This is a genomic window from Arthrobacter arabinosi, from assembly GCF_054511115.1.
The window spans coordinates 57,672-172,317 of record NZ_JBTNDF010000005.1 but is presented as its reverse complement, the minus strand read 5'-3'; the positions used below and the strand labels follow the sequence as shown (position 1 = coordinate 172,317).

Here is a 114,646-nt window from a genome sequence, read left to right as displayed (position 1 = left end):
CTCGAGGTCAACGCCGCGGACGACGCGATCGGCGTGATCGCCTGGATGCACACGTTCAGCCCGGCGAAGATGTGGATCGCAGGGCTCGACGCGCTCCGCAAGCCCCTGCTGCACCTGCACACGCAGATCAACGTGGCGCTTCCGTGGGGCGAGATCGACTTCGACTTCATGAACCTCAACCAGGCGGCCCACGGCGACCGCGAGTTCGGGTACATCCAGTCGCGCCTCGGCGTGCCTCGGAAGACCGTCGTCGGGCACGTCTCCAGCCCCGAGGTCTGCGCGAAGGTGGCCTCGTGGCAGCGCGCCGCCGCCGGCTGGGCCGCCGTGCACGAGCTGAAGGTCGCCCGCTTCGGCGACAACATGCGCAACGTCGCCGTGACCGAGGGGGACAAGACCGAGGCCGAGCTGCGCTTCGGCGTCTCGATCAACACGTGGGGCGTCAACGACCTCGTCGCCGCCGTCGAGGCGCAGTCGGAGGCCGACGTCGACGCCCTCGTGGCCGAGTACGAGGAGACGTACGACGTCGTCCCCGAGCTGCGTCGCGGCGGGGAGCGCCACGAGTCCCTGCGGTACGGGGCCCGGCAGGAGCTCGGGCTGCTGTCCTTCCTCGAGGACGGCGGGTTCGGCGCCTTCACCACCAACTTCGAGGACCTCGGCGCGCTGCGGCAGCTGCCGGGCCTCGCCGTCCAGCGGCTGATGGCACGCGGCTACGGCTTCGGCGCCGAGGGCGACTGGAAGACCGCCGTCCTGGTGCGCGCCGCGAAGGTGATGGGTGCGGGACTGCCCGGTGGCGCCTCCCTCATGGAGGACTACACGTACCACCTGGTACCGGGGGAGGAGAAGATCCTCGGGGCGCACATGCTCGAGATCTGCCCCACCCTGACCACGTCGAAGCCCTCCCTGGAGGTGCACCCGCTGGGGATCGGCGGCAAGGAGGACCCGGTGCGCCTGGTGTTCGACACGGACGCCGGCGCCGGTGTCGTCGTGGCGATGTCCGACATGCGCGACCGCTTCCGCCTGACCGCCAACGCCGTCGAGATCGTCCCGCCGGACGCCCCGCTCCCCAACCTGCCCGTCGCCCGTGCCGTGTGGAAGCCGGAGCCGAGCCTGGAGACCTCCGCGGCGGCGTGGCTCAGCGCCGGGGCCGCACACCACACCGTCCTCACCACCGCCGTGGGCCTCGAGGTGTTCGAGGATTTCGCGGACATCGCAGAGGTCGAACTGCTGCGGATCGACGCCGACACGACGCTCCGGGCGTTCCAGCGCGAACTGCGATGGAACGCCGCGTACTACAGACTGGCCCAGAAGCTCTAGGACACCCCTTCCCGAAAGCCGGCAACGCTGCCGGAAACCACTCACAAGAAAGATCCACCATGAATCGGAAATACCTGGCCGGCATCGCGGCTGCCAGCATCCTGACGCTCAGCCTCACCGCCTGTGGTGGAAGCCGGGGCGGCGGCGGCGAAGCCGCAGCAGAGGGCGGATCCAACGAGGGCGCGAAGATCGGTGTCGCCATGCCGACGCAGCAGTCCGAGCGCTGGATCGCCGACGGCGAGAACGTGAAGAGCCAGCTGGAGGACCTCGGCTACGAGGTGGACCTGCAGTTCGCGAACGACGACATCCCCACGCAGGTCTCCCAGATCGAGAACATGATCAACGGGGGCGTCAAGGCCCTCGTCATCGCCTCGATCGACGGCACCACCCTCACGAGCGTCCTCGACCAGGCCGAGTCCCAGGACATCCCGGTCATCGCCTACGACCGGCTCATCAACGAATCCGACACCGTGGACTACTACACGACCTTCGACAACGAGGAGGTCGGTGTCCAGCAGGCCACGTCACTGCTCACCGGCCTCGGCGTCCTCGACGCCGAGGGCAACGAGACGGGCGAGAAGGGTCCCTTCGACGTCGAGCTCTTCGCCGGCAGCCCGGACGACAACAACGCCACGTTCTTCTGGGACGGCGCCATGAAGACCCTGCAGCCCTACCTGGACAGCGGTGTGCTGCGTGTGCCCAGCGGCCAGACCGACTTCGAGCAGGCTGCGATCCTCCGCTGGCTGCCCGACACTGCCCAGGACCGGATGGAGGACCTCCTCACGGTCGGCGGCGGCGAGCGCCTCGAGGGCGTCCTGTCGCCGTACGACGGCCTGTCGATCGGCATCATCTCGGCCCTGACCTCCGGAGGGTACTCGGCCGACGAGCTGCCCGTCGTCACCGGCCAGGACGCCGAGGTCGGCTCGATGAAGTCCATCATCGCCGGCGAGCAGTACTCGACGATCTTCAAGGACGTCCGCGAGCTCGGCAAGCAGGCCGTGACGATGGTGGACGCCCTCATGAAGGGCGAGGAGCCCGAGGTGAACGACACCGAGACGTACGACAACGGGGTCAAGGTGGTCCCCTCCTACCTGCTCGAGTCCGAGATCGTCACGGTGGACAACTACGAGGCAGCGCTCGTCGAGACCGGCTACTACACCGAGGACGAGCTCAAGTAGGCGTCCGGCAGTAATCCCGACCCGTAGCCCCGGACCATCCTGGTCCGGGGCTGCGGGTCCCCTCGCCCGGCCGTCGCCGGGACTTCCACTCACGTAAGCGAGGCTCCACCATGGCGGAGAACATCCTCAGGATGCACCGCATCACCAAGACCTTCCCGGGCGTGAAGGCACTGCAGGACGTCAACCTCGACGTCGCGCGGGGCGAGGTCCACGCGATCTGCGGGGAGAACGGGGCCGGGAAATCGACCCTCATGAAGGTGCTGTCCGGGGTCTACCCGCACGGCACGTACGACGGCGACATCGAGTTCGAGGGCGCCGTCGTGGAGTTCAAGGACATCCGTGACAGCGAACGCGCCGGCGTCGTCATCATCCACCAGGAGCTCGCCCTCTCCCCCTTCCTGTCCGTCGCCGAGAACATCTTCCTGGGCAACGAACGCGAGAGGCGCGGCTTCATCAACTGGAACGAGACCAATATGGAGGCGGCAAAGCTCCTGCGCCGCGTGGGCCTCGAGCTGAACCCGGTGGTCAGGGCCGGCGACATCGGTGTGGGCAAGCAGCAGCTCGTCGAGATCGCGAAGGCGCTGTCGAAGAACGTGAAGCTGCTGATCCTCGACGAGCCCACCGCGGCACTCAACGACGAGGACTCCGCGCATCTCCTCGGGCTCGTGAAGGGCCTCCGGGCGGAGGGCATCACCTGCATCATCATCAGCCACAAGCTCAACGAGATCCGGGAGATCGCGGACTCGGTGACCATCCTCCGTGACGGGCGCACCATCGAGACCCTCAGCCTGCACGACGGCTCCGTCTCCGAGGAGCGGATCATCAGGGGCATGGTGGGGCGCGACATGGAGAGCCGCTACCCGGAACGCACGCCGGTCATCGGCGAGGAGGTCCTCCGCGTCGAGGACTGGACCGTCCATCACCCGCAGGAGAGCAGCCGGGTGATCGTCGACGCCGCGAACATCTCCGTCCGTGCGGGCGAAGTGGTCGGCATCGCCGGCCTCATGGGTGCCGGGCGCACGGAGCTGGCGATGAGCATCTTCGGCCGCAGCTACGGCTCCCACATCACGGGCACGCTCTACAAGAACGGTGCGCCGATCACGGCGCGCACGGTCGGTGAGGCGATCCGGCACGGCATCGCGTACGCGACGGAGGACCGGAAGCGCTACGGCCTGAACCTGATCGACGACATCAAGCGGAACATCTCCGGCGCCGCCCTCGGCAAGCTCGCCAAGCGCGGCTGGGTGGACGGCGGCCGGGAGGCCGTCGTCGCCGGCGACTACCGCAGGTCGATGAACATCAAGGCGCCGTCCGTCACGGCCATCACCGGCAAGCTCTCCGGTGGCAACCAGCAGAAGGTGGTGCTCTCCAAGTGGATGTTCTCGGACCCCGACGTCCTCATCCTCGACGAGCCCACCCGCGGGATCGACGTCGGCGCGAAGTACGAGATCTACACGATCATCAACCGCCTGGTCGCCGAGGGGAAGGCGGTCATCGTCATCTCCTCGGAGCTCCCCGAGCTCCTCGGCATCTGCGACCGCATCTACACCCTGGCGGAGGGGCGCATCACTGCCGAAGTGCCCATCGACCAGGCGACACCGGAACTCCTCATGCAACACATGACCAAGGAAAGAGACTGACTCCATGGCTACCACCGTCAAGGACGCCGCCGTCGCGACGCCGCCGCCTCCCGTCAAGCACGGGATCTCGTTCCTCACGAGCAGGCTGCGGCAGATCGGCATCTTCGTCGCACTGCTCGTGATCGTCACCCTCTTCCAGGTGCTGACAGGCGGGGCCCTGCTGCAGCCGGACAACGTCTCGAACATCATCGTGCAGAACAGCTACATCCTCCTGCTGGCCATCGGCATGGTCATGATCATCGTGGCCGGGCACATCGACCTGTCCGTCGGCTCCGTGGCCGCCTTCGTCGGTGCGATGTCCGGCATCATGGTGCAGGACTGGAGCTTCCCCTGGTGGGCCGCCTTCCTCGCGTCACTGGTCATCGGCGGTCTCGTGGGCGCCTGGCAGGGCTTCTGGGTGGCCTACGTGGGGATCCCGGCGTTCATCGTCACCCTCGCCGGCATGCTCATGTTCCGCGGGCTCACGCAGATCGTCCTCGAGAACCAGCGCATCACCGGCTTCCCCGAGGAATACCGGCAGCTCGGCGGCGGCTTCCTGTTCCCGGGACTGTTCCCGCCGGAAACCAACCTCCTGGACTGGACGACCGTCGGCCTCGGGGTCATCGCCGTGATACTTCTCGTCGTCACGCAGCTGCGCGGCCGGGCCACCCGTGCCCGGCTCAAGCTCGAGGACGAGCCGGCGGCGTGGTTCTTCACCAAGCTCGCCTTCATCGCGCTCATGATCCTCGGACTGACCTATCTGCTGGCCGGTTCGCGCAGCGGGACGCCGATCGTCCTCGTGGTGCTCGGCGTGCTGATCGTCGCGTACAGCGCCGTGATGAACAACAGCGTCTTCGGCCGCCACATCTACGCCCGGGGCGGCAACCTCCAGGCCGCGCAGCTGTCCGGTGTCGACACGAAGCGCATCGACTTCATGCTGTTCGTCAACATGGGCGTGCTGGCCGCACTGGCGGGACTCATCTTCACCGGCCGGCTCAACTCTGCGGGCCCGGGCGCCGGCAACCTGTTCGAGCTCGACGCCATCGCGGCGGCGTTCATCGGCGGCGCGGCGGTGACGGGCGGCGTGGGCACCGTGATCGGTGCCATCACCGGCGGTCTCATCATGGGTGTCCTCAACAACGGCATGTCCCTGCTCGGCGTGGGGATCGACGTCCAGCAGTTCATCAAGGGCATGGTGCTCCTGCTGGCCGTCGGGTTCGACGTGTTCAACAAGCGGCGTGCCTCGAACGCCCTGAAGTAGGCAGTCGGGACAGGATCCGGGAGACGACAGGACGAGCGTGACTTCTCGCCGCCGTCGGTCGATCACCCCCTGCGAGCGCCGCACCGGGGCTCATCCCCCAGACGGGCCCCGGTGCGGCCTTCTTCCTGCGCGCTCGACGCCCGGCGGTCCTGCGCCCGGGGCCCGGCTCCCCGGGCACGTCGACAGTCCGCGGAGCAGCCCCCGGCCGGGCAACCCGCGGAGACTCCCTTCCCCGGGTGGCCGGCTCCGGGACAACCCGCGGACACGGGGCCGCCGACCGTGACGGACCTCCGTCAGGACGTGATCTGCCGCTTCGAGGAGATGACCCCGGTGTTGAACCCGGCCAGGTTGAGCCCGCCGTGGAATCGTGCGTGCTCGATCTTGATGCACCGGTCCATCACCACGTCGAGGCCCGCGGCTTCGGCCTCACGCGCGACGTCCTCGTGCCAGGATCCCAGCTGCAGCCAGAGGGTCTTCGCGCCGACGTCGAGCGTCTCCTGCAGCACCGACGGCAGGTCGTCGTGCCTGCGGAACACGTCGACGACGTCGGGTACCTCCGGCAGGTCCCTCAGCGACGCGTAGGCCGGCCGGCCGAGGATCTCCCTGGCCACCGGGTTGACGAAGTATAGGCGGTAGGGGGAGGAGGACTGCAGGTACGTCGCGACGAAATAGGACGCGCGCGAGGGCTTGTCCGAGGCGCCGACGATCGCGACCGACCGCGCATTCCTCAGCAGGGCCAGCCGTTGGGGCGCCGACGGCCCCTCCCAGGTCCGTTCCGGTGTCGTGCTGCCGGCGCTCATGCTCCCACTCCCACTGCACGCGTTGCCGATGCGTCGTCGTCGTTCTCCCCGGCCGCTTCCTGCGGCAGGTCCTCGAACTCGGCGTCCGAGGAGTTCACCGCAGCGTCCAGGGCCTGGTCCAGGTCCCAGAGGATGTCGTCCAGGTCCTCCAGGCCCACGGAGATGCGCACGAGGTCCTCGGGCACGCCCGCCGCGGCGAGCTGCTCGGCCGAGAGCTGCTGGTGCGTCGTCGAGCCCGGGTGGATCACGAGGGTGCGCGAGTCACCCACGTTCGCGAGGTGTGATGCCAGCTGCAGCGACTCGATGAACTTCTGGCCCGCCTTGCGGCCACCCCTGATGCCGAAGCTGAACACCGATCCGGGGCCCAGCGGCAGGTAGGTCCTCGCCCGCTCGTGATGCGGATGGGTGGGGAGCCCGGCGTAGTTGACGTACTCGATCCGCGGATCGGCCTGCAGCCACTCCGCGACGGCGAGGGCGTTCCCGAGGTGCTCGTCCAGGCGCTGCGCGAGGGTCTCCACACCCTGCAGGAGCTGGAAGGCGGACATCGGCGAGAGCGACGGCCCGATGTCGCGGAGCTGTTCGGTCCGCAGCTTCGTCAGGAACCCGTACTCCCCGAAGTTCGCCCACCACTGGATGTTGCCGTAGGAGGGCACGGGTTCGGTCATCATGGGGAACTTCCCGTTGCCCCAGTCGAAGCGGCCGCTCTCCACGATCACGCCGCCGAGGGTGGTGCCGTGCCCGCCGATGAACTTGGTGGCCGAATGGATGACGATATCCGCGCCGTGCTCGATGGGGCGCACCAGGTAGGGGGTGCTGAGCGTCGAGTCGACGATGAACGGGATACCGGCGTCGTGGGCGACCTTCGCGAGGCCGGCGAGGTCGGCGATCTCACCGGAGGGGTTCGCGATCACCTCGGCGTAGACCGCCTTGGTGTTGTCCCGGATGGCGGCCGCGTAGTCCGCGGGGTCCGTCCCCGGGACGAAGGTGGTCTCGATGCCGAACCGGCGCAGCGTGACGTCGAGCTGCGTGACGGTGCCCCCGTACAACTGGGACGCGGCGACGATGTGGTCCCCGGCCTGGCAGAGCGCCGCGAAGGTGATGAACTCCGCGCTCATGCCCGACGCCGTCGCGACCGCCCCGATCCCACCCTCCAGGGAACTGATGCGCTCCTCGAACGCGGCGACCGTCGGGTTGCCGATCCTCGAGTAGATGTTGCCGTACTTCTGCAGGGCGAAGAGGTTCGCGGCGTCGTTGGTGTCCTTGAACACGAACGACGTCGTCTGGTAGATGGGGACGGCCCGGGCCCCGTGGGTGGCGTCGGGAGTGCCGCCCGCGTGGAGTGCACGCGTGCGGAAACCGAAGGAACGTTCTGCCATCAGATACCTGCCTTGCTGGAGTCGGAAGCTGCGGAAGCTGCGGGGGCGACGTCGGTGCCGGAGGCGGCTGTGGGTGCGCTCATGGTTCCTCCATCGGTCTGGCAGTAGCACCCTCATGCCGCCGCGGGTATGCGGAGGCCAGGGTTGCTGCGGCGTCGCTGAGCCAGATCTCTCGGCCGCTCGGGATGGTCGGGTCGAGTCTGACACCTGCGCGGTTGCAGAACCAAACCGTATGTCGTCGTGTGCAGCCGGGGTTGCGGTCCAGCGCCTCGCGTCCGACGGCACACACGGCGCGCGGCACCTAGGCTGGGGGGATGGAGGAATGGAGATCGGCGAGCCGGGTGCAGGAGCGGAGGCTGTGGCAGACGCTCGGGTACGTCGGGATCGCGCTGACGCTCGCCCTTGCGAGCAGCGTCCTCGTGGCCGTGAGTGACCAGGAATCGGCGGTCACGCAGGGGTACTACGTCCAGCAGTCCGTGCTGCTCGCGCTCAGCGCGGCAGGGTCGTTCCTCGCCGTCCGTCGCTGGCGGGCCCTGCGCGGATGAGGGGCACCCTACCTCCCGTTACTCAAATGTGACAAACCGGAGGTGCGCTGGGTAGGGTCGGCACGTGCCTCCGCGACCGTGGGGCGCTCCTGGACGGATTGCCGAGCCCTGCCGTCGTCCGGGACTCGTTCGCAACCACGAAGGCAGGGACGGGGGAACCACCAGTTCCACCGGGCGCGCAGGACCACCTGCAGGCGCCCTCGGGGTTAAGTCGCACCGCAGCACCTACCGTGATGCGTGTGGCCGGGTGACTCCCATCCGAACCCGACAGCTCACCCCGCAGGCATGGGAGAGGTATACAACCGTGTCACGAAACATCACTTCAGCGCGCCACCGGGCCGACGTCGACGGCAACCTCGCGCTGCAGGGCCTGTCCCGCGCCGCCAAGGCCCACGCCACCACAGTGGGCCGTCCGGTCGCGATCGCCGCCGTCACCTCCGGCCTCGCGCTCACCGCCGTCGGCACCGCCAACGCCGGTGAGTACTCCGCACAGGGCACGACGACGGCCCCTGCCGTCGCAGTTGCTGCCGCGGCACCCGCCGTACCGGCTGCCCCCGCAGCTGCTGTGAGCCCCGCCGCTGCCCCGACGACGCACACCGTCGTCGCCGGCGACACCCTCGGTGCCATCTCGGCACGATACGGCGCGGACCTGACCGCGGTCCTCACCGCGAACGGTCTGTCCGTCGCATCGATCATCTTCCCGGGTGACACCATCACCCTCCCGGCGGCCGGTGCCGCCGTGGCCCCCGCCCGGACGGTGTCCGTGCCCGTGGCAGCCCCTGCCGCCGCGCCCCAGCCCGCACCCGCTGCTGCTCCCGCGGCCCTCGTGGCTCCTGCCGCTCCGGTCCAGCAGGCCGCCGCCATCGCCCCCGCTCCGGCCGTGTCCACGGCTCCGGGGTCGGGCGTGTACCTGGCCTCGGCGAAGATCACGCCGGTCGCAGCCTCCTCCAGCGGCGTCGGCGGCATCCTGCTGGCGTCCGCCCAGTCCCAGCTCGCCGCCGGTGCCATCCAGGACTGCACCGTCCTGGTCGAGACCGCACTGCGCGCCGCAGGGATCTCCGTGGGCGACCTCGGCCCCTCGCAGTTCTTCCAGTTCGGCTCCACCGTGACGACTCCCGCCCCCGGCGACATCGTCATCACCGGCGGCCACGTTGCGATCTACGCCGGCGGCGGCCAGGTCATCAGCAGCGGCATGAACGGGTCGAACCGCACCATGCAGCACCCGCTCTCGGACCTCGCCGGTGCTGCCTTCGTCCGGGTCGCTCGCTGATCCTGGAACGAACCACACGCGGGAAGCGGCAGTGCTTGGACGGGGCACTGCCGCTTCCTTCTTTTAACCACTTCCCGGGGCCGGCGTCAGCGTCGGGAGAGCACCGCCTGGATGCCCGGGATGCACCCCTCGTTCTGCAGGGACGTGGTGTCCCCGAGCGGTGAGCCCTCGTAGAGCTGTGTCAGCAGGCGCCGCATGATCTTGCCGGAGCGCGTCTTCGGTACATCGGGCACGACGACGACGGCTGACGGCCGCGCGATCGGCCCGATCGCCTCGGCGACGTGGGCGCGGAGCGTCGAGGCGACGTCGGCGTCAGGGGCCGTTCCGGCCGCCAGGACCACGAAGGCCGCGATGGCATGACCCGTCAGCGGGTCCGGCACGGGGCAGGCCCCTGCCTCGGTGACGAGGGGGTGCGCCACGAGCGCCGATTCGATCTCGATCGTGGAGAGCCGGTGGCCCGAGACATTGATGACGTCGTCGACGCGGCCCAGGATCCAGGTGTCGCCGTCGTCGTCGTACCGCGCGCCGTCACCCGCCAGGAACCAGCCCTGCGCCGCGAACGTCCGCCAGTAGGAGTCGAGGTAGCGCTGCGGGTTCCCCCAGACGGTCCGCGCCATCGCGGGGCCGTGCCGGTCGACGACGATCAGGCCCTGCACGCCCGGCGGGACCGTCCGCCCGTCCTCGTCGACGATGCGCGTGCTGACGCCCGGCAGGGCGCGCGCGGCGCACCCCGGCTTGAGGTCCGTGTCCGTGGGACCGGGGGAGAGCACGGTGGCACCGGTCTCGGACTGCCACCAGGTGTCGACGACGGGCACCTCGTCCCGGCCGAGGTTACGGCGGAACCAGCGCCACGCCTCGGGGTTGATCGCTTCGCCGACCGTGCCGAGCACGCGGATGCTCGAGAGGTCGTGGGAGGCCGGGACGCCGTCCGGGAACCAGCCCATGAGCGAGCGCACGAGGGTCGGCGCGGTGTAGTAGCTCGTGACGCCGTACCGTTCGATGACCTCGAGGTGGCGTCCCGGATGGGGGGTGTTCGGTGTGCCCTCGTAGAGGACCTGCGTGGCCCCGTTGGAGAGCGGCCCGTACAGCTCGTAGGTGTGCGCCGTGACCCAGGCGAGGTCGGCGGTGCACCAGTGGACGTCGCGGTCGCGGAGCGCCGGGTCGGGGCTGCTGAAGAGATGCTCGAAGCTCCAGGACGCCTGCGTGAGGTACCCGCCGGAGGTATGGACCAGGCCCTTGGGCTTCCCCGTGGTCCCCGAGGTGTACATGATGAACAGCGCGGTCTCGGCGTCGAACGCCTCCGGCTCGTGGTGCGGTGACGCGGTGTCGACGACGTCGTGCCACCACACGTCACGGCCCTCGGTCCAGCTGGTGGCCGATCCGGTGCGGCGGATCACGAGGACGTGTTCGATGCTGGTCGTCCCGGCGACCGCGGCGTCCGCGTTGTCCTTCACGGGCACGGCGGAGCCCCGCCGGAACTGGCCGTCGGTGGTGACCAGCAGTTTCGCGCCGGTGTCCTCGACGCGGAAGCGGAGTGCCTCAGCGGAGAAGCCCCCGAAGACCAGCGAGTGCACGGCGCCGATCCTCGCGCAGGCGAGGGTGACGACCACCGTCTCGACGAGGACCGGCAGGTAGACGACCACGCGGTCGCCCTTCCCGATGCCCAATTCCTGCAGCGCGTTCGCGGCGCGTGACACCTCGTCCTGCAGGTCGGCGTAGGTGACGGTCCGCCGGTCCCCGGGCTCGCCCTCGAAGTACAGGGCCACCCGGTCGCCGTTGCCGGCGCGCACGTGCCGGTCGACGCAGTTCGCGGCCACGTTGAGGGTGCCGCCGGCGAACCACTCGATCGCGGGGATGCTGAGCGTCCCGTCGGCCTGCGGCGTCGCCTTCTCGAAGGAGTGCACCGTGTGCCAGGGCGTCACCCACTCCAGGCGTGCCGCCTGCTCCGCCCAGAAGGCCAGGCGCTCCGACTCCTCCCGGGCAGCTGCGGCCCCGCCTGCCGTGGTGCGGGCCCCGCCGGCGCTCGTGCCTACGCCCACCGTCGCACCGCCCATCGTTCGGCGATGCCGAGGAGCGCGTCGGTCGTCTTGCCGATGACGGCCAGCAGGATGATCGCGAGGATGATGCGGTCCACGCGGCCCGTCTGCTGCGAGTCCGTGAGCAGGAAGCCCAGGCCCATGGACGAGGCGATGAGTTCGGCGGCAACGAGGAACAGCCAGGACTGCGCGAGGGCCAGCCGGAGGCCGGAGAACAGGGCGGGCACGACGGCGGGCAGCTGCACCGTGGTGAGCAGCCGGATGCCGTTGAGCCCGAACGCGCGCGCCGCCTCGACGAGATTGCGGTCCACGTGCCGCAGGCCGAGGTAGAGCGTGGTGAACACGGGGAAGAAGGCGCCGATGCTGATCAGCGTGACCTTCGAGTCCTCGTTGATGCCGATCCACAGGACGAGCAGCGGGACCCACGCCAGCGACGGGACGGCGCGCAGGGCGCCCACGGTCGGGGTCAGCAGGACGTCAGCGATGCGGGACAGGCCCAGCAGGGCGCCGGCCAGCACGCCGAGCAGGGACCCGATGACGAAGCCCAGGACCACGCGCTGGGTGGAGATCAGGATGTGGGTGGTGAGCTGACCGCGTTCCGCCAGATCGACGGCGGCCGCGAGGACCGACGCCGGCGAGGGCAGCTGCGACGGGCGGAAGAAACCCGACGCCGTGCTGAGATGCCAGGCCAGCAGGATCAGTGCCGGGACGATGAGCCCGAGCAGGATGACGCCGGTGCGCCGGGCCGTCCTGCCGCGGCCGCCGCCCTGCGACGCCTCGGGGCCGGTCACCGGGGGTGCCGATGCGGCGATTCCCTCCGTGCTCACCGGGTAGGCGCTGCGCCCGGTCAGATAGTCAGAGCTCATGAGCCGGAGCCGATCGCGGCTGGATCGGCCTTCTCGACGAGCGAGGCGTCGAACAGGGTGTCGAGGGCCTCGTCGATCTGGTCCTGACCCTGCACGTCGCCGGTCTCGACGAACACGGGGCCGATCTTCTCGAGGACGCTGCGCTGGGCGTCGCCCGGGGCGGGGTCGACGTCGAGGTTCGTGCGGTCGACGATGACGGACTCGGCGACCTTCGGGTCGATCGCGGCGACCTCCGCGAGGATGGCGGCGGTCTCCTCGGGGTTCTCCTTCGCCCATTCGCGTGCCTTCTCGTAGGCGTCCACCACGGTCTGGGCGACGTCCGGCTTCTCCGTGAGGAAGTCCTCCGTGGCGTTGAGGAAGCCGTAGGAGTTGAAGTCGATGTCGCGGAAGAAGAGCTGCGCGCCGTCCTGCTCGGCGGCGGCCATGATGGGGTCGAGACCGGACCAGGCGTCGACGGCGCCGCTGGCGAGAGCGGCGCGGCCGTCGGCGTGCTGCAGGTTCTCGATGGTGACCTCGGACTGGTCGACGCCCGCGGACTCCAGCGCCTGCAGCAGGAAGAAGTACGGGTCCGTCCCGCGGGTCGCCGCCACGGACTTGCCGCGCAGGTCCTCGACGCTCGTGATGCCGGAGCCGGGGAGCGTGACGAGGGCCGCCCACTCGGGCTGCGAGTAGATGTCGATGGCCTTGATCGGGGAGCCGTTGGAGCGTGCCAGCAGCGCGGCGGAGCCGGCGGTGGAACCGACGTCGATCGCCCCGGCGCGCAGCGCCTCGTTGGCCTTGTTCGATCCGGCGGACTGCACCCAGTTCACGGTGATGTCCTGGTCGGCGAGCTCGTCCTCGAGCCAGCCCTGCTCCTTGATGATGAGGCTCAGCGGGTTGTAGGTGGCGAAGTCGATGTTGAGCTCGCCGCCCTCGGTGGCGGCGCCGCCCGCCGCGGGCTGCGTGTCGGAGGCGTTCTCTCCGGCGAGGCAGCCGCTGAGCGAGAGGGCGGTGGCGAGGGCGAGGGTCGGCAGGAGGGCGCGGCGGTTCATGGTGGTCCTTCGATGGGGGGGGCGGAAAAACGGGGGGAGGGGGCAGGCAGGGGCAGGCAGGGCAGCGCGGGACGGCGGCACTGCGGGAGGGGTGGGGGCGCGCCTAGTGGCCGGTGACGCCGAGCAGGGACAGCAGCGTGCTGCGCAGGGCCCCGAGGTCCGCGGAGTTGCGGTCGCGCGGGCGGTCCCCGGGCACGGGGACGAGTTCGGCGACGGTCGAGCCCTCCGGCCCGTCACCATCGCCGCGGCCGAGCACGAGGATCCGGTCGGCGAGCTGGAGGGCTTCGTCGACGTCGTGCGTGACCAGCAGCACCGTGGTGGGCTGCGCGCGGTGGATGTCCAGGAGGAGGTCCTGCATCCTGATGCGGGTGAGGGCGTCGAGTGCGCCGAACGGTTCGTCGAGGAGCAGGACGCCGGGGTTGCGGGCCAGGGCGCGTGCGAGCGATGTCCGCTGGGCCATGCCGCCGGAGACCTCGCGGGGGCGGTGCTTCGCGAAGGTGTCGAGCCCCACGAGCCTCAGCAGCTCGAGGACCTTCGCCTTGCCGGCGCTGGCGCTGGAGGACTTCGGGAGGCCGATCGCCACGTTGGCCTGCAGCGTGTGCCAGGGCAGCAGCCGGGGTTCCTGGAAGGCGACGGCGCAGCGCTCGTCGATACCGGTCACGGGTGTGCCGTCGATCAGGACCTGGCCGCTGTCGGGGATGTCGAGGCCGGCAGCTGCGCGCAGGAGGGTGGACTTGCCACATCCGCTCGTGCCCAGGATGGCGAGGATCTCGCCGGGCTCCACCTCCACCGTGACGTCCCGGAGGACGGTGCGGCGGTTCGCGGACGGGCCGAAACTGCGGCCGAGCCCGGCGAAGCGGACGCCGAGGGCCTGTTGGCGGCGGGACTGGGTGCTGCCGGGTGCCAGAACTGCGGTCATGGTTGTCTCCATCGGTCCTGGCGGTAGCACCCTACGGACCGAGCCTTCGCCACCGTGTCCGGTGGTTCCCGTGGCTCGGACCTCGATATCGTCCGGCATCAGGGGGACGCGGACGACCAGGGTTGCTGCGGCTTCACTGATCCAGGTCTCTCGGCCGCTCGGGATGGTCACTCCTATGAAACGCCCGGCGTCCGACGGGAGCAAAATGGGGCGTGTAACAAATGCTGTAACAATGGCAGGGCACACCGGGAGGCGTCGTGGCACACCAGAACGATCCGCAGGTCATCAGGAGGCTCCTGACCGAGCACGGCCGGTGGGCCGTGGTGGGTCTGTCGAACAACCCGCGCCGCGCCGCCGTCGGGGTGTCGCGGTTCCTCAGGGACGGGCTCGGGATGGAGATCGTCCCCGTCAGCCTGAAGGGCGACGACGTCCACGGCGAGAAGGGCTACACCCGGCTGGCGGACGTGCCCGGCCGCATCGACGTCGTCGACTGTTTCGTGAACTCGTCCCGCGTGGGGGCCGTCGTGGACCAGGCGATCGCCGTGGGCGCGAGGGCCGTGTGGCTGCAGCTCGGCGTGATCGACGAGGAGGCCGCCCGCCGCGCGGCCGAGGCGGGGCTCGACGTCGTCATGGACACGTGCCCCGCGATGGAAGCCCCGGCGCTCGGCCTCTGATGCCTACATGCGCTGGTACTTCGACCGCACCCCCATGAAGACGCCGTACGCCACGAGGCCCACGGCCACAGCGCCGAGGAGCCAGACGCCGAACGGCTGGTCGCGCAGCGCTTTCAGGGCGCCGTCGAGTCCGGTGGACTGCTCGGGGTTGTTGGTGACGGTGGCGACGACGACGAGGATCCCCAGGACGCCGAGGGCGAATCCCTTGGCGATGTACCCCACCACCCCGAGCACGACGACGGCGGTCCCGGCCCGCCCGGAGGGGAGGCCCGTGAGGTTCTCGAGGAAGTGCCGGGTGGCCCCGCTGTAGACGAAGTAACCGCCGACCACGAGGATGCCGACGCCGACCGCGAGGAGGAGCGCGGCCCCGGCCGGGTTGGACATGAGGGTGGCGCTCAGGGAACTCGCGCTGCTGCTGCTGTCGCTGGAGCCGCCGAGTGCGTACCGCCCGAAGGTCACGCCGATCGCGGCGTACACGACGGCCTGCCCGCCGCTCTTGGCCTGCACCTTGAGCTTGTCCTTGCCGCGCCGTCCCTTCGCGCCGAAGAAGACCTCGCTGAGGTGGAACAGGGCGAGGGCGATGCAGCCGACGAAGCAGAACCACAGGAGGGCCGTGCCGCCGGGGCTGCCCGCCAGTTGCCCGATCGCCCCGCTCTGGTCGGCCTCGCCGGAACCGCCGCGCGCCAGGCCGAGGGCGATGAGCCCGATCAGGATGTGCAGGATGCCCGCAGCCACGTAACCCGCGCGGGCCGCGACCTCGAACCCCTTGGAATTCGCCGCGTCCTCCGCGGCGTCGGCCGCCCGGTCGCCTGCGTCCCTGCCCGACGTGCCCGTCCCTGGTGCCATGATGCTCCCGCCTCCCTCGTCGATCGGCGGGGCGGACGTCACAGGCGCGTCCGGGCCGGTCTGGACCCCCATCCTGCCACTGCGCGGCCGTCTGCGCCCACCCGCCCGTCTCCTGTCCACTAGGTTGGGACCGGGCCCGTTCCACAGGGCGCCGGGCAGCGATGCATCGAGGAGACGCGCATGGAACAGTTCACGTACGAGGAGCGGGGCGCGACGGACAGGCCCTTCCCCGAGTCCCTCGAAGGCGGGTGGCCCGCAGGCTACACCGTGATGGTGGAGTCCCACGAGATCGCAGCCGACGATCCATCGGCTGCCTTCATCGCCCTCACGGAGGGCATCCTCGCCTGGGAGCTGCACCGCGGGGCCGGACTCACCATGGAGTCCGACGCCGAGCGGGCCGCCCCCGGTGTCCGCGTCGTCTCCGGGTTCGGGATCGGTCCCGCGCGCATCAAGGCGCCCTGCAGGGTCATCTGGTCGAGGGCGCCGCAGCTCGACGGCGCGGGACGGGCGGTCCCGGGCCAGCGCGGCGGGTTCGGCTACGGCACGCTCCCGGGTCACCCGGTGCGGGGCGAGGAGGGGTTCTGCGCCGAGCTGACGGCGGACAACCGGCTGCTGTTCATCTGCTCCGCCTACAGCGTGCCGGCGAGCCTCCTCTTCCGGCTCGCGACACCGGTCACCCGGCTGACGCAGCGGTACGTCCTGGCACGGTACGTGAAGGCCGCACGGGAGCTCGCGGGCGCCTAGCACCCATCGCGGGGACACGTTCCCACGGGTTCGGGCACCCGGCGCGGCGGTCCGGTGCAGGGCTCCGGCCGATACCGAAGTGTTACATTCACGGTCCCCGAATTCATTGCTTCTGCCATACAACCGCTTTAGGTTGAATTCACAGCGATCATTCAGGGGGATCACAGGGTCCCGCATCCTGCCCCTCGACGATCAGCGGATCATAGCGATCTTGTTCGCGGCGCCCTCCATGGGGGCGCTGCTTGCGTGTGGGGCCGCAAGCTGCGCCGTCGGGAAAGCCCGGGGGGAACTACGTGTTCAGGAGACGCGCATACATGATCAGTACCAAGACATGGGTAGCTGCCGGTTCGACGGCCACCCTCCTCGCCGGCGGACTCTTCCTCGGCGCTCCGATGGCGTCGGCAGCGCCGGGTGACGCTGCCTGCCTCCAGGCCTCGACGCAGTTCAATACGGCTCTCGGACTCGCCGGCGTCGATATCCGCTTCGTCGACCAGTTCGAGCTGGCGACGGCGGCGGTCGTGGAGGCTGCGGCGAACCTCGAGGCAGTCACTCAGGCTGCTCTGACCTCGCAGGTCGCCGTCGACGCCGAGGCCGCACTGGTGGTGGCCGAGGACGACTACGAAGCGGCAGTCGCGCTCGTCGCGACCGAGCAGGGAGAGTACGACGACGCGGTCCTGCTTGCTGAGGGAGACCTGGAGGACCCGGCCGTCGTCGAGGCCCAACGTCAGCTGACACTTGCCCTGGCAGCCCAGGCCGAGGCTCTCAACCTCGCTGAGCTCGCTGAGACCGCTTACCTCGAGGCGACCTACACCCCCGAGGTCCAGCGTGCGGAGGAAGCCTTCGCTACCGCAGACGGCGCGGCGTCCGACCTCCTCGCCCAGCTCAACATGGATGAGGCCCTCGCGAACGAGATCCTCGCCCTGTTCGAGGCGTTCCTCACGGCGTGTGACGCCGGCGCGATCGGCGTCGATCCGGCTCCGGTCGTGCCGACCGGACCGGGCGTCACGCCGGTGGTCCCGGCGCCGGTCGTCCCGGTGGCCGTTCCTCCCGCGCCAGTGGCGGTTCCGGCGACCCCCGGGCCCGTCGTCACCGCGCCGACCGGCACCAACAAGGGCCTCAATGTCCAGACAGCCGTCGCGACCGAGGACAACAGTGCGGCAGTGACGCTCATCGCGGCCCTGCTGGCCCTGGGTGTGGCCGTTCCCGCGGCCACCGCCGCCCGCATGCGTCGCCTCGAGCGCGCACAGCACTAGAACCTCGCCGCCCGGCCTGGAGTCGTGGTCGAAGGACCGCGGCTCCGGGCCGGAGCGGTGCACCATCACCTTCGAATTCAGGACTGCAGCCATGGAACAGGCCCGGACCCCGGAACCAGCGGCCGAGCAGCGCCCTGAGACGTCCCCCATCGACCAGCCGCGCGGGCCGCGCAGCCGGCCATGGCTCGCGCTGCCCTTCGTAGCGGCCGCCGTCGCCGTCGCCGTCTCTCTTTCCCCCTCGGATTCCTCCGGCGTTCCGTCCTCCGCGCCGTCGCCGTCGAGCACCCTGTCCGCCGCCGCGACGCCGTCACCCGTCGCCGTCCCAGCCACGGTGGCGCCTGCCGCACCCGCCGTCGCCACCGGCCCCGTGGCGTCGCAGCCCCGAGCCCTGTCCTTCCCGGCCGCCGGAATCGAGATGGCCGTCCTGCCGCTCACACCGAGCGACGCGGACCTCGCCGCGCAGGCCCTCGTCCCGCCGCTCACCGTCGATGCCTACTGGCTGACGTCCTACGGGATCCCCGGGGGCGGATCGAGCAACACCACCTACATCGCCGGCCACAGCTGGGACGGCAGGGACGCACCGTTCAACGCGCTGAGCGACGAGACCCTCGTGGGTACCGAATTCACGCTCACCGTCGAGACGGGCGACCTCACCTACGTCGTCGACTCGGTGACGACCCACGACAAGGACACGCTGAAGGACAGCGACATCTGGAACATCGTCCCGAACCGCGTAGTCCTCATCAGCTGCTACACGGAGGACCCGTGGGGCAAGAACGTCGTGGTCACCGCGATGCCGAAGGCCGCCTGAGGCCCAGCGGCACACCGCCGCGGCCGACTCGTCCGCGGCGGCGCCCTCTCAGCCGAAGTGCTTCGGCAGCGTCCCCTCGTGGGCCTCGCGCAGCAGGTCCAGCGGCAGGGTGAAACAGCCCTGCACGTCGAGCGCCTGGTTCTCCGTGTCCACCACGCCGATCCGGATCGTGGGGAAGTTCCGCGCCGTGCACATGTCGTTGAAGCGGACCTCCTCGGAGCGGGGCACGCTGACGACGGCGCGGGCCTGGCTCTCACTGAACAGCGCGGTGAACGCGTCGATGCCGTCGCGCTCGCACAGCTCGTCGATCCCGATCCGCGCACCGACGCCGAAGCGGAGCGACATCTCGCTCAGGCCGGCGGCGAGCCCGCCCTCGGAGAGGTCGTGGGCGCCGTCGATCATGCCGTCCCGCGAGCAGTTGACGAGGATCGCCGCGAGCGTCTTCTCGGCGGCGAGGTCCAGTGCCGGAGGCTGCCCGCCGAGGTGGCCGCGCAGGTTCGCCCACTCGGAACCGTCGAGCTCGTCCGCCGTCGTGCCCAGCAGGTAGATGGCCTGCCCGTCCTCCCGCCAGCCCGACGGGGTGCGCCGGGCGACGTCGTCGAACACGCCGAGGACGCCGACCACCGGGGTGGGGTGGATGGCCACCCCGCCGGTCTGGTTGTAGAGCGAGACGTTGCCGCCGGTCACGGGCACGCCGAGCTCCTGGCAGGCGTCGGCGAGGCCGCGGACGGTCTCGGCGAACTGCCACATGACCTCGGGGTCCTCGGGGGAGCCGAAGTTCAGGCAGTCGGTGACGGCGAGCGGCGCGGCACCCGACGTCGCCACGTTCCGGTATGCCTCCGCGAGGGCCAGGCGCGCACCCTCGTACGGGTTGAGGTAGGAGTAGCGGCCGTTCGCGTCCGTGGAGACGGCGATGCCGAGGCCGGTCTCCTCGTCGACCCGGACCACGCCGGCGTCGTCGGGCATGGCGAGGGCCGTGTTGCCCTGGACGTAGCGGTCGAACTGGTCGGTCACCCAGTTCTTCGCGCACATGTTGGGTGACGCCATGAGTTCGAGCACGGCCTCGCGCAGGTCGGCGGGCCGCTCGGGACCGAAGCCGTCGGCCTGGACGCCGTCGAGCCATGCGGGCCGGTGGTAGGGGCGCTCGTAGACGGGGCCCTCGTGGGCGACAGTGCGGGGGTCGACGTCGACGATCTTCTCGCCGGCCCATTCGATGATGAGCCGGCCCGTGTCGGTGACCTCGCCCAACCAGGAGTACTCGACGGCCCACTTGTCCATGATGGCCTCGAACGCCTCCACGTTCCCGGGCGTCACGACCGCCATCATGCGTTCCTGCGACTCCGACATCAGGATCTCGCCGGGGGTGAGCGACGGGTCGCGGAGCAGCACGTTGGTGAGTTCCACGTGCATGCCGCCGTCGCCGTTGGAGGCGAGCTCCGACGTCGCGCAGGAGATGCCGGCCGCGCCGAGGTCCTGGATGCCTTCGACCACGGACGCCTTGAACAGCTCGAGGCAGCACTCGATGAGGACCTTCTCGGCGAACGGATCGCCCACCTGGACGGCGGGGCGCTTGGACGGCTTCGAGGAGTCGAAGGACTCGGAGGCCAGCACGGAGGCTCCGCCGATGCCGTCGCCGCCGGTGCGGGCACCGAAGAGGACCACCTTGTTGCCGGCGCCGGACGCGTTCGCCAGGCGGATGTCCTCATGGCGCAGCACGCCCACCGCGAGGGCGTTGACCAGCGGGTTGCCCTGGTAGACGGCGTCGAAGACCACCTCGCCGCCGATGTTCGGCAGGCCGAGGGAGTTCCCGTAGCCGCCGATCCCCGCGACGATGCCGTGCACGAGGCGCGCGGTGTCGGGGTGGTCGATCGCCCCGAAGCGCAGCGGGTCCATGACGGCGACGGGCCGGGCGCCCATGGAGATGATGTCGCGGACGATCCCGCCGACACCGGTGGCCGCCCCCTGGTAGGGCTCCACGAAGGACGGGTGGTTGTGGCTCTCCACCTTGAACGTCACGGCCCAGCCGTCCCCGATGTCGACGACGCCGGCGTTCTCGCCGATGCCCACGAGGAGGTGCTCCTTCATGGCGTCGGTGACCTTCTCGCCGAACTGGCGCAGGTGCACCTTGGAGGACTTGTAGGAGCAGTGCTCGCTCCACATCACCGAGTACATGGCGAGCTCGGCCGCTGTGGGCCGTCGCCCGAGGATCTCCTCGACGCGCCGGTACTCGTTCTCCTTGAGCCCGAGCTCGGCCCAGGGCAGAGCCTGGCCGGGTGTGGCCTCCGCGTTCGCGACCGTGTCGATGTTGAACGTCCGGGACGTCGTCTCTGCAGTCATTTAGCCCACCAGTTTCTTGAGTACCGAGGTGAAGATGCCGAGGCCGTCGGTGCCGCCGCAAACCTCGACGGCGCCGCGGGCCGAGGAGTCGGGGCCGAAGCCCGGCTCGACGGCGTGCTCGGGGTGCGGCATGAGCCCGACGACGTTGCCCGCCTTGTTGGAGATGCCGGCGATGTCGCGGCGCGAGCCGTTGGGGTTGCCTCCGACGTAGCGGAACACCACACGGCCCTCGCCCTCGAGCTCGTCGAGGGTGCGGGTGTCGGCGACGAACTGGCCGTCCTGGTTCTTGAGCGGGATGACGATCTCCTCGCCGTCCGCGTAGTCCGACGTCCAGGAGGTGTCGGCGTTCTCGACCCGCAGTCGCTGGTCGCGGCAGATGAAGTGCAGCGAGTTGTTCTTGATCATGGAGCCGGGTAGCAGGTGCGCCTCCGTGAGGACCTGGAATCCGTTGCAGATGCCGAGCACGGGAAGGGCGTCCGCCCCGCCCGAGGCGGCCGCCGTGATCTGCTCCATGAGCGGCGCGAACCGGGAGATGGCGCCGGCGCGGAGGTAGTCGCCGTAGGAGAAGCCGCCGGGGATGATGACGGCGTCGACGCCCTGCAGGTCGTGGTCGCCGTGCCACAGCTGGGTGGCGCTGCCGCCGGCGAGGCGGACGGCGCGGACGGCGTCGCGGTCGTCGAGCGAGCCGGGGAACGTGACGACGCCGACCCTCACGCCGTCGAGCGCGGCGTCGGCGCCGGCAGGGACGGGCTGGGGGCCGCCGATGAGCGGGGTCTCGAAGCCGGACGCGGTCACTGGCCGTCCTCCTCGAGAACCTCCACGCGCGTGACGTCCTCGATGACCGGGTTGGAGAGCAGCGTGGTGGCGGCGTGGCGGGCCTGTTCGAGGATCTCCTCCGTGACGTCACCGTCCACGGTCAGTTCGAAGCGCTTGCCCTGGCGGACGCCGGCGAAGCCGGTGAGCCCGATCCGGGGGAGCGCTCCGGCGATCGCCTTACCCTGCGGGTCGAGGATCTCGGGCTTGGGCATGACGTCGACAACGATCCGGGGCATCCGGCAACTCCTGTGCGTGAGCGGCGAGTGCTGGGGGTTCCAGCATTGCATGCAGGAGCCCGGGAGTGCCGTCTCACGCCGCATCAGGGTCGATACCGGCGCTCCGCGAGCTTGCGGTCCAAGTCTAACGGGCATTCCCTGCGCCCCCGTCCGGACCCCTGCCGCTCAGGAGCCACCGTCTTCACCCTCGCCCCCACCCGACGGGCCCGACCGGTGGGGGTGAGGAACCATTCCCACCGGACGGCGTCGGTCGGTGGGCTCCCTATTGCGCGCCCGGCGCCCCCAGCAGGTCCTTCACGGTGTTCCACCGCGAGATCTGGCAACCGTCCGTCAGCGCGAACGATCCCGCCACCGGGGTCCCGTCGAGCTGGCCGGTGATGCTCGCGGTCTGCGGCCCGCCGTACTGCTGGGTGCAGACGACGTCCTTGTTCGGGCGTGCCGTGAAGAAGGCGGTGCCGAGCCGCGAGAGGGTCGCGCACGCGGCGTCGGCGTTCGGGAGCGTGGTGGCGGGGCCGGGTGCGCCGTCGACGCATTCGAGCACGTACTGCACGGGATCCGAGGAGGGGTCCTGCTGCATGGTGATGGTCAGCATGGCGTTCGTCGCGGACGGAGAGGACGCGGGCGGGGAGGACGGGGGTGGAGAGGACGCGGTGGGAGAGGACGGGGACGGAGAGGACGGGGGCGCGGACGGGGCGGACGATGCCGGGCCGGGCGTCGCGGTCCCGTCCGGCGTGGATGAGGGAGTGGCGGACTGCACGGCGGACTCCTGTCCATCGGGTTCGGAGGGCGGGCCGCCCGGGCTGCATGCGGAGAGGGCGAGGGCGAGCGCCGCGAGGGGCAGCAGGACCCAGCCGGCCGCCCCGCGTGCACGGGCGGCGGCCCGCGTCGGATCGGTGCTGGTCATGGCGTCCCCTTCGGCAGGCTTCCCAGCGTAAGGGCTGGTTGTGGGACAACGCATGACGACGGCGGTACGTCCCGCCAGGGTGGTCAGGGAGTGTCGAGCGCTGTGTCGAGAAGCCCGAGGAGCCGCGTCCGGAGCGCCTGCGACTCCTCGGCGAAGCCGCGCTGCAGCCGGACGTACTCGGCCTTGCCCTCGGCCGTCTCGATCGCGATCGGCGCGTAGCCCCAGTCCGCGAGATCGTACGGGGACGCCCGCATGTCCATGGTCCGGATCCGCCAGGACAGTTCGAAGCAGTCCATGACGATCTCGCTGGGCAGCAGCGGCGTGAGCTTGTACGCCCACTTGTACAGGTCCATGTTCGCGTGGAGGCAGCCCGGCTGCTCGAGGTCCCGCTGCGTCTGGCGGGTGGGCGTGTGCTCGTTGAGGGGGACCGCCTCCGGGGTGTAGAAACGGAAGGCGTCGAAGTGCGTGCAGCGGATCCGGGAGGCCTCCACGACGTCGTCGGTCCCGTGCGCGCCGAGGCGCAACTGCAGGTACTCGTGGCGTACGCCGTTGACGGCGGAGCGGTAGGCCATCGCCCATTCGTGGAGCCCGAAGCAGCGGAACTGCGCCGGCCGCGCCGCGGTCCGGGCGAGGATCAGGCGGGCGAAGTCGACGGCGTCGCGCCTCTCCACGGCGAAGCCCTGCGTGTCCACCCGGACTCCGCCGTCGGCCTCGGTGTAGTGCTTCCAGCCGACCCGCTCCAGTGCCGCCGGTCCGGTCAGCACCACGCCCGCTCCCGGATGCCAGCGCGTCAACTGGCCCGGCTTCTGGCTGTAGTAGGTGAAGAGGAAGTCCTCCACCGGGTGCCTGACCCCGCGGGACCGCCTGCTGAGGTAGGGCTCGGCGAAGCGGCCGACGCGTTCCTGGTGCCGCTGCTCACGGTCCTGCCACGCGGCCTCGGGAAGACGGAGCGGAGCGCGGGCCATTGTTCCATTATCACCCGGGCGCTTTTTGGTAAATACCCTCCGAAGTTTCTGTGAAGCGCTCCGCGATCCGTCTGGTCAGGGTGTGTTGCCTCGGGTAAGTTTGTGCTCGCCGTGGCGTCTGTGAGCCTTCTCACAGGTGTGGGGTCCCATACGGGAGGTCGCGGCATCGGGGGAACGGCTTCGGCCGGACCGCACTTTTTACGAGAGGCAAAACCTTCATATGACACAACGGAGAAATGCCGGGCAGGGGCGCACGAGTCTGCGCACTGCCGCGGCGATCGTCCTGGGTCTGCCGCTACTGGTCTCATCCACGGCTGTGGCGCCCGCTGCCTTCGCAGCACCCGCCCCGGCCACCTCGGTGACGCCGCAGAAGGCGCCGGCAAAGAACCTGGATCCGGCGCAGTACCCGGCCGGCAGGTACATCGTGGTACTCGCCGACAAGCCGCTCGCCACCTATGACGGCGGCGTCCAGGGCATCGCCCCGACGAAGCCCGAGCGTGGCAACAAGCTCGACGCCCAGGCCAATAACGTCAAGCAGTACTCGAAGTTCCTCGAGGCCAAGCAGCAGGAGGTCGCTGCCGCGGAGAACATCGAGATCAACCGCACCTACACGGCGGCGATCAACGGCTTCGCCGCGGATCTCAGCGCCGACCAGGCCATCGAGCTGGCCAAGAGCGACAAGGTCCTGATGGTCGCGCCGGACGTGGAGAACGCTCCGGACTACTCCACCATCGACTTCCTCGGCCTCAACGGCAACAAGGGAGCGTGGAAGACCCAGTTCGGCGGCGAGAAGAACGCGGGCAAGGGAACGGTCGTCGGCGTCATCGACACCGGCTACGCCCCTGACAACCCCTTCTTCGCCGGCACGCCCGTCAAGGCACTGCCCGGCAACGCCAAGCCCAAGGTCGGCGAACCCTACCTCGACGCAGCCGGCGAGATCGCCGTGCTGAAGGCCGACGGAACCACGTTCGTGGGGGATTGCCAGGTCGGCCAGGACTTCGACGGCAGCCTCTGCAACTCCAAGGTCGTCTCCGCGCAGTACTTCGCCGACGCCTTCATCGCCAGCGTGCCCGCCGACAAGCGCGCGCCCGAGGAAGTCCTCTCCCCGGTCGACATCGACAACCACGGCACGCATACCGCGAGCACGGCCGCCGGCAAGGCCGGGGTCACCCAGACCGTCGACGGCCGGAACTTCGGTGTGTCCTCCGGCGTCGCCCCCGAGGCGAAGATCTCCGTCTACAAGACCTGCTGGGAGGACAAGGACCCCAACACGGGCGGCTGCTACTCCTCGGCTTCGGTCGACGCCATCAACCAGGCCATCCTCGACGGCGTGGATGTGCTGAACTACTCGATCTCGGGCAGCACGACGACGACGACGGACCCCGTGTCCCTCGCCTTCCTCTCCGCTACGTCCGCGGGCATCTTCGTCGCCGCCTCGGCCGGCAACTCCGGGCCCACGGCGAGCACCGTGAACCACGGCGCCCCGTGGATGACCACGGTCGCTGCCAGCACCTTCAACTACGAGCTGCAGGGCACCGCCGAATTCTCGGACGGCACCAAGTACCGCGGCGCGTCCATCATGCGCACCGGGGTGCCCGCCAGCCCGGTCGTCCTCGCGGCGAACGCGGCGGCGGCAGGAGCGGCGAGCCCTAACCTGTGCGGCCCCAACACCCTGGATCCCGCGAAGGTCGCCGGCAGGATCGTCGTCTGTGACCGCGGCGTCATCGACCGCACCGCGAAGAGCGCCGAGGTGCTCCGCGCCGGAGGCGTGGGCATGATCCTCGTCAATCTCGTCGATTCGTCGACCGACACCGACCAGCACGTCGTACCGACCGTGCACGTCAACGCCCCGGAGGCCCTCGAGCTCAAGGCGAAGGTCGCGGCCGACCCGGCGATCACCGTCGCCCTGCAGCCCACGGACACCACGGGCAAGCCCCTGCCTCCGACCCCCCAGGTCGCAGGCTTCTCCTCGCGAGGCCCGCTGCTGGCCACCGGGTCCGACCTCCTGAAGCCGGACATCGCGGCTCCCGGCGTCGCCGTCCTCGCTGGCGTCTCCACCATCGGTTCCAAGGGCGCCCAGTTCGGGTTCCTCTCCGGAACCTCCATGGCATCGCCCCACGTCGCAGGCTTCGCTGCGCTGGTCCTCGGCAAGAACCCTGCCTGGTCCCCGGCGACCGTGAAGTCGGCGATGATGACCACCGCCTACCCGCTGAAGACCGCCACCGGCGCCGTCGAGACCGACGTCCTCGCCGTGGGCGCGGGCCACATCAACCCGGCGACCGTCCTCAGCCCCGGACTGGTCTACGACCAGACCGTGGACGACTACCTGCGTTTCATCGCCGGCACCGGAATCGACGTCGGCATCGAGGGCATCGAGCCCGTCGCGGCGAAGGACACCAACGTGCCGTCCTTCGGCCTCGGCAACCTGACAGGGCGCATCGAGGTCACCCGCACGGTGACCGCACTCACCCCCGGCCTCTACCGTGCAACCGCCAACGTCCCCGGAGTGAAGGTCACCGTCACGCCGGCCGTCCTGAACTTCAGCGCACCCGGCGAGAAGCGCACCTTCAAGGTGTCCTTCGAGAACGAGAGCGCGCCGTTCGGCACGTTCGCGGCCGGGTCCCTCACCTGGTCCGGCCAGGGCAAGACCGTCACCTCCCCGGTGGCCGTCCGCCCGCAGGCCGTCAAGGCTCCGGCCGAGGCAGCATTCACCTCGACCGGTCCCGATGGCAGCGGCACCTTCGACGTCACCTCGGGCACCAACACCCCGATCCAGATGACGCTCGATGGTCTGTCCAAGGCGGACTCCACACCGATCGAACTCGCGGTCGGTGCCGAGACCACCAAGGACGTCACCGTCCCCGCGGGAGCTCCCGTGGCGAAGTTCTCCGTCCTGTCCAGCGACCCGACGGCCGACTTCGACATGGAGGTCATCACTCCTTCGGGCGCCCGCCGGGTGGTGGCAACCGCCGACGCGAGCGAGACGCTGACCATTCCGAACCCGGCGCCGGGAACCTACCGGATCGTCGCCTCGCTCTACGGCAGCACCGACAACCGGCCGACCGCCGGCACCATCGACGCGGCCATCCTGAAGAGCGGCGAGAACAACGCGACGCTGACCCCGAATCCGCTCGTCCTGACGAACGGCACCACGGGCAAGGTGACCCTCGCCTGGAAGGGCCTGACGCCCGGCTCCTACGTGGGCCGCGTGACCTACGCCGGATCCTCGGCGGTCACCTACGTGACGGTCGTCGTGAAGTAACACCCGCAGAATGACAGGCAGAAGGCCGGTGGATCACCGATCCACCGGCCTTCTGCATGCTCCGGGTACCTGCACGACCCGTACCGGGGTGCTGCCCGCGATCATCCCTCCCCACTGTTCGGTGTCGACCAGTGGGGAGGTTCGGACACTCCCGCCCAGCGGGACCGATGAGTGGGGTGGTCGGACGGGGACGGCCGTGCGGCTAGCGGCCCGTCCCGGCGTACACGGTCGCGGTGGTCTCGCCGTCGAGCTCGAACGCCGCGTGCACGGCACGCACCGCGGTGTCGAGCAGCTCCGCGCCGGTGACCACGGAGATGCGGATCTCCGACGTCGAGATCATGTCGATGTTCACGCCGGCGTCGGACAGGGCGCGGAAGAAGCGGTAGGAGACGCCGGGGTTGGATCGCATCCCGGCGCCGATCAGCGAGAGCTTTCCGATCGTCTCGTTGTAGTCGACCGACTCGAAGCCGACGCGGTCCTGCGCGGCGCCGAGCGCGGCGAGCGCGTCGGCGCCGTCGACGATCGGGAGGGTGAAGGAGATGTCCGTGCGGCCGGAACCGTGCGTCGAGACGTTCTGCACGATCATGTCGATGTTCGTGTTGGCGCCCGCGACGATCCCGAAGATCTCGGCGGCCTTGCCGGGGATGTCGGGGACGCCGACCACGGTGACCTTCGCTTCGGAGCGGTCGTGCGCGACGCCGGAGATGATGGGCTGTTCCAAGGGTTCTCCCTCTTGAATCTTGATCTGGTCGTCGGGGCTGGGGAGTACCCACGTGCCCTCGTTATGGCTGAAGGAGGAGCGGACGTGCAGGGGGACGCCGAACCGGCGCGCGTACTCGACGCAGCGCAGGTGCAGGATCTTGGCCCCCGACGCCGCCAGCTCGAGCATCTCCTCGCTCGAGATGGTGTCGATCTTCTGCGCCGACGGGACCACCCGGGGGTCGGCGGTGTAGACGCCGTCCACGTCGGTGTAGATCTCGCAGACGTCGGCGTCGAGTGCCGCGGCGAGGGCGACGGCGGTGGTGTCCGATCCGCCGCGGCCGAGGGTCGTGATGTCGTTGCTGTCGCGGCTCATGCCCTGGAAACCGGCGACGATCGCGACGTCACCCTTCTCGATGGCCGTCCGGATGCGGTGCGGGGAGACGTCGATGATTCGCGCCTTCCCGTGGATGGCATCGGTGATCATGCCGGCCTGGCTGCCTGTGAAGGACTGCGCGGAGGCGCCGGTCGCGTGGATCGCCATCGCCAGGAGGGCCATGGAGATGCGTTCGCCGGCGCTGAGGAGCATGTCCATCTCACGGGCGTCCGACGACGTCGGGCTCACCTGCGCGGCGAGGTCGAGCAGTTCGTCGGTGCTGTCACCCATCGCGGAGACGACGACGACGACCTGGTGGCCTGCGGACTGGGTGTCGACGACCCGCTGCGCGACGCGCTTGATTCCTTCGGCGTCGGCCACCGACGATCCGCCGAATTTCTGGACTATGAGGCTCATGCACTCGCTCACTGGAGAAGGACGACGGCGGCGTGAGCCGGCCGTGCTTGCTGGAACGGGCGGCAGCATCGGCGCCTGAAGGGGCGGAGGACCGGGATCCTACGCCCGTGCCAGTCTAGCGGCGGGGGATTGGTCCCCCCAAAAGTCCGGGTCCGAATGAGAACCCGCGTTTACCCACGGATTGCCGTCCCGGTTTCCGGTCCGAATGGTCCTGCGTCGCCTACCCTCGGAGCATGACCAACGAATCTGGGGGAATCGTCGTCGAGGGGCTGGCGCGGAGCTTCGGCTCGGTGCAGGCCGTCCGCGATATCGATTTCGAGGCTCCGCCCGGGGAAGTGACCGCTCTGATCGGTCCGAACGGCTCCGGCAAGACAACCCTGCTGCTGATGATGGCGAGCCTCCTGGCTCCCGATCACGGCAGCATCCGTGTGGCGGGTTTCGACCCCGTCGCGCAGCCCGCGGAGGTGCGGAGCAGGACCGGGTGGATGCCGGACACCCTGGGGGTGTGGGAATCACTGACGGCCCTGGAGGTGCTGACGACGCTCGGTGCGCTGTACGGGATGGGCCCGGCGGACCGGACCCGGCGCGCCGGGGAACTGCTCGACGCCGTGAAGCTCACCGACTTCGGCCACCAGCCGGCCCGGGTCCTCTCCCGCGGTCAGCAGCAGCGGCTCAGCCTGGCCCGCGCGCTCATCCACGACCCCCAGGTCCTCCTCCTGGACGAGCCGGCGTCGGGCCTCGATCCCGGGTCCCGGGTGGATCTGAGGTCGCTGCTGCGCTCCCTCGCTGCCGAGGGCAAGACCGTCGTGGTGTCGAGCCACGTCCTGTCCGAGCTGGACGAGATCGCCGACCGCGCCGTCTTCGTCAGCCGGGGGGAGTCCGTCAAGAGCCAGACCCTCGATGAGGCGGGCAGCCAGCTCCGCCGCTACTACATCCAGGCGGAGCCGATGAGCGCCCTTGCCGCTGCGCTGCAGAGCCACGGGGTGCGCTTCGAGGCGCGCCGTGACTCGCGCCGGGAGGAGTTCCTCGTCCAGCTCGGCAGCACCGCGGAGGCCTCCTGGCTGCTGCGCACCCTGGTGATGGCCGACGTCGTCGTCACCGCTTTCGCACCCGCTGGTGGTGCGCTCGAAGAGACCTACATGAGCCTGGATACGGACAGACGATGAGCACAGTGACCGAACCGTCGACCCCTGGACCCGTCCGCCCCGCGACCTCCCTGCCCTTCCGCACGGCGGTCCGGACGGTGTTCGCCCTGGAGATGAAGCAGCGCCTCCGGGGCCGGGGCTGGTACTGGATGCTCGGCACCTGGTTCGTGGTGATCGGCTTCATCTTCGTCCTCGGTCTCGGCGTCCTGGGGACCACCGACAACGAGGGCGGGATCCTCTTCGACCTGATCGTCGGCTTCGTCCTGTTCTTCGGGCTCCTGGTGTCTCCCGGGCTCTCCGCGAACGCCGTCAACGGTGACCGTGCAGGCGGCACCCTCGCGATCCTCCAGGTCACCCTGCTGACGCCGGGGCAGCTGCTCGCGGGGAAGTGGCTCGCCTCATGGGTGGGATCGCTGGTGTTCCTCGTCCTCAGCAGCCCCTTCATCTTCTGGGCGCTGGCCCTCGGCGGCGTGAACGGCCAGGAGGCGGTCGTCTCGCTGCTGATGCTCGCGGTGGAACTCGGCGTCGTGTGTGCGATCGGGGTGGGCGTCTCGGCGCTCGCGAACCGGCCCCTTTTCTCCATCGTCAGCACCTACATGCTGGTGGCGCTGCTCGCCATCGGGACGGTGATCGTCTTCGGGCTGAGCACGCTGCTGGTGATGGAGGAGCGGACGATCACGTCGTCCTACTACACCTACCCGGATTCCAGCCTCGACAGCATGGGCGCTCCCGAGCCGGGCGCCGAGATGGAGTGCATGACGCAGACCTACACGTCGGAGGTCCCGAATACGCAGTACATCACCTGGATCCTGGCCGCGAATCCGTTCGTGGTGGTGGCCGACGCCGTGCCCTACAGCATCGAGGACCTGCCGGAGCCCGGAACGCAGGACCCCTACGGGGCGAGCGGAGGGCCGTACTACACGCCCGGCGTCATGGAGACGATCAGCCAGGGGGTGCGCTCGGCGCAGGCCGGGCCCGACACCGATCAGACCTGCGAGGAGGCCACCCAGGCTCTTCGGCCGCTGCCGCAGGAGACACCGTTCTGGCCGCTGGGGCTGGGGGTTCAGCTGGTCCTGGCGGGGGCGCTCCTGGCGGGCGCCCGGCGGAGGCTGACGATGCCCGCGAAGCGGCTCGCGCAGGGGACGCGGATCGCCTAGGGGAGCCTGCCGGGGCCGCCGGCGTCAGGACATGGCGCGGCGGCCCTCGAAAGCCCGCCCGAGGGTGACCTCGTCCGCGTACTCGAGATCCCCGCCCACCGGGAGCCCGGAGGCGAGGCGCGTCACCGGGATGCCGATGGTCTTGAGCATGCGCACCAGGTAGGTCGCCGTCGCTTCCCCTTCCAGGTTCGGATCCGTGGCGATGATGATCTCCTGGATCTGGGCGTCCGACAGGCGGGCGAGCAGTTCGCGGATACGCAGCTGGTCCGGGCCCACGCCGGCGATGGGATTGATGGCCCCTCCGAGGACGTGGTACCTGCCGCGGAAGGAGCGTGTGCGCTCGACGGCGATCACGTCCTTCGATTCCTCGACGACGCAGATCATCGACGCATCCCGGCGGGGATCGCGGCAGATGGCGCACTGTTCCTGCTCGGCGACGTTGCCGCAGATGGTGCAGAACTTCACGCGTTCCTTCACCGTGGTGATCGCGGTGACGAGGCGCTGCATGTCCTCGCCGTCCGCTTCCAGGATGTGGAACGCGAGGCGCTGGGCCGATTTCGGGCCGACCCCGGGCAGGCGTCCGAGCTCGTCGATAAGCTCCTGCACTGCGCCTTCGTACACGGTGTGTCCTCTTCTGCCTGGGGTGATGGTGCCGGTGTCCCGGTGCCGGTGCGTGGTCGGCGGACTCCCGCTGCCTGGGCGAGTGGGAGTGCCCTTCCATTGTCCGCCCTGCCGTGGCCGCGAAGCGCGCGTGGCGCCGCTGCGTCGTTACGCCCTGAGCATGGGCCGGGCACAGGCGACATGGGGTGCGGACTATTGGCCGTCGACGCTGCGTTCCTCGACGAGGCGCCCGTTGAGGATCCGCTCGATCGCGGTCCGTCCCACGAGCCCCGATTCCTCGATGGTCTCGTCGTCGGCACTGGGCTCGTCCTCCACGAAGCGCAGATCGACCGCGCCCCGCGCCGCAGCCGCCTCCTCGGCGCGTTTCCGTTCCGCTTCGTCGAGCAGCTGCTGGTAGCGGCTGACCGGTTTCCGCCGGGCGGTGTCGGCCGCAGCAGGCCGGTCCTGTCCGGCTCCGCCGTCGGTCGCCGCCGGGCCGGGAGCGGTTGCCCCCGGATCGGGTGCCGGCGCCGGGGTGCCGGCCGCCACGGGTGCTGGAGCCGCGAACCGGGGCACGACCGGCCCCCTGCGCCGGGCGGTCGCGCGTGCGGCGTCCTGGTGTGCGGCGTCCTGGTGTGCAGCACCTGCGTCGGTGGTTGCCGCGCCCGACGCCGGGGCCTCCGACCGGTCGCCGGGCGCCGGGGCCGGCGTCGCCGTGCCGGGGGGGCTCCAGACGACGGAGCGGGACGCCGTCGGTGCAGGAGCCGAACCCGCGGGGGCTGTCTCGAACCCGGGGCGGGGATCCGGAGTCGACGGACCGCGGCCCGCGCCCTGTCCGGTGCGCTGGGCATCGGGGCCGGGGCTGCTCGCCGTGTCGGGTACGCGCGCCGTGGGCGGCTGGGCTCCTCCGGTCCCGCTGGGTCCTGCGGCCTGCCGGGCGTAGGGATCCTCCGGGACGGAGCCCCAGCCCGGCCCGGGATCGAATGCTTCCTCGGGGGGCTCCACGAGCGCCCAGGAGTCGTCCGCCATGGACGGGTCCCAGGCGCTGACGGCCTCGGCGTCGGACGACGCCGAGCGGGTGCCACGGCTGGCGCCCGAGGCCGGAGCGGGGGTCTTCGCGCGGTCGGAGGTGGAGGTATCACGAGCCGCCGACCGAGATCCGGGTGCTGCGGGCGCGTTCCCGCCCCGTGCAGGTGCGGCAGCCGGAGTCGTGGTGCTCGGCCGGTCGGCGTCCCTGGGCGGTGTCGGGCGGGTGTCGGAGGCAGGCCCGGCCGGCTCGGACGCGGGCGCACTGTCGGCTTCCGGGCGGACGGCATTCCCGACGACGCCGGATGTTCCGGCGGTGACGGCCCGGTCGGGGGTGCGGGTGTCGTCCATGCGCGGCCCGGGTGACGATGCAGCGGCCGCGTCTGCGGGCGCGACGGAATCGGTGGGCTCGGCGGGGCGGGGCGCAGCGCCGGCGCGGGACGACGGCGTGGGTGCGGCGGGCGATGACGGAGCGGGAACGCCCGCTGATGGCCTGCCCTCGGGCTCCGCAGACCGGGCGACCTCGGCTCCCGCAGGGGGGCGGGTATCCTCTCCGGGTCTCAGGGGCTGGCCGCTCGGACCCGACACCGAGGAAGCAGGGCCCGGGGTGCTACCCGGGGCCGCCGTGCCGGCCGGTACTTTTGGGCCCGACTCACCCGACCCGCCGGCGTCGTGGACCGCTTCGATGGAGCAGGTGAGGCCGAGGACCTTGTAGATCGCCTGCTTCAGGTTATCCATGTGGGGCCCGCGCTGGAATCCGATGGCATTGCCCTGGTTCACGAAGGCGAGGACCAGTTGATTGCCCTCGAACGACCGCGGCTTGGCCGAGACGTTCACGATGAGCCAGGTGGCTCGCTTGATGTGCGCGACCTCGTCCATGATCTCGGGCCAGGCGCGTCGGATCATCTCGACGTTGCCGCCGGACGCGGCGGACTGCCCCTGCCGGCCGGCTTCGGGCCGGCGGGACTCCTGCTGCGGCTGGACCGGTCCGCCCGCCGCAGGAGCCGGCTGCTGCGGTGCGGGTTGCTGCGGTGCGGGTTGCTGCGGTGCCGGCTGCTGCGGTGCGGGTTGCTGCGGTGCGTGCTGCTGTGGTGCCGGTTGCCGGTTGGGGGCAGTGTCGGGCTGCCGCTGGGGGTCGGCTCCGGGCTGCGGCCCCGCCTGCCGACCCGAACCGGCACCCGCCTCAGCGCGGGATTCGGCGCGATGCTGTGCCTGTGCCTGCTGTGGCTGCTGGCCGTGCGGTTGCCGGGCCCGCTCGCCGGGGTGCTGCGCGCTCCCATCCGCAGAGGCTCCAGGGGCCTCGCGGCTGACCTCGGTCGTCCCGGGCTGTCCGTCCGCCCGGCGCTCGGCAGAAGCCGCGTGCTCTGCCCCGTCGGGCCCGCCTTCGGGCCCGCCCTGAGCCGGAGCACCGTCCGGAGCACCGTCCGGAGCGGCCGGCGCCGGGGCGCCCAGCGGTGTCCCCTCTGCGGTCCCGACGCCCGGGGAGTCGGGCGCATCCGGAGTGCCGGCAGTGCCGGGGGCCTCAGGTGCGCCTGCGTCCGTCGGGGTACCTGAAGCCGTCGGGGCGCCGGCGGGACCGGGCGTGCTTGCCGCCGGACGCGCCGGCGTGCTTGCCGCCGGTACAGGGTCGGCGAAGGCGGAGTCGGTGGAGACACCCCAGTTGCCACCCCAGTCGGGCGAGGAGTCCGCAGCGGGTGCCTTCGGGTGCTGCTGATCGCGCCCAACTGCCGGGACCGCGGGGGACTGCGGACCCGTGAGTGCTGCGGGTACTGCAGGACCGGCCGGGTCCGCGGTGGGCAACGACCAACGGGCGGCAGCCTCCTCGGCGGTCCGGGGGACGCCGTCGAGCCGTGGACGCGGAGGCTTCGAGGGCTCGGCCGCGGCGACCGACCCGGGGCCGGCGATGGGCTCGCTGCCGCCGTCGGCAGCGGGCGTCCCGGCGGCATACTCGAGGCGACGCTCGATGCGGTCGACCCGCGCGAGGGTGCCGCGCACCGAGGCATCGGCGGCGGGCAGCAGCAGGCGGGCGCACAGCAGTTCGAGGTGCAGGCGTGGCGACGTGGCACCGGTCATCTCGTTCAGGGCCGCATTGGTGACGTCGGCGGCGCGGGACAATTCTCCGGCGCCGAGCTGGTTCGCCTGCGTCCGCATCCGGTTGAGCTGGTCGTCGGGGACGCCGCGCAGGATGGACGCGGCGCCCTCGGGGACCGCGTTGATGACGATCAGGTCGCGGAACCGCTCCAGCAGGTCCTCCACGAAACGCCGGGGGTCGTGCCCGGTCTGGATGACGCGGTCCACGGCGTTGAACACCGTCGCGGCGTCGCCGGCCGCCACGGAGTCGACGACGTCGTCGAGCAGGGTCGCGTGCGTGTAACCGAGGAGCGAGACGGCGAGCTCGTAGTCGAGCCCGGCTGCGCCCGCGCCGGCCATGAGCTGGTCGAGCACGGAGAGGGAGTCGCGGACGGACCCGCCGCCGGCCCGGACCACGAGCGAGAGGACGCCGGGCGCCACCGGCACGTTCTCCTGACGGCACAGCAGGTCGAGGTAGGCCATGAGGGGTTCGGGCGGGACGAGCCGGAAGGGATAGTGGTGGGTCCGCGAACGGATGGTGCCGATCACCTTGTCCGGCTCGGTGGTCGCGAAGATGAACAGGATGTGCTCCGGCGGCTCCTCCACGATCTTCAGCAGGGCGTTGAAGCCCGCCGACGTGACCATGTGGGCCTCGTCGATGATGAAGATCTTGAACCGGTCGCGGACGGGGGCGAAGGTGGCGCGCTCGCGCAGGTCGCGTGCGTCGTCGACGCCACCGTGGCTCGCGGCATCGATCTCGATGACGTCGAGGCTGCCCGAGCCGTTCCGGGCGAGTTCCACGCAGCTGTCGCAGACACCGCACGGCGTGGAGGTGGGCCCCTGGGCGCAGTTGAGGCAGCGGGCGAGGATCCGCGCCGAGGTGGTCTTGCCACAGCCGCGGGGCCCGGAGAACAGGTAGGCGTGATTGATGCGGTCCTTGTCGATGGCCGCCATCAGGGGTTCCGTGACATGCTCCTGGCCGATGACGTCCGCGAAGGTCTCGGGACGGTAGCGGCGGTAGAGGGCTGTACTCACGGATGAACCTTATCGGTTGGTGCTGACGGTTTGCATGCCGGGCCGGCGGCGGGGAACAGGACGGCGGGGTCGACCACCCAGGGGTCGCGCGGCAGCCGCCCGGGATCGAACACCGCCAGAGCGGCGTCCAGGCTCCCGCCGGGGAGGCCGAGCGACGCCAGGATCACGTCCAGCACCGCGGCAGCGGGCCAGCCCTGCCCGGCGAGGTCCTCCAGTGTCACAGCGCCGTCCCGCTTTGCCAAACGGCGGCCCTCTCCCGTCACGGCCAGGGGCACGTGCGCGTAGGCAGGCACGGGGAGTCCGAGCAGGGAGGCGAGGTAGGCCTGCCGTGGGGCGGACTCGAGGAGGTCGTCGCCGCGCACCACCTGGTCGATGCCCTGCGCCGCGTCGTCGACCACGACGGCGAGGTTGTAGGCGATCACGCCGTCGTTCCGCCGCAGGACGAGGTCGTCGACGGGCGCCGAGACGGGCCCGGCGAGCAGGTCCTCGACGGTCCAGCTCTCGACGGCGGAGCGCAGCCGCAGGGCAGGACGGCGGTCGAGGCGTCGTCGTGCCCGCTCGTCCTCGCGGAGCGCACGGCACGTGCCGGGGTAGAAGCCGGGCCGGCCGTGCGGGGCGCTCGCTGCCTCGGCGACGTCGCGCCGCGTGCAGAAGCACTCGTAGGCGAGGTCCCGGGCGATGAGCTGATCGAGCGCCGAGGTGTACCGGGGGATTCGCCCGCTCTGGCGCAGGACCGGTTCGTCGGGGGAGAGGCCCAGGGCCGCCAGTTCCGCGAGTTGTTCAGCTTCGGCGCCGGCACGGACGCGGTCCAGGTCCTCCACCCTGATCAGGAAACGGCGTCCGGTGGAGCGGGCGAAGAGCCACGCGAGGACGGCCGTGCGGAGGTTGCCGACATGCAGTGGGCCGGAGGGGCTCGGGGCGAAGCGGCCGCCGCCCGTGTCTGCCACCGTCGAACCTCCCGCGCCCTTAAAGTGAAGACCCCCCATGCACCTGCCAGAGCCCGCTTACCCTTGCTACCTTCCGGTCCTGGGGGAGTTCACAGGATGACACCACATGAGGGGCCGGGAAATAGTCTACACAGTGGACCGCGTGGCCTTCGAATCCTCCCGGCAGGGCCGACGGATCCTCCTGCCCGACCGCCGCGATTCGGCAGGAACCCGTTGTATGGGTATTCTGGTATCTGCTCCAAAGGAGGAGGATTCGCCTAGCGGCCTATGGCGCACGCCTGGAACGCGTGTTGGGTTCACGCCCTCGGGGGTTCAAATCCCCCATCCTCCGCTGCACGGTTCGATCAGCAGGACCCCGGCTCCGGCCGGGGTCCTGCTGCGTTAAGCCGTGGACGGGTCCGCGGCAGCGGACACCCGGCGGATGCGCGTCCTCGCCGCGGTCTCCGCGGGGCCCTCCGGCCCCAGCCCCAGACGGATCATCCCGAGGACCAGCCGCACCGCCGGCCGGATCGGCAGTGGGACCGGCCCCAGCGACGGCACCCGCAGACCGAGCATCTCGCGGTGGCGCGGCTCGAGCGTCGCCACGGCTCCGGCGAACAGGATCCGGTACCCGAGGCGCTGGGACCGGGGCAGGGGCGGACGGCGGATGTACGTCAGCGTCTCCTGCACCTGCTCGCTGTCCCTGAGGTCGCGGTCGAACGCCGCGAGCTGCGCCCGCAGTTCGGCGGCGGATCGCGGCGGGTCCTCGAGCCCCATCAGCTCACCGGCCTGCGCCCATTCCGCCACGTACTGGTCCACACCATTCGGGATGGGCCCGCCGTACGCGGAATGCGCGGCCACGAAGGCGTCGGTGAATGCGAGGTGCACCCAGCGGATCAGATCCGGGTCCGCCGCGGAATAGGGCGTCTCGACGCCCCGGCTGTCGGTGTACGTCCCGGTGACCCGGGTGTGGAGGCGCTGGACGAACGCCGAGCCCTCCCGGGCCGCGACCTTCGAGCCGTACGTCACCGTGAAGATCCAGCGGATGGTGTTGGCGAGCCGTCCGAGCGGCTCCTCGCGGAAGTTCGAGTGGGCGTGCACGCCGGCCATGGCGCCCGGGTGCAGCGTCTGGAGCAGCAGGGCGCGGATGCCGGCGACGGTCGGCGTCATCGAGCTGTGCACCGTCCACACGGCCGAGTCCACCGGGAAGTACCCGACGTCGTCGCCCTTCTCGAACTCGAACTGCCACTGGGGGATGGTCGGATCACCGTCCGTGAAGGTCGTTCGGAGCTGCGTCTTCCACGTATCGATGATTCCCATCCGGCGACCCGTCCTGTCGGTGTCCTGCGGCCGGCCTCCGGGCCGCCGTTCCTTTCAACGTACCCCCCGCCCGTTTTGCTCCGTCCGCACGGTGGGCCATCCGCGGCGTGCGACGATACGAAGCACGAGCACCACCGACCACCAGGGAGCAGCCATGTCCGCGTCCGGCCTGTACGGGATCGACCTCACCATGAACGACGGCAGCACCAGGTCCTTCGGCGATTTCCGCGGCCACCCCGTCCTGGTGGTCAACGTCGCATCGAAGTGCGGCTTCACCCCGCAGTACGCGGGCCTCGAGGCGCTGTACGGCCGGTACGCCGCGGAGGGCCTCGTGGTGCTCGGCATGCCCTGCAACCAGTTCATGGGACAGGAACCCGGGAGCGACGGCGAGATCGCCGAGTTCTGCTCGACGACGTTCGGCGTCACGTTCCCGCTCCTGGCCAAGGGCGACGTGCGCGGCAAGGACCAGCACCCGCTCTACGGGCAGCTGACGACGTTCAGGAGCGGTGTCCTGCCCGGGCTCGTGAAGTGGAACTTCGAGAAGTTCCTGGTCGGCCGCGACGGCGACGTCGTCGCGCGGTTCGCCCCGACCGTCGAGCCGGATGCACCCGAGGTGATCGCCGCGATCGAGGACGCCCTGGCGCGGCCCGCAGCCTGAGCCGGGCCGCCTAGCCCAGGGAGGCGACGCAGCGCGCGAGGAAGGCGGCGCCCGCCTCCTCGTGGATGAGTGAGCCCTCCGTCAGGATCTCGTACGGCTTCGCGGGCACGCCGTCGGCCGGGCGGACGTCGATGTGCGCGACGTCGTACCCCTGCTCGTGCAGGTAGTCGGCCATGGCGTAGTCCGTCCTGGAGTCACCGACGGTGCGCCACGTGCGGGGGAGGTCCATGAGCGGCGCCACGAGGGTGAGTGCCCGCTCCGCGCCCAGGTCCTTGCCCACGCGGACCGACTCGATGTCGGTCGAGATGATGGTGGGATCCACGCGGTAGTCGATGTCCCCGTTGCTGTCCGGTTCCTCCCGGTCCAGCCGGCAGGCGCCCATGTCGTGGCTGTGCATGATGTCCAGCGCGTCGTCGTCGAAGGACGGCTGGCCCGCCAGGTACTCGGCGTTCGCCGCTTCGAGGGACTGCTCCACCGACACCATGGCGAGTTTCGTCTCGTCGAAGAACATGAGGTGGGAGTACTTCTCCTCCACGAGGTCCCGTACGTCGTCGGCGAAGCTCGTGGGCAGCGCGAGCCCGGGGTCGAGGAAGACCTCCCCGGCGCCGTCGGCCGTGAAGGAGAACCAGGTGGCACCCTTCTCGCAGACCGCGTGGAAGGTCACCCCCGCAGGCAGGCCCGCGGCGAGCATCGGCTTCATCACCTGCTCGCGGATGAAGGCGTCCGAGCGGCCCGTGTTGAACACCACGGGCCAGCCCGCCGCGGCGAGCGTGAGCAGGTCGGCGATGATCCCGGCGGGCACCGTCCGGGTGACGGGGCTGGCCACCGGCCCGTCGACGTCGAGCAGGAGGCCCCGGGCGGGCCCGCCCCTGCGGGGGGTCGTCGAAGCGGGGGCATCGGGCAGCAGGTCGATCGGGGCGTCCGTAGGCATGGATCCATTATGTTCCGCCTCGCGCAGTCCCTCCATTCGCGTCCGTCGGTGCGGGCGCTCGACGGGCGTGGAAGACTCACGGCATGAGCACCGGAGCGGGCATCGTCGTCGTCGGGTCCATCAACGTGGACCTCGTCGTCACCGTCGACAGGCACCCCCGGCCGGGCGAGACGGTGCAGGGCCGCTCGATGACGGTGCTGCCCGGCGGCAAGGGCGCCAACCAGGCCGTCGCCGCCGCGCTGCTCGGCGCCGAGGTCATCCTGATCGGCGCCGTGGGGGCCGACGCGTACGCCGACGTCGCCCTGTCGATGCTGAGGACGGCCGGTGTCGGCCTGCGGGCCGTCCGGCGCACCGGGGGCGCCACCGGAATCGCCGTCATCCAGGTGAGCGACGACGGCGAGAACACCATCGTGGTGCTGCCCGGCGCCAACGCCGAGGTCACACCGGACCTCGTCGAAACCTCCGGCGCCATCATCCGGGACGCGGGCGTCGTCGTCGTCCAGGGTGAACTGCCGGCTCACGCCACGGCCGCCGCCGTCCGGCTCGCCACGGGGCGGGTCATCATCAACCTCGCACCCGTCATCGCCGTCGACGGCCCCACGCTCCTCCGCGCCGACCCCCTGGTGGTCAACGAGCACGAGGGGGCGCTGGTCCTCGAGCACCTCGGCGGTCCGGTGTCAGCGGACCACGGTGCCGTCGTCAAGGGCCTGCTCGCCCTCGGCGTCGCGTCGGTGGTGATGACGCTCGGCAGCGGCGGGGCCCTCGTCGCCGCCGCAGGCGACGCCGCGGTCCGCGGCGTGCCCGCCCCGCAGGTGACGGCGGTCGATACGACGGGCGCCGGGGACGCCTTCGTCGGCGCACTCGCTGCGCGGCTCGCGGCGGGCGAATCGCTCGAGGACGCCGTCCGTCTCGCCGTGCGCGTCGGCTCCTACACGGTGCAGCGCCCGGGCGCACAGCCCTCCTACCCGCGGCACGGCGACGAGCTCCCCCTGCCACCGCGGGGACCCGCGGCGTAACCATTGGGCCACGAGATGCCCGCCTCCGGGACATCCGCGTTCCATTGGCCGAAGCAATTACCTACCCTAGAGAGGTGATCTTCAAAGCAGTGAGCGACGGCAGGCCGTACCCCGACCACGGATGCGTGACACCCAAGGACTGGGCGGAGGTGCCTCCCCGGCAGGTGCGGCTCGACGAACTGGTGACCACCAAGACCACGCTCGACCTCGGGGCGCTCCTCGCCGAGGACTCGACGTTCTTCGGCGACCTCTTCCCGCACGTGGTGCAGTGGAACGAGACGATGTACCTCGAGGACGGCCTGCACCGCGCCGTCCGGACCGCGCTGCACCAGCGCACCATCCTGCATGCGAGAGTCCTCGTGCTCGATGAGTGAGCAGGGCTCGCCGCGCCACCAGCGGGCGAGGGCCCGCCGCGACCCGACCGAGTGGCACGGCCAGCGGATCGTCACCGAGACGGATCTCGGTGCCGTCTTCACGGAGGACGACGCCGACCGTCGCCGCCGGGTGACGCTGCGGCGGGTACGCCACGGCGTCGTCCTGGTGCTGCTCGTCGGGCTGCTGACCGCGGCCGTGTACGTCGCCCTCGGCATCGCGCGCGGTGACATCAGGACCGGGGCGCCCGAGGCGACCCCCGAACCGACGTCCACGTGCCCCGCGGGCCCGTTCGATTACCAGGACCCGAGCGCCATCACGGTCAACGTCTACAACAGCACCAGCATCGACGGGTTGGCCGGCACCGCCGCCGACCAGCTCCGCGGCCGTGCCTTCGCCGTGCGCGAGGTGGGCAACAAGCCGGCCGGGAGGAGCGGCATGACGGCGCTCGTCATCTCGGGCGAGGCCGGCCGGGCCAACGCCTTCACCCTGCAGCGCACCATCCCGGGATCCGTCTACGTGGCCGACGAGCGCGAGGACCGCACGGTGGACGTCATCCTCGGCTCCACGTACGCGGGCGTCGTCCCGCCCGAGAAGGTCGACGTCACGCCCGCCGCGTTGTCCTGCGGTTCGGAGGGCAGTACGGCACCCGCGCCCACGACGGCCCCGTAGGGCGGACAAGGGGGACGACGCCCGGCGCCGTCCCCCTCCTGCGTAAGGGTCATGCCGCGGTGAGTGCCCTCTCGTCCCGCAGGTACTTCGAGTACGCAGTCACCGTCAAAAAGGCCGGGAACTCCGTGCCGAGCGCCACCTCCTCGAAGACCTCACGCGCCTCGTCGTACCTGTCTCCGTCGAACCGGTCCAGGGCCGCGAACTCCTCGTCGAGCAGATCCGTCACCCGCTCCCGGGTGATCACCTCGCCGTCGTCGGTGAGGGCGCTCGTGTAGATCCACTGCCAGATCTGCGAACGCGAGATCTCGGCCGTCGCGGCGTCCTCCATCAGGTTGTTGATGGCCGCGGCGCCGTTGCCCCGCAGCCAGGACTCGATGTACCGCACCCCGACCTCCAGGTTCTCGCGGATGCCCCGTTCCGTGATGGTGCCCGGCGTCGCGGCGATGTCCAGCAGGGCGGCGTCGTCCGGCCGGACGTCCTCCCGCAGGCGGTCGAGCTGGTTCGGGCGGTCCCCGAACGCCGCGTCGAAGACCTCCCGGGCCACGGGGACGAGATCCGGGTGCGCCACCCAGGATCCGTCGAAGCCGTCGGCCGCCTCCCGGGTCTTGTCCGCGCGGACCTTCTCCAGGGCGAGGGCGTTGGCCTGCTCGTCGCGCCGGTTCGGGATGAATGCGGCCATCCCGCCGATCGCGTGGGCGCCCCGGCGGTGGCAGGTGCGGACGAGCTGCTCCGTGTAGGCGCGCATGAAGGGCGCCGTCATGGTGACGGCATTGCGGTCCGGCAGGACGAAGCGCGGTCCGCGGGTGCGGAAGTTCTTGATGACCGAGAAGATGTAGTCCCACCGGCCGGCGTTCAGCCCTGCCGCGTGGTCCCGGAGTTCGTACAGGATCTCCTCCATCTCGAACGCCGCCGTGATGGTCTCGATCAGCACGGTGGCGCGGATGGTGCCCTGCGGGATGCCGAGCAGATGCTGCGCCTGGACGAAGATGTCGTTCCACAGCCGCGCCTCGAGGTGGTTCTCGATCTTCGGGAGGTAGAAGTAGGGGCCGCGTCCCTGTGTGATCAGCGTGCGGGCATTGTGGAAGAAGTAGAGGGCGAAGTCGAACAGGCCGCCCGCGACGGCGACGTCCTGGATGAGGACGTGCCTCTCCGGCAGGTGCCAGCCCCGGGGCCGTACGACGATCGTCGGCAGTGCCTCCGCCGGTCCCTGGACCCGGTATTCCTTGCCCTCGGGCGAGGTGAACCCGATCCGCCCGGCGAGGGCGTCCTTGAGGTTCAGCTGGCCGTTGATCACGTTGGACCACGACGGCGTCGAGGAGTCCTCCATGTCCGCGAGCCAGACCTTCGCGCCGGAGTTCAGGGCGTTGATGGTCATCTTGCGGTCCACGGGGCCGGTGATCTCCACGCGGCGGTCCTCGAGCCCCGGCGCCGTCGGGGCCACCCGCCACGACGCGTCCTCGCGGAGGTGGCGGGTCTCGGGCAGGAAGTGCGGGTCGACGCCGGACGCCACGGCCTTGCGCTGGCGGCACCGGTGATCGAGGAGCTCCTCGCGGCGCCTGTAGGTCGCCCGGTGCAGGGCCTTCACGAAGTCGAGGGCCTCGCGGGTCAGGATCTCGCCCTGGCGCGGGATGGGCGGCGCCGTGAGGGTGATGCCGTTCAGGGTGTAGGTGTCGTTCATGGGGTGCTCCTGGGGGTTCTGGTGCCGTTGCGGGGTGCCGAGAGGGCGGAGGAGACCGCCCGTACCCGGGTGTCGTGGTCTTCTGCCCTCTCGGCGGGGGAGGGGGGTCAGTGGAACTGCTGCGCCTCGGTGGACCCGGCGAGCGCGAGCGTGCTGCCGCCGGGGTTGAGGGCGGTGGCCACCTGGTCGAAGTAGCCCGTGCCGACCTCGCGCTGGTGCTTGGTGGCGGTGTAGCCGCGGGACTCGGCGGCGAACTCGCGCTCCTGCAGGTCCACGTAGGCGCTCATGCCGTCGCGGGCGTAGCCGTGGGCGAGGTCGAACATCGAGTAGTTGAGCGCGTGGAAGCCGGCGAGGGTGATGAACTGGAACGTGAACCCCATGGCGCCGAGTTCGCGCTGGAACCTGGCGATGGTGGCGTCGTCGAGGTGCTTGCGCCAGTTGAACGACGGCGAGCAGTTGTACGCGAGCATCTGGTCCGGGAACTCCGCCTTGATCCCCTCGGCGAAGCGCCGCGCCAGGTCGAGGTCCGGCGTGCCGGTCTCCATCCAGAGCAGGTCCGCGTACGGGGCGTAGGCCCGGCCGCGGGCGATGCACGCCTCGAGGCCGTTGCGCACGTGGTAGAAACCCTCGGGGGTGCGCTCGCCGGTGACGAACGGCTGGTCGCGCTCGTCGACGTCGGACGTGATGAGGGTGGCGGCCTCGGCGTCGGTGCGGGCGACGATGACCGACGGCGTCCCCGCGACGTCGGCCGCCAGACGCGCGGCGTTCAGGGTGCGCACGTGCTGCTGGGTGGGGATCAGGACCTTGCCCCCGAGGTGCCCGCACTTCTTCTCCGAGGCGAGCTGGTCCTCCCAGTGGATGCCGGCGGCGCCGGCCTGGATCATCGACTTCATCAGCTCGTAGGCGTTGAGCGGTCCGCCGAAACCCGCCTCGGCGTCGGCGACGATCGGCACCAGCCAGTCCTCGACGGTCGGGGCGCCCTCCGCCCATTCGATCTGGTCGGCGCGCAGCAGTGCGTTGTTGATGCGGCGGACGACGGTGGGCACGGAGTTCGCCGGGTACAGCGACTGGTCCGGGTAGGTGTGCCCGGAGTTGTTGGCATCCGCGGCGACCTGCCAGCCGGACAGGTAGATGGCGCGCAGCCCGGCCTTGACCTGCTGCACGGCCTGGTTGCCGGTCAGGGCACCGAGGGCGTTGGTGTACCCGCCGGTGCCGGCCTCGGCGGTGAGCTGGCGCCACAGCTTTTCTGCGCCGCGCCGCGCGAGCGTGTGCTCCTCCTGGACGCTGCCGCGCAGGCGGACGACGTCGGACGACGAGTAGTCGCGCCGGACGCCGGCCCAGCGCGGGTCCGCCGACCACTCGAGGTCCAGATCCCGGGCGGCGTCCGCTGCCGCGCCCTGCAGGCCGGCGGAGAAGGGAGTCGAAAGTGAGGGTTCCTGCGTCATTGCTGTCTCCTTGGTCGGTGACCGGATGTCCCGGCGGGTGTGGAGACAACGATTCGCTCTTTCTCTTGGAGTTCCTACCCCGTAGGCCTGGCAAGAAACGCACTTCTTCGCCTATCGTCAAGAAATGACGACTCCCGCCTGGGCCAAGCCCTCCTCCGCGACCCCCGTCGCCCCGCACGCGGAGGGCGAGGCCCTGGACCTCATCAGCCTCGGGCGGCGCGTGCGGCATCTCCGGAAGGCCAAGGGCCTGACCCTCGATGACCTGGGCGCCGCCGTCGGCAGCGTGGCATCACAGCTGTCCCTCGTCGAGAACGGCAAGCGGGAACCCAAGCTCGGCATGCTCCAGCGCCTCGCGGCGGCGCTCGGCGTGACGATCGACGAGCTGCTGGGCGCGGAACCGCCGTCACGCCGTGCCGCCCTGGAGATCGCCCTCGAGCGTGCGCAGCGCGGCCCCCTCTATGAATCACTGGGGCTGCCGAAGGTCCGCGTCTCGTCGAGGCTGCCGCTGGAGGTGCTGGAGTCCCTCGTGGGTCTGCAGGGGGAGCTCGAACGCCGGCTGAACGAGCAGGTGGCCACCCCGGAGGAGGCGCGGCGGGCGAACGCCGAGCTCCGCGCCGTCATGCGGGAGCGGAACAACTACTTCCAGGAGATCGAGGTCCAGGCGCAGGCCGTGCTCGATGCCGTCGGGTACAGCACGGGCCCGGTCTCCCAGCACCTGATCGCGGATATCGCCGCGCACCTCGGCTTCTCCCTGCACCACGTGGGCGACCTCCCGCACTCCACCCGGTCCGTCACGGACCTCAAGAACCGCCGCATCTACCTCACGCAGTCGCAGCGCACCGACCACGATCCCCGCTCGGTGCTGCTGCAGGCGCTCGGGCATTACGTCCTGGAGCACAGGACGCCCGAGAACTACGGCGAGTTCCTGCGCCAGCGGGTGGCCACCAACTACTTCGCCGCGGCGCTCCTGCTTCCCGAGCGGCCCACGGTCGAGTTCCTGACGCGGGCGAAGGCGGCGAAGGAGATCTCCGTGGAGGACATCCGCGACAACTTCGCCGTGTCCTACGAGACCGCAGCGCACCGGTTCACCAACCTCGCCACCGAGCACCTCGACATCCCCACCCACTTCCAGAAGACGCACAAGAGCGGGATCATCTACAAGGCCTACGAGAACGACGGCGTGACCTTCCCGCAGGACCATACGGGCGCCATCGAGGGCCAGCCCTCCTGCCGCCGCTGGACCTCCCGCGTGGTGTTCGACGTGCAGGACAAGTTCCGCGCGTACAACCAGTACACGGACACCCCGAGCGGCACCTACTGGTGCACGGCACGCACCGAGCGGTCGGCCAGCGGGGAGTTCTCCCTCAGCATCGGGGTGCCGTACGCGCACGTGAAATGGTTCCGCGGGCGGGACACGGACATCCGCGAGAAGTCCTTCTGCCCCGACGAGTCATGCTGCCGCCAGCCGCCGGCCGACCTCGCGCGGGAATGGGCCGGACACGCCTGGCCGAGCGCGCGTGCCCACTCGCACCTGCTCGCGGCCATGCCGCCGGGGGCCTTCCCGGGCGTCGACGAGACCGAGGTGTACGCGTTCCTCGCGACGCATTCGGGCTGAGGTCGGCCCACCCGCGCTGACGGCGGTGCGCTTCCGGAGCTCGACGGCGGTGCGCTTCCCGAGCTCGACGGCGGCGGGTCAGTGCCGCTGCCTGAGCGCACGTCGGCGGAGCCCCAGCGGGTAGACGACCCAGAGGATCGCCTCCACGCCGAGAAGCGTGCCCGTCACGGCGAGACTGGCAGTCCTGCCCAGCACGAGATCGAAGACCAGCCCGAGGCTTCCCGCGAGCACCACTCCCACGAGCGCCGTCGCGATCGGGATGATGGCGGAGGTGTGCTGCACCAGCGTCCCCTTCAGATGGAGGCCGAACAGGGTCCGGTGCAGATTGACGGTGGACAGCAACAGGACCTGGATCAGCACGGACAGGCACAGCAGGCACAGATAGACGGTCACCTGGAGATCGTCGAGCTCCTCGAAGCGGCGCTGGAAGGGCAGGATCAGCAGGAACCCCGCGAGGATCTGGATGCCCGCCTGCATGACGCGCAGCTCCTGCAGCATCTCCTGCCAGTTGCGGTCCAGGCGCTGGTTCTGGCTCTCGCCGCGTCCGTCGTCGCGCCGGTGCTCCCGCTGCACGGAAGAACCCCGCCCGCCGGGGGCACCGTCCGGAGCCGGGGTGTCCCCTGCCCCGGCGCTCCCCTGCCCTGCGGCGTCCATGGCGTGCCGGCTACCGGACGGACCCCGCGCCGCCCTGCCAGACGGCGTCGAAGGGGGCGTTGGAGGCGACGCGGTGGCGGATGCCCTCGGTCACGAAGGCCTTGGCGGTGCGGGCGGCCTCCAGCGGGGTCGAGCCCTTCGCGAGCTCCGCCGCGATCGCCGCCGCGAGCGTGCAGCCGGCGCCGCTGACGGCGACCTCGCCCACCTTGGGGGAGGCCAGGACCTCGAGTGTCTCGCCGTCGAAGTAGACGTCGACGGCGTCGGGGCCCTCGATCCGCACGCCGCCCTTGGCGAGGACCACCGCGCCGCTGTCGCGGTGGATGATGCGGGCGGCCTCCTTCAGGTCGTCGAGTGATCCGATGGTGATGCCGGAGAGGGACTCGGCCTCGAAGTGGTTGGGGGTCACGAAGGTGGCCAGCGGCAGGATCGTCGCCTTGAGTGCTTCATCGGTGTCGAGGGCGGCACCCGGCTCCTGCCCCTTGCAGATGAGCACCGGGTCGAGGACCACGTTGTCCCACTCCTGGCTCTTCAGTGCCGAGGCCACGGTGTCGATGGTGGCCGGCGTCCCGAGCATGCCCAGCTTCACGGTGCGGAGGGGGTAGCAGGACTGGATGGCCTCGAGCTGGTCGGCGATCACCTGCTGGTCCACGGGTACGAACCGGTGCTGCCACTCGTTCTTCGGGTCGAAGGACACGATGCAGGTCAGGGCCACGATGCCGTAGACGCCGAGTTCCTGGAACGTCTTGAGGTCGGCCTGGGCTCCGGCGCCGCCTGTCGCCTCGGAGCCGGCGACGGTGAGGGTGACGGCGGGGGCTGCGGAAAGCTGGGTCTCGGACATCTCCCTAGTCTGCCCGACCCGGCTCGACGGCGGCCACCCGATCCGGGACGGGGACGGTATCCGAGGTCCCGGCGAGGGCGATCCCGGCGGGGTTCATTGCACGCGGACCAGCTTCCAGACGCTGGCCCGGGCCAGGGCGGCTGCGCCTCCGATGACGAGTGCGGTGGGCAGGCTGTCCCCCAGGAGGGTGGAGGGGGAGAGCAGGGTCGCGATGAGGAAGGCGGCCGCGGCGAACCCCGCGAAGAAGACCCCGACGTGCACCCACTGGTTCACGACAGGGCGCAGCAGGAGCCCGAGCACGACGCCGAGGGGCAGGCCGGTGAGGATGCCGATGCCGGCGCCGTACCAGAGCGCCAGGAGGAAGACGCCCGGTGCCTGCGGCCCCCAGGGCACGGCGAACGCGAGGGCGAGGGTCACGAGCCCCACGAGGAACCCCACGGCGACGGCGCCCGGACCGAACGTCACCCGGTGGCGGGGACCCGTGGTGACGTCTCCGGCGCCGTCCTCGGACGTCACTGCCGGGTCCCCCGGATCAACTGCACGATGTCCTCGACGATCTTGCGCACCACGGGAAGCCGGGAGAGGATCACGACCTTCGAGATGAGCGGCGCCGCCTGGTCGATGAGCCGCCGGGTGCGGACCTGGCCGGGGGACGAGTCGTACACCCAGAAGAGGGTGATGGCCAGGGAGGCGTACCGGAGGAGTTCGGGGAGGTCGTCGCGGATGGCCAGGGGCGGTTGCGGCCGGGACATCGCCACGGCCTGCCGGAAGAGTGCGATGGCGCGGGCCCGCGCGACGGCGGGTTCACCGCCGGACGGGCTCGTCGTCGTGGACGGCCTGACCGCGATGCGGATGAAGTTCGGGCCGAAGTCGTGATACGGCCCCAGGACGTCGATCCCCGTGTTCAGGACGATCCGCAGGAGTTCGCCGAGATTCTGGCCGTCGCGGAGACGGGGGAGGGCGCGGGAGCGGTGTTCCTCCTGGAGGCTGCGGTACAGCTCGTGGACGAGGTCGTCCTTCGAGGCGAAGTAGTAGTAGGCACTGCCGGTGGAGACGTCCGCTGCTGTGGCGATGGCCCGCATGGTCGTCCTCTCGTAACCGGTCTCGCGGAACAGCCGGAGCGCGGTGGAGACCAGCAACCCGCGGGTTGCCTCGCTCTTGGCGGTGGACGAGGGCACGGGTCTCCTTTTCGAACGTGTTCGATTCGCAGTGTAGCCCGGAAGTGAACGCGTTCGAAGAGCCGTCGCTGCGTCCGGGACCGGCAGGTCAGCGCACCCCCGTTCCCGGGGACCCGTGCCGTCGGAGCGTGGGTGACGGGCTCGACGACGAACGGTGGGGTGCTGCGATCGCAGCACCCCACCGTCGGTGTGGTTCGTGTGGTGAGCGCTGGGTTCTAGCGCTTGTTCCTCGTGGTGTTGTCGACGTCGGTGCCGTCGGCGTCGAGGATCTCGATCTTCTCCTTGCGGACCTCTTCGGTGACGGTCTCCTGGGCGGTGACGGTCTCCTTGTCGAGGCGGACGCGCTCGACCGGGACGGCTTCCTTCTGGACCACGGGACGCTCGGCGTGGAGGACCACTTCGTGTTCCTCCTCGCTGATCGAGGGGCCGGCGAGGGCATCGCCACGGTTGGCGTCCGTGATGGGTTCACGCTGGACGCGCACCTCTTCGTGGGTCACGGGGACGGTCGTGGTGACGTTCTCGGTGACGACGTACTTCCGCAGGCGTGCCCGGCCGGCTTCGCGGCGCTCGGTACCGACACGGAGCTGCTCCTCCGAGCGGGTCATCGCATCATCGGTGGTCGGGCCGGAGGTGTCGTGGCCCACCGTGGTGTCCGAGCGGTCGTGACGCTCATCGCCGGCCTGGAAGCCGGGCTCGTATCCGCTCGTCCCGGCGTTGGCCGTCGTGGTGCGGGTGGTGTCCGTGTCGAGGAAGTCGCCGCCGGACGTGCCCGTGGTCTGCGCGGTGTGGCCGGAGAGCCCGTAGTGGCGGTAGAGGCGGTCCTCTTCCTCGGGGCTGAGGTCGCCATCGGATTCGATGCGGGGCGCGTCCTTGACCTGGTCCTTGCTGTACCCGATGGTCACGTCGTTGCCGTTGATGTTCGCCCCCTGGAGGGGCGCGAAGGACTCCGAGGTGCCGAACAGGCCGGTCTTGACGGTGACCCAGCTCGGGTCCTGCGTCTGGTCGTCCAGGTACACCTGGCCGATCGAGCCGATCTTGGAGCCCTGGGAGTCGAGGACGTGTCCGCGGCCGGAGAGGATGGTGTCGATGTCAGTCTGCGTGATCATGAAAAGCTCCTTCTAGTGTGACGGTGATGGTCTTGCTGTCCGCTGCTCGTGCCGGCTGTCAGCCGTTGATGCCGGCCTGGTGGTTGATGCCCGCCTGGTCGACCTTGCGGTGGAAGCGCATGCCGGCCTTGCCGCCGAGGATGGCCCCGATCAGGGGGACGACAACGGCGATCGCCAGGGCGATGAGGCCGCTGGCGGTCAGCAGGCTGCCGTCGACGGGGATCTGGGGGGCGCCGCCGATGCTCGAGAGGACGTTGAACCGGTCACCGGCGATGGCGGCGAGGATGGCGACGACGATCGCGATGATGATGCCCCACACCCACACGGCGACGCCCTGCTTCACGCCGTCGAAGCGGGCCATGCGGCCTGCGACGTACCCGCCGCAGTAGTACGCGAGGAACAGGACGATCGCGAGGACGATGCCGCTGACGATCCCTATGGTCTCCGCGTTCTGGGTGGCCTGGTTGGCGGCGTCCGAGGCCCCGCTGGTGTTCGCGGCTCCCACGCCTGCGCCGACGGCGGTGGCCAGGGCGCTGAGCAGGACGGTCAGTCCGATCGCGGTGAGCCAGCCGAAGAACGCCGAGCCCCACTTGATGCCGCCGAAACGTTCCTTCTCCGCAGCGACGACGTCGTTCCTGCGGCTCTTGGGCGTACTCGCCCCGGAAGTGTTCTCTGCCATGTCAGATCTTCTTTCATCTCAGTCATGCACGTGCCGCTCCGCGGGAACCTTCTCCGGGGTGCGCCCCGACGGAGCGTCGGGAACCCACCTGTGGAAGGCCATGACAGCGGCACGATGATCGTTCGCCCGGATTGGGCGGTAAGAGAGCCTCTTCATGACTCCTTCGCGGAGGCACAGCCTCCACCTGCAAGTCCTAACCCTACTGATAATAAGGCTACTTGTCTTTTCCTCCTGCGCACCCTCCGGTGGACTTGACATCTGCTGGGGCGCTTCCGGGCGCCCGGGACGCCGGTCCCGCACGTCCGGGCCTCAGGAGTAGTACCGGCCCAGCACCTCGGCCTTCAGGTCGTAGAAGGTGCCGTCGCCGATCGCGGCCCGGGCGTCGTCGACCATGCGCACCACGAAGCGCTCGTTGTGGATCGAGATGAGCGTCGCCGAGACCATCTCCTTCGCCTTGAACAGGTGGTGGATGTACGCACGCGTGTAGTGGGTGCAGGTGTAGCAGTCGCAGCCCTCGACCAGCGGCGTGAAGTCCCGGCGGAAGCGTGCGTTGGAGAGGTTCCACCGTCCGTCCGGGGTGTAGAACGCGGAGTTCCGCGCAACCCGGGTGGGCGAGACGCAGTCGAAGGTGTCGGCACCGTTCTCGATGCCCGTGAAGAGGTCGTCGGGCTCGGAGATGCCGAGCAGATGGCGCGGCTTGTTCTCGGGCAGTTCGTCGCTGCACCAGCCGAGGATCGTCCCGAGGTTTTCCTTCTCGAGGGCACCGCCGATCCCGAACCCGTCGAAGTCCATGGCACCGAGATCGGCGGACGCCTTCCGGCGGAGGTCCTCGTACTGGGCACCCTGGATGACCCCGAACAGGGCCTGGTAGGGACGGTGGCTGCGCTCATCGGTGAGCCGCTGGTGTTCGGCGATGCAGCGCACGGCCCAGAGCCGGGTCCGTTCCAGGGACTCCTCCTGGTAGTTGCGCGAGTTCATGAGGGTGGTCAGCTCGTCGAAGGCGAACATGATGTCCGCCCCGAGCTGGTGCTGCACCTGCATGGAGATCTCCGGCGAGAAGCGGTGGCGGTCGCCGTTGAGGTGGCTCTTGAACCAGACGCCGTCGTCGTCGATGTGCGCGAGGCGCTCCTTGCCGACGGCGACGCGATCATCGGCGCCGGCCTTGTCGGCGTCCACCGGGACGTCCATGGTGATGACCTTCTTGAAGCCCGATCCCAGGCTCATCACCTGGAAGCCGCCGGAATCCGTGAACGTGGGCCCGGGCCAGTTCATGAACGCACCGAGCCCGCCGGCCTCGTCGAGGATGTCGGCCCCCGGCTGCAGGTACAGGTGGTAGGCGTTGGCGAGCAGCGCCTGGGCGCCGAGCTCGGCCATGGACCCGGGCAGTACGGCCTTCACGGTCGCCTTGGTGCCCACCGGGATGAACGCGGGGGTGCGGATCTCCCCGTGCGGGGTGCTGATCGTCCCGGTCCGCCCGTGCCGCGGCCCGCCGCTCCCGGCTCCCGGCGTCGTGTCCTCGATGCGACTGTGGACGGTGAACGAGAACGAGGACTGCTGGGATTGTGGGTGCACCACCCCATTTTGCCAGCCCGACGGCGGCCGGCCCGACGGCTACCGGGCGGCGAGCTCCGCGTTGAGGGCGGCGACGGCGGCGAGCTCCGCGGCGATCCGCCGCTCCAGGACGTCCCGGCCCAGCGTCTCCGACCCGCCGTGCGCCCGCAGGTACAGGAGGACGCCGATGCGGAGGACGCGCCAGTCGCGTTCGACGTCGATCCGACCCGCCGTGGAGGCGCGCAGGATCTCGGGGTCGTAGACGTTGGGTTCGTTGAGCTGCCGCTGCCGGTACACGGCGCTGGTCTTCGCGCGCAGCGGATCCGTCTCGGCGTCGTCGGCCGCGCGGATCGCGGCCGAGTACCGGCGGGAGCGGTCCTCGTCGTGACGGGTGAGGTAGGCGGCGATCGCGAGGCCGCCCTCGATCCACTTCCAGCGGCCGAAGTTCCCGTCGAACGGGAGCTCCGCCAGGAGGTCGGCGATGCTCAGGGCCGCCGCGGCGTCGCCCTCGTCCACGAACAGGGCGAGCGCCAGCTGGTGCAGGTCCTGCAGGTTGCTGCCGGACTTGAGGTTGATCCCCCGGGCGAGCCGCCCGGCGACGTCCTGGATGCCCGTGCTGTCGGGGTGCGCCTGGGCCACCTGGGCGACGAGCGCTTCCGGGGATCCGTGGTCGGCGGCGACGGCGGAGACCCCGATCTCGGCGTCGGCGGGCTCCACGTAGACCATCGAACCCGTGGCGATCGTGACGCGGCGATCCCCGGCGACGGTAGCCACGACGAGCGCGGGCACCCCGAAGGCGTCGTTCTCGACCCCGACCGCCGTGACCTCGGCCGTGTCCCCGCCGTCGGGGAGTGCCAGCACGTCGCCGGTCGCCAGCATCTCCGCCGGGACCGCGCGCAGCCCTGTCCTGTCCACCCTGTTCACCATCATGTACGTCGTGCCAACCTCTGCCTGTAGCCCCCTGGATGTTCACCGACGCCCCAGCGCGCCCATAGAACGATACGGGAACGCGGGGCCCGGCGGGCGCCGCCGGGTCAGCGCCCCCAGCCGGCGTGGGCCAGGGCCTGGCGCAGCAGGTCCGCGCGCCCGCCCGAGAACTCGGCCTGGATCGACGGGCTCAGCGCCTCGGACGGCGTCAGCCAGGACAGCTCCAGGGCGTCCTGCCGCGGGTCGCACTCGCCCGTGACGGGGATGAGGTACGCGAGGGCGACCGCGTGCTGGCGGTCGTCGGTCAGCCCCGTCTCCGAGGGGGACGGGAAGTACTCCGCGATCGTGAAGGGCACGGGCGACGGCGGCAGCTGCGGCAGGGCCAGCGGCCCCAGGTCCTTCTCGAGGTGTCGCAGCAGCGCGGCCCTGATGGTCTCCCGGTACATGACGCGTCCGGAGACGAAGGTGCGCTCCATCTCGCCCTGCTCGCTCGCCTGCAGCAGCAGGCCGACCTCGTTCACGTAGCCGAGGGCGTCGCACCGCACGGGAATCGCCTCCACGTACACCATGGGCAGGCGGCGGCGGGCCTCGTACAGGTCATCTTCGGAGAGCCAGCCCGGATTGGGGTCAGGGGTGCGAACGTTCATACCCCAGTTCTATCGCAGAGGCCCCGCACGGGGCAGGCGGCGCGCTGTTCTTCGGCCCGTGGCTGAATCGGCGGAGAGGTGCGGGTGTCAGGGCGCGGCCTCGCTGATCCGCACCTCCGCGCCCCACGGGGAGGGTACGCACAGCGAGCGCCCGGTCGCGCCCTCGACGACGACGGGCCCGAAGCCGTCCCCGATGAGCCCTGCAAGGAGGTCCCGCACGTCGCCGCCGTACTCGAAGGCCAGGGCGACGTCGATGCGGTCTGCCCTGCGCGCGGCGGCGAGGCCTCCGTTCTTGGCCCGGAAGTCGCGCCATGTCCCGGGGCCGGTCCGCGGCTTCGCCCCGATGTCCTCGAGCACCGTCGCGGCAGGCCCGACGTCGGGCGTGGACCACACGGCGAGGACGGACAGCGGCGACGCCGGCCCACGCGTCTCTCGCGGACCGGCGCCTGCGGAGAAGGACGTGCCGTCCGGCGCCGTGACGCGCGCGGCGAGGTTGCCGCCCTCCTCGGTGAGCACGACGGCGGTCCCCGCCTCCGCCGTCCGGCGCGCGAACTCCCGCACGTCGCCGACCTCGAACCCGAGGGCCGTGGTGCCGTCCGCCGGGCTGCCCGGGACGCAGCGGTGCAGGGCGAGGCGCCCGCTTCCGGCGTCGAACACGGCGAAGGAGCCGTTCGGTGCAGGGTCCAGTGCGGGGCTGAGCCCGAGCGCGCGGAGGAAGCCGGCCGCGGCGGCGGGATCGGATGTGTGGACGAGCGGTCTGACGCGGAGCATCGAACCTCCTTCACGTAGTCGGCGGGGCCTGCCCAGCATGCCAGCAACCCCGTTCCGGAATGGCACGGTGCGCCCTAGGGTGGTCGCATGAAGGCCGAACTCCCCGAACTCCTCCTGCCCGATGCCGCGGCGTGGCGGTCGTGGCTCGAGGAGAACCACGCGACCTCTCCCGGCGTCTGGCTGATCGAGCACAAGAAGGGCGGGACGACGACGCAGCTCTCCTACGCGGAGGCCCTCGACGAGGCCCTCTGCTTCGGCTGGATCGACGGCCAGGCGAGATCCCGGGACGAGCACAGCTACTTCCAGCGCTTCACGCCACGCGGCCCACGGAGCATCTGGTCCGTCCGCAACCAGGGCCACATCGAGCGGCTCCGCGCCGAGGGACGCATGCGGGACGCCGGTGAGCGGGCGGTGGCGGCGGCGCAGGCCGACGGCCGGTGGGAGCGGGCCTATTCCGGGCCGGCGAACGCCGAGATGCCCCCCGAACTCCTGGCCGCGATCGAGGCCGACGACGCCGCGCTCGCCACCTACCGCACCCTGTCCTCGCAGAACCGCTACGCCATGATCTTCCGGCTGTCCCAGCTGAAGACCGAGGCGGCGAAGGAGCGCAACATGGCGAAGTTCGCCGCCATGCTGGCGCGCGGGGAGACGCTCTACCCGCAGGGGAAGGGCTCGACGACGAGCGACTGACGCCGGGTCAGGCCAGCCTGGTCACCTCGTAGGTGTGCCCGGCCGCACGGAGCCGTTGCACGAGGACGTCGCCGAGCGCGGTGGCGGGTGTCAGGGATCCGCTCGCCGGCGGGAGCCGGTCGCCGTCCAGCGCCAGGGCCAGCGCCGACTCGCCGGCCATGACGGCGGTGGCCGCATAGCCGGGGTCACCCGGGCCGGCGGCGATCGCCCGGTAACGGTGCCCGCCCTCGGTGCGGGCCGTCACCTCGGAGCGGAACCAGCCCTTGCGCTGCGTGTCGGCACTGGGGCCCGTCCCTGGTGCGGGCAGCACGCGGTCGAGCAGGCGCCGGGTGGCCGGGAACGCCATCGCGCGGGCGAACGCGCCGAGTCCGAGCGCCGTCGCACCGGCGAGGACCGCGCCCGCCGGGCCGCGGGCAACCCCCATCACCTCGCCGTATCGCAGGGACCGGCCGTAGGCCCAGTTCTGCAGCGCGTTGCTGCGGCGCACGAGGCGGGTGTTGGCGGCGGCCATGATGAAGGGTGCGGTCCACAGGCCCTCGCCGGTGCGGCGCACAGGACCCGCGTCGGCGGGCTGCGGTATCACCGGCTCCCGTGCCCGGTCCGGGCTGAGCGCGTAGGGGTCGGCGATGAGCGACCGCAGGGCGGCGCTCGAGCGCATCCCGTCCAGCTGCCCGCGCATCGACTCGAGGGTGCCTCCGCTGATGCCGCCCCTGGCCGTCGCGACGAGCTGGACCTCGGTCAGGGCGCCGGCGCCGTCGGCTGCCGCCGCCTCGTGGAGCAGCAGCACCGCGAGATCGGACGGCACGGAGTCGTAACCGCACGAGTGGACGATCCGCGCGCCGCTGGCCCTGGCCGGGGTGTCGCAGCGGTCGATCGCCTCGCGGACGAAGGCCACCTCACCGGTGAGGTCACCGTAGTGCGTGCCGGCCCGCGCGCAGGCCTCGACGACGGGCAGCCCGTACCTGGCGTACGGGCCGACGGTCGTGAAGAGCACCCGCGTGCTTTCGGCCAGGGCGGTGATCGAGCCGGTGTCCGCCGAGTCGGCCTCGATGAGGGGCCACGCGTGGGCGGCGGCAGGCAACCGCGACCGGACCGCCTCGAGCCTGCCCGTCGAACGGCCCGCGAGTCCGATCCGCAGGCCGGCCGGGGCGTGCGTGGCGAGGTGGGCGGCGATCAGTTCGCCGACGAAACCGGTCGCGCCGTAGAGGACGAGGTCATGGTCGCGGGGTGAGGTCTCCATGGGAGCAGTCTGTCACCCGGGCCCTCGGACGGCCCGGGAACCTGCCGCGTGGGCGGCTTCCAGGATCGCCCAGGCCTGGATCTGGGAGGACAGGCTGACGGGGCCGTCCTGGTGCGGCGGGAACGTGAGCAGGCCGGAAGGGTCCGTGCGGCGGCCGGACCAGACGTGGTCCGCCGTCGCGTCGAGGACGGCCCTGACCCCCGTCGCCGCGGGCGCGCCGATCTCCGCCGGAGCGGCTTGGGCGAGGTAGCGGGCGAGGATCCCCGTGAAGAGGCCCGCGTCCCCGGCGGCGGCCAGCGGCAGCACGCCGTCGTCGTCGGCGACCTCCCGGGCCACCGCGACGGCGAGCCCGGCCGCGTGCCGCAGGTTGTCCGGTCCGCCGGCGGCGAGCAGCGCGCCGAGCACCGTGCCCTGGTTGTACGTGTGCAGGGACCGTTCCACCCGGCCGTCGGCCGTGACCCCGTCGAGGTAGAGACCGGTCGAGGGATCGATCAGGCGCTCCCTCAGCCAGTCGAGGAGCTCCTGCGCCCGCCCGGTCTCGCCCGCCCGCGCGAAGAAGAGCGCGGCGGGCGCGGTGCTGGGGGTGTTCTTGTAGTCCCGCGTGGTGTTCCAGTAGACGCCGCCGCCCAGGTCGGGGGTGTGCGCCGACCGGAGCGCGGCACCGAGCACCCGGACCCGGCGCCGCGGGCGATGCCGCCCGTCCAGCGCGTCGAGGCGCTGCAGGGCGAGCGCGAGCCAGGCCATGTCGTCGTAGTAGGCGTTCCGCCAGCGGGCACCGTTCCTCAGCCAGATGCCGCGGGCCAGCTTCCGTGCCTCGGCCAGTGCTCCCGTCCCGGCGTCGCGTAGGTGCTCGTCCAGCAGGCAGTCGAGGTAGTGGGCCTGCCACCAGTAGTGCCAGTGGCTCCGGGGACCGGTCGGAGCCGGGAGAGCGATCGCCGCGAGGCGCGTGCCGGGCACCCGCAGGCTCCGACGGGCGAACAGGTGCCGCACGCTCCGGGCAGCGGCGGCGGGGGCGTCGTCGGGGATGGGCATGTGACCACCCTAGTCACGGCCGTGCGCTGCAGGATTGGGCAGGATGCGCAGCGGATGCCGCGCCGGGTGCGCAGTGGGCCACGTCACAGTACGCTGGGCGCGGGGATGGACCAACGGCGGTCCTCCGGAGGTGGAAGGACCAGGCATGGACATCAGGGGAGCAGTGGCCCTCGTCACCGGCGGCGCCTCCGGGCTCGGGTTCGCCACGGCCCGCAGGCTGTTCGAGGACGGAGCGGCAGTGGTGCTCGTGGACCTCCCGCACTCCGCCGGCGCCGATGCTGCCGCGGAGCTGGACCCGAGGGGCGAGCGGGTGCGGTTCGTCGCCGCCGACGTCGCCGACCCCGCCCAGGTCCAGACCGCCGTCGATGCCGCCGCCGGCCTCGGTCCGCTGCGGATCGTCGTCAACTGCGCGGGCATCGCGACGCCGGGGAAGGTCCTCGGGCGAGACGGCGTCCTGCCGCTCGAGCAGTTCGCGCGCGTCATCACCGTCAATCTCGTGGGGACCTTCAACGTCATCCGCCTCGCCGCCGAAGCGATGGCCGCCACCCCCACCGTGACGGGCCTCGGCGGCTCGGACGAGCGCGGCGTCATCATCAACACCGCGTCCGTCGCGGCGTTCGACGGCCAGATCGGGCAGCCCGCCTACGCCGCGTCCAAGGGCGGTGTCGCGGCCATGACGCTGCCGATCGCGCGGGAACTCGCGCGGTCCCTGATCCGCGTGGTCACGATCGCCCCCGGCATCTTCGAGACGCCCATGATGGCCGGACTGCCGCAGGAGGCGCAGGACTCCCTCGGGGCCCAGGTGCCGCACCCGTCCCGCCTCGGCAAGCCCGTCGAGTACGCGGCGCTCGCGGCGCACATCGTCGGGAACCAGATGCTCAACGGCGAGACGATCCGCCTCGACGGCGCCATCCGCATGGCGCCGAGATAGCGCCGCTCCCGGTCTCAGCCCCATCGAAAGGACGGCTCGAAGATGAGCCAGCTGCCCACCGCCGATTTCCTCGGCTTCGAATCCCTCCTGCCCACCCATGAGCGCGCGAAACTGCAGGAGGTCCGGGACTTCCTGGACAAGGAGGTCTCGCCGCGCGCCGTCGAGTGGTGGAACAAGGCCGAGTTCCCCCACGAGCTCCTGCCGAAACTGGCGGAGCTGCGCCTCAGCACGCCGGTGCAGCAGGGCTACAGCAGTCTGTTCAGCGGCCTCGTGATCGCCGAGATGACCCGCGCGGACACGTCGATCGCGACGTTCTTCATGGTCCACCACGACCTCTTCGTCGAGGCCCTGCACACCTTCGGCAGCGCGGAGCAGAAGGCGCGGCTCCTGCAGGACGCCATGGACCTGACGATCACCGGGGCGTTCGCGCTCACCGAACCGCTGCACGGCTCCGACGTCGCCGGCGGCATGGCGACCACCGCCACGCGCGACGGCGACACCTGGGTGATCGACGGCGCGAAGCGGTGGATCGGCAACGGGACGTTCTGCGACTACATGCTCCTGTGGGCGCGGGACACCGAGACCGGGGGCGTGCGGGGCTTCATCCTCGACGCGACCCTGCCCGGGGTGACGCGCACCGTCATCGCGAACAAGACCGCGCTCCGGACGGTCCAGAACGCGGACATCACCCTGACGGGCGTTCGCATCGACGAGACCGACCGCTTCGCGGGCATCGAATCCTTCGGCGACACCCGGCAGCTCCTGCTCGGCAGCCGGATCCTCGTCGGCTGGCAGGCCGTAGGCCAGCAACTGGCGGCGTTCGACGTCGCCCGCCGGTACGCCGTCGAACGGCACCAGTTCGGGCGGCCGATCGCGGGCTTCCAGCTCGTCCAGGACCAGCTCGTCACGATGATGGGCAACACGACGGCGAGCCTCGGGGTCATGGCGCGCATCGCCCAGCTGCAGGAGCAGGGCGCGTCCGACATGGCGCAGGCCGCCTTCGCCAAGTCCTTCACGACGGCCCGGATGCGCGAGACCGTGGCGCTCGGGCGCGGCATCCTCGGCGGGAACGGGATCCTGACGGACTTCGGCATGGCGAAGATCTTCGCCGACGCGGAAGCCGTCTACACCTACGAGGGCTCCTACGAGATCAACAGCCTGATCGTGGGCAGGGCGCTGACGGGCATCTCGGCCTTCGCCTGAACTGCAGCAGCAGCAGACCGGCCGGCGGACCTACCATGGGCGCGTGACCTCTTCCAGCGACGACCAGCCCGGGCGTGGCCCGGGACGCCCGCGCGGTTCCGCGCGGATCCTCGGCGGCGGGACGGAGCCGGATCCCCGGTTCACCCTCGCCAATGAACGGACGTTCCTCGCGTGGATCCGGACGGCGCTCGCACTCCTCGCCGGGGGCGTCGCCGTCGAGGCCTTCACCACGGACACGTTCGCGCAGCCGGTCCGGACCGGGCTCGCCGTCGTGCTCCTGCTGCTCGCGATGGTCCTCGCCGTGGCGGCCGGCGTCCGCTGGCTCGCGGTGGAACGCGCCATGCGCCGGCAGGCACCCCTGCCGCTCACGGTCCTCGTGCCGGTCCTCGCCGGCGGGGGCGCGCTCGTCGCCGCGGCGTTCCTCGTCGTCGTCCTGGGCAACGCCTGACCGTGCGCGCCCCGCAGGACGACCCGGTGTCGAGACCGCACGCGGATCCCGGGCTGCAGCCCGAACGGACCACGCTGGCCTGGAACCGGACCATGCTCGCCCTGGTCGTCGCGGGCGTCCTCCTGCTCCGCTGGGTGCCCAGCCACGGCTGGTTCCCCCTCGGGCTGACCCTGCTGACCGCCGTGACGGCCCTCGCGATCACCGCCGGGCAGGCCCGCCGCTACCACCGCAGCGCCCGCGGGATCCGGGACGGGCGGATCGAGGCCGACGTCGTCGGCGTCGTGGGGACCGCCGCAGCAGTGGCGCTGCTCGGTGCGCTGGCACTGTTCGTCGTCGTCGCCCTGCCCCTGCGCTGACCGCCGCGCCTGACGCCGGACGGAGCCGCTTCATATGACGGACCGGGTGAGGCGCACGCCACAGCGCCGGGTAAAATCCGACCATCATCCGTCGTATCCAATGTCGCATACGCCCGTTCTCCGTGACCTGAAAGCAGGCCGTTGTGACAGTGCCCCCCGAAGTGATCGCCCCTCCCGCCAGTGAGCGGTCCCGCGACGCGGCAGGAGACATCAGTGCCGAACTCCGCGCCGACGTGCGGCGCGTCAGCACGCTGCTCGGCGAATCGCTCGTCCGGCAGCACGGACAGGAACTGCTGGACCTCGTGGAGCGCGTCCGCCTGCTCACGAAGCAGTCCAAGGAATCGGGCACGGTCGGCGACGCCGGTGAACGGGCGGAGCTCGCCGGGCGCGTACGGGAACTGTTGGCCGCGCTGCCCATCGACCAGGCGACGGACCTGGTGCGCGCGTTCGCCGCGTACTTCCACCTGGCCAACGCCGCGGAGCAGGTCCACCGCGTGCGGGGCCTGCGGGCGCGGCCCGAGGAGGACGGCTGGCTCGCGCAGACCGTGTCCCGCATCGCCACCGACGCCGGTCCCGACGCGCTGGCCGACGTCGTCGCGTCCCTCGACGTGCGCCCCGTCTTCACGGCGCACCCCACCGAGGCCTCGCGGCGGTCGGTCCTGGACAAGCTCCGTCGGCTCTCGGACATCCTCGCCGAGCCCACGCCGGAGGGCTCCCAGCGCCGCCGCCGTCAGGACCGGCGGCTCGCGGAGGTCATCGACCTGATCTGGCAGACGGACGAACTGCGGCAGGTGCGGCCCACGCCCATCGACGAGGCCCGGAACGCCATCTACTACCTCGGCAACATCCTCACCACGTCCATGCCGGAACTGCTCGAGGATCTCACCGACCTCCTGGCCGAGCACGGCGTGGCCCTGCCCCGCGAAGGAGCGCCCCTCCGGTTCGGCTCGTGGATCGGAGGCGACCGCGACGGCAACCCCAACGTCACCGCGGCCGTGACCCGCGAGATCCTGCAGATCCAGAACCAGCAGGCCGTCCGCATCGCCATCCACTTCGTCGACCGGCTCATCTCGTCGCTCTCGTCCTCGACGGCCATCGTCGCGGCGTCCGAGGAGCTGACGGCGTCCATCCGGCGTGACCTGGCGAACCTCCCGCGGCTCGACAAGCGGATCCTCGAGCTCAACGCGCAGGAGCCCTACCGCCTCAAGCTGACCTGCGTGAAGGCCAAACTGCTCAACACCGCGACCCGCGTGCAGAACCACACCGCGCACGAGCCCGGCCGCGACTACAACGACACCGCGCAGGTGCTGGCGGATCTCGAGCTCGTCGGGGACTCCCTCCGGGAGCACGCGGCGGGCCTCGCCGCGGACGGGGCGCTGGCCACCGCGTCGCGCGTCATCTCCTCCTTCGGGCTGCACCTCGCGACCCTCGACGTCCGCGAACACGCGGACATGCACCACGAGGCGATCGCCCAGCTGACCGACCGGCTGGGCGAGCTGGAGGTCCCCTACCTCGACCAGTCCCGCGCCGACCGGCTCCGGACGCTGTCGCACGAACTGGCGTCCCGGCGTCCGCTGGCGACGGCGAATCCTCCCCTGGACGACGGCGCACGCCGCACCTTCGACGTCTTCCGCGAGATCGCGTCCGCGCTGCAGACCTACGGCCCGGACGTCATCGAGACCTACATCGTCTCCATGACGCGCGGCGCGGACGACGTCCTCGCCCCGGTGGTGCTCGCCCGCGAGGCAGGACTGGTCGACGTGGTCGGGAGCGGCTCCGGGGGCGCGGACTCCGGCGCGTTCGCGAAGATCGGCTTCGCGCCGCTCCTCGAGACGGTCGACGAGCTGCGGGTCTCCGCCCGGATCGTCGATACCCTGCTCTCCGACCCCACCTACCGTGAGGTGGTGCGCCTGCGCGGGGACGTGCAGGAGGTGATGCTCGGCTACTCCGACTCCAACAAGGAATCGGGCGTCCTCACGAGCCTCTGGGAGATCCACAAGACGCAGCGGCTCCTGCGCGACGTCGCCGCGAAGCACGGGGTCCGGCTCCGGCTGTTCCACGGCCGCGGCGGATCTGTGGGCCGCGGCGGCGGCCCCACGTACGACGCCATCGTCGCGCAGCCCAACGGCGTCCTCGAGGGCGAGATCAAGTTCACCGAGCAGGGCGAGGTCATCAGCGACAAGTACTCGCTGCCCGCCCTCGCCCGGGAGAACCTCGAGCTGTCCCTGGCCGCGGTCATGCAGGGGTCCGCACTGCACCGCACGCCGCGATCGTCCGACGACGAGCGGGACCGCTGGGCGGAGGTCATGGAGACGGTGTCGGACGCCGCGTTCGCCCGCTACCGTTCGCTCATCGACCACGAGGACCTGCCCGCGTACTTCCTCGCCTCCACCCCGGTGGAGCAGCTCGGTTCGCTGAACATCGGCTCGCGGCCCGCCAAGCGGCCCGATTCGGGCAGCGGACTCGGCGGGCTCCGTGCCATCCCGTGGGTCTTCGGCTGGACCCAGTCCCGGCAGATCGTCCCCGGCTGGTTCGGCGTGGGCTCCGGACTGCGCGCTGCGCGGGAGGCCGGCCACGAGGGACTGCTGACGGAGATGCTGGACCGCTGGCACTTCTTCCGCACCGTCGTCTCGAACGTGGAGATGACCCTCGCGAAGACCGACCTGGAGATCGCCGCGCACTACGTCGAGGCCCTCGTCCCGAGTGAACTGCAGCACCTCTTCGGCGTGATCCGGGAGGAGTACGAGCTCACGCTCGCCGAGATCAGGCTGCTGACGGGCGAACACGAACTGCTCGACGACCAGCCGGTCCTCAAGCGGTCCCTCGCGGTCCGCGACCAGTACCTCGACCCCATCTCCTACCTCCAGGTGGAACTGCTGCGGCGCGTGCGGTCCGAGGCGGACGGCGGACGGACCGACGTTCAGCTCCAGCGCGCGATGCTCATCACCATCAACGGCGTCGCGGCCGGGATGCGCAACACCGGCTGAGCCCCACCAGGGCGCTGCCTGCCGGGGGTCGGTCCGGAATAGACCCGGCGGCGCGCCCGTTGCCGCCTGAGGACGCCGGAAGGCGACCGGCCGCCGCGACCAGGCGGGCCGCCCTACGAGGAGGAGACCCCATGAAGGCAGTGTTCTACGAGCAGTACGGCGACCCCGACGTCCTCCAGTACGGGGAGCGGCCGGAGCCGAAGGTGGGCCCGGACTCCGTGCTCGTCGACGTGCGGGCGTCCTCGGTCAACCCGGTGGACTGGAAGGTCACGGCCGGGTACCTCGACGGCGCGCTGCCGACCTACTTCCCGGTCATCCCGGGATGGGACGTGGCCGGCGTCGTCGTCAGGCCCGGGCCGTCGGTGACGGAGTTCCAGGCCGGGGACGAGGTCATCGGCTACGTCCGCATGGACACCGTGGGCCTGGGCACCTTCGCGGAGCAGGTCGCCGCCCCCGTCAGGACCCTCGCCCGGAAACCACGCAACGTGTCCTGGGCGGAGGCGGCCACCATGCCGCTGGCCGGGCTCACCGCGTATCAGGCGCTCCGGGCCGTCGGCGTGTCCGACGGCGAGACCGTCCTGGTCCACAACGGCGCCGGCGGCGTGGGGACCTATGCGATCCAGATCGCGAAGGCCTGGGGCGCCCGCGTGCTGGCCACGGCGTCCGGGAAGAACCACGACCTCCTGCGCTCGCTCGGCGCGGAGCCGCTGACCTACGGTGAGGGGCTCGGGGAGCGCATCTCCGCGGCGGCACCGGAGGGGCTCGACGCCGTCGTCGACTTCGTGGGCGGCGACGACCTGGTGGCGTCCCTCGCCCACCTGTCGGACCCCACCCGGGTCGCCTCCGTGACGGACGCCGGGGTGAAGGACAAGGGCGGCCGGTACGTCTTCGTCCGGCCGAACCCGGAGGACCTGCTCGCCCTCACGGAGCTCGTCGAAGCAGGGAGCGTCACGCCCGTCCTCGCGGCGACCTTCCCGCTGGAGCGCGCGGCGGACGCGTTCCGCAGCAGCATCGACGGCCACGTGCGCGGCAAGATCGCCGTCACCGTGGGCGATCAGGGCTAGTAGCGCGAGTCCTCGTAGTCGTCGCCGAGCAGGTGGACGGGCTCGCGCTGGGCATCCTGCTGGGCGCGGAGCCAGTGCCGGTACTCGTGGTCCACGCGGTGCCGGCGGGAGCCGGCCGTGATGAGCAGGAGGAAGATCGCCAGCGCCGCGAAGAACGCGAGGTTGATCGCCACCGGCTGGCCCATCACCCGTTCGACGGCGATCCACAGCAGCCCCCACGTGGTGGCCAGGGCCACGGACAGCCGTCCGCGGTCCGTCGAGCAGATGACCGCGGCCGTGACCAGGACGGCGCTGATCCCGAGGATGGACCACGTGACACCGGACCATCCGAAGAGGTCCGCTTCCCGATCCGTGAGGAACGCCGCCCAGTTCGCGGCCGCTGCCAGCAGGACCCAGCCCAGGTAGAGGCCGATCGGCACATCCACGAGGGCACCCTCGAGCCGCGTCTGGGTGGGGTGGTCGTTCATGGCGCGGACCGCGGCCAGGAGCGTGAAGAACAGCAGCATGATCACCACGAGGCTCAGGGTCAGGCGGCCGGCCTGCGCGCTCAGGATCCAGGCGAGGTTCAGGATCATGGAGGCCGCGACGGACCAGCCCAGGCTCCGCTGGCGTTCGGTCCTCCGCTGCGACGGCAGCCACTGGAACGCCGTGTACGCCACGAGGCCCGCGTAGATCACGCTCCAGATCGAGAAGGCCACCGAGGACGGCGCCAGCAGCGTCGCATCCGGGGCGAACAGTCCGCCGGCGGCGTCCCGGATCGACGGGCCGCCGAACGCCCCGACACCCGCAGCCGATCCGAGGATGCAGACGACGGCGCAGACCGTCACGGCGACCTGCCGGACGACGTCGGGATCCCAGGAGGAGACGTGGCTGACCGTCGCGCTGCTGCCCCGGTTGATGGCCTTGCCGGTCACGCCCGCCGCTGCCCTCGCCCGGGCGGCAGCGACGCGTAGCCGCTCCGCCGCGTCGGGGCCGCCGGCGTTCCCGCCCTTGCCGCCCTGGCCGCCCGGGGCTCCTGCGCCGTCCGCGGCCCCGACCGCCACGCCCGTGGTGCGCGAGCGTGCGTCGCTGCCGCCCGTCGTACCCGCGCCGCCGGCCGTGTGAGGGTTGCCCGCGTCTCCGGCCCTGGGGGAGCTGCCTGCGGACGCTGCACGGTTGCCGCTTCCGCTCCGGCTCCCGCCACGCGCCCCGGTGCCCGCCGCCGGTGGCTGGCCGGCGTCGTCGTGGTCAGCGGCCGCAGCGATGCGTGGCCGAGCAGCCTTGAGGCGATCGAGGACACTTGCCGTGTCGGCGGAGGGGGTGGCCGCAGGGACTTCCTGTGCGACCATCGGGGGCCTGGCCGGCTTGTCAGGGAGCCTCGGACCCGGGTTCTTCGGGGTGCTCATGCGCTTTCTTGGCCTTCCGGTGTTTCTTCAGGGTCAGGATCGCCGCTGTGATGGCTCCCACAAGCGTACCGACCGCCATTCCGAGCAGGGCACCCACCCAGGCGGGCAACCCCGTCGAAGCACCGGCGACGTAGCCGAGCCCGACCAGCCAGGCCGTCCACAGGGCGCCGCCGGCGGCGGCCGCGAGCATGAACGGGCGGAGAGGCAGTTCCGCGATGCCCGCCGCGGCCGTGCTCGCGGTGCGACCGCCGGGCAGGAAGCGGACGGCGACGACGGCGGCGTAGGTGGGCGACGACCCGGCCTTGTCGATGGCTTCGCGCAGCCCGCGGTGGATGCGGCGCCCCCAGGCGAAGCGGTCGAGGAGGTGCGTGAGCCGGCGCCGGAACAGCAGGAACAGTGCGACATCACCGAGCCAGCTGCCGGTCAGGGCGGTGAGGGCCACGAGGGGCAGCAGGAGCATGCCGTCGGCGGCCATCGTGCCGGCGCCGATCACGAGCAGTTCCGACGGCACCACGGGGAGGACCACATCGACGACGACGACGGCCAGCATGACGAGGAGGTAGAGCGGGGCGGGGATGTCCGTTCCGGGCAGGTCCACACCGCAAATGTACCGTCAGGACCCGCGTGCCGCTGGGGCACCTGGAGGGGACGGGCCGGAACAGGGGTAGGAGCCGGGGCAGACCCGGGGGCAGGAGCAGGCCCGGGAGCCGGACAGGACCCGGACAGGACCCGGCAGGACCCGGAGGAGTCAGGCGAACTCGGGCCGGACAGGACCCGGAGGAGTCAGGCGAATTCTCTCAGCGTGAGGCCGGACTCGAAGCGCCGCTCCGTGCCGTCCACCGGGTCGGTGAACGCGATGCTGTGTGCGAGGAGCTGCAGCGGCCGGGTGTAGTCGTCCGGCGCCTGGGGGTGCAGGACCGGGTAGAACGGGTCGTTGACGATGCCGAGTCCGAGGGACGCCATGTGCAGCCGGAGCTGATGCGTCTTCCCGGTGTGGGGCTGCAGCCGGTACAGGCCCCGCTCGCCGCGCTGGTCCAGCAGGCTCACGGTGGTGTGGGTGTTCGCCGGTCCCTCGACCTCCTGGGCCAGCAGGTAGGTCCGGGACTTCACGATCCGGCTGCGCACGTCCAGGGGGCCCTCGTCGAGCCGCAGCTCCGGCCGGACGGGCGCCACGGCCCGGTACTCCTTGCTGATCCGCCTGTTCTCGAAGAGCAGCTGGTACGCGCCGCGGGTGTCCGGATCGACCGAGAACATGAGGATACCCGCCGTCATGCGGTCCAGCCGGTGCATGGGGATGAGGTCGGGGAGGCCGAGCGTCACGCGCAGCCGTACGAGGGCCGATTCCGCCACGTACATGCCGCCCGGTGTGGTCGGCAGGAAGTGCGGCTTGTCGACGACGAGCAGGTGATCGTCCTGGTGCAGGATCGACAGTTCGACGGGCAGCCGCTCCTCGACCGGCAGTTCACGGTAGTACCAGACGAACGTGTGCTCACCGAGCGGGGTGGACCGCGTCAGGACCTCGCCGCCCAGCGCGACCACCTCGCCGCGGTCGAAGCGCTCGCCGATGCCCTCCGGATCCACGTGGTCGAACCGGTCGAGGATGTAGGCGAGGGCGGTCTCCCACGGACCCTCCACGGGCAGACGGAGCCGTGTCGCGTTGACGCCGTTGCGCACGGGCAGGGGTGATTTCATCGCCATCAGCGCATCACCCGTCGGATTCCGTCCACCTGGTCAGGGTAGTGCCGCCCCCGCCGGGGCTTCCAATCGCGGCTGGCAGTGCGGACAGTAGTAGAGCTCCCGCAGCTCGGTCTCCCGGTCGCCGAGCTGTTCGAGTGCGACGGGCGTGCCGCAGCGCAGGCAGCCCCGCCGGGACCGCCCGTACACCCAGAGGGTGTTGCCGCGGAGCTGTCCCGTCGTCGCCCGGGTGCTGCGTTCCTTGTTCGCCTCGAGGAGCTTCTTCGACAGCTCGACCATGCGCGGCAGGTTCGGGACCTCTCCCACCGGGGTGAGCGGGTGGACGCCGGCGAGGAAGCACAGCTCGCACCGGTACACGTTGCCGATCCCGGCGAGGTTCCGCTGGTCGAGCAGTGCCAGGCCTATGGGCCGCTCCGGCTGCTCCCTCAGGCGTCGCAGGGCCTCGTCCGCGTCCCAGTCGGGACCGAGCAGGTCGGGTCCCAGGTACCCGACGGCGTCGTCCTCCTCCGCACGGGTGATCACGCGCAGGAAGCCGAGTTCGAAGCCGACGACGACGGCGTCCGCGGTCTCCAGGATGCAGCGCGCCTTGAACGCCGGCCTCCGCCACTTCTCCCCGCGCGCGTACACGTGCCAGAGGCCCTCCATCTTGAGGTGGGAGTGGATGTCCCAGCCGTCGTCGCCCCCGCCCCGGATGAGCAGGTGCTTCCCGCGGGACACCGCCTCCTGCACGGTGTCACCCGTGAAGTCCACCGTGGCGAAGCGGGGCACGCGGATGTCGCAGCGCGTCAGCGTCTTCCCGGCGAGGGCACGGTGCAGCTCGCGGGCAGCCCGCCAGACGGTATCCCCCTCAGGCACGGATCCTCAGCCCCTTCGGCGTGGAGTGGAAGCCGGCGTCCGCGAGGGCGCGGCCGATGTCCGTGTCCAGGATCTCCCCGCCGTTGACCTTCTCGAGGGCCATCTTGTCCGCGGCCCCCCGGCGGATGATCGTGACGAGGGCCAGTGCTGCCGCCCGCAGGACGTCGGTGTTCTCAGTGAACGCGAGCAGGGTCTTCCCGCCGCGCTCCACGTAGAGGGCGAGCGCTCCGTCCACGAGGACCACGAGGGCGCCCGCCTTCCGTCCGGCACGGTGGCCGCCGTCGGCCTGCGGCCAGCTCAGCGCCGCGCCGTAGGGGTTGGCGGGATCGGTGGCCGCGAGGGCCACCGCCTTCAGTGGAGGTGCCTCACCGCCGAGCACGTCCTGGGCGGTGGGCAGCTGGTTGTCGGCGCTGAAGGAGCGCAGGCGGTCCACGGTGGCGGGGACGGCGAACTGCGCGGCGCCGAGGTGTTCGATGAAGTAGCCACGCCGGCACCGGCCCATCTCCTCGAGCCGCGCCAGTACCTTGTACATGAGGCCGAACCCGCCGGGGATGCCCTCGTTGCCGACGGCGCCGCGGGTGACAACGCCGTACCGGTCCAGCAGCAGTTCCGCCTGCGCGTGCGCGTGCAGGGTGGTCTCCCCCTCGACGGCGGGCAGCATGTTCCAGCGCCCGGCCGCGAGGGGTGGGGTGGCCCGCTGGTAGCCGCCCGTCGCGCCGTCGTCACCGGCGAGACCCAGGCGCATCGAGGCGCCGGTGAGCGACTTGCCCGGGGCTCGGCCCAGCCGCCCGGCCCGCGGGGTCCGCGCCCGTGCCGGGACCGAGCGCTGCTTGTGGGCGGTCCTGCCGTGGGCGAGGAGTGCCCGCACCGGGGAGAACGTGTCGTTGCTGATCCTGCCCGCCCACACGAGATCCCAGAGCGCGGTGACGACGGCGGTGTCCGAGGTCGCCTCCTGCACGTCGAGCTGATTGGTGAGCTGCCGCAGGAAGTATCCGCCGCCGCCGGCGAGCAGGTCGAGCAGTCCCGTGTGCAGGGCCGTCGGTTCGAAGGTGGGATCAAGGCGGAGGGTCAGGGGCGCGTTCTCGGCCAGGTGCAGGGCGATCCAGCCGTCGTTGCCGGCCAGCGACCCGGCACCGGACCACAGCACCTCGCCGGTCGCGGTCAGTTCGTCGAGCATGGCGGGCGCGTAGTTGTCCACGCGCTGGGCGAGGATCAGCGGCTCCCAGGCGGAAGCGGGGACGGGGACGCCGGAGAGCTGGTCGATGACGGTGAGCACGCCGTCGAGGCCGCGCAGACCGGAGCCGATGTGCTGCCAGGCGGGCAGGAACCGCCCGTAGGCGGCGGGGTCCACCGGTTCGACCTCCTGCCGGAGGGCGGCCAGCGACCGGCGGCGCAGGCGGCGCAGGACCTCGGCGTCGCACCACTCGCTGGCGGCCGGGGCGTGCACGGTGATGGTGCCGGGCTCGGCGCCGGACGCCGCCGAGATGTCGAGGACGGGAACGGATTCGGCGGGGCGGAACTCGCCCTCCACCACCCGGCCGGCACCGGCGAGGCGCTGCAGCGAGCCGGCGACGACGGCGACGCCCAGCCCCAGGCGGGACGCGGCCTCGGCGGCGGTGAAGGGCCCGTGCGTGCGCGCGTAGCGCCCCACGAGGTCCCCGAGCGGATCGGCGACGGGCTCGATGAAGGCCAGGGGGATGCCCATGGGCAGGGGGACCCCGAGGGCATCCCTGAGGCGGGCGGCGTCCTCCACGGCCGCGATGCGCACGACGCCGGCGATGGTGACGGTGAGCGCGCGGTTCGTCTTCACGAGCGCCGCCACATGCTCCCGCACCATCGCGGGGGAGGCCCTGACGGGGTCCGGGGCGGCCGGGGCGTTCCCGGCCAGCAGCTCCTCGTCCGAGGGGTCGTGGTCGGATTCGCCGTCGCCCGGATTCTCCTCCGTGGGCCGGAGGGCCGCACCGTCGTGGGGTGCTACGGCGAGCGGGACGGCGTCGGCGAGGGGGGCGTCGGCGAGGGCGACGCCGGCCGCCTCGTCGGCCGGCGCCGCGAGGCGCTCGGCGATCTCCTCGACGGTGAGCGGTCCGAGCAGGCGCAGCAGGTCCGCCACGCCTTCGAGTCCGCGGGCCAGGCGGTCCGGCTTGAGGCGCTGCAGTTCGAGTTCGGTGTCGGCGATGACCCGGGCGTCCAGCAGCTCCCGCAGTTCGGCCCGTCCGAGCAGCTCGTTGAGGAGGGTCGGGTCGAGCGACAGAGCGGCAGCCCGGCGTTCGGCCAGCGGGGAGTCGCCCTCGTACAGGAAGGACGCGACGTACCCGAACAGCATGGAACGCGCGAACGGGGAGGGCTGCTGCGTGGTGACCTCGACGATCCGCAGCTCCCGGCGTTCGAGCGAGGCCGCGAGGTCCTTCAGGGCGGGCAGGTCGTAGACGTCCTGCAGGACCTCGCGCACGGTCTCCAGGACGATCGGGAACGTCGGGTACTTCTTGGCGACGTCGAGCAGCTGCGCCGACCGCTGCCGCTGCTGCCACAGGGGCGTGCGCTTGCTCGGGTTCTGGCGGGGCAGCAGCAGGGCGCGGGCCGCGCATTCGCGGAAGCGGGAGGCGAAGAGCGCGGACCCGCCCACCTCGGCCGTGACGATGCCGTCGAGCTCCTCGGCGTCGAACAGGAACAGGTCGGCGCCGGGCGGTTCGTCGTCCATGAGGGGGACGCGCAGCACGATGCCGTCGTCGGAGGCCATCGCGGAGCCGTCCATGCCGTAGCGCTGTTCGAGCCGGGCGCCGACGGCGAGCGCCCACGGTGCGTGCACGGGCATGCCGAAGGGGCTGTGCAGGATCACGCGCCAGTCCCCGAGCTCGTCGTGGAACCGTTCGACGACGAGCGTCCTGTCGTTCGGCACCACCTCGGTGGCCTCGCGCTGCTCGGTGAGGTAGGTGATGAGGTTCCCCGACGCCCAGGCGTCGAGCCCGATGCTCCCGCACCGCTCCTGTGCCTTCTCCGGCGTCGCTCCTGACATCTCGCGCCGGAAGGCACCGAGGGCACGGCCCAGTTCGACGGGCCGGCCGAGGGAGTCGCCCTTCCAGAACGGGAGCTTGCCGGGCTGGCCGAAGGCGGGGGAGACCAGCACGCGGTCGTGCGTGATCTCCTCGATGCGCCAGCTGGTGGCGCCGAGCGCGAAGACGTCGCCCACGCGCGATTCGTAGACCATCTCCTCGTCGAGCTCGCCCACGCGGCGGCCACCGGCGCGCGGGCCCTCGCCTTCCGAGCCGACGAGGAACACGCCGAACAGTCCGCGGTCGGGGATGGTGCCGCCGGAGGTGACGGCGAGGCGCTGTGCCCCGGGGCGTCCGGTGATGGTGCCCTCCACGCGGTCCCAGATGATGCGCGGGCGCAGTTCGGCGAACTCGTCCGAGGGGTAGCGCCCGGCGAGCAGGTCGAGGGTCGCGTCGAAGGCCGAGCGGGGCAGGGTGGCGAACGGCGCGGAGGTCCGGACGACGTCGAACCACTCCTCGACGTCGATGGTGCCGAGCGCCGCGGCCGCGACGGTCTGCTGCGCGAGGATGTCGAGCGGGTTGGTGGGGATGTAGAGGGGTTCGATCTGCCCGGCGAGCATGCGCTCCACCGTGACCGTGGTGTTGACGAGGTCCCCGCGGTGCTTGGGGAAGAGCACGCCCTGCGATACCTCACCCACCTGGTGGCCGGCACGCCCCACGCGCTGCAGGCCGCTCGCCACCGAGTGCGGCGACTCGACCTGCACCACGAGGTCCACGGCACCCATGTCGATGCCGAGCTCCAGCGAACTGGTGGCGACGACGCAGCGCAGCCGTCCCGACTTGAGGTCGTCCTCGATGAGGGCGCGCTGGTCCTTCGACACGGACCCGTGGTGGGCCCGCGCGAGGAGCGGCTCGGCGCCGGTGCTCTGCCCCGCCTGCGCCATCATCTGCGCCGGCGTGGCCGTGGTGTGCGCGAACGTCGGCGCCGCGGCGGGCTCGACGGCGGCCGGGTCGCCACCCGCCGCCCACACGGCGTCGCGCTCGCGGCGCTCGGCGTGGATCTCGTTGAGCCGTGCGGTCAGACGCTCGGCGAGCCGGCGCGAGTTGGCGAACACGATCGTGGACCGGTTCTGCTGGATCAGGTCGACGATCTTCTCCTCGACGTGCGGCCAGATGCTCGCCTGCGGCACGGCGTCGCCGTCGTCGTCCGTGTTGGCCGCCGCGCCGCCGAGCTCCGTCATGTCCTCCACCGGTACGGTGACGGTCAGGTCCCACTGCTTCTTCGACGGCGGGGCGACGATCTCCACGGGGGCGTTGCCCGAGAGGAACCGGGCCACCGTCTCCTTCGGCTCCACCGTGGCCGAGAGCCCGATGCGCTGCACGGGCTTGTCCAGCAGGGCATCGAGTCGGGACAGCGACACCGCGAGGTGCGCCCCGCGCTTGGTGCCGGCGACGGCGTGGACCTCGTCGATGATGACGGTGTCCACCTCCAGGAGCGTCTCGCGCGCCTTCGAGGTCAGCATGAGGAAGAGGGACTCGGGCGTGGTGATGAGGATGTCCGGTGGCCGCGTCAGCATGGCCCGGCGTTCGGCCTGCGGGGTGTCACCCGAGCGGACGCCGACCGTGATGCTCGGCGCCGGCAGGCCGAGGCGTTTCGCGGTCTGCGTGATGCCGATCAGGGGCGCGCGCAGGTTCCGCTCGACGTCGACGCCGAGCGCCTTCAGCGGTGAGATGTAGAGGACACGGGTGCTGCGCTTCGGCTTCGCCGGGGCCTTCCGGCCCGTCGCGGGGGCAGGAGGATCGGGGTCGACGTCGCCACTGCCCTCGCCCGAGGCGATCAGGCGGTCCAGGGCCCAGAGGAACGCGGCGAGGGTCTTGCCCGACCCGGTGGGCGCGACGACGAGCGCGTTGGAGCCCGCGGAGATCGCGGACCAGGCGCCCTCCTGGGCCGGGGTGGGTTCGGAGAAGGCACCCGCGAACCACTCGTGGGTTGCGGGGGTGAATCTCGTCAGGACCGGGGTCACTCCCTCATCATGCCCCAGCGCACCGACACTCGGTCAGGACGACGGCATGCCGGGACGGGCTAGGAGGCGGCCTGCAGGGGGCCGACCGTCATCAGCACGATCGACGCCGCCGAACAGGCCGGGATCTCCTGGGGCAGGACGAGCGAATCGGTGGCCCCGGGCGGGTAGACGCGGAGACCGGACGCGGGGGTGAGTCCGCAGTCCGCCCCGTAGTTCTGGGCGTTGGTCTGGCGGAGGGTGGCAGCGGCGGACGCGCCGGGGGCGAGGAGCACGGGCGCGGAGGCCGCACCGTCGCGGTCCGCAGGGGCGCCGAGCTGGGTGCCGGCACCGTCCACGAAGGACACTCCCGGGTATCCCGCGACCGTGCACCCCTGATCCGAGGCGTTGGTCAGCACCAGGGTGCGGTACACGCTCCCCGCGGCCCCGCCGCCCAGCTGGTCCTGGACTGCCGCGGTCAGCTGGGCGGCCGTGCAGGTGCCGGCCGCAGCCGGCGAGGACACCGCCGGCGACGACGACGGCGACGCGCTCGGCGCGGGATCCGCCGGGCGTGCGGGCGCGGGGGTAGCCGACGGCGAGGCCGTGGCCGCAGCGGAAGGTGCCGGAGTCGTCGTCGGGGACGTCGATTCCGCGGACGGTCCGGCCGCCGTCGGAGCGTCGCTCGTGGTCCCGGACGACGACGACGCCGGTTCCCCGGTCCCCGAATCCGACGCCGCGCAGCCGCTCACGGCGACGAGTGCTCCAGCGGCCGCAACGGCCGCGATCCAACGCTTGCTCCCCAGCAGTGTAGTCATGGGCTCACCCTACGGCCGCGGCCCCCGGCGCCACAGCGGTGCGCCGCGTCGTACCGAGATCGTTACCTCGGACGCCTATTCGTGGTGGTAGGCGCGCCCGCCCGCGATCTCCTGCGCCCGGTACACCTGCTCGGCGAGGATGAGGCGCACCAGCTGGTGGGGGAAGACCAGGGGCGAGAGGGACCAGGTGAAGTCGGCCCGCTGGTGCACCTGCTGGTCGACGCCGTAGGCGCCGCCGATGATCACCGTGACGCTGCGCGAGGCCTCGAGTGGTTTCAGGAGGGTCCGGGAGAGGGTGGGCGAGTCGATGGGCTTGCCGCGCTCGTCGAGGAGGACCACATAGTCGGTCCCCAGCCTCGAGAGGAGTCGCTCCGATTCCTCCTTGCGCGCCGGATCGTGCTCCCTCGCCGAGTGGGCGATGAGCTGCCAGGAGAGGTCGAAGGGCTTCTTCAGCCGCCTGGAGTACCGCTCGATGCCCTCGGACACCCAGCTCTCATGCTTGCGGCCCACTGCGAGCACCCGGATTGCCATCCCCTCAGGCTATCGCCCGGGTGACGCCGTGCGAGAACGAGCCCCGTAGGGTGGAAAGGAGACGAAAGGAGCACGACATGAAGAAGATCCTCATGGTTCTGACCAGCGTTTCCGAGCTCGGCGACACGGGGGAGAAGACCGGCTACAACGTGGCCGAGGCCGCGCATCCCTGGAAGGTGTTCAAGGATTCCGGGCACTTCGTCGACTTCGCCTCGATCCAGGGCGGCCAGCCCCCGCGCGACGAGGTGGACACCACCGATCCCATCCAGGTGGCCTTCACCGAGGACGAGACCACCCGGGCGGGCCTCTACAACACCGCCCGCGTGGACGTCGTGGATCCCGGCCAGTACGACGCCGTCTACCTCGTCGGCGGTCACGGCACGATGTGGGACTTCCCGGACAGCGCGGGCCTGCAGAAGCTCGTCGCCGGCGTGTACAACGCGGGCGGCCTCGTCGGTGCGGTCTGCCACGGACCAGCGGGCCTGCTGGGCGTGGAACTGGAGAACGGGCTCCGCCTCGTCGAGGGCCGGAAGGTGGCCGCCTTCACCAACGAGGAGGAGGTCGCCGCAGGCAAGGACACGGTGATCCCGTTCTTCCTGGCGGACCGGCTCGAGGAACAGGGTGCCACGCACGTTTCCGCCGATGTCTTCGAGGAGAAGGTCGTCGTCGACGAGCGACTGGTGACCGGCCAGAACCCGGCGTCGGCCGCCGGTGTGGCCAAGGAGATGGAGAAGCTCTTCGCGGAGGTCATCCACCAGGAGAAGGCCGAGGAGCAGCACGAGACCGAGGCCCTGCGCGCCGAGAAGGACGCGCTCAAGGCTGCCGCCGCCGCCGCTGCCGACGAGGGCTGACCCCGGGAACGACAGAACCCCTGCTTTCCCTCCAGCTGGAGGGGGCAGGGGTTCTGTCATGTGGCGGTGACGGTGGGATTTGAACCCACGTTGGCTTTTACACCAAACAACATTTCGAGTGTTGCACCTTCGGCCGCTCGGACACGTCACCAACGCCACTACGTTACCGGGTGCACCGCCCCAGGCCCAAAACGGGCCCGGCGGACACTCTAGGGGAGCTCGACGACGTCGTTCCTGCCGCCGTCGGGCTTGCTCCCGGTCACGAGGCCCTTGACCATCTTCACGGCCGAGACGACGCGCGGCGCGTCCATGGACCAGTACTCGGCGGTGTCGGCGTCGACGTGGATGAGGGCGACGGCGGGATCCTCGCGACCGTTCTCGAACCACGCGGACACCGACGGCCCCCACAGTTCGTCGATCTTCGCCTGGTCCTTCGTCAGGGTGGCCGTGCCCGCGATCGAGACGTAGCCCTTGCCCGTGCTCGCGGAGACGTTGACCTGCGGGTTGGCGCGGATCTCGTCGGCCTTGGGGGAGGGGTCCTCCGTGAAGAACCAGAGGTCGCCGTCGAAGTCCTTCGCCTGGAGCGCGAGGGGCCTGCTCACCAGGCGGCCGTCGAGGCTCACCGTGGTGAGGATCGCGATGTCGGTCCTGCCGAGGATGTCCTGTACTTCCTTCAAGCCGTCCTGCTGGTCTGCCACGTCTACTCCTTCGAGGGGGATGCTGCGGATCTCATCAGCCTACGCAGAATCACCCCGAGCCATCACCGGGGCCGGTACCGGACCGCTGGGCGGCGAAGAACTCCGTGAGCAGCAGGGCGCACTCTCCCTCGCGGACCCCCGAGAAGACCTCGGTCCAGTGGTTGAGCCGTCGCTCGCGCAGCACGTCGAACACCGAGCCCGACGCTCCCGCTTTCTCGTCCCAGGCCCCGAAGACCACGCGGGGGATGCGCGCCAGCACGGAGGCGCCCGCGCACATGGCGCACGGCTCGAGCGTCACCACCAGCGTGCAGCCCGCGAGGCGCCATCCGCCCAGGCGTGCCGCGGCGGCCCGGATGGCCTGCACCTCGGCGTGCGCCGTCGGATCTCCGAGCTCCTCGCGCTGGTTCCAGCCGGTGCCGAGCACCTCGTCGTCGGGCCCGACGACGACGGCGCCGATCGGCACGTCCGCGCTCGGGCGGGTCAGGGCGGCTGCTTCCAGGGCCAGCCCCATCCATGCCCGGTGCGCGGGGGAGGCGGGGAGGGAGGAGGTCATGGCTCCAATGGTACTTTTGGGGTATGCGTGTACTGGTAGTCGACCACCCCCTGGTAGCCCACAAACTCACGGTTCTCCGGGACAAGGACACGTCGTCGCCGGTGTTCCGGCTCCTCACCGAGGAGCTCGTCACCCTGCTGGCCTACGAGGCCACGCGTGATGTCCGCGTGGAGACCGTGTCCATCGAGACGCCGGTCACGAGGACCGAGGGCGTGGGGCTCGTGAAGCCGACCCCCCTCGTGGTCCCCATCCTCCGCGCCGGCCTCGGCATGCTCGAGGGCATGACGCGCCTCGTGCCCACGGCCGAGGTGGGCTTCCTCGGGATGGCCCGCAACGAGGAGACCCTCGAGGCCATCACCTACGCCGAGCGGCTGCCCGACGACCTCACGGGGCGCCAGGTGTTCGTGCTCGACCCGATGCTCGCCACGGGAGGTACCCTCCGCGAGGCCATCAAGTTCCTGTTCGCCCGGGGAGCCGCGGACATCACCTGCATCTGCCTGCTCGCCGCGCCCGAGGGGCTCGCCACCTTGAAGGAGGAGCTCGAGGGCCACAACGTCACGATCGTCCTGGCCTCGATCGACGAGCGGCTCAACGAGAAGTCGTACATCGTCCCGGGCCTCGGCGACGCCGGGGACCGCCTCTACGGCGTCGTCGGCTAGGACCTCCACCGAACCGCTTCGTCTCTTGATGGCTCGGCGTGCCTCGCCGGCAGCCCTCGTGAGGGTTTGCAATCGGACGAATCGACTCCATCCGGTGAGGCGCGTAGATATTCTGCGCCATCCTGACGGAGCGGGCCCCGTCCCTGCGCCTTCCGTCTTCCGAGCGGGGCGTCCGCATGCTGGACTATCCACCTTTGTTACTTGCGCGTAGCCGATTGTTACGTGCAATAATTCGTCACGTGAACACCCCTTCACTCGCATGTGCAGCCGCAGTCTCCTTCCCGGGCGTCGTGTCCGGAGCGGACCGCTGCTGTCTTCGAATGCACGCGTAACGGTTACACCCCGACCCTTCTTACGCATTCTCGAGCCCAACGGCGGGCGATCCTCTTCATCCCGACCGGGCACATCCCGCATTCGAGCCGCGATGACGGCACACTTCACGAGGTTGGTTCCATGTCAGTAAATCCGGGTTACGTCCACATCTCACTCCGCTCACCCCAGAACCGCCAGGCGCGACCTCCCTTCGGACACCCTCTTCCCGGTCACCCGCAGCAGCCTCCGGCCGCCCAGTCCCGCCTCCAGTCCGTTCCCGGCGGGGACATCGGGTCCACCATGACCGCTCCCGTCCCCGTCGTCGCGCCCAACGGCGTGCCGGGCCCGCAGGCGGTCACCGGCGACACCACTGCGCGGGGCTTCGTGCTCTACGTCGCCCTCGATGAGGCCACCGCCGCCGCCGCGGGCACCACCTTCACCAAGCTTGCGCAGGACGTCCGGGCCTACGTGCGCTCCCTCGTGCCGACCGCCGAGAGCCACGCCGCCGTCGCCCTCGCCCCGGCGGATGCTCCCGGGTCCGACATCGACGTCGTCCGCGCCGCGCTCGGTGATCCCACGGTCGCCCGCCGTCCGCGTCCCGAGGCGGCCACCACGCCGTCCCGGGCACAGCAGTCCAGGCCCACGGGCGTGCTCATCGACCTCTCGCGGCGCGAGGTCCACCTCGACGGTGAGACCCTGAACCTCACCTTCAAGGAGTTCGAACTCCTGAACTACCTCGTGGAGAACGCGACCCGCACGGTGGGCCGGGAGGAACTCCTCAGCGGCCTGTGGCGGAACGCAGACGAGGTGCCCAACGAACGCACCATCGACGTGCACATCCGCCGCCTCCGCTCCAAGCTCGGCCGCCTGGCCAACACGGTGCGTACCGTCCGCGGCCAGGGCTACCGCTTCTACGACCACCCCGAAGTCGTGGTCTGGGCAGCTCCCGAGTACTCCATCTAGGCAGCTGCGCGTGCCGGGGAAGCCCTAGACTGCGGGAATGGCCTCCCACCTGAAACGACTCATGCTGCTGCGCCACGCGAAGGCCGAGTTCCAGGCGGGCCTCCCCGACCACGAGCGGTCGCTCAGTTCGCGCGGCCATGCCGACGCACCGCTCGTCGGCCGCTGGATGCTGGAGCACGACGCCGTCCCCGACTTCATCCTCGTCTCCACCGCCCTGCGCACCCGCCAGACGTGCACCTGGGTGTGCAAGGAGCTGGGGGACAAGGCGCCCACGCCCAAACTGGAGGACGAGCTCTATGCGGCCCGTCCCTCGGAGATGCTCGCCCTCATCAACCACGTGCCGCAGACCGTGACCAGCCTTCTCGTCATCGGGCACAATCCCGGTATCCAGGACCTGGCGATGCGCCTGGCCTCCGTCCGCTCCAGCGAGCACGCGGTCATGGACCTCGCGACGGACTACCCGACGTCGGGGCTCACCGTGATGACGTTCGACGGCGCCTGGTCCGAGCTCGACGGGCGCGACGCCGACGTCACGGACTTCGTGGTGCGCCGGGCCTCGACCCTTCCCGGTGTCTAGGCGATGAAGTAGCGCTGCATCATGTCGTTGTCCTCGTGCTCGAGGACATGGCAGTGCCACACATAGGGTCCGGTGAACGACGACTGGAAGGCGGTCACGGAGCCGCGCGCGTTCGCGCCGAAGGGGATGACGATCCGCGTGACCTCCCCCGGCATGGCGACGACCGTGTCCTTCCATCCCCGTTCATTGGCGGGTGGTGCCTGCGCGCCGCCCCTTAGGAACGCGGCAACCGGTGCCGGCGGGAACGCGCCGGTGTTCGGCGCCAGAGGTTGGGGTCCGTAATTGGCGGCCAAATAGCCGGCGGAGTCGACCTTCTGCCGGTTGAGCACCTGGAACTGGGTGAAGTGCAGGTGGATCGGGTGCGCATCCACGGTGGTGTTGACCAGCTCCCACTGTTCGAGGCTGCCTGCGCCGACGGTGGTCGTGGCGCCGTCGGCCTCAAAGGTCCTGTTGTTCAGCAACGCCATGAGGGGGGAGCCGAGGGCGTTGAGGTTCTCGACCAGCGTCATGGTGCGGAGGGCGGTAACGGGTCGGGCGGGGGTGGCCAGCGGAGTGATGGGCGCGGTGCGCAGCCTTGCGGGCAGCGGTGCTGTCCACCCGGGAGCGCCCGTCACCGTGAACTGCATGATCCGTGGAAGGGGTGATCCGCCTTGTTGCACGGTGCGTGGACCGGAAGGGAACGGTGCTCGGGCGTCGTTGATGAGGAGGACCTTCGTGCCGGGCCTCAGCCCGGCGAAATCGATCACGATGTCCGCCCGCTCGCCCGGGCCGAGCAGCAGTGCGGTCAGGGGAACGGGGGCATTGAGCAGGCCGCCGTCCGAACCGATCTGGGAGAACCTGTTGGCGGGGCCGGCGGACCTGATCCTGAGATTGTAGAAACGGGCGTTCGACCCGTTGTAGACACGGAACCGGTACTTGCCCCGGGCGACATCGAGGTTCGGCCACACCTTGCCGTTGACGGTGGCGACGTCACCGAAGAATTCGGGCGCCCAGGGGCGGCCGGCCGTCCCGGGATTGGCGTTGGGCGGGTAGAGGAACGTGCCGTCGCCGTTGAACATACGATCCTGGATCACCAGCGGCTGCTCGAACGGGGCGGGGGGCAGGCCGGTGGTGCCGTCGCCCGGGTCGTCGCCGTTGCGGATCAGATAGCCGCCGGCCAGTCCCGCGTACACGTTCAGCCGTGTGATGCCCAGGGCGTGATCGTGGTACCAGAGACCGGCAGCTTCCTGCGTGTTCCCGTAGTGGTAGGTCTTCGATGCGCCGGGCGCAACGATGTCGGTCGGATCGCCGTCGTTGCCCGGACTGGTGTTCCCGCCATGGAGGTGTGTCGAGGCGCGGGGGGTGGTGGCGTCGGCCTCCACGGTGCCCTCGAGGTCGTAGTCGAGAGCGGAGGCCAGCGGATGGACGCCGAGACGGTTCACCATCGTCAGGTCGAACGGGACACCCTGCTTCGCCACGATGACGGGGCCGAGGTAGTTCTGCGCGGCGGCGCCGCGATAAGCGAACGTCGGTGTCGCGGCCATCGAACGATGGAATCGATGGCGGGCGTTGACCATCTCGAGGGTTGCAGCGCCCCCGCCCGTCGCGTCGATGACGCCCAGTTCCGTCAGGGTGGGCAGTTGCTCGGTGAAGGGAGTGACCCCCGGCAGGACGGCCGCGGTGGCTGCGGAGGTGAGGTGCGGTGCCAACGCCCACCCTGCGCCTGCCGCAGCCCCGGCCTCGATCAGTGTTCGTCTCGTGATGTCCATGTCATCCACCCACCCGTGCGCCTGAGGGGTCGTAGCCTACCGCCACCGCCGAATGGACGCAGGAGTAGCGTCCACCCTAGATTCGGCAGGTCACACTCGACTTGTCCGCGGGACTACGTGAACGCTCCCCGCCGTCTACAGCCCGTACTTCTCCAGCAGTCGCAGCCACACCTCGCTCACGGTGGGATAGGCGGGTACGGCATGCCACAGCCGGTCGAGGGGGACCTGACCGACGATCGCGATCGTGGCGGCGTGCAGCATCTCCGACACCTCCGGCCCGGCGAAGGTGACGCCCACGATCACCTTCTTGTCCTCGTCGACGACCATCTGAGCCCAGCCCTTGTACCCGTCGGAGTGCAGCGAGGACCCGGCGACGGCGATCTCGAGGGATGTCTCGGAGGCGTTGACGCCGTCCTTCCGGGCCTGGTCGAGGGTGCGGCCCACCATGGCGATCTCGGGGTCGGTGAACACCACCTGGGGGACGGCGCCCCGGTCCGCCGTCGACGTGTAGGTGCTCCAGTCCGCGGCGGAGTCGCCGAGGGTGCCCTGCGCGCGGGCGGCGATGGCGTCACCCGTCATGCGGGCCTCGTACTTGCCCTGATGCGTCAGCTGGACGACGCCGCCCGCGTCGCCCACGGCGTACAGCCACCCTCCGGTGTCCGGGACGCGCCCGGTGTCGTCCCGGGTCAGAGTCGTCGGATCCAGGCCGATGCTCTCGAGTCCGAGGCCGGAGGTGTGCGGGTGCCGTCCCGTCGAGACGAGGAGCTTCTCGGCCGTGACGGTCTGGCCCTCGCCGACGTCGAGCACGAACCGGCCGCCCTCCACGCGCACGGCGTTGGTCGCCGTGTCCGTCAGGATGGTGAGTCCCTCGCCGCGGAGGGCATCGAGCACGAGGTCGGAGGCTTCCTTCGGGTAGTTGCCGAGGATCCCGCTGCGGGCGATGACGGTGACCTCCGCGCCGAGCCGCGCGTAGGCCTGGGCCAGTTCGACGCCGGCCACGCCGCCGCCGAGCACGGCGAGGCTCGCGGGGACCTCCTTCGCCGAGGTCGCGTCGCGGGTGGTCCAGTAGTCGAGGTCGGCGAGCCCGTCGATGGGCGGGACGGTCGGCGTCGAGCCCGTGGCGAGCACGACGGCGTGGTCCGCGCGGTAGGTGCTCACGGATCCGTCGTCGTGGCGGATGGCGACCTCACGTTCGCCGATGAGCTTGGCCCAGCCTCGCTCCAGGGTGATGCCCGCCGAGGCGACCCATTCCTCCTGCGAGGAGTCGTCCCAGTCGGAGGTGAAGGACGTGCGGCGGGCGAGCACCTGCTGCGGGTCGAGAGAACCCGTGACGGCTTCGCGAGCGCCGGCCACACCGCGCGCGGCGTTGAGGACGGTACCCGGGCGGAGGAGGGCCTTGCTCGGCATGCAGGCCCAGTAGGAGCATTCACCCCCGATGAGGTCGGACTCGACGAGCACCGCCGAGAGGCCCTTCTCGACCACCCGTCCCGCTACGTTCTCTCCGACGGCGCCGGCGCCGATCACGATGACATCGATGCTCTGGGGTTCGCTCATAGGCTGAGCCTCCCACCCACCCGGCGGGGGGAGCAACCCGCATGCAAAAAGGCCCCGACCGCAGTCGGGGCCTTTCGTGGTCTATGCCGACCGTGGTGCGCGCGAAGGGATTCGAACCCCCAACCTTCTGATCCGTAGTCAGATGCTCTATCCGTTGAGCTACGCACGCATCCGTAGTCCGTCGATCCGCAGTGCGGATGAGTCCTACAAGCTGGCCGTTTGGCCGAAAACAACTCTAGCGCGGATTGGCTGCGGCGCCTAATCAGCCGGGTCCATCGCGGTTACTAGACCGGTCTATGTGACCTTCGTCACACAAAGGCGTAACGTAAGCGCTGGACATCGGCGCGGTGACGCGGAACACCCCACGTCCCGGTCGCATCTCTCGTCGATCGGTCCCTTGCATGAAATATCCCGCCCCTAGCATCGGTACACACCAGGCACCCAACGAAGGGAAGAGTAATGGGAGAACCTGTACGACAGCTTGTGGTCGACACACCCCCCACTGCGCCGACGACCCATCGGGCCCTGCTCGCGTGGGTCGACGAGGTGCGGACCCTGACGCAACCCGCCGACGTCGTCTGGGTCGACGGGTCGGAGGCGGAGAACCGGCGCCTCACGGACGAACTGGTCGAGAGCGGGACCTTCACCCGCCTCAACCCCGAGACGTTCCCGAACTCCTTCGCGGCGTTCTCGGACCCCAGGGACGTGGCCCGGGTCGAGGAGCAGACCTTCATCTGCTCCGCCGAGAAGCGGGAAGCGGGCTTCACGAACAACTGGATGGACCCGGCCGAGATGAAGGCGAAGCTCACCGGCCTGTTCTCCGGCGCCATGCGCGGCCGCACGATGTACGTCATCCCGTTCGTCATGGGGCACCTCGACGCCGAGGACCCCAAGTTCGGCGTCGAGATCACCGACAGTGCCTACGTGGTGACGTCCATGCGCATCATGGCGACGATCGGCACCTCCGTCCTGGACCGCATGACCGAACTCGACGCCGGGTTCGTGCCTGCCCTCCATTCGGTCGGTGCACCCCTCGCCGACGGTGAGGCCGACGTCCCCTGGCCCTGCAACGAGGAGAAGTGGATCGTCCACTTCCCCGAGGAACGCTCCATCTGGTCCTACGGCTCCGGATACGGCGGCAACGCCCTGCTCGGCAAGAAGTGCTACGCGCTGCGCATCGCGTCCGTCATGGCCCGCGACGAGGGCTGGCTCGCGGAGCACATGCTGATCCTCAAGCTCACCTCACCCCAGGACAGGACCTACTACCTCTCCGCGGCGTTCCCGTCTGCCTGCGGCAAGACGAACCTGGCGCTGCTCGACCCCACGATCGACGGCTGGAAGGTCGAGACCCTGGGCGACGACATCACCTGGATGCGCTTCGGCAAGGAAGGTGAGCTGCGGGCCGTGAACCCCGAGGCGGGCCTCTTCGGCGTCGCGCCCGGGACCGGCTGGAACACCAACCCGAATGCGATGCGCGCCATCGCCAAGGGCAACTCGGTCTTCACCAATGTCGCCCTGACCGATGACGGCGGAGTCTGGTGGGAGGGCATGACCGACGAGGTGCCCGCCCACCTCACGGACTGGCAGGGCCGCGACTGGACGCCGGACATGGACCGCACCGCCGCGCACCCCAACGCCCGCTTCTGCACGCCGATCGACCAGATCGACATGCTCGCCGAGGAGTTCAACCGGCCCGACGGCGTCGAGCTCTCCGCCATCCTCTTCGGCGGGCGCCGCAAGACGACGGTCCCGCTCGTCACGCAGGCCCGCAGCTGGGCGAACGGCATCTTCATGGGCTCGACGCTGTCGTCGGAGACCACCGCTGCCGCCGCGGGTGAGGTGGGCCGGGTGCGCCGCGACCCCATGGCCATGCTGCCCTTCATCGGCTACGACGCCGGTGATTACCTGCAGCACTGGCTCACGCTCAGTGCCAGCGCGGACCAGGCACGGTTGCCGAAGATCTTCCTGGTCAACTGGTTCCGCCGCACCGCGTCCGGCGGCTTCGCGTGGCCCGGCTTCGGTGACAATGCGCGCGTGCTGAAGTGGGTGATCGAGCGGCTGGAGGGCACGGCGGACGCCGTCGAGACGCCCATCGGGTTCGTCCCCACGGGGGACGCGCTCGATCTGACGGGACTGGACATGACGCCCGCCGAGGTGGAGGCCGCGGTACGCGTCGACCGGGAGGAATGGGACGTCGAACTCGCCTCGATCGAGGAGTGGTACGCCAGGTTCGGGGACTCGCTCCCGGACGCTCTGCGCGCCGAGCTCGCCTCCCTGCAGGAACGCCTGTCCGCGCACTGACCGCCGGCGGTCCGACGGCGGAGGCCCCCTTCCGCAGGGTGCCGCCGTCGTCCGTCCCGATCGGCTCGTCGGTCCGCGGGCAGGATGTCCGGGCCGAGAAGCTCGGCGTGGTGTCCGGCTCGGCCTAGTCCACCCAGACGGCAGGTTCGATGGTGTCGGCCGACAGTTCGCCGAACGCCGGCCCGTTCGTCCCGGGATCGTGGCGGTACGGCAGCACGGCTGCGAAGACAGAGCCGTCCTGATGCTCGGCGGCGACGTGGACGGCGTCGGACTGCTCGTCCAGCAGTGTGATGTCACAGACGATCGCGGCGGCACGGAACTCGTCGCGGTGCTGCCGCAGGAGCTCCGTGAGGTCGCTGATCATGCCGTCCGCATCGACGTCACCGCCGTCCGTCGTCGCATCGGCAGGGGCGACCGCTACGAGGCGTACCCCGCCGTCGTTCTCCACCACCAGGGCGAACGGCAGGAGCCCGCCGTCGCGCTCCAGCGACTCCTGGGCAGACGCCAGCCCGGTGCCGAGCAGGGTCTCGAGGTCCGTGGCGCTCCCGGACGGTACCGTCCCGCGCGAGGAGTCCCCGCCCGGGTCCGTCGGCTGCAGGGCACCGGCGGGCATGCCGGACGACTCGGTCACGCGGTCAGTCGCGGATGACCGCGAGCACGCGCTGCACGAGGTCCTCCAGGGTCTGCGGATCCACGGCCTCGGCGTTGAGCCGGAGGTAGGGCTCCGTGTTCGAGGGGCGCAGGTTGAACCACCAGTTCCCGTGCTCCGGTGTGAAGGTCAGCCCGTCGAGGTCGTCGACGACGACGCCGTCCTGCTCGAACTCGGTGCGCGCCCGGGCGATCGACGCCGTGAGGTCCTCGACCTTCGAGTTGACCTCCCCCGAGGAGAAGTAGGGCTCGTACTCGCGGCCCAGCTCCGAGAGCGGCCCGTCCTGCTCGCCGAGGGCCGCGAGGACGTGCATCGCAGCGAGCATCCCCGTGTCGGCGTTCCAGAAGTCCCGGAAGTAGTAGTGGGCGGAGTGCTCGCCGCCGAACACGGCGCCCTCCTCGGCCATGACGGCCTTGATGAAGGAGTGGCCCACGCGCGTACGGACCGGGCGGCCGCCGTCCTGTCGGATCAGTTCCGGCACCGCGCGGGAGGTGATGAGGTTGTGGATGATCACGGGTTCGGCTTCGCCGGCGGCCTGCGCGCGGGCGATCTCACGGCGCGCCACCATTGCGGTGATGGCACTGGGCGACACAGGTTCGCCCCGTTCGTCGATGATGAAGCAGCGGTCGGCGTCGCCGTCGAACGCGATCCCGATGTCCGCGCCGTGCTCGACGACGGCGGCCTGCAGGTCGCGGAGGTTCTCCGGCTCGAGCGGGTTCGCGGGGTGGTTGGGGAACGAGCCGTCGAGCTCGAAGTAGAGGGGGACGATCTCGAACGGCAGCGCGGGCAGGAGCCGGTCCCCGAGGACGGCGGGAGTGGTGAGACCCGCCATCCCGTTGCCGGCGTCGACCACCACCTTCATCGGGCGCGACGACGAGAGGTCCACCTGGGCGCGCAGGAACCGTGAGTACTGCTCGAGGATGTCGCGCACGCCGATGGTGCCCCGCACGGGAGCAGCGGGGATGGAGCCGTCGGCCAGGTAGCGCTCGGCGCGCTCCTGCACGTCCTTGAGGCCCGTCTCCGAGGACACGGGCACGGCGCCGGGACGCGTCATCTTCATGCCGTTGTACTGGGCGGGGTTGTGGCTGGCCGTGAACGTCACGCCGGCAGCGTTCAGGGTGCCGCTGGCGTAGTAGAGCTCATCGGTGGAGATGAGGTCGAGGAGGACCACGTTCGCCCCGCGGAGGGTGGCACCCTCCGAGAACGCCTTCGAGAACTCCGGCGAGGACGGCCGCATGTCCCCGCCCACGAGAATCGTCTCCCCGCCCAGCTCCAGCGAGTCGACGAAGGCCGCGCCGACTGCCCGGACCGAGTCGACCGTGATGGTCTCGCCGACGATGCCGCGGACGTCGTAGGCCTTGAAGGATGCAGAGAGATCGAGGAGTGTAGTCACGTCTGGAAGTGTATCGGGTGGTGTCGGAGCGACCGCTGTGCACATAGCGGTCCTCCCACGGGGAGTGGGGGAGGCGGCTGGGATACTGGGGAGATGTTGCCGACCACCACGCTGAACGAGCAAGCCACCGGAATCCTGAGCACCCTCGTCGGGTCGCCGGACGCCCGCTTCCACGAGGGACAGTTCGAGGCCATCGAGGCCCTCGTGGAGGGCGGACGACGAGCACTCGTCGTCCAGCGCACCGGGTGGGGCAAGTCGGCCGTGTACTTCGTCGCGAGCCTGCTCCTGCGGGCGCGCGGCGCAGGCCCCACCCTGATCGTCTCCCCCCTCCTCGCGCTCATGCGTGACCAGGTCGCCGCCGCGGCGCGGGCCGGCGTCCGGGCGGAGGCCATCAATTCGGCCAACCAGACGGAGTGGCAGGACATCACCGCGAAGCTGCAGGCCGACGAGGTGGACGTCCTCCTCGTCTCACCCGAGCGCCTCAACAACCCGTCCTTCCGTGAGCTGTACCTTCCGGAGCTCATGCGGCGCACCGGTCTGCTCGTGATCGACGAGGCGCACTGCATCTCCGACTGGGGCCACGACTTCCGGCCGGACTACCGCCGTCTGCGCGAGCTGATCATGGGCCTGCCCGCAGGTGTGCCCGTGCTGGCCACGACGGCGACGGCCAACTCGCGCGTGGTCGAGGACGTCGAGGAGCAGCTGGGCGCGGGCGGCACCGACGTCTTCACGCTGCGCGGCGAACTCGCCAGGAAGTCGCTCCGGCTCGGGGTGCTGCGGTTGCCGAGCCCACGGTCGCGTCTCGCCTGGCTCCTCACCCACCTGTCGGACCTGCCGGGGAGCGGCATCATCTACGCCCTCACGGTCTCCGCCGCGGAGGACACCGCCCGACTGCTGCGGGAGAACGGCCACGCGGTCCGCGCCTACACCGGGCGCACGGACCCGGCCGACCGGGAGGCCGCGGAAGCCGCCCTCAAGAACAACGAGGTGAAGGCCCTGGTGGCCACGAGCGCCCTCGGCATGGGCTTCGACAAGCCCGACCTCGGCTTCGTGGTGCACCTCGGGGCGCCCTCGTCCCCGGTCGCGTACTACCAGCAGGTCGGTCGCGCCGGGCGCGGGACGCCGAACGCCGACGTCCTGCTGCTGCCCGGCGCCGAGGACCGCGACATCTGGGAGTACTTCGCCACCGCCTCGATGCCGTCCCAGGATGCCGCCCTCCGGGTGATCGAGGCCCTCCAGCCCGGTGTCGTCCTGTCCACGCCCGCGCTCGAGACACGGGTGAACCTCAAGCGCTCGCCGCTCGAACTGCTGCTCAAGGTCCTTGACGTCGACGGCGCGGTCCGCAAGGTCACCGGCGGGTGGGAGGGCACCGGGGCACCCTGGGACTACGACGCCGAACGGTACCGCCGGATCAGCGAGGCGCGCGTCGTGGAACAGAAGGCCATGCTCGACTACGAGAACACCACGGCCTGCCGCATGGAGTTCCTGTCCAGGTCCCTCGACGATCCTGCCGCCACCCCCTGTGGCCGCTGCGACAACTGCACCACCCCCTGGTACTCGGACGAGGTGGCCCACGAGGCATCCGACTCCGCCAACCAGGCCCTCAGCAGGGTGGGGGTGGAACTCGAGCCCCGCGGCCAGTGGCCCTCCGGCATGGACAAGCTGGGTGTGCCGCTGAAGGGGAAGCTGAAGCCGGGGGAGGCCAGTCTGCCGGGCCGGGCACTCGCCCGCCTCACCGATCTCGGCTGGGGCAACAGGCTCCGGGAACTCCTGGCGGACGCAACCCCCGACGCCCCGCTCGATCCTGCGGTCGTCGACGCCGTCGTCCGCGTCCTCGCGCAGTGGGGCTGGGAGGAGCGGCCCGTGGCCGTGGTCAGCGTCCCTTCCAGGCGGCGCCCCCAGCTCGTCGGCTCTCTGGCGCAGGCTCTCGCCGGCGTGGGCCGCATCCCCTACCTGGGGCAGCTGACCACGCCGCACGGGTTCCCGCAGGGGCAGCCCGGCGGTAACAGCGCCTTCCGCCTCGCCTCGGTGTGGGACCACTTCGCCGTGCCGGACGAGGGCGCCGCGTGGTTCGCGGCGAATCCGGGGCCGGTGCTGCTGGTCGACGACTTCGCGGACAGCCGCTGGACCATCACGGAGGCCGGGCGGGCGCTGCGCGCTGCCGGGGCGTCAGGTGTCCTGCCGTTCGCGCTGGCGCTGAAGGCGTAGCGCTCAGGCAGGGTGTCCAGCCCGGTGCCGAGGCATCGGCAGAGCCGGGTGCAGTGCCGGATCGGATCGTCGGCGGAGCTGGGCGGAGCTGGGCGGAGCGGGGCTCAGGGCGTAGCACCCGGGGCGTCGGCCGGGTGCGGATCGGGACGTTGGGCCCTGCCAGGAGGATCGGAGGCCGGTGATGCTGAGGTCTGTCCCGTCGGAGCGGTTGGACTCCGTGCTGTCACCTGCATCTGGAGCGTGATCCGTATGAGCTTCCCTCCCATCCCGAGAGAATCGCCGGTGCGACGCGTGAGCGCCCTGTGCCGCAGGGCGGCCGCCACGGCAACAGATGTCGTCCGGTGGGTCGCTTCGCGTGTCAGCAGACCGGCGAACACGCACGGAGACACCGGCCGTGCCCGTGGTGGTGCCGAGGGCCGCGCGCCCGCCCTGACGGACCCGCCGGGTACCATCAGGCCGGCTTCTCCCGGGCGGGTCCCTCGGCTGCTGTCCGTCGCCATCGGCGCTCTGATGCTGGTGTCCAGCCTGGTGGGCCTGACGGTGCGTGGCGTGTACCAGGAGCCGCCGTCAGTAATGGCGATGTACCGGGGCCTGGACGCGGTCAACCTCGCTGTGGCCGTGCCGGCGCTCCTGGGATCGTTGTGGCTGGCCGGCCGGGGATCGCTGCGGGGCTGGATCCTCTGGACCGGGACGCTGGCCTACACCCTGTACACCTACACGCTCTACGTGTTCGGGCTGGGCTTCACCACGACCTTCCTGCTCCACGTCGCCGTCCTGGCCATGGCCGTCTACGCCCTCGTCCTCGCGGTGGGCAGCGTGGACCATCAGGAGCTCGCCCGGCGGTTCCGGCATCGCATTCCCGCCCGAGGAGCAGCGATCATCCTGGGTCTGCTCGGCCTGGGCCTGGGCGGCATCTGGACGTACCACGCCTCCCGGTTCGCCCTGACGGGCACAGTCCCGCCGGACGGCCTGGTCGTCCAGCCCGCTGCCGGCCTGCACCTGTCCTACGCCGCAGACCTCGTGCTGATCGTGCCGGCCTACCTGGTCGCGGCTGTCCACCTGTGGCGACAGCGACCCTGGGGCTATCTCCTGGGCGGGACGCTCCTGGCCTCCGGCACGCTGCAGCAGGTGGGCTATCTTGCTCAGCTCGCCGCTCAGGCCCGAGCCGGCATCCCGGGTGCCACGGCCTCTGACCCCGACGAGCCGCCCATCCTGGTGGCCTACCTCGTGGCACTGACGCTGCTGCTGGCGGGGTCCCTGGCCGGGGATGCGACCCGATCAGGCGAAGGACCGGCCACCCACGGGATGCGTCCCCGACCCGCGACGTAGGGTCCGGCGTCGTCACTCGCACGGGAAGGTCACGAAAAAGGGGCCCGTGAACACGGGCCCCTCAACGCGGAGACGGGGGGATTTGAACCCCCGGTAGGCTTTAGGCCCACACTTCATTAGCAGTGAAGCCCATTCGGCCGCTCTGGCACGTCTCCATCGGCTATCTCTAGCTTCCCAAGGTTACCCAGAAGGTGACGGCAAGAGCAAAACAGCCGACGGGGCCCGGACGGGCTGTTCACCGGGTGGCCCGCTCGGACTCCGGTCACGTCCTGCCGGCCGTCAGAGGGAGCCCGTCAGGGCCCGCCACAGGAACTCGAAGCTCATCGCGTGCATCCTCGCGGCCTGCCGGTTGTCCGCCGCGCCCGCATGCCCGCCCTCGAGCGCCTCGTGGAACCAGACGTCCCGGACGCCCAGGTCCTTCATCCTCGCGGCCATCTTGCGGGCCTGGACCGGCCCCACGCGGTCGTCGCTCGTCGCCGTCCAGATGAGGGCCCTGGGGTAGTCCACGTCCTCGCGCAGCAGGTGGTACGGGGAGAACGTCCGGACGTACTCCCATTCCTCAGGCTTGTCCGGGTCGCCGTACTCGGCGATCCACGAATACCCTGCGGAGAGCTTCGTGTACCGGCGCATGTCCAGCAGCGGGACACCGCAGGAGATGGCGCCGAACAGGTGCGGGTACGTGGTGAGCATGTTTCCCACGAGCAGGCCGCCGTTGCTCCGGCCGGCGCAGCCCAGGAGCGCCGGTGTCGTCACGCCGCGCTGCACCAGATCCTCGGCGATCGCCGCGAAGTCCTCGTACGCGCGGTGCCGGTCGGCGTGCAGGGCGGCGCGGTGCCATTCCGGCCCGTACTCGCCGCCGCCGCGGATGTTCGCCAGCACGTAGACACCCGGGCGGCCGTCGTCGGTGACGCGGTCCAGCCAGCCGCGGCCGATCACACCGCTGTACGCGGGTGTCATGGAGTGCTCGAAGCCGCCGTAGCCGGAGAGCAGGGTGGGGTTGCCGCCGTCGAGCACGAGGTCCTTCGCGGCGATCTGGAAGTACGGGACGCGCGTGCCGTCGCTGGAGACCGCGAAGTGCTGCTCGACCGCGAAGCGGTGCTCGTCGAAATAGGACGGCGACGACTTGACGGCGGTGTGGTCACCGCCGATCGTCCCCCGGTAGAGCGTCGACGGCGTGAGGAAGCCGGTGGCGATCAGCCAGTAGTCGTTGCCGGCGTCGTCGTCCTCGTCGTCGACCGCGTAGGCGTCCACGGAATGGAGCGGCGGGCAGGCGTCGAGGAGCTCCGCTGCCCAGTCCCGCGCGGGGTCGAGGATCCGGATCTCGGAGGACACATCGCGGAGCAGGTTCAACAGCAGGTGGTCCCGGGTCCAGCTCCAGGACTGCAGGGACGTCGAGGCGTCCGGGGCGAACACGGTGGCGAAGGAGCGCGCGCCCGCGAGGAAGGCCTCGAACCCGATGACGAGCAGCGAACCGGCGGTGTGCGTGGTGCCGGCGACGGCCCAGTCCGTGCGGGGCCGTACGATCAGCCATTCGCGGTGCAGGGAGATGCCCGCGTCCTCGGGCACCTCGATCAGCTGCCAGGCCCCGTCCCGCCGGAGGTAGGTTCGGCGCGTGTAGAAGTCGAGCGTGTCGACGGCGATGTCGCGTTCGAAGCCGGGCGTGGAGTCGTGCAGGACGAGGGCCATCATGTGGTCCTGGTCCACCCCGAAGTACTCCTCGGCGTCGTCCAGGCTCCCACCGCGCTGCAGGATGCGGACGGTGCGCGGGTAGGAACTCGACGTCATGGAGCCGGGCCCGAAGTCGGTGCCGACGTACAGGGTGTCCGGCCCCGCCCACGTGATGCGGCTCTTGGCCGCGGGGATGTCGAACCCACCGTCCACGAAGGCCAGCGTGCCGAGGTCGAACTCCCGGTACCGTGCGGCGTCGCCGCCATCGGGGGAGAGCACCACGAGCACCCGCTGGTGGGGCTGACCCTCCGCAGGGCGCAGGAACAGCGCACCGCCCCAGACCCATTCCGTGCCGTCGGTGGCGCTCAGGGCGTCGACGTCGAGGAGGAGCTCCCACGCCGGGGCGTCGGAGGCATAGCTCTCCCACGTCGTGCGGCGCCAGATGCCCTGCCGATGCCCGGCGTCGCGCCAGAAGTTGTAGTAGAAGTCGCCGTGCTTGCCCACCATGGGGATGCGCTCCGTGGAGTCGAGCACCTCGAGGATCCCGCGCTCGCGGCCCTCGAACCCGGGCGTGACGAGGGCGTCCTCCGTCAGCGCGTTCTCGGCCCGCACCCAGTCGAGTTGCCGCTCACCGTAGATGTCCTCCAGCCAGAGGAAGGGGTCGTCCGTCATGGCGGGGTCGTCCGTATGCAGCGTCATGGGCCCATCCTATGCAGGGAGCCGGAAGCCCCGCGCACGCGGGGAGCGACCGGTGGATCAGGCCCGGGCGCCGCGTTGGATACTCTGGACCGGTGGAGAATCAGGACGCACGGCAGGTCGCGGTCATCGGCGGGGGGCCCCGCGGCACCTCCGTGGTCGAGCGGCTGATCGCCGGGCACCGAGCCCTCGGAGCATCGGCTCCGGCGCTCGTCGTCCACGTCGTCGAACCGGAGGAACCCGGACCCGGGCACGTCTGGCGGACGGACCAGTCGCGGCTCTTCCTGATGAACACGCCCTGCCTGTATCCGACGGTGGTGCCCGTCGGCGCCCCGGCCGCGAGCATCTCCGCGTCGCCCGTGGGGCTGTCCTTCGACGCGTGGCGCGAGCGTGCGGGCGCGGGCCTCGTCCCGGGGATCGACGACGACGACCTCGCGGAATGCGCCCGACTCGCGGCACGGGACTTCCCGAGCAGGGCGCTCTACGGCCGGTACCTCGCCTGGGTCTTCGCGGAAGCGGTGCGGGCAGCGCCGGCCGGTGTCACCGTGATCCACCGCCGCAACGAGGCCGTGAGCCTCGACCGCGGCACGCCCCGCTCCGACGGGTGGGAATGGCGCATCACCCTCGACGACGGGTCGCAGTTCGTCGCCGACGACGTCGTCCTGGCACTCGGTCATATCGCCGCGACCCTGACCCCGGAACAGGGTCGGCTGCAGGACGCCGCGGCACGGCACGGACTGCAGTACTGGCCGCCTGCCGTCCCGGCCGACGTCTCCTGGAACCGGCTCCCGGCGGGGAAGACCGTCCTGGTCCGGGGGCTCGGGCTCAACTTCTTCGACGCCATGATCCAGGTGACGGAGGGTCGCGGCGGCCGGTTCTCCCGGGGAGACGGCGGGCGGCTCGTCTACACGCCCTCCGGGAAGGAACCCCGCCTCGTGGCCGCCTCCCGACGGGGCGTCCCCTACCGGGCCAAGGCCTCCCTCGACTCGTACCTCCCGCGCAGCGTCGTCCTGCGCTTCTGCACCGCCGAACGCGTCCTCTCGTTCAGGGCGTCCGGCGTCCAGCCCGGCTTCGACCACGACCTGTGGCCCCTCCTGCACCGCGACGTGCTGTGGGCCTACTACTCGACGCTCTGCCGCACCGCGCCCCGGGCACTCCGCACGCAGCCGGCGGCGTTCCTCTCCGAACTCGACGCCGCCCTCGCGGGGGACGACACGGGCTGGGCAGCCGCGGCCGGTGACGCCGTCGCGCGGGCCGTGCCGGCAGACCTGCGGGTCGACGTCGAAGCACTCGCCCACCCCTTCGCCGGACGTCGCTTCGCGGACGGTGAGGCCTTCACCGCAGCCGTGCTCGCCTATCTGGAGGCGGACGCCGCGGGGTCGGCGAAGGGCGAGGACGATCCCCTGAAGATGGCGATCGGGGCCCTGAATGCGGGGCGCACGGTGATCAAGCAGACCGTCGCAGACGGAGGGATCTCGGACTCCTCCTGGAACGCGGAGCTGCGCGGATGGTTCGAGCCGCTCGTCGAGGGCCTCGCGAGCGGACCGCCCCCTCAGCGCATCGAACAGCTCGCGGCACTCGTCCGCGCGGGCGTCGTCCGCTTCGTCGGGCCGAACCCCGCGTTCGGGTTCGACCCGGAGACCGGACTGTTCCGGGCGGCCTCGCCGTGGGTCCGGGGGGACTCGTTCACGGCACGCTATCTCGTCGAGGCGATGATGCCCGCGAACCGGGTGTCCACGAGCCTCTCCCCGCTGATGCGCCAGATGCTGCACCAGGGCGTGGTCCGGCCGGCGACATCCATGGGCGCGGACGGCACCCCCGTCACCTCCAGCGGGCTGGACGTCACCCGGCCTCCCTACCGGGCCGTCGACAGCGCCGGCCGGGACCAGGCGTCCCTCTTCGTGATCGGTCTCCAGCTGGCGTCCGTACAGTGGGGTACCGCCATCGCCGCCCAGGCCGGCGCGCCGCTCGAAGCCGGCAGCAGGACCTTGCTCGACGCCGATGCGATCGCCGGCGCGATCCTCGACCGGGCGTCGGGACCGATGCCCGGCTCGGTCCCGCCCCCTGCCGAGCGGCGCACGGCGGCCACGGTGAACGCGCCCTCGACCGCCGCCTGAGGCATCGATGGCGACTGCCGCCGGGCCGCCGCCAGGGGTTGACCGCCGGACGGACGACCGGGCCCGCCACCCACGCGCCGAACGACGGAGGGACCCCCACCTGTATCGAACTGGTGGGGATCCCTCCGTCATGCCCGACCGGTCGCGGTGCGACCGGTCACCGACCTAGCCTTCGAGGCAGCGGTCGTAGTTCGCCAGGTGCGCGCGGTAGCTGACCCAGGCTCCGTTGTTCGCGCCCTCGGCCGGCGCGGTCGGCTTGGAGCAGGCCGGCTTTCCGGGCTTGATCGGCTTGCCGGGCTTCTCAGGCTTCCCCGGCTTCACGGGAGCGGGCGGTTCGGTCGGGATGGCGGCCTCGACCGTGACCGGCAGGGTGACCGTCGTCGAGCTCGGAGCAGCAGTCAGGACGATGCGCCCCTGTCCGCCGGCCGTCGCCGGAACGGTGAGGTTCACCGTGGCGCTGCCGTCCGCGACCGGGACGCTGCCCAGCTCGGTGCTGGTCCCGTCCGCAGCCACGTAGCGCGCGGCGAGCGTGGTGTTGGCCGGGCTGCCGAGTGACGTGAGATCGAGCTTCGACACGGTGAAGGAGACGGCGGTGCCGGCCTTCACCGTGGTCGGGGCGCCCTGTACCTGGACGCTGCGGCGGTCGAACGACGGCGACAGCGGGCTGTTCGCCTTGATGTAGTCGATCCACGCGTCGCGGTCCACGAGACCCGACTCGCGGGTGTCGGTGCCCTCACGGAAGACCGTGAAGTTGTCGCCACCCTGCGCCAGGAAGCTGAACGTGCCGATCCGGTAGTCCTTCGCCGGGTCGAGGGGTGCACCGTCGATCATGACCGAGGTGATCCTCGAACCCCGCGCGAGGGCCGGATCGTAGGTGACGCTCACGTTGTCCGACAGGCCGAGGGCCAGGAAGGACCGCGAACTGCCGTCCGGCTGCCACTGCTGCTCGAGCATCGCCCTGAACTGCGCACCGGTCAGGGTGGTGGTCCAGAGGTCATTGACGAACGGCAGCACCGCATTCGCCTCGGCGAACGTCACGACGCCATCCGGAGCGTAGTAGAGCTCGTTGCGGAGCCCGCCCGGGTTGACGACGCCGATCTGCGCACCGCCACGCTCGGCCGGCGCGAGGCTGGCCCGCAGCGAGTCGGCGACGAGGTTGCCGAGGGTGGACTCGCTGGCGCGGTCGTCGCGGGCGGCACCCGCGAAGGCCGTCGTGATGTCGCTGGTGACCGTGCCGACCGGCTGGTTGCCGATGACGGCGGCCTGCGCCAGCGCTGCATCCACGATGGTCTTCACGGCGGCGACGCGCGGGTAGGTGCCCACGAGTGCTGCATCCGTCTCGGTGGTGCGTGCGACGTTGCGGGCCGTGTAGGACTCGACGTCGCCGGTCGCGGTGTCGACGGTCAGCGTGATCTGGCCGACGAATGCGCCGTAGGACCCGGTCTGGAGGATCGGCCGGGTCTCGCCTGCTGCACCGGGGACGGGGGCGTCCCACGCGTACTGCTTGTGCGTGTGACCGGTGAAGATGGCATCCACGAGGGGCGTCGTTTCCGTGACGATCTCGGCGAACACCCCGCCGGCCGCGACTTCCTGCTCGAGCGTGGCACCCTCGACGACGCCGTCCCCGGCGCCCTCGTGGTACTCGGCGACGATGACGTCGGCGAGGTCCTGTGCCTCGATCTCCTTGGCGACACGGTTCACGGCCTCGACGGGATCCCCGAACTCGAGGCCGGACACTCCGCTCGGAGTCACCAGGCCGGGTGTCTCCTCGGTGACGACACCGATCACCGCGACGTCGACGCCGTCGACCGTGATGATCGAGTACTCGTCGAGGGCGGGCTCGGTGGTGCCCTTGGTGTACACGTTCGCGCCCAGGTAGGGGAAGCCCGCCGCGTCGGAGACGCGGCCTGTCAGGTCCTCGAAGCCCTTGTCGAACTCGTGGTTGCCCACGGCGGATGCGCGGAGTTCCAGGGTGTTCAGGACGTCGATCGTCGGCTTGTCGTCCTGGAGCGCCGAGGCGAACAGGGACGCGCCGATGTTGTCGCCGGCCGAGAGGAAGGCGGTCTTGTCATCGCCGAACTCGGCACGGAGCTTCTCGACGGTCCCGGCGAAGCGCACCGTGTTTGAGTCGATGCGGCCGTGGAAGTCGTTGATGTTCAGCAGGTTGAGTTCCGCTGTGGTGTCGGCCGGTGCGAGGTCCAGGCCGACGATCACGGGATCGTGGTCGCTGGCGCGGTACGGATCCGCCCGGTAGTAGTCGGTGACGTTGTTGTTGTACCGGCTGTACTCGAGGGCGACCGACTCGACGGAGTTGATGTTCCACGTGTCCACTCCGGACACCGTGGCGTCCGCTGTCGGCGACGCCAGGATGTGGTCGAGGGAGCCGCTGAGGCCCGAGAAGACGTAGGAGAAGCTGCCGTCCTTCTCGCCCTGGTTGACGTACCCGGCCTCGTAGAGGACCTGCATGGGGTCCTCCTGCGTGTAGGAGTTGAAGTCCCCGGTCAGGAAGACCTTGTCCGTCTTCGCCGCCGTCTTCATGGACTCGGCGAACGCGACGAGGGCCCGGGCCTGGTCCACGCGCGCGGCGTTCCAGGCGCCCTGGCCGTCACCGGAGTCGGCGTTGGTGCCCGAGCTCGGGCCGGAGCCCTTGGACTTGAAGTGGTTGACGATGGCGAGGAAGGTCTCGTTCCCGGTCCCGCCGACGGGCTTGAAGGCCTGCGCCAGGGGCTTGCGCGCGTTGGTGAACACCACGTTGTCATCGAGGATGACGGACTCGCCCACGGGCTCGGCGGTGGCCTTCTTGTAGATCAGGGCCGTGCGGATGACGTCTTCGTTCTCCAGGGCCGGCAGCGCCGCGGGGGAGCGGACGTAGTCCCAGGTGCCCGGCGCCTTCTCGTTGAGCGCGTCGGTGAGGGTCTTGAGTGCGAAGTCGCGATCCTTGCCGAACTTCGCGGAGTTCTCGATCTCCATGAGGGTGACGACATCGGCGTCGAGTGCGTTGATCGCCGAGACGATCTTCGCCTCCTGGCGCTCGAGGTTCTCCTGGTTCGCGGCGCCGCGGGCGTCGCATCCGCCTCTCACCGTGATGGGGTTCCCGGCGCGGTCGGTGTTGTAGGTGCAGCCCGTGAGCTGCTCACCGGTCGTCGCGAAGTAGTTCAGCACGTTGAACGAGGCGATCTTGACGTTCCCGCCGACCTCCTCCGGGGCGGCAGGGCGCTCGCCGGCGAACTGCACGGGCTGGACGCCGTCGGGGCCGGCGCCGTCGAGCTCGGCGAGCGGCTGGAACTTCCAGGCGCTGTTGCGGTAGTCCAGGACCACCGGGGAGGTGAACTGCGCGCTGTAGCCGACGCGGACCGGCTGTGCCGGGGTGAGGTACGGCAGCGCCTTGCCGCGGTTGACCTGGGTGAAGAAGTTGGTCGATGCGCCGTCGTCGAGCCTGATGCTGCGGGCGGCGTTGTCGGCGATGACCGCAGCGTTCTCGGGCGTGCCCGGGCGAGCGACGTCGGTGGGCTGGCGGAGGCGCTCGGTACCGGCGGCGAGGGTGAGCTCGCCGTACTGGTTCAGCGCGTAGTTGTCGGCCACGGTGAAGGCCCCGGAGGGCTGGAAGAGCATGCCCTCCACCGCTTCACGTGCGGCGTCGGTGGCGGGGAGCGCGATGGCGGAGGCCTTCGGTTCCTCGGCGGGCTCGGTGAGCTTCACCGTGCCGCCTGCGGCGACGGTGAGCTGCGTCAGGTTGAAGAACTCGCCGGCGGTGCCGGTGACCTCCACGTGGTCGCCCACGGCGACGGAACCGACGGTCGCGGGGGAGAAGACGAAGATGGCGTCCGACGCCGCCTGGTCCCCGGCCGCCGAACTGCCGGCGGCCTGCAGATAGAAGCCCGCGAAGCCGCCCGTCGGGTACGCCGCCGTGACCTTGCCACGCGTGGTGACGGTCTGTCCGGCCAGCGGCGTGGCGGAGCCGGTGCCCTGGATGTCACGGATGGGGGTGACGACGCCTGGCACCGGAGGGTTGGTGGGCGTCGGCGTCGGCGTGGGCGTCGGTGTGGGCGTGCTGCCGTGGGCGGACGCGTTCATCGGCGTGGTGTCCTGCAGCGTGAAGTCGGTGCCGTTGTTGTCGGTGTCGGTGAACGCGGTGCGGTTCGTGGACTTCGCGCTGCCCGCGCCCGGTGTGGTGGCCGCGGTGCCCTCGAAGGCGTTCGCCGTGCCGTAGCCGAGGAGATCCACCACCCCGGGGACGCCGGCGGCATTGCCGACCGGAAGTGCCCCGACGCTGGTGGACCGGTTCGCCAGGACGATCACGCCGCCCGCGGCACCCGGGTTGAGGCCGGTCACGAGGTCAGGGGTGGGCAGCCCGGCACCGGCCGTACCGTTGCTGCCGCCCTGGATCAGGAAGTAGCCCTTGGCGGGAATGGTCCCGCGGAGGGCGGTCGCGGTCGGCGTGCTGGTGGTCCCGGTGGGCGAGCGGTACTGCAGCGACCAGCCCTCGAGGTTCACCGGAGCATCGGTCGGGTTGTAGAGCTCCACGTACTTGTTGACGAAGGGCGTTCCCGTGGAACCGCCCGTGAGGAACGCCTCGTTGATGATGACGCCGTCTCCCGCGACGGACGCCGTGCCCGGGGGTGTCTCGACCGCGTAGGCCGGCAGTGCGATCATCGGGGAGGCCATGAGCCCCGCCGACAGCGCCGCACCGAGCGCTCCCCTCCATGACGAATTAGCCATTCGTTCGTTCTTCTCCTTGACGATGGCCGCGCGAGCGGCCGCGAGTGAAGCCCGCCGACCCGTGGTGGGTGGGCGTGTCGGCTTTGTGCACCGTATGTGACGCAGGTGACATTCCTATCCCCAGGAGTAGCCAACCAGAACATCCTTAACTCTGGGTTACCAAAACACCAGTGGCCCCGGAAGATCCGGGGCCACTGGCCGCTATTCATGGACGGATGGAGCTATCGGCCCGCATCACGGAGAGTTCCTGTCACCGGGGTCTCCTCCTGCTCGGCGACGAAGCACAGGATCTCGCGGTCCTCCTCGGCGGTCCAGCTCTCCTCGACGGGGTAGAAGGACAGCAGTTCGAGGACGGAGGCGTCATAGTCGACGCCGATGAAGCCCTCGAACTCCTCGGCGCAGTAATCGGAGGCCGCGGCGTTCACCTCGCCCTGGCCCGGGTAGTCGCCGTCGGGCATTCGGGTGGAGGCGAAGGCCTCGAACACGTGCAGCTCGTCGCAGGGGATGACGGGGATGTCCGGCCGCTTCTTCATCCCGGGGTCGTTCATGCAGTCCCCCACGGCGATCGGGGAGGCGTCCGTCCCGGCGTCGGCGGTGCCTTCCGGAAGGCGTTCCGGCTCCTCCGCTCCGAAGGCGCCGCACCCCGCCAGGACCGCGATCGCCGCGATCGCTCCCGCGAGCGCCGTCGCACCCCGACGGCGCTGCAGCGCCCATCCGTCCTGTCCAGTACGCATCGAACCCCATCTCAGGCCACGGATCCGTGGCACACCGGCTGCCCTCGGGACAGTACCGCACGACGGCGCGGTGTCGGGGAAGGCGCGGCACGTGGTCGAGGCGATCACCCCCGGGGGAGGAGGTACGGGACGACGACCGACGATACGGTGACCGCGACGCGGACCCGTCAGGCGGGTCCGCCGTCGGATACCAGGACAGGGCGCTTTCGCGCGCTGAGTACGGACCGGCCCCGGACGACCCGCGCCGGTTTCCCGAGGTGAGGAGAGGTCGCCGATCATGGCCGAGATCAAGATCAAGCACCGAAGTGTCGAGGAGCGTACCGCGAAGGGCAAGCAGTGTCGGGAGAAGTCGCCGGTCTCCGGCCACAAGGGCTGGGTCCCCGCGTCCGACCGGCCCGACCCGATCGCATTGCTCGAGGAACAGAACCTCACCCGGGACCAGGACCTCGTGCCGGTGCGGCACGGGCGGATGCTGGTCTCGCCGTTCACGTTCTACCGGGGTGCGGCCAAGATCATGGCTGCGGACCTGAAGGACACCCCGCGGGCAGGCCTGGTCTCCCAACTGTGCGGGGATGCCCATCTGTCCAACTTCGGCGTCTTCGCCTCCCCGGAGCGGAACCTGTTGTTCGACCTCAACGACTTCGACGAGACGCTTCCGGGGCCGTTCGAGTACGACGTCAAGCGCATGTCCGCGAGCTTCACCATCGCGGCCCGGAACAATGCCTTCACCAGGACGGAAACACGCGATGTGACGCTGAACGCGGTCAGGGCCTACCGGGAAGCGATGGCCCAGTTCGCGCAGATGCGCACCCTGGACATCTGGTACGCCCGGCTGTCCGAGGAACAGCTGCTGGAAACCATCACCATGGCTGTGTCGACGCCGAAGGGCAAGACCCTGAAGAAAGCCGAGGGCCTGGAGAAGACGGCGCGGAAGAACATCGCCAAGGCCCGCACCCGGGACAGCCTGCAGGCACTCTCCAAGCTCGCCGAGCTCGTCGACGGGAAATACCGGATCGTCAGTCAGCCGCCGATCGTCATCCCCCTCCGTGAGCTGGGAGACGCATACGGGATGTCTCCCGACCAGGTGGAACCCGCGATCCGTCGGCAGCTGCGGTCCTACCGGGCCACCCTGCCTCCTGACCGGCGCCAGCTGCTGGAACGCTTCGAGGTCGTCGACATCGCCCGCAAGGTCGTCGGGGTCGGCAGTGTCGGTACCCGGGCGTTCATCGCTCTGCTCCAGGGCCGCGACGAGGAGGATCCCCTGTTCCTGCAGGTGAAGGAGGCCACGCGCTCCGTGCTCGAGGACCACCTGCCGAAGAGCCGGTTCAAGCAGCCCGGCGAGCGGGTGGTGCAGGGCCAGCGGATGATGCAGGCTGCGAGCGACATCTTCCTGGGGTGGACCAAGGGCGTGCAGGACAACCGGTACCTGTACTGGCGCCAACTGCGCGACATGAAGGGCTCGGCCGTCGTGGAGGGAATGAAACCGCTCAACATGACGATCTACGCCGACGTCTGCGGTTGGACCCTGGCACGGGCTCATGCCCGCTCCGGTGACCCGGTCGCGATCGCTGCTTATCTGGGCAAGAACGACAAGTTCGACCGGTCCATCACCGACTTCTCCGAGCGCTACGCGGACCAGAACGAACGCGACTACGAGGCCTTCGCGAAGGCGATCGGTTCGGGCCGCATCGAGGCGTCCGACGCCGTCTAGTCCGACGGCCCGGGCGTTCCGGAGGGGCCTGTGCAACGACAGAGGCCGGTCGAACCGATCCTTCGATCGGCCGGCCGGCCCTGGTTCAGCGCACACTGCTCTCCTGCGGAAGGTAAGGGATTCGAACCCTTGAGACGGGGTAACCGCCCACTGGTTTTCAAGACCAGCTCCTTCGGCCGCTCGGACAACCTTCCCGCCGTTAGTGTTTCATGCGGGGCGGGTGCCGCCCAAATACCCAGGACAGAGCGGAGGACGGCGTGCGCGCAGTCGTGATCGAGGGGGCGGGCGGCCCGGAGGTCCTCTCCGTGACGGAAGTCCCGGCACTGGTGCCGGCGGCAGGCGAGGTGCTCATCGACGTCGTCGCGGCCGGCCTCAACCGCGCCGATGTGCAGCAGCGGCGTGGTTTCTACCCGCCGCCCGCCGGTGCATCCACCGTCCCGGGGCTGGAGGTCTCGGGGCACGTCGCCGACCCGGGTGGTTCGGGCTTCGCGGTGGGGGATGCCGTCGTCGCCCTGCTGGCAGGCGGCGGGTACGCCGACCAGGTCGCGGTGCCGGCGGGACAGGTGGTCCGCGCGCCGTCGGGCGTGGGACTCGTGGAGGCGGCGGCGTTCCCCGAGACGGCCGCGACCGTCTGGTCCAACCTCGTGCTGCAGGCCGGCCTGCGCGGCGGCGACCACGTCCTCATCCACGGGGCGTCCGGCGGGATCGGCCTGATGGCGATCCAGGTGGCCCTCGCCCTCGGAGCGGTCCCTCATGTGACCGCGGGATCTGCCGCCAAGCTCGACGTCGCCCGATCGCTCGGGGTGACGTCACTGATCAACTATCGGGATTCCGATTTCGTCGCGGAAGTCAGGGCGGCGACGGACGGGCGGGGAGTGGACGTCATCCTCGACGTCGTCGGGGCGAAGTACCTGGCACGCAACATCGAGTCCCTCGCGACCGGTGGGCGGCTCATGGTGATCGGGTTGCAGGGTGGCGCGACCGCGGAACTCGACCTCGCGGCACTCATGGGCAGGCGTGCGAGCGTCGCCGGGACCACGCTGCGGTCACGTCCCGTCGCGGAGAAGGCGACGATCATGCGCGCGGTGGAGGAGCACGTCTGGCCCCTCGTGGCCTCCGGTGCGGTGAAGCCCTTCGTGGACCGGACCTTCACGCTCGCGGAGGTCGCGGAGGCGCACAGCTACTTCGACTCCGGGGAGCACATCGGCAAGATCCTGCTGACCACCGGTCCGGAGTGATACGGCGCCGGTCGTCACCGGGCGCCGAGGGTGGCCCTTCGGACAGTCAGGCTCGGTGGTGCGGGATCCTCGGTGGACGTGGACGTGGACGTGGACGTGGACCGCCAGCATCGGTGCAAGCGGCCGGACGAATCATCAGCAGGCTTTCGATCGACGTCGTGCTGTGCAAGGCTGGCAGGACGATCACCCGGAAGGAGCACCACCGTGACCAGCACAGACCACGGCGACGACGACCACGAGGCCGGCCTTGCGCAGGCGGCCGACAGTTTCGCGGAGAACCTCGGCGACCAGGTGCCCGACGGCATCGACAACGGACCGACCGACGACGCCGACGAGCCCGCCGACGGGCGCACCCGGACGCACTCGAGCATCAGCGAGGGCATGAATGCCAACGACGACGAGCCGCCCGCAGTGCTCGGCGACGGGCACGACGGAGGACACCCCACCTCGTCCTGACCGGTACGCGCCGGGAAGCCGGCAGCGAGGGAGATACGGGACGCACCGGGACCGACGGCGCTCGCCGGGAATGCTGACAACGCCGGCCGCTCGCCGCAGCCGCCGGTTCGTTCGGCGCAACCCCCGGTTGCTCCGGCCTGCCCTGTGACGCAGGCCTCATCGGGTTGCTACCTTCGAGGGGATCACACTCTCGCATCCGAGGAGCACCATGAGCAAGAAGCAGAACGGATCCCACCGGCACGCCGACGTGCTGGTGACGGATCCGGACCTGCTGCCGGTCGCCGTCGACCCGCAGCAGGCCGAAGCAGAAGACCGCCGGTGGACGCCGGCGAAGATCGCCCTCTGGGTGGGCATCGCCCTCCTCGGCGGTGTCTCCTGGACGATCCTCGCGATCATCCGCGGTGAGACAGTCAACGCCATCTGGTTCGTCTTCGCGGCGGTCTGCACGTACCTGATCGCCTACAGGTTCTACGCGAAGTTCATCGAGCGGAACCTCCTCAGGCCCGACGACCGGCGTGCGACGCCCGCCGAGTACAAGGGCGACGGCAAGGATCACGCGGCCACCGACCGGCGGGTCCTCTTCGGTCACCACTTCGCCGCCATCGCCGGAGCCGGCCCCCTCGTGGGACCCGTGCTCGCCGCCCAGATGGGCTACCTTCCCGGGACGCTGTGGATCATCATCGGCGTGATCTTCGCCGGAGCGGTCCAGGACTACCTCGTGCTGTTCTTCTCCATGCGCCGCGGCGGACGCTCGCTCGGCCAGATGGCTCGCGAGGAGCTCGGTGTCATCGGCGGGACCGCGGCCCTCATCGCCACGCTGGCGATCATGATCATCATCGTCGCGATCCTCGCCCTCGTCGTCGTGAACGCCCTCGGCGAGAGCCCGTGGGGTGTCTTCTCCGTCTCCATGACCATCCCGATCGCGCTCTTCATGGGCATCTACCTGCGCCACCTGCGGCCCGGCAAGGTCACCGAGGTGTCGGTGATCGGGTTCGTGCTGCTGCTGCTCGCCATCGTCGGCGGCGGCTGGATCTCCGAGACCGCCTGGGGGACCGAACTCTTCACCCTCGACCGCATCACCATCGCGTGGGGCATCATCATCTACGGGTTCATCGCCGCCGTCCTGCCGGTCTGGCTGCTGCTCGCCCCGCGCGACTACCTGTCCACGTTCATGAAGATCGGCACGATCATCATGCTCGCCGTCGCGATCGTCATCACGCGCCCGGAGATCAGCGTCCCCGCGGTCACCCAGTACGCGACCTCCGGGACGGGCCCGGTCGTCGCGGGCACGCTGTTCCCCTTCCTCTTCGTCACGATCGCCTGTGGCGCCCTCTCCGGCTTCCACGCGCTCATCGCCTCCGGCACCACCCCCAAGATGATCGAGAAGGAGCGCCAGACGCGCTTCATCGGCTACGGCGGCATGCTCATGGAGTCCTTCGTGGCCATCATGGCGCTCGTCGCGGCGCTGTCCATCGACCGCGGCATCTACTTCGCCATGAACTCCTCGGCCGCGGCGACGGGCGGCACCATCGAGGGTGCGGTCGCGTTCGTCAACGGCCTCGGCCTGACCGGCGTCAGCCTGACCCCCGAGGCCCTCAGCACCATGGCCTCCAACGTCGGCGAGGAGTCGATCGTCTCGCGGACGGGTGGCGCCCCGACCCTGGCCGTCGGCATCGCCCAGATCATGCAGGGCGTCTTCGGCGGCGCGGGGATGATGGCGTTCTGGTACCACTTCGCGATCATGTTCGAGGCCCTGTTCATCCTCACGGCGGTCGACGCCGGTACCCGCGTGGCGCGCTTCATGCTGCAGGACAGCATCGGCAACTTCGTTCCCCGCTTCCGCGACACCTCCTGGCGTGCCGGGGCCTGGCTCTGCACCGCGATCATGGTGGCCGGCTGGGGCGCGATCCTCATCATGGGCGTCACGGATCCGTTGGGCGGCATCAATACGCTGTTCCCGCTGTTCGGCATCGCGAACCAGCTGCTGGCGGCGATCGCGCTCGCGGTCTGTATGGCGATCTGCGCGAAGCGCGGGTACTTCACGTTCCTGTGGATCCCGGCATTGCCGTTGGCGTTCGCCGCCGTCGTGACCATCACGGCGTCGTTCCTGAAGATCTTCTCGCCGGTCCCGGCCATCGGCTACTGGGCGCAGCACACGGCGTTCCGCGATGCGCTCGCCGCAGGGGAGGAGAGCTTCGGCGCAGCGAAGACCGTCGCCGCCATGGAGGCGGTGGTCCGCAACACCTTCATCCAGGGCACACTGTCGATCGTCTTCGTGGTGCTGGCCATCATCGTCATCACCACCTCGATCATCGCCACCATCAAGGCCTACCGGCGCGGTGGCGGGGCTGATGCGGAGGATGCTCCCGTGGCGTCCCGCGTCTTCGCCCCGGCCGGCCTGATCGCCACCCCTGCGGAGAAGGAACTGGAGGCCCGGTGGGCGGCCCTCGACTCGCGCCGACGTCCGGCGAGGACGGGCCACTGATGACGGCGTCGCAGGTCCTCACCCGGGCGCGGGACACTGCCCGGGAACTGGCCTGGGTGTTCAGGGGGATCATGGGGGAGAACGCCTACCAGGCATACCTCGATCACCATGAACGCACGCACGCCGACGGCCTGCCCATGACCGAGCGGGAGTTCTGGCGGGACAGGACGGACCGCCAGGATGCCAACCCGGAGGGCCGCTGCTGCTAGGCGGGAATCCGTCCACGAAGCCCGACGCCGGAGGAACGGCGTCGGGCTTCGTCGTCCACGGGTCTCCCCGGGGGCCCTCCCGGTCGACCGGGAGGGCCGCGGTGATGCCGGGGCAAGGGGGCGGCCGACCTGCCCGGCCCCCGAGGGTTGTGGGAGCATAGCGGGATGACCGAACAGCAGCCGGGCAGTCCGTCCGAAGCGGTGCCCGCGATCGTGCCCGGTACCCCGGGCCGGACGCAGCCCCCGGCTCCCGCGCCGGCCCCGGCGGGTGCGGCGCCCGCCCCGGCAGGTACTGCCCCGGTCGATGGTGACCCGGTCGGTGGTGCTCCCGCCGACACCACAGCTGCCCCCGGGGACGGGCGCACGGCGTCGCTCGCGGACCTCGTCGACGAACCGGCGAAGGTCATGCGGATCGGCACCATGCTCAAGCAGTTGCTGGAGGAGGTCCGCAGCGCACCGCTCGACGACGCCGGCCGGACCAGGCTCGCCTCCATCCACGAGCGCTCGGTGCGTGAGCTCGAGGACGGCCTCGCCCCGGAGCTCGTCGAGGAGCTGCACCGCATCAACCTGCCCTTCGACGCCGAGTCGGTGCCCACCGATGCGGAGCTGCGCGTCGCGCAGGCGCAACTCGTGGGCTGGCTCGAAGGACTCTTCCACGGCATCCAGACGGCGCTCGCGGCGCAGCAGATGGCCAACCAGCAGCTGGCAGCCCGCCTCCAGCTCCGCCAGCTCCCTCCCGGCACCGTCATAGCCCCCGGCGTCGTCATCGGCGAGGACGGCGAGCCGAAGCGCACCCTGCCCGGCCGCCAGACCTCCGGCCCCGGCCAGTACCTCTGACGGCCCGGTGGCATTCTTCGCAGCGGCGCGGCAGGGCCGGAGGGACGACGCCGAGCTCGGCACCGGGGTGTGGCGCCGCGCCCACGACCGCTTCCGCCGGGGCCTGGACCGCTATCACCAGATCCTCGAGGGCATCGAGGACGACGACGTCTACAACGAACTCGTGGCCGTCGCCGATGTCCTGGGTGCGCTCCTGCCGCGCGTGCGGGCCATCTGCGTGGACGCCCAGGCCTCGTCCCCGAGTACGGGACTCGACATCCCCGGCGCCCTCCTGCCGGTGCACCGCGCGCTGTCCCGGGCGGGCAACACCCTCGCGACCACCGCGGAGGCCGCAGCGATGACGAGGCTCGACGGCGAACGGTGGGGAGTGGCGTCGTCGGGCCTGGACAACGTGCGCCGGCGCGCCCAGCTGGTGGGCGAGGACGTCGAAGAGGCCGAGCGGGCGATGCCGGACCGTCAGTAGGACAGCAGCGTGGTCCCCGGCGCGACGGCGATGTCCCAGATCTCGAGGTCCTGCCCGCCGCACTCCCCCCGCCCGCCGGTCGGCGTGCCGCTGATGAACGGCGCCCGCCGACTCTCGTCCACGTAGGGGTAGCCGCGTTCGTTCAGGACCGTCAGCACCTGCCGGCCCCGCTGGGGGTCCTCGTCCGGATAGGACAGGACCTCTTCGCGCTCGTAGGCGGAGAAGCCGTCCGGCCATCGGAGCAGCACCGACCGGCTGTTGTACTCGAACACCACGCACGCCCGGTCGCCCCCCGCCCCCGAGCGGAGGACGTGGAAGGTGCCGAGTCGGTCCGCGGGCAGATTCTGCACATTGCGGCCCTCGGCCGGGCGGGTCCCGACGACGGATTCCGCTGCGAGCGACCCCGCCGGCGCCCCGCTCGTGTCCAGCGGAAGCTCCTCCGCGGGAAGGGCATCGATGGCGCCGCGCAGTTCGTCGGGCAACGGCGCAGGGTCTCCCGCGATCGTCGTCGTCTCCGGTGAGCGCCGGTCGACCAGCATCAGGACGGACCCTTCGCCCTCGATCGGTGAGAGGACGCCGTCGCCGTCGCGCACCAGGAACAGGATGCGGTCCGGCGGGAAGAGCTCCCGGCTGTAGGGGCGCTCGAGCGTGCTCCGCCCCGTGACGTCGATCATGAGCGTCGTCCCCTCCGCACCGCCCTTCACGATCTGCACGACCGAAGCGGGCTGCAGCATCCGCAGTTCACCCGCGACCTGCGTGGGTTCCACGCTGCCGACGGCCACGACGGCGACGACATCGGCGAGGGCGAACAACCGCTCGACGTCGCCCGCCGGGCCGGGATCGGCGCGCGGGATGAGTGCCACGGCGAGGCCCGCCACGACGGCGAGCAGGCAGAGGGTCCCGAGGATCGCCTGCGCCCGTCGGCCGGGCCAGCGGGGCTGACGGCGGGGGCGGTCGTCGTGCGCTGGGGGCTCGGAGGCAGTCGGCGCGGCCCGGGCGGCGGTGACCGCGGTGACCCCGGTGACCCCGGCCGGTGCGGTCGCTGCTGCTGTCCGGGTCGGAGCGGTGGGACGCTGTCCGCCGGCCGGCGGAGTCTCCCGGGCCCCGGTCCCGACGAGACTCCGCCGGCTGCGGGCCAGGTCCTCCCCGGTGACCGCCTCGGCGGGGTCGGCGGCGGCCAGCGCGGCGGCGAAGGCAGCTATTCCAGGCATTGCCCCTGCCGGCCCGGCTGCTGTATCGCCCGTCGTCGCATCGTCGGCCGTCCCGTTGCCGGCCGTCGCGCCGGTCGTCCCACCACCGGCCGCAGAACCACCGCCCAGGACCGTCAGCGCGCAGACGGCCTCGACGGCAGGGAGGCGTCCCGGCTCGCGCGCTGCCATCCGTGCTGCGTCCTCGACCGGGAGCCCGTCCCAGTGGTGCAGGAGGAGGAGTTCGCGGTCGGCGGGGGCGAGGTCGGCGAGCGCTGCCTGCAGGCGGGAGTCGCCGGTCACTCGGGGCGGCAGCGTCGACGGGAGGTAGCGCTCCAAAGCGGTCCTGGTCGCGCGCAGGACGGCGACGCGGGCGGCTTCAGGGTCCGAGTCCCGGCCGGTGGGGTCCATCTCCACCGACTCGACGGCCTCCTGGGCAGCGGAGGACGCGAGCCGTGTCGAGAGCGAGCGGCGGAAGGCGTACCGGTAGGAGGCGTCGTGCAGGGTGATGCGGTCGTCGCCGAGCACGTCCCACCCCGTTCCCCCGGACCATCGGCGCGGCCGCCACGGCCGGTCCGACACTACGTTGGCTGATAGTTGTCGGTGGAAACCGAAATAAACGGGCTGCGCCGTTGGTTCCCGCCTGTATGACTACATCACCAAACCTTACGTTCAACGACGGCCACACCATCCCGCAGCTCGGCTACGGCGTGTGGCAGGTCGAGGACAACGTGGCCGAGGACGTCGTCGCCAAGGCCTTCAAGGCCGGCTACCGCCACATCGACACCGCCAAGATCTACGGGAACGAAGCCGGCGTGGGTCGCGCCATCGCGTCGTCGGGCCTGAGCCACGACGAAATGTTCATCACCACCAAGCTGTGGAACGCCGACCAGGGCTACGAGAGCACGCTGAAGGCGTTCGAGGAGTCCATGGAGCGCCTCGGCCTCGAGACCCTCGACCTCTACCTCATCCACTGGCTGCAGCCCAAGCAGGGCAAGTACCTGGACACCTGGAAGGCCCTCATCGAGCTGCAGAAGCAGGGACGCGTGAGGAGCATCGGTGTCTCGAACTTCACCGTCGAGGCCCTCAGCGAGATCATCGACGCGACCGGAGTGGTCCCCGTCATCAACCAGGTGGAGACGCACCCCTACCTGAACCAGTCCGAGCTCCGTGCGTTCGAGGCCGAGAAGGGCATCCTCCACGAATCGTGGTCGCCCATCGGGTCCGGCAAGGGGCTGCTCGACGACGCCGTGCTGCAGGACATCGCACAGAAGCGCAATGCCACTCCCGCGCAGGTCGTCATCGCCTGGCACCTCGCGCTCGGCAACGTGGTCATCCCGAAGTCCGTCACGGAGTCCCGCATCATCGAGAACTGGGAGTCACTCGACGTCACGCTCGAGGACGAGGACATCGAGGCCATCAACGGGCTCGACAAGGGCGAGGCCGGGCGCATCGGAGCCGATCCCGCGACGGCCGACTTCGCGTAACCTCCGCACCCCGTCAGGAGCCGCCCGGCATCGCCGGGCGGCTCTTCGCATGTCCGGCGGGCGTCAGGCGGCCTGGGCCAGCGACGCCCGGAGCGGGTAGTCGGTTCCCTCGAGGATGAGCTGCACGCAGCGTCCCGTCGTCGGGTCCAGGACGATCGGCGCTGCCAGGTTGACGGTCGTACCGCCCGGGCCGGGATTCGCGACGACGAACAGGTGGGCCCCCGGTACGTCCGGTCCGAGGACGTCGCGCTGCGCGTCCGTGAAGCGGGGACTGTATTGCGGAACGTAGGTTGCGGCATCGAGGAGGAACAGGCGCACGCCTGCGTTCTCCGCCGCAGTGAGGCTGAACAGGCCTGTCGCGCCCTGCACCTGCTCGAGGTCGAACTCCGTGAGCGGCGCGAGCCCGGGGGGAGGTGTGACGAACGCGGCCCTCATCGCAGGAAGTCCATCAGGGAGGGCTGCAGCACGCGGGCCGAGACGGCGAGCGCGCTCTGGTAGGCGGTCTCCTGGAGCTTGAGGTCCAGGATGACGGATGCGAGGTCCACGTCTTCCACCGTGGCGCGTTCTCCTTCGAGGGCCAGCGAGGCATCGGCGACGGCGTCCTTGGCTTCGAGCAGACGCGCATGGCGTGTGCCGATCTCGCTGTGCTGGGCGGTGAGGTCCTGGATGCGCTGCTGGAGCGGCGCGAGGTGTACCGAGACGTCCTTGCCGGCGCGCAGGTCCGCGGCGATGGTGTCCAGCAGGGCGAACGCCGAGGTGCTGCCGCTGCCGAAGACGGCCGCGCCGTCCGCGTCGACGCGCACGCCCCGGCCCGGCCCGATCCGACGCTCCACCGTGCCGCCGTCCGCGAAGCTGAGGTCCGGGCGGAGCGCGGCGGGTGCGTCGGTGTTCCCGGCGAACAGGAACCGGCCTGCGTAGGTGGCGTTCGCCTGGCCGGCGAGTCCGGCGCGCAGGGACTCGATGTCGAGTGCCAGGGCCTCCCGTGCGGCAGGGGGCAGGGCCGAGTTGGCGCCCTGCAGCGTGAGGTCGTTGACGCGGTCCAGCGCGCGCTTCGACGACGTCATCGCGTTGTCGAGCTGCGAGAGCCATCCCTCGCCGTTGGCGATGTTCCGGGAGTACTGCTCGTTCGCGCGGATCTCGGCGCGGACGCGCAGCGCCTCGCCCGCGGCGGCCGGATCGTCGGACGGTCGGCTCATCGCCTTCTGGCTCGACGCCTTCTCCTGCAGTTCGGCGAGTCGTGCAAGATTGTGCTGCAGTGAGCGCTGGGCTCCCTGCATCATGGTCTGGTTGGTGACGCGCGTGATCATGGTGGCCTTTCCCTAGCGTCCGACGATTCCCATGCGATTGATGAGGACGTCGAGCATCTCGTCGACGGCCGTCATCACGCGCGCGGCGCCCTGGTAGGCGTGCTGGTACTGCAGCAGGTTGACCTGTTCCTCGTCCATGCTGACCGAGGTGGCACCCAGGTGCTGCTGGAGGGCGCTGCTGGCGGAGACCTCCGCGAGCGCATCGGCCTGCCGCTCGCTGCGCGTGACGGTGCCGAGACCGACCACGAAGGCCGACCACGCGGCGTCGGGCGATCCCGGGCCCATGCCGATCCTCGAGATCCTGTCGGCCACGGAGCCGTCGAAGCCGCCCGCGCCCGGTGCACCGGTGGCGAGGTCCGCGCGGCCGGTCGGCAGCACGTCGAGGGACGAGGCGGCGCGACCCGGCTGGTACGCGAAGAACGGACCCTTGCCTGCGCCGCTGTGGAGTGTGTTCACCTGGTCGGCGAGCGTCGTGGCGAACGCGTCGTACTCGGCCGCGGCCTGCGCGAGGGGGCCGCCGTCGTCGGCAGGAGCGAGGAGGGAGAGCGTCGCTGCGAGTTCGCCGCTCTCGACGCCGGCCGAAGCGCCCGGCCGGTATGTCCACTCGACCTGCACCCTCCCGGGGTCACCGATCCCCGCCGGTCCGGTGACCTGCAGGGTGCGGGCGGTGGTGCCCGAGACGAGGGGGTTGCCGGCCACGAGGACGTCGGCCGTGCCGTCCGCGTTGTCGCGGACCGTGGCGCCGGTCAGTCCGGCAAGTGCTGTCGTCAGGGTGGTGCGGCGGTCCACGAGCTCGTTGGCGGAGGTGCCGACGTTGACGGCGGAGCGAATCTGCCGGTTCAGGTCGGCGACCTGCGCGGCGGCGGCGTTGACCTCCGTGACGAGAGTGGTGGCCGAGGAGCGTGCGGTCGCCCACTGGGTCTCGACCTCGCGGTGGCCGGCGGCGATGCGGGAGGTGAGCTGCCCTGCCGCGGCGAGCAGTGTGGATGCCGGGGCGTCCTTCTCGGGTGCGTTGGACACCTCCTGCCAGCCGGCCCAGAAGTCCTGGAGGGACGCCGAGATGCCGTGGGCGCCGGGCTCCCGCAGCCCGTCCTCGAGTGTGGCGAAGGCCTGCGCGCGGACGGCGGTGTAGCCGGCGGCGCCGGCCGTGATCCGGACGCGGGCCTCGAGCTGGGCATCGCCGAGGCGGGCGATGCCCGTGGCGAGGACGCCTTCCCCGGGGCGGGCACCGGTGGTGAAGAGTGACGGCCGGGCCGGGGCGGCGGCCGAGGTCTCGAGGCGTTGTCTCGTGTACCCCTGCGTGGTCGCGTTGGCGATGTTCTGCCCGGTGACGTCGAGGCCGGCACGCGCTGCGGCGAGTCCGGAGTACGCCGTGGTGAGTCCGCTGAATGTGCTCATGGTCCCGCTACATGTCCTTGTCGAGGAGGGTGGGTTGTCCGTGGCCCTGGCGGTGGCCACGGCTCGCGGCGCCGTCCGCGGCATAGGTGCCCGCGCCGGTGCCGATCTCCGCAAGGGTCTCCTGGGCGGACCGGCTGGCCGCTTTCAGGAAGTGCTGGTTGCTGTCGCGCAGGGCGCCGATCTGCGCCACGAGGACCGTCATCGCCTGGAGGTGCGCGGTCAGCAGTTCACCCCAGGGTTCGTCGGGGGCTGCTGCAGCCAGCTCCCGGAGGGTGGCGGTGCCGTCGATGCCCCATTCCTTCGCGACGGCGGTGGCGTGCACGGCCCGCGCCAGCCCCGTGTCGCGGAGCCGTTCGAGCACCCGCTCCACCTCGCGGGTCGCGTGCTGCAGCCAGCGGGTCTTGCCCGAGGTGAGGAGGAGTTGCTCCTCCTCGAGCTTGAACACGAGGAGCTCGAGCAGTTCACGCTCCTGCCACAGCAGGGCGGACAGATTCTGCGCGCTCACGGTCGTACCTCCTCCCCGGTGCCACGGACGGTGGAACCGGGGGAACTATCGGCGGTGCCTGCCGCGATGTAAGGGATCGTCGTCAGGCGCGTCGTCGACAACCTGCCGGCAGGGCTCATCCGGAAACGGCGGTGACCTTCACGACCGGTGTGTTCCGGGTGATCCAGGGGACCAGCTTCGCGGCCGGCAGCGGCTTGGCGAAGTGGAACCCCTGGGCGAGATCGCACCCGAGCGCCCGCAGTTCCATCAGGGTCTCCTCGTTGTCGACTCCCTCGGCGACCACGCGCAGATCGAGGCTGTGCGCCAGCTCGATGATCGAGCCCACGAGCCCGCTCGCGCGCCGATCCGTGCGCATGGCAGTGATGAACGAGCGGTCCAGCTTGAGCTCGTCGGCGGGGAGGTCACGCAGGTACGCCAAGGAGCTGTAACCGGTCCCGAAGTCGTCGATCGACACCTGGATGCCGTCGGCGCGAAGCTGCGCGAGGATCTTCGCGGAGTGCGCCGGGTCGGCCATCAGCATGTCTTCGGTGATCTCGAGCATGAGGCAGTCGGCCGGCATACCGTGCTGGGCGAGGAGGGTGCGGACCTGGCGGGGCAGACCGTGCTGGATGCAGGATCCGGACAGGTTCACGGCGACGCTGACCGTGAGTCCGTCGGCGTGCCAGTGCGCGACTTGCCCCACGGCGGCCTCGAGTACGAGTGTGGACAGTTTCGGTATCAGGCCGGCCTCCTCGGCCAGGGGCAGGAACGACGTCGGCGGCAGCTGACCGAGCACGGGATGGTTCCAGCGGATCAGGGCCTCCACGCTGGTCACGGCGTCGTCGGTCAGGTGGACCTTGG

Annotated in this window: 95 protein-coding genes, 5 tRNA genes, 1 other RNA gene and 2 riboswitches (2 of these 103 only partly in view); of the genes, 42 read left to right on the top strand and 59 right to left on the bottom strand. The window is 70.7% G+C overall.

Going from position 1 to position 114,646, the window contains the following annotated elements; translation table 11 throughout:
• The 4 genes from araA to mmsB form a co-directional block, all read left to right on the top strand.
• Window positions 1–1,314, top strand: the 3' portion of a protein-coding gene (gene araA, locus ACX80P_RS13770) for an L-arabinose isomerase (protein WP_459278671.1). It extends 201 nt beyond the left edge of the window; the window shows 1,314 of its 1,515 coding nt (coding positions 202–1,515); its start codon lies beyond the left edge, outside the window; the stop codon is at window positions 1,312–1,314.
• Window positions 1,315–1,373: 59 nt separating this feature from the next.
• Window positions 1,374–2,492, top strand: coding sequence for a multiple monosaccharide ABC transporter substrate-binding protein (chvE, locus tag ACX80P_RS13765; protein ID WP_459278670.1), 1,119 nt, complete (start codon window positions 1,374–1,376; stop codon window positions 2,490–2,492).
• 110 nt (window positions 2,493–2,602) lie between these two features.
• Window positions 2,603–4,132, top strand: coding sequence for a multiple monosaccharide ABC transporter ATP-binding protein (gene mmsA / locus ACX80P_RS13760; RefSeq protein ID WP_459278669.1), 1,530 nt, complete (start codon window positions 2,603–2,605; stop codon window positions 4,130–4,132).
• Window positions 4,133–4,136: 4 nt separating this feature from the next.
• A complete protein-coding gene (gene mmsB, locus ACX80P_RS13755; RefSeq protein WP_459278668.1) occupies window positions 4,137–5,372 on the top strand; it encodes a multiple monosaccharide ABC transporter permease in 1,236 nt (411 codons plus the stop codon).
• Window positions 5,373–5,665: 293 nt separating this feature from the next.
• Here mmsB and ACX80P_RS13750 read toward each other — a convergent pair whose 3' ends face one another.
• Window positions 5,666–6,172, bottom strand: coding sequence for a CoA-binding protein (locus tag ACX80P_RS13750; protein WP_459278667.1), 507 nt, complete (start codon window positions 6,170–6,172; stop codon window positions 5,666–5,668).
• Complete coding sequence (locus ACX80P_RS13745) at window positions 6,169–7,548, bottom strand: O-acetylhomoserine aminocarboxypropyltransferase/cysteine synthase family protein (RefSeq protein WP_459278666.1); 1,380 nt, start codon at window positions 7,546–7,548, stop codon at window positions 6,169–6,171. The genes ACX80P_RS13750 and ACX80P_RS13745 overlap by 4 nt, the downstream gene beginning before the upstream one ends.
• 87 nt (window positions 7,549–7,635) lie before the next feature.
• Window positions 7,636–7,740: riboswitch (SAM riboswitch) on the bottom strand.
• Between the two features lie 122 nt (window positions 7,741–7,862).
• On the opposite strand from ACX80P_RS13745, the gene ACX80P_RS13740 reads away from it, so the two are divergent.
• Window positions 7,863–8,093, top strand: coding sequence for a hypothetical protein (locus ACX80P_RS13740; RefSeq protein WP_459278665.1), 231 nt, complete (start codon window positions 7,863–7,865; stop codon window positions 8,091–8,093).
• A 120-nt stretch (window positions 8,094–8,213) separates the two neighbouring features.
• A riboswitch (cyclic di-AMP (ydaO/yuaA leader) is annotated at window positions 8,214–8,392 on the top strand.
• A 5-nt stretch (window positions 8,393–8,397) separates the two neighbouring features.
• Complete coding sequence (locus ACX80P_RS13735; RefSeq protein ID WP_459278664.1) at window positions 8,398–9,363, top strand: LysM peptidoglycan-binding domain-containing protein; 966 nt, start codon at window positions 8,398–8,400, stop codon at window positions 9,361–9,363.
• A gap of 86 nt (window positions 9,364–9,449) precedes the next feature.
• Here the strand turns inward: ACX80P_RS13735 and acs are convergent, their stop codons facing one another.
• The 4 genes from acs to ACX80P_RS13715 all read right to left on the bottom strand — a co-directional run bounded on the left by acs (window position 9,450) and on the right by ACX80P_RS13715 (window position 14,215).
• Window positions 9,450–11,417, bottom strand: coding sequence for an acetate--CoA ligase (gene acs / locus ACX80P_RS13730; RefSeq protein ID WP_459278663.1), 1,968 nt, complete (start codon window positions 11,415–11,417; stop codon window positions 9,450–9,452).
• A complete protein-coding gene (locus tag ACX80P_RS13725; protein ID WP_459278662.1) occupies window positions 11,393–12,265 on the bottom strand; it encodes an ABC transporter permease in 873 nt (290 codons plus the stop codon). The genes acs and ACX80P_RS13725 overlap by 25 nt, the downstream gene beginning before the upstream one ends.
• Window positions 12,262–13,296, bottom strand: a complete 1,035-nt coding sequence (locus ACX80P_RS13720) for an aliphatic sulfonate ABC transporter substrate-binding protein (RefSeq protein ID WP_459278661.1) — start codon at window positions 13,294–13,296, stop codon at window positions 12,262–12,264. Before ACX80P_RS13720 ends, ACX80P_RS13725 begins: the two co-directional genes overlap by 4 nt.
• A 103-nt stretch (window positions 13,297–13,399) precedes the next feature.
• A complete protein-coding gene (locus tag ACX80P_RS13715; protein ID WP_459278660.1) occupies window positions 13,400–14,215 on the bottom strand; it encodes an ABC transporter ATP-binding protein in 816 nt (271 codons plus the stop codon).
• Window positions 14,216–14,472: 257 nt separating this feature from the next.
• On the opposite strand from ACX80P_RS13715, the gene ACX80P_RS13710 reads away from it, so the two are divergent.
• Window positions 14,473–14,889, top strand: coding sequence for a CoA-binding protein (locus tag ACX80P_RS13710; protein ID WP_459278659.1), 417 nt, complete (start codon window positions 14,473–14,475; stop codon window positions 14,887–14,889).
• A gap of 3 nt (window positions 14,890–14,892) precedes the next feature.
• Here the strand turns inward: ACX80P_RS13710 and ACX80P_RS13705 are convergent, their stop codons facing one another.
• Window positions 14,893–15,735 (bottom strand): DUF1206 domain-containing protein, encoded by an 843-nt coding sequence (locus ACX80P_RS13705; protein WP_459278658.1) that lies wholly within the window; start codon window positions 15,733–15,735, stop codon window positions 14,893–14,895.
• Between the two features lie 180 nt (window positions 15,736–15,915).
• Here ACX80P_RS13705 and ACX80P_RS13700 point away from each other — a divergent pair, with 180 nt between their 5' ends.
• From ACX80P_RS13700 to ACX80P_RS13690, 3 genes are all read left to right on the top strand, one after another.
• Entirely contained in the window at window positions 15,916–16,479 is a 564-nt protein-coding gene (locus ACX80P_RS13700) for a DUF1990 domain-containing protein (RefSeq protein WP_459278657.1), read from the top strand.
• 314 nt (window positions 16,480–16,793) lie between these two features.
• Complete coding sequence (locus ACX80P_RS13695) at window positions 16,794–17,732, top strand: hypothetical protein (protein WP_459278656.1); 939 nt, start codon at window positions 16,794–16,796, stop codon at window positions 17,730–17,732.
• Between the two features lie 91 nt (window positions 17,733–17,823).
• The gene (locus tag ACX80P_RS13690) at window positions 17,824–18,543 is read left to right on the top strand and encodes a class F sortase (protein WP_459278655.1); all 720 of its coding nucleotides are present in this window, start codon (window positions 17,824–17,826) and stop codon (window positions 18,541–18,543) included.
• Window positions 18,544–18,591: 48 nt separating this feature from the next.
• Here ACX80P_RS13690 and purL read toward each other — a convergent pair whose 3' ends face one another.
• The 5 genes from purL to ACX80P_RS13665 all read right to left on the bottom strand — a co-directional run bounded on the left by purL (window position 18,592) and on the right by ACX80P_RS13665 (window position 23,801).
• Window positions 18,592–20,880 (bottom strand): phosphoribosylformylglycinamidine synthase subunit PurL, encoded by a 2,289-nt coding sequence (purL, locus tag ACX80P_RS13685; RefSeq protein ID WP_459278654.1) that lies wholly within the window; start codon window positions 20,878–20,880, stop codon window positions 18,592–18,594.
• Window positions 20,881–21,675 carry a phosphoribosylformylglycinamidine synthase subunit PurQ gene (gene purQ, locus ACX80P_RS13680; protein ID WP_459278653.1) on the bottom strand — a complete coding sequence of 265 codons (795 nt, stop codon included), beginning with the start codon at window positions 21,673–21,675 and terminating at the stop codon, window positions 20,881–20,883.
• Window positions 21,672–21,932, bottom strand: a complete 261-nt coding sequence (gene purS, locus ACX80P_RS13675) for a phosphoribosylformylglycinamidine synthase subunit PurS (protein ID WP_400484253.1) — start codon at window positions 21,930–21,932, stop codon at window positions 21,672–21,674. The genes purQ and purS overlap by 4 nt, the downstream gene beginning before the upstream one ends.
• A gap of 262 nt (window positions 21,933–22,194) precedes the next feature.
• The gene (locus ACX80P_RS13670; protein ID WP_459278652.1) at window positions 22,195–22,836 is read right to left on the bottom strand and encodes an SSI family serine proteinase inhibitor; all 642 of its coding nucleotides are present in this window, start codon (window positions 22,834–22,836) and stop codon (window positions 22,195–22,197) included.
• Between the two features lie 83 nt (window positions 22,837–22,919).
• The gene (locus tag ACX80P_RS13665; RefSeq protein ID WP_459278651.1) at window positions 22,920–23,801 is read right to left on the bottom strand and encodes a 3-methyladenine DNA glycosylase; all 882 of its coding nucleotides are present in this window, start codon (window positions 23,799–23,801) and stop codon (window positions 22,920–22,922) included.
• Between the two features lie 220 nt (window positions 23,802–24,021).
• Here ACX80P_RS13665 and ACX80P_RS13660 point away from each other — a divergent pair, with 220 nt between their 5' ends.
• The gene (locus tag ACX80P_RS13660) at window positions 24,022–27,063 is read left to right on the top strand and encodes a S8 family serine peptidase (protein WP_459278650.1); all 3,042 of its coding nucleotides are present in this window, start codon (window positions 24,022–24,024) and stop codon (window positions 27,061–27,063) included.
• Between the two features lie 202 nt (window positions 27,064–27,265).
• Here the strand turns inward: ACX80P_RS13660 and ACX80P_RS13655 are convergent, their stop codons facing one another.
• Entirely contained in the window at window positions 27,266–28,555 is a 1,290-nt protein-coding gene (locus tag ACX80P_RS13655; protein ID WP_459278649.1) for an aspartate kinase, read from the bottom strand.
• A 233-nt stretch (window positions 28,556–28,788) separates the two neighbouring features.
• Here ACX80P_RS13655 and ACX80P_RS13650 point away from each other — a divergent pair, with 233 nt between their 5' ends.
• On the top strand, window positions 28,789–29,721 hold the full coding sequence (locus ACX80P_RS13650) for an ABC transporter ATP-binding protein (RefSeq protein WP_459278648.1): 933 nt from the start codon (window positions 28,789–28,791) through the stop codon (window positions 29,719–29,721).
• Window positions 29,718–30,857, top strand: a complete 1,140-nt coding sequence (locus tag ACX80P_RS13645) for an ABC transporter permease (RefSeq protein ID WP_459278647.1) — start codon at window positions 29,718–29,720, stop codon at window positions 30,855–30,857. Before ACX80P_RS13650 ends, ACX80P_RS13645 begins: the two co-directional genes overlap by 4 nt.
• Window positions 30,858–30,881: 24 nt before the next feature.
• Here the strand turns inward: ACX80P_RS13645 and recR are convergent, their stop codons facing one another.
• The 4 genes from recR to ffs all read right to left on the bottom strand — a co-directional run bounded on the left by recR (window position 30,882) and on the right by ffs (window position 36,654).
• Entirely contained in the window at window positions 30,882–31,478 is a 597-nt protein-coding gene (recR, locus tag ACX80P_RS13640; protein WP_459278646.1) for a recombination mediator RecR, read from the bottom strand.
• A 192-nt stretch (window positions 31,479–31,670) separates the two neighbouring features.
• A complete protein-coding gene (locus ACX80P_RS13635) occupies window positions 31,671–35,588 on the bottom strand; it encodes a DNA polymerase III subunit gamma and tau (RefSeq protein WP_459278645.1) in 3,918 nt (1,305 codons plus the stop codon).
• Window positions 35,585–36,535, bottom strand: coding sequence for a tRNA glutamyl-Q(34) synthetase GluQRS (gene gluQRS / locus ACX80P_RS13630; protein WP_459278644.1), 951 nt, complete (start codon window positions 36,533–36,535; stop codon window positions 35,585–35,587). The genes ACX80P_RS13635 and gluQRS overlap by 4 nt, the downstream gene beginning before the upstream one ends.
• Window positions 36,536–36,558: 23 nt before the next feature.
• Window positions 36,559–36,654: signal recognition particle sRNA small type (gene ffs / locus ACX80P_RS13625), an RNA gene on the bottom strand.
• 127 nt (window positions 36,655–36,781) lie between these two features.
• Here ffs and ACX80P_RS13620 point away from each other — a divergent pair.
• Window positions 36,782–36,866, top strand: a tRNA-Ser gene (locus tag ACX80P_RS13620).
• 50 nt (window positions 36,867–36,916) lie between these two features.
• Here the strand turns inward: ACX80P_RS13620 and ACX80P_RS13615 are convergent.
• On the bottom strand, window positions 36,917–37,834 hold the full coding sequence (locus tag ACX80P_RS13615; protein WP_459278643.1) for an oxygenase MpaB family protein: 918 nt from the start codon (window positions 37,832–37,834) through the stop codon (window positions 36,917–36,919).
• A 154-nt stretch (window positions 37,835–37,988) separates the two neighbouring features.
• Between ACX80P_RS13615 and ACX80P_RS13610 the strand changes: the two genes are divergently transcribed.
• Complete coding sequence (locus ACX80P_RS13610) at window positions 37,989–38,492, top strand: glutathione peroxidase (RefSeq protein ID WP_459278642.1); 504 nt, start codon at window positions 37,989–37,991, stop codon at window positions 38,490–38,492.
• A 10-nt stretch (window positions 38,493–38,502) separates the two neighbouring features.
• Here the strand turns inward: ACX80P_RS13610 and ACX80P_RS13605 are convergent, their stop codons facing one another.
• Window positions 38,503–39,423 (bottom strand): Cof-type HAD-IIB family hydrolase, encoded by a 921-nt coding sequence (locus tag ACX80P_RS13605; RefSeq protein WP_459278641.1) that lies wholly within the window; start codon window positions 39,421–39,423, stop codon window positions 38,503–38,505.
• Window positions 39,424–39,506: 83 nt separating this feature from the next.
• Here ACX80P_RS13605 and ACX80P_RS13600 point away from each other — a divergent pair, with 83 nt between their 5' ends.
• From ACX80P_RS13600 to ACX80P_RS13590, 3 genes are all read left to right on the top strand, one after another.
• Window positions 39,507–40,439, top strand: coding sequence for a ribokinase (locus tag ACX80P_RS13600; protein ID WP_459278640.1), 933 nt, complete (start codon window positions 39,507–39,509; stop codon window positions 40,437–40,439).
• A gap of 74 nt (window positions 40,440–40,513) precedes the next feature.
• Window positions 40,514–40,813, top strand: a complete 300-nt coding sequence (locus tag ACX80P_RS13595) for a type II toxin-antitoxin system VapB family antitoxin (RefSeq protein ID WP_104167080.1) — start codon at window positions 40,514–40,516, stop codon at window positions 40,811–40,813.
• Window positions 40,806–41,483 (top strand): LytR C-terminal domain-containing protein, encoded by a 678-nt coding sequence (locus ACX80P_RS13590; protein WP_459278639.1) that lies wholly within the window; start codon window positions 40,806–40,808, stop codon window positions 41,481–41,483. Before ACX80P_RS13595 ends, ACX80P_RS13590 begins: the two co-directional genes overlap by 8 nt.
• Before the next feature lie 49 nt (window positions 41,484–41,532).
• On the opposite strand, the gene aceB is transcribed toward ACX80P_RS13590, so the two are convergent.
• Both aceB and aceA read right to left on the bottom strand, forming a co-directional pair.
• The gene (aceB, locus tag ACX80P_RS13585; RefSeq protein ID WP_459278638.1) at window positions 41,533–43,161 is read right to left on the bottom strand and encodes a malate synthase A; all 1,629 of its coding nucleotides are present in this window, start codon (window positions 43,159–43,161) and stop codon (window positions 41,533–41,535) included.
• A gap of 107 nt (window positions 43,162–43,268) precedes the next feature.
• Window positions 43,269–44,606 carry an isocitrate lyase gene (aceA, locus tag ACX80P_RS13580; protein WP_459278637.1) on the bottom strand — a complete coding sequence of 446 codons (1,338 nt, stop codon included), beginning with the start codon at window positions 44,604–44,606 and terminating at the stop codon, window positions 43,269–43,271.
• Between the two features lie 124 nt (window positions 44,607–44,730).
• On the opposite strand from aceA, the gene ACX80P_RS13575 reads away from it, so the two are divergent.
• Window positions 44,731–46,221: a helix-turn-helix domain-containing protein gene (locus ACX80P_RS13575; RefSeq protein ID WP_459278636.1), complete on the top strand. Its 1,491-nt coding sequence runs from the start codon at window positions 44,731–44,733 to the stop codon at window positions 46,219–46,221.
• 78 nt (window positions 46,222–46,299) lie between these two features.
• Here ACX80P_RS13575 and ACX80P_RS13570 read toward each other — a convergent pair whose 3' ends face one another.
• From ACX80P_RS13570 to ACX80P_RS13525, 10 genes are all read right to left on the bottom strand, one after another.
• Window positions 46,300–46,875 (bottom strand): DUF6328 family protein, encoded by a 576-nt coding sequence (locus ACX80P_RS13570; RefSeq protein ID WP_459278635.1) that lies wholly within the window; start codon window positions 46,873–46,875, stop codon window positions 46,300–46,302.
• A 10-nt stretch (window positions 46,876–46,885) separates the two neighbouring features.
• Window positions 46,886–47,713 (bottom strand): hydroxymethylpyrimidine/phosphomethylpyrimidine kinase, encoded by an 828-nt coding sequence (gene thiD, locus ACX80P_RS13565; RefSeq protein ID WP_459278634.1) that lies wholly within the window; start codon window positions 47,711–47,713, stop codon window positions 46,886–46,888.
• Window positions 47,714–47,806: 93 nt separating this feature from the next.
• On the bottom strand, window positions 47,807–48,229 hold the full coding sequence (locus ACX80P_RS13560; protein ID WP_459278633.1) for a hypothetical protein: 423 nt from the start codon (window positions 48,227–48,229) through the stop codon (window positions 47,807–47,809).
• Complete coding sequence (locus ACX80P_RS13555) at window positions 48,226–48,891, bottom strand: TetR/AcrR family transcriptional regulator (protein ID WP_459278632.1); 666 nt, start codon at window positions 48,889–48,891, stop codon at window positions 48,226–48,228. The genes ACX80P_RS13560 and ACX80P_RS13555 overlap by 4 nt, the downstream gene beginning before the upstream one ends.
• A 215-nt stretch (window positions 48,892–49,106) precedes the next feature.
• Window positions 49,107–49,997, bottom strand: coding sequence for a DUF2382 domain-containing protein (locus tag ACX80P_RS13550; protein WP_459278631.1), 891 nt, complete (start codon window positions 49,995–49,997; stop codon window positions 49,107–49,109).
• A 58-nt stretch (window positions 49,998–50,055) separates the two neighbouring features.
• Window positions 50,056–50,676, bottom strand: coding sequence for a hypothetical protein (locus ACX80P_RS13545; RefSeq protein WP_459278630.1), 621 nt, complete (start codon window positions 50,674–50,676; stop codon window positions 50,056–50,058).
• Between the two features lie 309 nt (window positions 50,677–50,985).
• A complete protein-coding gene (gene tgt / locus ACX80P_RS13540; RefSeq protein ID WP_459278629.1) occupies window positions 50,986–52,248 on the bottom strand; it encodes a tRNA guanosine(34) transglycosylase Tgt in 1,263 nt (420 codons plus the stop codon).
• A gap of 39 nt (window positions 52,249–52,287) precedes the next feature.
• Window positions 52,288–53,157, bottom strand: coding sequence for a DUF6707 family protein (locus tag ACX80P_RS13535; protein WP_459278628.1), 870 nt, complete (start codon window positions 53,155–53,157; stop codon window positions 52,288–52,290).
• Window positions 53,158–53,261: 104 nt separating this feature from the next.
• The gene (locus ACX80P_RS13530) at window positions 53,262–53,801 is read right to left on the bottom strand and encodes an NUDIX hydrolase family protein (protein WP_459278627.1); all 540 of its coding nucleotides are present in this window, start codon (window positions 53,799–53,801) and stop codon (window positions 53,262–53,264) included.
• Between the two features lie 87 nt (window positions 53,802–53,888).
• Entirely contained in the window at window positions 53,889–54,572 is a 684-nt protein-coding gene (locus ACX80P_RS13525; RefSeq protein WP_459278626.1) for a VOC family protein, read from the bottom strand.
• An 87-nt stretch (window positions 54,573–54,659) separates the two neighbouring features.
• Here ACX80P_RS13525 and ACX80P_RS13520 point away from each other — a divergent pair, with 87 nt between their 5' ends.
• Window positions 54,660–55,262 (top strand): YdeI/OmpD-associated family protein, encoded by a 603-nt coding sequence (locus ACX80P_RS13520; protein ID WP_459278625.1) that lies wholly within the window; start codon window positions 54,660–54,662, stop codon window positions 55,260–55,262.
• Window positions 55,263–55,269: 7 nt separating this feature from the next.
• On the opposite strand, the gene ACX80P_RS13515 is transcribed toward ACX80P_RS13520, so the two are convergent.
• The gene (locus tag ACX80P_RS13515; protein WP_459278624.1) at window positions 55,270–56,502 is read right to left on the bottom strand and encodes a saccharopine dehydrogenase family protein; all 1,233 of its coding nucleotides are present in this window, start codon (window positions 56,500–56,502) and stop codon (window positions 55,270–55,272) included.
• Window positions 56,503–56,514: 12 nt separating this feature from the next.
• A complete protein-coding gene (locus ACX80P_RS13510) occupies window positions 56,515–57,534 on the bottom strand; it encodes a glycoside hydrolase family 76 protein (RefSeq protein ID WP_459278623.1) in 1,020 nt (339 codons plus the stop codon).
• A gap of 145 nt (window positions 57,535–57,679) precedes the next feature.
• On the opposite strand from ACX80P_RS13510, the gene ACX80P_RS13505 reads away from it, so the two are divergent.
• The 6 genes from ACX80P_RS13505 (at window position 57,680) to ACX80P_RS13480 (ending at window position 64,523) form a co-directional block, all read left to right on the top strand.
• Window positions 57,680–58,465 carry an SDR family NAD(P)-dependent oxidoreductase gene (locus tag ACX80P_RS13505; protein ID WP_459278622.1) on the top strand — a complete coding sequence of 262 codons (786 nt, stop codon included), beginning with the start codon at window positions 57,680–57,682 and terminating at the stop codon, window positions 58,463–58,465.
• A 42-nt stretch (window positions 58,466–58,507) separates the two neighbouring features.
• Entirely contained in the window at window positions 58,508–59,668 is a 1,161-nt protein-coding gene (locus ACX80P_RS13500; RefSeq protein ID WP_459278621.1) for an acyl-CoA dehydrogenase family protein, read from the top strand.
• 43 nt (window positions 59,669–59,711) lie between these two features.
• Window positions 59,712–60,116, top strand: coding sequence for a YidH family protein (locus ACX80P_RS13495; protein ID WP_459278620.1), 405 nt, complete (start codon window positions 59,712–59,714; stop codon window positions 60,114–60,116).
• A 26-nt stretch (window positions 60,117–60,142) separates the two neighbouring features.
• A complete protein-coding gene (locus tag ACX80P_RS13490; RefSeq protein WP_459278619.1) occupies window positions 60,143–60,472 on the top strand; it encodes a DUF202 domain-containing protein in 330 nt (109 codons plus the stop codon).
• Window positions 60,473–60,621: 149 nt separating this feature from the next.
• Window positions 60,622–63,459 carry a phosphoenolpyruvate carboxylase gene (ppc, locus tag ACX80P_RS13485; protein WP_459278745.1) on the top strand — a complete coding sequence of 946 codons (2,838 nt, stop codon included), beginning with the start codon at window positions 60,622–60,624 and terminating at the stop codon, window positions 63,457–63,459.
• A 131-nt stretch (window positions 63,460–63,590) separates the two neighbouring features.
• Window positions 63,591–64,523, top strand: a complete 933-nt coding sequence (locus tag ACX80P_RS13480; RefSeq protein WP_459278618.1) for an NADP-dependent oxidoreductase — start codon at window positions 63,591–63,593, stop codon at window positions 64,521–64,523.
• On the opposite strand, the gene ACX80P_RS13475 is transcribed toward ACX80P_RS13480, so the two are convergent.
• The 7 genes from ACX80P_RS13475 to ACX80P_RS13445 form a co-directional block, all read right to left on the bottom strand.
• Window positions 64,520–65,851, bottom strand: a complete 1,332-nt coding sequence (locus ACX80P_RS13475) for a TspO/MBR family protein (RefSeq protein WP_459278617.1) — start codon at window positions 65,849–65,851, stop codon at window positions 64,520–64,522. The genes ACX80P_RS13480 and ACX80P_RS13475 overlap by 4 nt on opposite strands.
• 19 nt (window positions 65,852–65,870) lie before the next feature.
• Window positions 65,871–66,506, bottom strand: coding sequence for a DedA family protein (locus ACX80P_RS13470; protein ID WP_459278616.1), 636 nt, complete (start codon window positions 66,504–66,506; stop codon window positions 65,871–65,873).
• 185 nt (window positions 66,507–66,691) lie between these two features.
• Window positions 66,692–67,600, bottom strand: a complete 909-nt coding sequence (locus tag ACX80P_RS13465) for an RluA family pseudouridine synthase (protein WP_459278744.1) — start codon at window positions 67,598–67,600, stop codon at window positions 66,692–66,694.
• Window positions 67,601–67,639: 39 nt separating this feature from the next.
• Window positions 67,640–68,458, bottom strand: coding sequence for an Fpg/Nei family DNA glycosylase (locus ACX80P_RS13460; RefSeq protein ID WP_199277541.1), 819 nt, complete (start codon window positions 68,456–68,458; stop codon window positions 67,640–67,642).
• A complete protein-coding gene (locus ACX80P_RS13455; protein WP_459278615.1) occupies window positions 68,451–73,472 on the bottom strand; it encodes an Lhr family helicase in 5,022 nt (1,673 codons plus the stop codon). The genes ACX80P_RS13460 and ACX80P_RS13455 overlap by 8 nt, the downstream gene beginning before the upstream one ends.
• 59 nt (window positions 73,473–73,531) lie before the next feature.
• A complete protein-coding gene (locus ACX80P_RS13450) occupies window positions 73,532–74,263 on the bottom strand; it encodes a DUF4232 domain-containing protein (protein WP_459278614.1) in 732 nt (243 codons plus the stop codon).
• A 75-nt stretch (window positions 74,264–74,338) separates the two neighbouring features.
• On the bottom strand, window positions 74,339–74,794 hold the full coding sequence (locus ACX80P_RS13445) for a 23S rRNA (pseudouridine(1915)-N(3))-methyltransferase RlmH (protein ID WP_459278613.1): 456 nt from the start codon (window positions 74,792–74,794) through the stop codon (window positions 74,339–74,341).
• 77 nt (window positions 74,795–74,871) lie between these two features.
• Here ACX80P_RS13445 and ACX80P_RS13440 point away from each other — a divergent pair, with 77 nt between their 5' ends.
• Window positions 74,872–75,645 (top strand): type 1 glutamine amidotransferase domain-containing protein, encoded by a 774-nt coding sequence (locus tag ACX80P_RS13440; RefSeq protein ID WP_459278612.1) that lies wholly within the window; start codon window positions 74,872–74,874, stop codon window positions 75,643–75,645.
• A 61-nt stretch (window positions 75,646–75,706) separates the two neighbouring features.
• Here ACX80P_RS13440 and ACX80P_RS13435 read toward each other — a convergent pair.
• From ACX80P_RS13435 to tadA, 3 genes are all read right to left on the bottom strand, one after another.
• Window positions 75,707–75,796 (bottom strand) — tRNA-Ser (locus ACX80P_RS13435).
• Between the two features lie 58 nt (window positions 75,797–75,854).
• A complete protein-coding gene (locus tag ACX80P_RS13430) occupies window positions 75,855–76,343 on the bottom strand; it encodes a pyridoxamine 5'-phosphate oxidase family protein (protein WP_459278611.1) in 489 nt (162 codons plus the stop codon).
• 49 nt (window positions 76,344–76,392) lie between these two features.
• Window positions 76,393–76,896 (bottom strand): tRNA adenosine(34) deaminase TadA, encoded by a 504-nt coding sequence (gene tadA, locus ACX80P_RS13425; RefSeq protein ID WP_459278610.1) that lies wholly within the window; start codon window positions 76,894–76,896, stop codon window positions 76,393–76,395.
• A 23-nt stretch (window positions 76,897–76,919) separates the two neighbouring features.
• Here tadA and upp point away from each other — a divergent pair, with 23 nt between their 5' ends.
• The 3 genes from upp (at window position 76,920) to ACX80P_RS13410 (ending at window position 79,407) form a co-directional block, all read left to right on the top strand.
• A complete protein-coding gene (upp, locus tag ACX80P_RS13420; RefSeq protein ID WP_459278609.1) occupies window positions 76,920–77,555 on the top strand; it encodes a uracil phosphoribosyltransferase in 636 nt (211 codons plus the stop codon).
• Window positions 77,556–78,008: 453 nt separating this feature from the next.
• Window positions 78,009–78,830, top strand: coding sequence for a winged helix-turn-helix domain-containing protein (locus tag ACX80P_RS13415; protein WP_459278608.1), 822 nt, complete (start codon window positions 78,009–78,011; stop codon window positions 78,828–78,830).
• A 37-nt stretch (window positions 78,831–78,867) separates the two neighbouring features.
• The gene (locus ACX80P_RS13410) at window positions 78,868–79,407 is read left to right on the top strand and encodes a SixA phosphatase family protein (RefSeq protein WP_459278607.1); all 540 of its coding nucleotides are present in this window, start codon (window positions 78,868–78,870) and stop codon (window positions 79,405–79,407) included.
• Here the strand turns inward: ACX80P_RS13410 and ACX80P_RS13405 are convergent.
• The 3 genes from ACX80P_RS13405 to ACX80P_RS13395 form a co-directional block, all read right to left on the bottom strand.
• Window positions 79,404–81,155, bottom strand: a complete 1,752-nt coding sequence (locus ACX80P_RS13405; protein WP_459278606.1) for a multicopper oxidase family protein — start codon at window positions 81,153–81,155, stop codon at window positions 79,404–79,406. The two genes, ACX80P_RS13410 and ACX80P_RS13405, sit on opposite strands and share 4 nt — an antisense overlap.
• Before the next feature lie 135 nt (window positions 81,156–81,290).
• The gene (locus tag ACX80P_RS13400) at window positions 81,291–82,709 is read right to left on the bottom strand and encodes a dihydrolipoyl dehydrogenase family protein (RefSeq protein ID WP_459278605.1); all 1,419 of its coding nucleotides are present in this window, start codon (window positions 82,707–82,709) and stop codon (window positions 81,291–81,293) included.
• Between the two features lie 93 nt (window positions 82,710–82,802).
• Window positions 82,803–82,878 (bottom strand) — tRNA-Arg (locus tag ACX80P_RS13395).
• A 290-nt stretch (window positions 82,879–83,168) separates the two neighbouring features.
• Between ACX80P_RS13395 and ACX80P_RS13390 the strand changes: the two genes are divergently transcribed.
• Entirely contained in the window at window positions 83,169–85,010 is a 1,842-nt protein-coding gene (locus ACX80P_RS13390; RefSeq protein WP_459278604.1) for a phosphoenolpyruvate carboxykinase (GTP), read from the top strand.
• A gap of 124 nt (window positions 85,011–85,134) precedes the next feature.
• Here the strand turns inward: ACX80P_RS13390 and ACX80P_RS13385 are convergent, their stop codons facing one another.
• The gene (locus ACX80P_RS13385) at window positions 85,135–85,641 is read right to left on the bottom strand and encodes a hypothetical protein (protein ID WP_459278603.1); all 507 of its coding nucleotides are present in this window, start codon (window positions 85,639–85,641) and stop codon (window positions 85,135–85,137) included.
• 4 nt (window positions 85,642–85,645) lie between these two features.
• Window positions 85,646–87,097, bottom strand: a complete 1,452-nt coding sequence (locus ACX80P_RS13380) for a phosphomannomutase/phosphoglucomutase (protein ID WP_459278602.1) — start codon at window positions 87,095–87,097, stop codon at window positions 85,646–85,648.
• Between the two features lie 48 nt (window positions 87,098–87,145).
• Here ACX80P_RS13380 and ACX80P_RS13375 point away from each other — a divergent pair, with 48 nt between their 5' ends.
• Window positions 87,146–89,260 (top strand): RecQ family ATP-dependent DNA helicase, encoded by a 2,115-nt coding sequence (locus ACX80P_RS13375; RefSeq protein ID WP_459278601.1) that lies wholly within the window; start codon window positions 87,146–87,148, stop codon window positions 89,258–89,260.
• Between the two features lie 510 nt (window positions 89,261–89,770).
• Window positions 89,771–90,589: a hypothetical protein gene (locus ACX80P_RS13370; RefSeq protein WP_459278600.1), complete on the top strand. Its 819-nt coding sequence runs from the start codon at window positions 89,771–89,773 to the stop codon at window positions 90,587–90,589.
• Between the two features lie 67 nt (window positions 90,590–90,656).
• Here ACX80P_RS13370 and ACX80P_RS13365 read toward each other — a convergent pair.
• Window positions 90,657–90,744: transfer RNA gene (locus ACX80P_RS13365), tRNA-Ser, on the bottom strand.
• Window positions 90,745–90,868: 124 nt separating this feature from the next.
• Entirely contained in the window at window positions 90,869–92,956 is a 2,088-nt protein-coding gene (locus ACX80P_RS13360; protein ID WP_459278599.1) for a prolyl oligopeptidase family serine peptidase, read from the bottom strand.
• A gap of 92 nt (window positions 92,957–93,048) precedes the next feature.
• On the opposite strand from ACX80P_RS13360, the gene ACX80P_RS13355 reads away from it, so the two are divergent.
• Window positions 93,049–95,070 (top strand): FAD/NAD(P)-binding protein, encoded by a 2,022-nt coding sequence (locus ACX80P_RS13355; protein WP_459278598.1) that lies wholly within the window; start codon window positions 93,049–93,051, stop codon window positions 95,068–95,070.
• Between the two features lie 165 nt (window positions 95,071–95,235).
• Here ACX80P_RS13355 and ACX80P_RS13350 read toward each other — a convergent pair whose 3' ends face one another.
• Complete coding sequence (locus ACX80P_RS13350) at window positions 95,236–99,789, bottom strand: ExeM/NucH family extracellular endonuclease (RefSeq protein WP_459278597.1); 4,554 nt, start codon at window positions 99,787–99,789, stop codon at window positions 95,236–95,238.
• Between the two features lie 221 nt (window positions 99,790–100,010).
• Window positions 100,011–100,523, bottom strand: coding sequence for a septum formation family protein (locus ACX80P_RS13345; RefSeq protein ID WP_459278596.1), 513 nt, complete (start codon window positions 100,521–100,523; stop codon window positions 100,011–100,013).
• A gap of 277 nt (window positions 100,524–100,800) precedes the next feature.
• On the opposite strand from ACX80P_RS13345, the gene ACX80P_RS13340 reads away from it, so the two are divergent.
• On the top strand, window positions 100,801–102,234 hold the full coding sequence (locus ACX80P_RS13340; protein WP_459278595.1) for a DUF2252 domain-containing protein: 1,434 nt from the start codon (window positions 100,801–100,803) through the stop codon (window positions 102,232–102,234).
• A 106-nt stretch (window positions 102,235–102,340) separates the two neighbouring features.
• Here the strand turns inward: ACX80P_RS13340 and ACX80P_RS13335 are convergent.
• Window positions 102,341–102,428: transfer RNA gene (locus tag ACX80P_RS13335), tRNA-Ser, on the bottom strand.
• A 63-nt stretch (window positions 102,429–102,491) separates the two neighbouring features.
• On the opposite strand from ACX80P_RS13335, the gene ACX80P_RS13330 reads away from it, so the two are divergent.
• The 6 genes from ACX80P_RS13330 to ACX80P_RS13305 all read left to right on the top strand — a co-directional run bounded on the left by ACX80P_RS13330 (window position 102,492) and on the right by ACX80P_RS13305 (window position 107,922).
• Complete coding sequence (locus ACX80P_RS13330; RefSeq protein ID WP_459278594.1) at window positions 102,492–103,472, top strand: NAD(P)H-quinone oxidoreductase; 981 nt, start codon at window positions 102,492–102,494, stop codon at window positions 103,470–103,472.
• Window positions 103,473–103,676: 204 nt separating this feature from the next.
• Window positions 103,677–103,928 carry a hypothetical protein gene (locus ACX80P_RS13325; protein WP_459278593.1) on the top strand — a complete coding sequence of 84 codons (252 nt, stop codon included), beginning with the start codon at window positions 103,677–103,679 and terminating at the stop codon, window positions 103,926–103,928.
• A gap of 208 nt (window positions 103,929–104,136) precedes the next feature.
• Window positions 104,137–106,413, top strand: a complete 2,277-nt coding sequence (locus ACX80P_RS13320) for a carbon starvation CstA family protein (protein WP_459278592.1) — start codon at window positions 104,137–104,139, stop codon at window positions 106,411–106,413.
• Window positions 106,413–106,622 (top strand): YbdD/YjiX family protein, encoded by a 210-nt coding sequence (locus ACX80P_RS13315; RefSeq protein ID WP_459278591.1) that lies wholly within the window; start codon window positions 106,413–106,415, stop codon window positions 106,620–106,622. The genes ACX80P_RS13320 and ACX80P_RS13315 overlap by 1 nt, the downstream gene beginning before the upstream one ends.
• Before the next feature lie 165 nt (window positions 106,623–106,787).
• On the top strand, window positions 106,788–107,459 hold the full coding sequence (locus ACX80P_RS13310; protein ID WP_459278590.1) for a bacterial proteasome activator family protein: 672 nt from the start codon (window positions 106,788–106,790) through the stop codon (window positions 107,457–107,459).
• Between the two features lie 7 nt (window positions 107,460–107,466).
• Window positions 107,467–107,922, top strand: coding sequence for a hypothetical protein (locus ACX80P_RS13305; protein WP_459278589.1), 456 nt, complete (start codon window positions 107,467–107,469; stop codon window positions 107,920–107,922).
• On the opposite strand, the gene ACX80P_RS13300 is transcribed toward ACX80P_RS13305, so the two are convergent.
• Entirely contained in the window at window positions 107,916–109,637 is a 1,722-nt protein-coding gene (locus ACX80P_RS13300; protein ID WP_459278588.1) for a hypothetical protein, read from the bottom strand. The two genes, ACX80P_RS13305 and ACX80P_RS13300, sit on opposite strands and share 7 nt — an antisense overlap.
• 119 nt (window positions 109,638–109,756) lie before the next feature.
• Between ACX80P_RS13300 and ACX80P_RS13295 the strand changes: the two genes are divergently transcribed.
• Window positions 109,757–110,596 (top strand): aldo/keto reductase, encoded by an 840-nt coding sequence (locus ACX80P_RS13295; protein ID WP_459278587.1) that lies wholly within the window; start codon window positions 109,757–109,759, stop codon window positions 110,594–110,596.
• A 63-nt stretch (window positions 110,597–110,659) separates the two neighbouring features.
• Here ACX80P_RS13295 and fliW read toward each other — a convergent pair whose 3' ends face one another.
• The 5 genes from fliW to ACX80P_RS13270 form a co-directional block, all read right to left on the bottom strand.
• Window positions 110,660–111,031, bottom strand: a complete 372-nt coding sequence (gene fliW / locus ACX80P_RS13290; RefSeq protein WP_459278586.1) for a flagellar assembly protein FliW — start codon at window positions 111,029–111,031, stop codon at window positions 110,660–110,662.
• Window positions 111,028–111,903 carry a flagellar hook-associated protein FlgL gene (gene flgL, locus ACX80P_RS13285; protein ID WP_459278585.1) on the bottom strand — a complete coding sequence of 292 codons (876 nt, stop codon included), beginning with the start codon at window positions 111,901–111,903 and terminating at the stop codon, window positions 111,028–111,030. Before flgL ends, fliW begins: the two co-directional genes overlap by 4 nt.
• Before the next feature lie 12 nt (window positions 111,904–111,915).
• Complete coding sequence (gene flgK / locus ACX80P_RS13280; RefSeq protein WP_459278584.1) at window positions 111,916–113,301, bottom strand: flagellar hook-associated protein FlgK; 1,386 nt, start codon at window positions 113,299–113,301, stop codon at window positions 111,916–111,918.
• A 7-nt stretch (window positions 113,302–113,308) separates the two neighbouring features.
• Entirely contained in the window at window positions 113,309–113,806 is a 498-nt protein-coding gene (gene flgN, locus ACX80P_RS13275; RefSeq protein WP_459278583.1) for a flagellar protein FlgN, read from the bottom strand.
• Between the two features lie 115 nt (window positions 113,807–113,921).
• A protein-coding gene (locus ACX80P_RS13270) for a putative bifunctional diguanylate cyclase/phosphodiesterase (protein WP_459278582.1) crosses the window boundary here: on the bottom strand, window positions 113,922–114,646 show its end. It continues 1,537 nt past the right edge of the window; only the last 725 of its 2,262 coding nucleotides appear in the window; its start codon lies off the right edge, out of view — the gene reads right to left on this strand; the stop codon is at window positions 113,922–113,924.

Excerpts from the sequence above, each read along its gene's own strand:
- ACX80P_RS13350 (WP_459278597.1), bottom strand. The coding sequence starts at position 99,789 with ATGGCTAATTCGTCATGGAGGGGAGCGCTCGGTGCGGCGCTGTCGGCG.
- ACX80P_RS13370 (WP_459278600.1), top strand. The coding sequence starts at position 89,771 with ATGCTGGTGTCCAGCCTGGTGGGCCTGACGGTGCGTGGCGTGTACCAG.
- aceB (WP_459278638.1), bottom strand. The coding sequence starts at position 43,161 with ATGAACGACACCTACACCCTGAACGGCATCACCCTCACGGCGCCGCCC.
- ACX80P_RS13515 (WP_459278624.1), bottom strand. The coding sequence starts at position 56,502 with ATGGAGACCTCACCCCGCGACCATGACCTCGTCCTCTACGGCGCGACC.
- ACX80P_RS13660 (WP_459278650.1), top strand. The coding sequence starts at position 24,022 with ATGACACAACGGAGAAATGCCGGGCAGGGGCGCACGAGTCTGCGCACT.
- ACX80P_RS13550 (WP_459278631.1), bottom strand. The coding sequence starts at position 49,997 with ATGATCACGCAGACTGACATCGACACCATCCTCTCCGGCCGCGGACAC.
- ACX80P_RS13670 (WP_459278652.1), bottom strand. The coding sequence starts at position 22,836 with ATGACCAGCACCGATCCGACGCGGGCCGCCGCCCGTGCACGCGGGGCG.
- mmsB (WP_459278668.1), top strand. The coding sequence starts at position 4,137 with ATGGCTACCACCGTCAAGGACGCCGCCGTCGCGACGCCGCCGCCTCCC.
- ACX80P_RS13450 (WP_459278614.1), bottom strand. The coding sequence starts at position 74,263 with ATGACTACACTGCTGGGGAGCAAGCGTTGGATCGCGGCCGTTGCGGCC.
- ACX80P_RS13500 (WP_459278621.1), top strand. The coding sequence starts at position 58,508 with ATGAGCCAGCTGCCCACCGCCGATTTCCTCGGCTTCGAATCCCTCCTG.
- ACX80P_RS13745 (WP_459278666.1), bottom strand. The coding sequence starts at position 7,548 with ATGGCAGAACGTTCCTTCGGTTTCCGCACGCGTGCACTCCACGCGGGC.
- ACX80P_RS13310 (WP_459278590.1), top strand. The coding sequence starts at position 106,788 with ATGACCGAACAGCAGCCGGGCAGTCCGTCCGAAGCGGTGCCCGCGATC.
- ACX80P_RS13715 (WP_459278660.1), bottom strand. The coding sequence starts at position 14,215 with ATGACCGCAGTTCTGGCACCCGGCAGCACCCAGTCCCGCCGCCAACAG.
- ACX80P_RS13510 (WP_459278623.1), bottom strand. The coding sequence starts at position 57,534 with ATGCCCATCCCCGACGACGCCCCCGCCGCCGCTGCCCGGAGCGTGCGG.
- ACX80P_RS13725 (WP_459278662.1), bottom strand. The coding sequence starts at position 12,265 with ATGAGCTCTGACTATCTGACCGGGCGCAGCGCCTACCCGGTGAGCACG.
- ACX80P_RS13740 (WP_459278665.1), top strand. The coding sequence starts at position 7,863 with ATGGAGGAATGGAGATCGGCGAGCCGGGTGCAGGAGCGGAGGCTGTGG.
- ACX80P_RS13390 (WP_459278604.1), top strand. The coding sequence starts at position 83,169 with ATGGGAGAACCTGTACGACAGCTTGTGGTCGACACACCCCCCACTGCG.
- ACX80P_RS13400 (WP_459278605.1), bottom strand. The coding sequence starts at position 82,709 with ATGAGCGAACCCCAGAGCATCGATGTCATCGTGATCGGCGCCGGCGCC.
- ACX80P_RS13545 (WP_459278630.1), bottom strand. The coding sequence starts at position 50,676 with ATGGCAGAGAACACTTCCGGGGCGAGTACGCCCAAGAGCCGCAGGAAC.
- ACX80P_RS13340 (WP_459278595.1), top strand. The coding sequence starts at position 100,801 with ATGGCCGAGATCAAGATCAAGCACCGAAGTGTCGAGGAGCGTACCGCG.
- ACX80P_RS13750 (WP_459278667.1), bottom strand. The coding sequence starts at position 6,172 with ATGAGCGCCGGCAGCACGACACCGGAACGGACCTGGGAGGGGCCGTCG.
- ACX80P_RS13665 (WP_459278651.1), bottom strand. The coding sequence starts at position 23,801 with ATGGCCCGCGCTCCGCTCCGTCTTCCCGAGGCCGCGTGGCAGGACCGT.
- acs (WP_459278663.1), bottom strand. The coding sequence starts at position 11,417 with ATGGGCGGTGCGACGGTGGGCGTAGGCACGAGCGCCGGCGGGGCCCGC.
- ACX80P_RS13570 (WP_459278635.1), bottom strand. The coding sequence starts at position 46,875 with ATGGACGCCGCAGGGCAGGGGAGCGCCGGGGCAGGGGACACCCCGGCT.
- ACX80P_RS13535 (WP_459278628.1), bottom strand. The coding sequence starts at position 53,157 with ATGATGGTGAACAGGGTGGACAGGACAGGGCTGCGCGCGGTCCCGGCG.
- mmsA (WP_459278669.1), top strand. The coding sequence starts at position 2,603 with ATGGCGGAGAACATCCTCAGGATGCACCGCATCACCAAGACCTTCCCG.
- ACX80P_RS13520 (WP_459278625.1), top strand. The coding sequence starts at position 54,660 with ATGAAGGCCGAACTCCCCGAACTCCTCCTGCCCGATGCCGCGGCGTGG.
- ACX80P_RS13575 (WP_459278636.1), top strand. The coding sequence starts at position 44,731 with ATGACGACTCCCGCCTGGGCCAAGCCCTCCTCCGCGACCCCCGTCGCC.
- tadA (WP_459278610.1), bottom strand. The coding sequence starts at position 76,896 with ATGACCTCCTCCCTCCCCGCCTCCCCCGCGCACCGGGCATGGATGGGG.
- ACX80P_RS13605 (WP_459278641.1), bottom strand. The coding sequence starts at position 39,423 with ATGCCTACGGACGCCCCGATCGACCTGCTGCCCGATGCCCCCGCTTCG.
- ACX80P_RS13650 (WP_459278648.1), top strand. The coding sequence starts at position 28,789 with ATGACCAACGAATCTGGGGGAATCGTCGTCGAGGGGCTGGCGCGGAGC.
- aceA (WP_459278637.1), bottom strand. The coding sequence starts at position 44,606 with ATGACGCAGGAACCCTCACTTTCGACTCCCTTCTCCGCCGGCCTGCAG.
- purL (WP_459278654.1), bottom strand. The coding sequence starts at position 20,880 with ATGACTGCAGAGACGACGTCCCGGACGTTCAACATCGACACGGTCGCG.
- flgK (WP_459278584.1), bottom strand. The coding sequence starts at position 113,301 with ATGAGCACATTCAGCGGACTCACCACGGCGTACTCCGGACTCGCCGCA.
- ACX80P_RS13600 (WP_459278640.1), top strand. The coding sequence starts at position 39,507 with ATGAGCACCGGAGCGGGCATCGTCGTCGTCGGGTCCATCAACGTGGAC.
- ACX80P_RS13505 (WP_459278622.1), top strand. The coding sequence starts at position 57,680 with ATGGACATCAGGGGAGCAGTGGCCCTCGTCACCGGCGGCGCCTCCGGG.
- ACX80P_RS13720 (WP_459278661.1), bottom strand. The coding sequence starts at position 13,296 with ATGAACCGCCGCGCCCTCCTGCCGACCCTCGCCCTCGCCACCGCCCTC.
- ACX80P_RS13690 (WP_459278655.1), top strand. The coding sequence starts at position 17,824 with ATGGAACAGGCCCGGACCCCGGAACCAGCGGCCGAGCAGCGCCCTGAG.
- fliW (WP_459278586.1), bottom strand. The coding sequence starts at position 111,031 with ATGAGGGCCGCGTTCGTCACACCTCCCCCCGGGCTCGCGCCGCTCACG.
- ACX80P_RS13655 (WP_459278649.1), bottom strand. The coding sequence starts at position 28,555 with ATGAGCCTCATAGTCCAGAAATTCGGCGGATCGTCGGTGGCCGACGCC.
- ACX80P_RS13615 (WP_459278643.1), bottom strand. The coding sequence starts at position 37,834 with ATGGGAATCATCGATACGTGGAAGACGCAGCTCCGAACGACCTTCACG.
- ACX80P_RS13590 (WP_459278639.1), top strand. The coding sequence starts at position 40,806 with ATGAGTGAGCAGGGCTCGCCGCGCCACCAGCGGGCGAGGGCCCGCCGC.
- chvE (WP_459278670.1), top strand. The coding sequence starts at position 1,374 with ATGAATCGGAAATACCTGGCCGGCATCGCGGCTGCCAGCATCCTGACG.
- upp (WP_459278609.1), top strand. The coding sequence starts at position 76,920 with ATGCGTGTACTGGTAGTCGACCACCCCCTGGTAGCCCACAAACTCACG.
- ACX80P_RS13345 (WP_459278596.1), bottom strand. The coding sequence starts at position 100,523 with ATGCGTACTGGACAGGACGGATGGGCGCTGCAGCGCCGTCGGGGTGCG.
- ACX80P_RS13440 (WP_459278612.1), top strand. The coding sequence starts at position 74,872 with ATGAAGAAGATCCTCATGGTTCTGACCAGCGTTTCCGAGCTCGGCGAC.
- ACX80P_RS13380 (WP_459278602.1), bottom strand. The coding sequence starts at position 87,097 with ATGTGCACAGCGGTCGCTCCGACACCACCCGATACACTTCCAGACGTG.
- ACX80P_RS13475 (WP_459278617.1), bottom strand. The coding sequence starts at position 65,851 with ATGGTCGCACAGGAAGTCCCTGCGGCCACCCCCTCCGCCGACACGGCA.
- ACX80P_RS13320 (WP_459278592.1), top strand. The coding sequence starts at position 104,137 with ATGAGCAAGAAGCAGAACGGATCCCACCGGCACGCCGACGTGCTGGTG.
- thiD (WP_459278634.1), bottom strand. The coding sequence starts at position 47,713 with ATGTCCGAGACCCAGCTTTCCGCAGCCCCCGCCGTCACCCTCACCGTC.
- ACX80P_RS13480 (WP_459278618.1), top strand. The coding sequence starts at position 63,591 with ATGAAGGCAGTGTTCTACGAGCAGTACGGCGACCCCGACGTCCTCCAG.
- ACX80P_RS13700 (WP_459278657.1), top strand. The coding sequence starts at position 15,916 with ATGGAACAGTTCACGTACGAGGAGCGGGGCGCGACGGACAGGCCCTTC.
- ACX80P_RS13295 (WP_459278587.1), top strand. The coding sequence starts at position 109,757 with ATGACTACATCACCAAACCTTACGTTCAACGACGGCCACACCATCCCG.
- ACX80P_RS13375 (WP_459278601.1), top strand. The coding sequence starts at position 87,146 with ATGTTGCCGACCACCACGCTGAACGAGCAAGCCACCGGAATCCTGAGC.
- ACX80P_RS13415 (WP_459278608.1), top strand. The coding sequence starts at position 78,009 with ATGTCAGTAAATCCGGGTTACGTCCACATCTCACTCCGCTCACCCCAG.
- ACX80P_RS13445 (WP_459278613.1), bottom strand. The coding sequence starts at position 74,794 with ATGGCAATCCGGGTGCTCGCAGTGGGCCGCAAGCATGAGAGCTGGGTG.
- flgL (WP_459278585.1), bottom strand. The coding sequence starts at position 111,903 with ATGATCACGCGCGTCACCAACCAGACCATGATGCAGGGAGCCCAGCGC.
- purS (WP_400484253.1), bottom strand. The coding sequence starts at position 21,932 with ATGCCCCGGATCGTTGTCGACGTCATGCCCAAGCCCGAGATCCTCGAC.
- ACX80P_RS13525 (WP_459278626.1), bottom strand. The coding sequence starts at position 54,572 with ATGCTCCGCGTCAGACCGCTCGTCCACACATCCGATCCCGCCGCCGCG.
- ACX80P_RS13410 (WP_459278607.1), top strand. The coding sequence starts at position 78,868 with ATGGCCTCCCACCTGAAACGACTCATGCTGCTGCGCCACGCGAAGGCC.
- ACX80P_RS13705 (WP_459278658.1), bottom strand. The coding sequence starts at position 15,735 with ATGGCACCAGGGACGGGCACGTCGGGCAGGGACGCAGGCGACCGGGCG.
- ACX80P_RS13465 (WP_459278744.1), bottom strand. The coding sequence starts at position 67,600 with ATGAAATCACCCCTGCCCGTGCGCAACGGCGTCAACGCGACACGGCTC.
- ACX80P_RS13405 (WP_459278606.1), bottom strand. The coding sequence starts at position 81,155 with ATGGACATCACGAGACGAACACTGATCGAGGCCGGGGCTGCGGCAGGC.
- ACX80P_RS13530 (WP_459278627.1), bottom strand. The coding sequence starts at position 53,801 with ATGAACGTTCGCACCCCTGACCCCAATCCGGGCTGGCTCTCCGAAGAT.
- ACX80P_RS13360 (WP_459278599.1), bottom strand. The coding sequence starts at position 92,956 with ATGACGCTGCATACGGACGACCCCGCCATGACGGACGACCCCTTCCTC.
- ACX80P_RS13610 (WP_459278642.1), top strand. The coding sequence starts at position 37,989 with ATGTCCGCGTCCGGCCTGTACGGGATCGACCTCACCATGAACGACGGC.
- ACX80P_RS13315 (WP_459278591.1), top strand. The coding sequence starts at position 106,413 with ATGACGGCGTCGCAGGTCCTCACCCGGGCGCGGGACACTGCCCGGGAA.
- ACX80P_RS13695 (WP_459278656.1), top strand. The coding sequence starts at position 16,794 with ATGATCAGTACCAAGACATGGGTAGCTGCCGGTTCGACGGCCACCCTC.
- ACX80P_RS13645 (WP_459278647.1), top strand. The coding sequence starts at position 29,718 with ATGAGCACAGTGACCGAACCGTCGACCCCTGGACCCGTCCGCCCCGCG.